The 115,343-nt window shown below is 52.3% G+C and carries 98 protein-coding genes and 1 tRNA gene (2 of these 99 running past the window's edge); 51 read left to right on the forward strand and 48 right to left on the reverse strand.

Annotated features, from left to right (window positions below):
• From hslV to ABXT62_RS00795, 4 genes are all read right to left on the reverse strand, one after another.
• Positions 1–82 carry the beginning of an ATP-dependent protease subunit HslV gene (gene hslV / locus ABXT62_RS00780; protein ID WP_415356643.1) on the reverse strand. Its footprint begins 458 nt before the window's first position, so 82 of the gene's 540 nt are visible here — the first part of the coding sequence; its start codon is at positions 80–82; its stop codon lies beyond the left edge, outside the window.
• Positions 83–176: 94 nt separating this feature from the next.
• Complete coding sequence (locus tag ABXT62_RS00785; RefSeq protein WP_415356644.1) at positions 177–770, reverse strand: SPOR domain-containing protein; 594 nt, start codon at positions 768–770, stop codon at positions 177–179.
• Positions 771–773: 3 nt separating this feature from the next.
• Complete coding sequence (argS, locus tag ABXT62_RS00790) at positions 774–2,459, reverse strand: arginine--tRNA ligase (protein WP_415356645.1); 1,686 nt, start codon at positions 2,457–2,459, stop codon at positions 774–776.
• Between the two features lie 110 nt (positions 2,460–2,569).
• The gene (locus ABXT62_RS00795; RefSeq protein WP_415356646.1) at positions 2,570–4,768 is read right to left on the reverse strand and encodes a primosomal protein N'; all 2,199 of its coding nucleotides are present in this window, start codon (positions 4,766–4,768) and stop codon (positions 2,570–2,572) included.
• 201 nt (positions 4,769–4,969) lie between these two features.
• Here ABXT62_RS00795 and rpmE point away from each other — a divergent pair, with 201 nt between their 5' ends.
• A complete protein-coding gene (gene rpmE, locus ABXT62_RS00800; RefSeq protein WP_415356647.1) occupies positions 4,970–5,185 on the forward strand; it encodes a 50S ribosomal protein L31 in 216 nt (71 codons plus the stop codon).
• A 190-nt stretch (positions 5,186–5,375) separates the two neighbouring features.
• Complete coding sequence (locus ABXT62_RS00805; RefSeq protein WP_415356648.1) at positions 5,376–6,626, forward strand: malic enzyme-like NAD(P)-binding protein; 1,251 nt, start codon at positions 5,376–5,378, stop codon at positions 6,624–6,626.
• A 3-nt stretch (positions 6,627–6,629) separates the two neighbouring features.
• Here ABXT62_RS00805 and ABXT62_RS00810 read toward each other — a convergent pair whose 3' ends face one another.
• Positions 6,630–9,068 (reverse strand): penicillin-binding protein 1A, encoded by a 2,439-nt coding sequence (locus ABXT62_RS00810; RefSeq protein WP_415356649.1) that lies wholly within the window; start codon positions 9,066–9,068, stop codon positions 6,630–6,632.
• Positions 9,069–9,239: 171 nt separating this feature from the next.
• Here ABXT62_RS00810 and ABXT62_RS00815 point away from each other — a divergent pair, with 171 nt between their 5' ends.
• From ABXT62_RS00815 to hemE, 8 genes are all read left to right on the forward strand, one after another.
• Complete coding sequence (locus ABXT62_RS00815) at positions 9,240–10,304, forward strand: pilus assembly protein PilM (protein WP_415356650.1); 1,065 nt, start codon at positions 9,240–9,242, stop codon at positions 10,302–10,304.
• Positions 10,304–10,867, forward strand: a complete 564-nt coding sequence (locus ABXT62_RS00820) for a PilN domain-containing protein (RefSeq protein ID WP_415356651.1) — start codon at positions 10,304–10,306, stop codon at positions 10,865–10,867. The genes ABXT62_RS00815 and ABXT62_RS00820 overlap by 1 nt, the downstream gene beginning before the upstream one ends.
• A gap of 3 nt (positions 10,868–10,870) precedes the next feature.
• On the forward strand, positions 10,871–11,491 hold the full coding sequence (locus ABXT62_RS00825; RefSeq protein ID WP_415356652.1) for a type 4a pilus biogenesis protein PilO: 621 nt from the start codon (positions 10,871–10,873) through the stop codon (positions 11,489–11,491).
• Positions 11,488–12,021, forward strand: a complete 534-nt coding sequence (locus tag ABXT62_RS00830; protein ID WP_415356653.1) for a pilus assembly protein PilP — start codon at positions 11,488–11,490, stop codon at positions 12,019–12,021. The genes ABXT62_RS00825 and ABXT62_RS00830 overlap by 4 nt, the downstream gene beginning before the upstream one ends.
• Before the next feature lie 57 nt (positions 12,022–12,078).
• A complete protein-coding gene (gene pilQ, locus ABXT62_RS00835; RefSeq protein ID WP_415356654.1) occupies positions 12,079–14,193 on the forward strand; it encodes a type IV pilus secretin PilQ in 2,115 nt (704 codons plus the stop codon).
• A 16-nt stretch (positions 14,194–14,209) separates the two neighbouring features.
• Positions 14,210–14,728, forward strand: coding sequence for a shikimate kinase AroK (gene aroK / locus ABXT62_RS00840; RefSeq protein WP_415356655.1), 519 nt, complete (start codon positions 14,210–14,212; stop codon positions 14,726–14,728).
• 89 nt (positions 14,729–14,817) lie between these two features.
• On the forward strand, positions 14,818–15,906 hold the full coding sequence (aroB, locus tag ABXT62_RS00845; RefSeq protein ID WP_415358243.1) for a 3-dehydroquinate synthase: 1,089 nt from the start codon (positions 14,818–14,820) through the stop codon (positions 15,904–15,906).
• Between the two features lie 47 nt (positions 15,907–15,953).
• The gene (gene hemE, locus ABXT62_RS00850; protein ID WP_415356656.1) at positions 15,954–17,024 is read left to right on the forward strand and encodes a uroporphyrinogen decarboxylase; all 1,071 of its coding nucleotides are present in this window, start codon (positions 15,954–15,956) and stop codon (positions 17,022–17,024) included.
• Positions 17,025–17,042: 18 nt separating this feature from the next.
• Here the strand turns inward: hemE and cysE are convergent, their stop codons facing one another.
• Both cysE and ABXT62_RS00860 read right to left on the reverse strand, forming a co-directional pair.
• A complete protein-coding gene (cysE, locus tag ABXT62_RS00855; RefSeq protein ID WP_415356657.1) occupies positions 17,043–17,870 on the reverse strand; it encodes a serine O-acetyltransferase in 828 nt (275 codons plus the stop codon).
• 197 nt (positions 17,871–18,067) lie between these two features.
• Positions 18,068–18,727, reverse strand: a complete 660-nt coding sequence (locus tag ABXT62_RS00860; protein WP_415356658.1) for an SAM-dependent methyltransferase — start codon at positions 18,725–18,727, stop codon at positions 18,068–18,070.
• Positions 18,728–18,844: 117 nt separating this feature from the next.
• Here ABXT62_RS00860 and ABXT62_RS00865 point away from each other — a divergent pair, with 117 nt between their 5' ends.
• Positions 18,845–19,573 carry an acyltransferase gene (locus tag ABXT62_RS00865; RefSeq protein ID WP_415356659.1) on the forward strand — a complete coding sequence of 243 codons (729 nt, stop codon included), beginning with the start codon at positions 18,845–18,847 and terminating at the stop codon, positions 19,571–19,573.
• Between the two features lie 26 nt (positions 19,574–19,599).
• Here the strand turns inward: ABXT62_RS00865 and ABXT62_RS00870 are convergent, their stop codons facing one another.
• From ABXT62_RS00870 to ABXT62_RS00890, 5 genes are read right to left on the reverse strand one after another with little or no spacing between them, the layout of a single operon-like run.
• Entirely contained in the window at positions 19,600–20,580 is a 981-nt protein-coding gene (locus ABXT62_RS00870; RefSeq protein ID WP_415356660.1) for a serine/threonine protein kinase, read from the reverse strand.
• On the reverse strand, positions 20,577–21,668 hold the full coding sequence (modC, locus tag ABXT62_RS00875) for a molybdenum ABC transporter ATP-binding protein (protein ID WP_415356661.1): 1,092 nt from the start codon (positions 21,666–21,668) through the stop codon (positions 20,577–20,579). Before modC ends, ABXT62_RS00870 begins: the two co-directional genes overlap by 4 nt.
• Positions 21,665–22,351 carry a molybdate ABC transporter permease subunit gene (modB, locus tag ABXT62_RS00880; RefSeq protein WP_415356662.1) on the reverse strand — a complete coding sequence of 229 codons (687 nt, stop codon included), beginning with the start codon at positions 22,349–22,351 and terminating at the stop codon, positions 21,665–21,667. The genes modC and modB overlap by 4 nt, the downstream gene beginning before the upstream one ends.
• Entirely contained in the window at positions 22,342–23,040 is a 699-nt protein-coding gene (gene modA, locus ABXT62_RS00885; RefSeq protein ID WP_415356663.1) for a molybdate ABC transporter substrate-binding protein, read from the reverse strand. Before modA ends, modB begins: the two co-directional genes overlap by 10 nt.
• Positions 23,041–23,064: 24 nt before the next feature.
• Entirely contained in the window at positions 23,065–23,796 is a 732-nt protein-coding gene (locus ABXT62_RS00890; RefSeq protein WP_415356664.1) for a double zinc ribbon domain-containing protein, read from the reverse strand.
• Positions 23,797–23,878: 82 nt separating this feature from the next.
• Between ABXT62_RS00890 and bioB the strand changes: the two genes are divergently transcribed.
• From bioB to ABXT62_RS00920, 6 genes are all read left to right on the forward strand, one after another.
• Entirely contained in the window at positions 23,879–24,931 is a 1,053-nt protein-coding gene (bioB, locus tag ABXT62_RS00895) for a biotin synthase BioB (RefSeq protein ID WP_415356665.1), read from the forward strand.
• A 9-nt stretch (positions 24,932–24,940) separates the two neighbouring features.
• Positions 24,941–26,107 carry an 8-amino-7-oxononanoate synthase gene (bioF, locus tag ABXT62_RS00900; RefSeq protein ID WP_415356666.1) on the forward strand — a complete coding sequence of 389 codons (1,167 nt, stop codon included), beginning with the start codon at positions 24,941–24,943 and terminating at the stop codon, positions 26,105–26,107.
• 21 nt (positions 26,108–26,128) lie between these two features.
• Complete coding sequence (bioC, locus tag ABXT62_RS00905) at positions 26,129–27,700, forward strand: malonyl-ACP O-methyltransferase BioC (RefSeq protein ID WP_415356667.1); 1,572 nt, start codon at positions 26,129–26,131, stop codon at positions 27,698–27,700.
• Complete coding sequence (gene bioD / locus ABXT62_RS00910; RefSeq protein ID WP_415356668.1) at positions 27,693–28,367, forward strand: dethiobiotin synthase; 675 nt, start codon at positions 27,693–27,695, stop codon at positions 28,365–28,367. The genes bioC and bioD overlap by 8 nt, the downstream gene beginning before the upstream one ends.
• A gap of 187 nt (positions 28,368–28,554) precedes the next feature.
• Positions 28,555–30,348: an acyl-CoA dehydrogenase C-terminal domain-containing protein gene (locus tag ABXT62_RS00915; RefSeq protein WP_415356669.1), complete on the forward strand. Its 1,794-nt coding sequence runs from the start codon at positions 28,555–28,557 to the stop codon at positions 30,346–30,348.
• Between the two features lie 10 nt (positions 30,349–30,358).
• Positions 30,359–30,661 carry a DUF3094 family protein gene (locus ABXT62_RS00920; RefSeq protein WP_415356670.1) on the forward strand — a complete coding sequence of 101 codons (303 nt, stop codon included), beginning with the start codon at positions 30,359–30,361 and terminating at the stop codon, positions 30,659–30,661.
• A 48-nt stretch (positions 30,662–30,709) separates the two neighbouring features.
• Here the strand turns inward: ABXT62_RS00920 and ABXT62_RS00925 are convergent, their stop codons facing one another.
• The gene (locus ABXT62_RS00925) at positions 30,710–32,812 is read right to left on the reverse strand and encodes an alpha-glucosidase (RefSeq protein ID WP_415356671.1); all 2,103 of its coding nucleotides are present in this window, start codon (positions 32,810–32,812) and stop codon (positions 30,710–30,712) included.
• 379 nt (positions 32,813–33,191) lie between these two features.
• On the opposite strand from ABXT62_RS00925, the gene ABXT62_RS00930 reads away from it, so the two are divergent.
• The 4 genes from ABXT62_RS00930 (at position 33,192) to ABXT62_RS00945 (ending at position 39,081) form a co-directional block, all read left to right on the forward strand.
• Positions 33,192–33,268: transfer RNA gene (locus tag ABXT62_RS00930), tRNA-Pro, on the forward strand.
• A gap of 366 nt (positions 33,269–33,634) precedes the next feature.
• Positions 33,635–34,486: an ABC transporter permease gene (locus ABXT62_RS00935; protein ID WP_415356672.1), complete on the forward strand. Its 852-nt coding sequence runs from the start codon at positions 33,635–33,637 to the stop codon at positions 34,484–34,486.
• Entirely contained in the window at positions 34,476–35,870 is a 1,395-nt protein-coding gene (locus ABXT62_RS00940; protein ID WP_415356673.1) for an ABC transporter ATP-binding protein, read from the forward strand. The genes ABXT62_RS00935 and ABXT62_RS00940 overlap by 11 nt, the downstream gene beginning before the upstream one ends.
• Before the next feature lie 214 nt (positions 35,871–36,084).
• Positions 36,085–39,081 (forward strand): glycosyltransferase, encoded by a 2,997-nt coding sequence (locus tag ABXT62_RS00945; RefSeq protein ID WP_415356674.1) that lies wholly within the window; start codon positions 36,085–36,087, stop codon positions 39,079–39,081.
• Positions 39,082–40,128: 1,047 nt separating this feature from the next.
• Here ABXT62_RS00945 and ABXT62_RS00950 read toward each other — a convergent pair.
• Entirely contained in the window at positions 40,129–42,636 is a 2,508-nt protein-coding gene (locus ABXT62_RS00950; protein WP_415356675.1) for a glycosyltransferase, read from the reverse strand.
• A 718-nt stretch (positions 42,637–43,354) separates the two neighbouring features.
• Here ABXT62_RS00950 and ABXT62_RS00955 point away from each other — a divergent pair.
• Positions 43,355–45,337, forward strand: a complete 1,983-nt coding sequence (locus tag ABXT62_RS00955) for a DUF6077 domain-containing protein (RefSeq protein WP_415356676.1) — start codon at positions 43,355–43,357, stop codon at positions 45,335–45,337.
• A gap of 182 nt (positions 45,338–45,519) precedes the next feature.
• Positions 45,520–46,590, forward strand: a complete 1,071-nt coding sequence (locus ABXT62_RS00960) for an SMP-30/gluconolactonase/LRE family protein (protein WP_415356677.1) — start codon at positions 45,520–45,522, stop codon at positions 46,588–46,590.
• A gap of 295 nt (positions 46,591–46,885) precedes the next feature.
• On the opposite strand, the gene epmB is transcribed toward ABXT62_RS00960, so the two are convergent.
• On the reverse strand, positions 46,886–47,896 hold the full coding sequence (epmB, locus tag ABXT62_RS00965; RefSeq protein WP_415356678.1) for an EF-P beta-lysylation protein EpmB: 1,011 nt from the start codon (positions 47,894–47,896) through the stop codon (positions 46,886–46,888).
• Positions 47,897–48,151: 255 nt separating this feature from the next.
• On the opposite strand from epmB, the gene mtnA reads away from it, so the two are divergent.
• Positions 48,152–49,231, forward strand: coding sequence for an S-methyl-5-thioribose-1-phosphate isomerase (mtnA, locus tag ABXT62_RS00970; protein WP_415356679.1), 1,080 nt, complete (start codon positions 48,152–48,154; stop codon positions 49,229–49,231).
• Positions 49,232–49,316: 85 nt separating this feature from the next.
• Here the strand turns inward: mtnA and ABXT62_RS00975 are convergent, their stop codons facing one another.
• A complete protein-coding gene (locus ABXT62_RS00975) occupies positions 49,317–49,538 on the reverse strand; it encodes a PA3496 family putative envelope integrity protein (RefSeq protein WP_415356680.1) in 222 nt (73 codons plus the stop codon).
• A gap of 465 nt (positions 49,539–50,003) precedes the next feature.
• Between ABXT62_RS00975 and gcvT the strand changes: the two genes are divergently transcribed.
• Positions 50,004–51,113, forward strand: coding sequence for a glycine cleavage system aminomethyltransferase GcvT (gcvT, locus tag ABXT62_RS00980; RefSeq protein WP_415356681.1), 1,110 nt, complete (start codon positions 50,004–50,006; stop codon positions 51,111–51,113).
• Here gcvT and ABXT62_RS00985 read toward each other — a convergent pair.
• The 10 genes from ABXT62_RS00985 to ABXT62_RS01030 form a co-directional block, all read right to left on the reverse strand.
• On the reverse strand, positions 51,085–52,170 hold the full coding sequence (locus tag ABXT62_RS00985) for a BatD family protein (protein ID WP_415356682.1): 1,086 nt from the start codon (positions 52,168–52,170) through the stop codon (positions 51,085–51,087). The genes gcvT and ABXT62_RS00985 overlap by 29 nt on opposite strands.
• Positions 52,167–53,828, reverse strand: a complete 1,662-nt coding sequence (locus ABXT62_RS00990; RefSeq protein ID WP_415356683.1) for a VWA domain-containing protein — start codon at positions 53,826–53,828, stop codon at positions 52,167–52,169. Before ABXT62_RS00990 ends, ABXT62_RS00985 begins: the two co-directional genes overlap by 4 nt.
• Complete coding sequence (locus tag ABXT62_RS00995; RefSeq protein WP_415356684.1) at positions 53,818–54,819, reverse strand: vWA domain-containing protein; 1,002 nt, start codon at positions 54,817–54,819, stop codon at positions 53,818–53,820. Before ABXT62_RS00995 ends, ABXT62_RS00990 begins: the two co-directional genes overlap by 11 nt.
• Positions 54,812–55,318 carry a DUF4381 domain-containing protein gene (locus tag ABXT62_RS01000; RefSeq protein ID WP_415356685.1) on the reverse strand — a complete coding sequence of 169 codons (507 nt, stop codon included), beginning with the start codon at positions 55,316–55,318 and terminating at the stop codon, positions 54,812–54,814. The genes ABXT62_RS00995 and ABXT62_RS01000 overlap by 8 nt, the downstream gene beginning before the upstream one ends.
• Complete coding sequence (locus ABXT62_RS01005) at positions 55,315–56,253, reverse strand: DUF58 domain-containing protein (protein ID WP_415356686.1); 939 nt, start codon at positions 56,251–56,253, stop codon at positions 55,315–55,317. The genes ABXT62_RS01000 and ABXT62_RS01005 overlap by 4 nt, the downstream gene beginning before the upstream one ends.
• 6 nt (positions 56,254–56,259) lie before the next feature.
• Complete coding sequence (locus ABXT62_RS01010; RefSeq protein ID WP_415356687.1) at positions 56,260–57,228, reverse strand: AAA family ATPase; 969 nt, start codon at positions 57,226–57,228, stop codon at positions 56,260–56,262.
• An 83-nt stretch (positions 57,229–57,311) separates the two neighbouring features.
• Positions 57,312–57,863, reverse strand: coding sequence for an HNH endonuclease (locus ABXT62_RS01015; RefSeq protein WP_415356688.1), 552 nt, complete (start codon positions 57,861–57,863; stop codon positions 57,312–57,314).
• A 188-nt stretch (positions 57,864–58,051) separates the two neighbouring features.
• On the reverse strand, positions 58,052–58,675 hold the full coding sequence (locus ABXT62_RS01020) for a fumarylacetoacetate hydrolase family protein (RefSeq protein WP_415356689.1): 624 nt from the start codon (positions 58,673–58,675) through the stop codon (positions 58,052–58,054).
• Between the two features lie 48 nt (positions 58,676–58,723).
• Complete coding sequence (locus tag ABXT62_RS01025; protein ID WP_415356690.1) at positions 58,724–59,746, reverse strand: DUF4382 domain-containing protein; 1,023 nt, start codon at positions 59,744–59,746, stop codon at positions 58,724–58,726.
• A 119-nt stretch (positions 59,747–59,865) separates the two neighbouring features.
• Positions 59,866–60,699, reverse strand: a complete 834-nt coding sequence (locus tag ABXT62_RS01030; RefSeq protein WP_415356691.1) for a hypothetical protein — start codon at positions 60,697–60,699, stop codon at positions 59,866–59,868.
• A gap of 408 nt (positions 60,700–61,107) precedes the next feature.
• Here ABXT62_RS01030 and ABXT62_RS01035 point away from each other — a divergent pair, with 408 nt between their 5' ends.
• Positions 61,108–61,725, forward strand: coding sequence for a hypothetical protein (locus ABXT62_RS01035; protein ID WP_415356692.1), 618 nt, complete (start codon positions 61,108–61,110; stop codon positions 61,723–61,725).
• On the opposite strand, the gene ABXT62_RS01040 is transcribed toward ABXT62_RS01035, so the two are convergent.
• Together ABXT62_RS01040 and ABXT62_RS01045 are read right to left on the reverse strand one after the other, a co-directional pair.
• Positions 61,717–62,775 (reverse strand): dihydrodipicolinate reductase, encoded by a 1,059-nt coding sequence (locus ABXT62_RS01040; RefSeq protein ID WP_415356693.1) that lies wholly within the window; start codon positions 62,773–62,775, stop codon positions 61,717–61,719. The genes ABXT62_RS01035 and ABXT62_RS01040 overlap by 9 nt on opposite strands.
• 42 nt (positions 62,776–62,817) lie before the next feature.
• Positions 62,818–63,348 (reverse strand): YybH family protein, encoded by a 531-nt coding sequence (locus tag ABXT62_RS01045; RefSeq protein ID WP_415356694.1) that lies wholly within the window; start codon positions 63,346–63,348, stop codon positions 62,818–62,820.
• 182 nt (positions 63,349–63,530) lie between these two features.
• Here ABXT62_RS01045 and ABXT62_RS01050 point away from each other — a divergent pair, with 182 nt between their 5' ends.
• On the forward strand, positions 63,531–64,271 hold the full coding sequence (locus ABXT62_RS01050) for a glutathione binding-like protein (protein ID WP_415356695.1): 741 nt from the start codon (positions 63,531–63,533) through the stop codon (positions 64,269–64,271).
• A gap of 21 nt (positions 64,272–64,292) precedes the next feature.
• On the opposite strand, the gene ABXT62_RS01055 is transcribed toward ABXT62_RS01050, so the two are convergent.
• The 3 genes from ABXT62_RS01055 to ABXT62_RS01065 form a co-directional block, all read right to left on the reverse strand.
• Positions 64,293–64,976 (reverse strand): PaaI family thioesterase, encoded by a 684-nt coding sequence (locus ABXT62_RS01055; RefSeq protein ID WP_415356696.1) that lies wholly within the window; start codon positions 64,974–64,976, stop codon positions 64,293–64,295.
• A gap of 98 nt (positions 64,977–65,074) precedes the next feature.
• Positions 65,075–65,518: a hypothetical protein gene (locus ABXT62_RS01060; protein WP_415356697.1), complete on the reverse strand. Its 444-nt coding sequence runs from the start codon at positions 65,516–65,518 to the stop codon at positions 65,075–65,077.
• Positions 65,519–65,551: 33 nt separating this feature from the next.
• Positions 65,552–67,279, reverse strand: a complete 1,728-nt coding sequence (locus ABXT62_RS01065) for an N-acyl-D-amino-acid deacylase family protein (protein WP_415356698.1) — start codon at positions 67,277–67,279, stop codon at positions 65,552–65,554.
• A gap of 126 nt (positions 67,280–67,405) precedes the next feature.
• On the opposite strand from ABXT62_RS01065, the gene ABXT62_RS01070 reads away from it, so the two are divergent.
• Together ABXT62_RS01070 and ABXT62_RS01075 are read left to right on the forward strand one after the other, a co-directional pair.
• On the forward strand, positions 67,406–68,542 hold the full coding sequence (locus tag ABXT62_RS01070) for a helix-turn-helix domain-containing protein (RefSeq protein WP_415356699.1): 1,137 nt from the start codon (positions 67,406–67,408) through the stop codon (positions 68,540–68,542).
• Positions 68,543–68,583: 41 nt separating this feature from the next.
• A complete protein-coding gene (locus ABXT62_RS01075) occupies positions 68,584–70,542 on the forward strand; it encodes a flavin-containing monooxygenase (protein ID WP_415356700.1) in 1,959 nt (652 codons plus the stop codon).
• A gap of 17 nt (positions 70,543–70,559) precedes the next feature.
• Here ABXT62_RS01075 and ABXT62_RS01080 read toward each other — a convergent pair whose 3' ends face one another.
• Positions 70,560–72,038, reverse strand: coding sequence for an FAD-dependent oxidoreductase (locus ABXT62_RS01080; protein ID WP_415356701.1), 1,479 nt, complete (start codon positions 72,036–72,038; stop codon positions 70,560–70,562).
• Positions 72,039–72,524: 486 nt separating this feature from the next.
• On the opposite strand from ABXT62_RS01080, the gene ABXT62_RS01085 reads away from it, so the two are divergent.
• The 4 genes from ABXT62_RS01085 (at position 72,525) to ABXT62_RS01100 (ending at position 76,822) form a co-directional block, all read left to right on the forward strand.
• On the forward strand, positions 72,525–72,932 hold the full coding sequence (locus tag ABXT62_RS01085; RefSeq protein WP_415356702.1) for a GFA family protein: 408 nt from the start codon (positions 72,525–72,527) through the stop codon (positions 72,930–72,932).
• Between the two features lie 15 nt (positions 72,933–72,947).
• Entirely contained in the window at positions 72,948–73,751 is an 804-nt protein-coding gene (locus ABXT62_RS01090; RefSeq protein ID WP_415356703.1) for an enoyl-CoA hydratase/isomerase family protein, read from the forward strand.
• A gap of 75 nt (positions 73,752–73,826) precedes the next feature.
• Positions 73,827–75,677, forward strand: coding sequence for a flavin-containing monooxygenase (locus ABXT62_RS01095; RefSeq protein WP_415356704.1), 1,851 nt, complete (start codon positions 73,827–73,829; stop codon positions 75,675–75,677).
• Positions 75,678–75,952: 275 nt separating this feature from the next.
• Positions 75,953–76,822: an LLM class F420-dependent oxidoreductase gene (locus ABXT62_RS01100; RefSeq protein WP_415356705.1), complete on the forward strand. Its 870-nt coding sequence runs from the start codon at positions 75,953–75,955 to the stop codon at positions 76,820–76,822.
• A gap of 39 nt (positions 76,823–76,861) precedes the next feature.
• Here ABXT62_RS01100 and ABXT62_RS01105 read toward each other — a convergent pair whose 3' ends face one another.
• From ABXT62_RS01105 to ABXT62_RS01115, 3 genes are all read right to left on the reverse strand, one after another.
• Positions 76,862–77,704: a metal-dependent hydrolase gene (locus ABXT62_RS01105; RefSeq protein ID WP_415356706.1), complete on the reverse strand. Its 843-nt coding sequence runs from the start codon at positions 77,702–77,704 to the stop codon at positions 76,862–76,864.
• 110 nt (positions 77,705–77,814) lie between these two features.
• Positions 77,815–78,615 (reverse strand): glucose 1-dehydrogenase, encoded by an 801-nt coding sequence (locus ABXT62_RS01110; RefSeq protein WP_415356707.1) that lies wholly within the window; start codon positions 78,613–78,615, stop codon positions 77,815–77,817.
• Positions 78,616–78,629: 14 nt separating this feature from the next.
• Positions 78,630–80,441 carry a pectin acetylesterase-family hydrolase gene (locus tag ABXT62_RS01115; RefSeq protein ID WP_415356708.1) on the reverse strand — a complete coding sequence of 604 codons (1,812 nt, stop codon included), beginning with the start codon at positions 80,439–80,441 and terminating at the stop codon, positions 78,630–78,632.
• Between the two features lie 257 nt (positions 80,442–80,698).
• Between ABXT62_RS01115 and ABXT62_RS01120 the strand changes: the two genes are divergently transcribed.
• Together ABXT62_RS01120 and ABXT62_RS01125 are read left to right on the forward strand one after the other, a co-directional pair.
• A complete protein-coding gene (locus ABXT62_RS01120; protein ID WP_415356709.1) occupies positions 80,699–82,132 on the forward strand; it encodes a carotenoid oxygenase family protein in 1,434 nt (477 codons plus the stop codon).
• Between the two features lie 61 nt (positions 82,133–82,193).
• Positions 82,194–82,931 carry a pteridine reductase gene (locus tag ABXT62_RS01125; protein WP_415356710.1) on the forward strand — a complete coding sequence of 246 codons (738 nt, stop codon included), beginning with the start codon at positions 82,194–82,196 and terminating at the stop codon, positions 82,929–82,931.
• 73 nt (positions 82,932–83,004) lie between these two features.
• Here ABXT62_RS01125 and ABXT62_RS01130 read toward each other — a convergent pair whose 3' ends face one another.
• Complete coding sequence (locus ABXT62_RS01130) at positions 83,005–85,851, reverse strand: hypothetical protein (RefSeq protein ID WP_415356711.1); 2,847 nt, start codon at positions 85,849–85,851, stop codon at positions 83,005–83,007.
• A gap of 431 nt (positions 85,852–86,282) precedes the next feature.
• Between ABXT62_RS01130 and ABXT62_RS01135 the strand changes: the two genes are divergently transcribed.
• The gene (locus ABXT62_RS01135; RefSeq protein ID WP_415356712.1) at positions 86,283–87,713 is read left to right on the forward strand and encodes a carotenoid oxygenase family protein; all 1,431 of its coding nucleotides are present in this window, start codon (positions 86,283–86,285) and stop codon (positions 87,711–87,713) included.
• Positions 87,714–87,844: 131 nt separating this feature from the next.
• The gene (locus tag ABXT62_RS01140) at positions 87,845–89,116 is read left to right on the forward strand and encodes a serine hydrolase domain-containing protein (RefSeq protein WP_415356713.1); all 1,272 of its coding nucleotides are present in this window, start codon (positions 87,845–87,847) and stop codon (positions 89,114–89,116) included.
• A 22-nt stretch (positions 89,117–89,138) separates the two neighbouring features.
• Here the strand turns inward: ABXT62_RS01140 and ABXT62_RS01145 are convergent, their stop codons facing one another.
• Complete coding sequence (locus ABXT62_RS01145; protein ID WP_415356714.1) at positions 89,139–90,578, reverse strand: amidase; 1,440 nt, start codon at positions 90,576–90,578, stop codon at positions 89,139–89,141.
• A 288-nt stretch (positions 90,579–90,866) separates the two neighbouring features.
• On the opposite strand from ABXT62_RS01145, the gene ABXT62_RS01150 reads away from it, so the two are divergent.
• Positions 90,867–93,071, forward strand: coding sequence for a PQQ-binding-like beta-propeller repeat protein (locus ABXT62_RS01150; RefSeq protein WP_415356715.1), 2,205 nt, complete (start codon positions 90,867–90,869; stop codon positions 93,069–93,071).
• 62 nt (positions 93,072–93,133) lie between these two features.
• Here the strand turns inward: ABXT62_RS01150 and ABXT62_RS01155 are convergent, their stop codons facing one another.
• Together ABXT62_RS01155 and ABXT62_RS01160 are read right to left on the reverse strand one after the other, a co-directional pair.
• On the reverse strand, positions 93,134–94,039 hold the full coding sequence (locus ABXT62_RS01155) for an SDR family oxidoreductase (RefSeq protein WP_415356716.1): 906 nt from the start codon (positions 94,037–94,039) through the stop codon (positions 93,134–93,136).
• 85 nt (positions 94,040–94,124) lie between these two features.
• Positions 94,125–94,469, reverse strand: a complete 345-nt coding sequence (locus tag ABXT62_RS01160; protein ID WP_415356717.1) for a DUF2834 domain-containing protein — start codon at positions 94,467–94,469, stop codon at positions 94,125–94,127.
• A gap of 179 nt (positions 94,470–94,648) precedes the next feature.
• Between ABXT62_RS01160 and ABXT62_RS01165 the strand changes: the two genes are divergently transcribed.
• A complete protein-coding gene (locus ABXT62_RS01165; RefSeq protein ID WP_415356718.1) occupies positions 94,649–95,494 on the forward strand; it encodes an SDR family NAD(P)-dependent oxidoreductase in 846 nt (281 codons plus the stop codon).
• Between the two features lie 15 nt (positions 95,495–95,509).
• On the opposite strand, the gene ABXT62_RS01170 is transcribed toward ABXT62_RS01165, so the two are convergent.
• From ABXT62_RS01170 to ABXT62_RS01185, 4 genes are all read right to left on the reverse strand, one after another.
• Positions 95,510–95,866, reverse strand: coding sequence for a hypothetical protein (locus tag ABXT62_RS01170; RefSeq protein ID WP_415356719.1), 357 nt, complete (start codon positions 95,864–95,866; stop codon positions 95,510–95,512).
• Between the two features lie 75 nt (positions 95,867–95,941).
• Positions 95,942–96,439 carry a DUF4124 domain-containing protein gene (locus ABXT62_RS01175; RefSeq protein ID WP_415356720.1) on the reverse strand — a complete coding sequence of 166 codons (498 nt, stop codon included), beginning with the start codon at positions 96,437–96,439 and terminating at the stop codon, positions 95,942–95,944.
• A gap of 142 nt (positions 96,440–96,581) precedes the next feature.
• A complete protein-coding gene (locus tag ABXT62_RS01180) occupies positions 96,582–97,439 on the reverse strand; it encodes a PA4780 family RIO1-like protein kinase (RefSeq protein ID WP_415356721.1) in 858 nt (285 codons plus the stop codon).
• A gap of 238 nt (positions 97,440–97,677) precedes the next feature.
• Positions 97,678–98,112 (reverse strand): nitroreductase family deazaflavin-dependent oxidoreductase, encoded by a 435-nt coding sequence (locus tag ABXT62_RS01185; RefSeq protein ID WP_415356722.1) that lies wholly within the window; start codon positions 98,110–98,112, stop codon positions 97,678–97,680.
• Between the two features lie 288 nt (positions 98,113–98,400).
• Between ABXT62_RS01185 and ABXT62_RS01190 the strand changes: the two genes are divergently transcribed.
• From ABXT62_RS01190 to ABXT62_RS01205, 4 genes are all read left to right on the forward strand, one after another.
• A complete protein-coding gene (locus tag ABXT62_RS01190) occupies positions 98,401–99,522 on the forward strand; it encodes a serine hydrolase domain-containing protein (RefSeq protein WP_415356723.1) in 1,122 nt (373 codons plus the stop codon).
• 180 nt (positions 99,523–99,702) lie between these two features.
• A complete protein-coding gene (locus ABXT62_RS01195; RefSeq protein WP_415356724.1) occupies positions 99,703–100,089 on the forward strand; it encodes a DUF2237 family protein in 387 nt (128 codons plus the stop codon).
• Positions 100,089–100,772 carry an alpha/beta hydrolase gene (locus ABXT62_RS01200; RefSeq protein ID WP_415356725.1) on the forward strand — a complete coding sequence of 228 codons (684 nt, stop codon included), beginning with the start codon at positions 100,089–100,091 and terminating at the stop codon, positions 100,770–100,772. The genes ABXT62_RS01195 and ABXT62_RS01200 overlap by 1 nt, the downstream gene beginning before the upstream one ends.
• A 47-nt stretch (positions 100,773–100,819) precedes the next feature.
• Positions 100,820–101,227, forward strand: coding sequence for a DoxX family protein (locus ABXT62_RS01205; RefSeq protein ID WP_415356726.1), 408 nt, complete (start codon positions 100,820–100,822; stop codon positions 101,225–101,227).
• A 20-nt stretch (positions 101,228–101,247) separates the two neighbouring features.
• On the opposite strand, the gene ABXT62_RS01210 is transcribed toward ABXT62_RS01205, so the two are convergent.
• Positions 101,248–102,168 (reverse strand): alpha/beta hydrolase, encoded by a 921-nt coding sequence (locus ABXT62_RS01210; protein ID WP_415356727.1) that lies wholly within the window; start codon positions 102,166–102,168, stop codon positions 101,248–101,250.
• Positions 102,169–102,324: 156 nt separating this feature from the next.
• Here ABXT62_RS01210 and ABXT62_RS01215 point away from each other — a divergent pair, with 156 nt between their 5' ends.
• The 3 genes from ABXT62_RS01215 (at position 102,325) to ABXT62_RS01225 (ending at position 106,994) form a co-directional block, all read left to right on the forward strand.
• The gene (locus tag ABXT62_RS01215; protein WP_415356728.1) at positions 102,325–103,098 is read left to right on the forward strand and encodes a 4'-phosphopantetheinyl transferase family protein; all 774 of its coding nucleotides are present in this window, start codon (positions 102,325–102,327) and stop codon (positions 103,096–103,098) included.
• A gap of 162 nt (positions 103,099–103,260) precedes the next feature.
• On the forward strand, positions 103,261–105,756 hold the full coding sequence (locus ABXT62_RS01220; protein ID WP_415356729.1) for a TonB-dependent receptor: 2,496 nt from the start codon (positions 103,261–103,263) through the stop codon (positions 105,754–105,756).
• Between the two features lie 14 nt (positions 105,757–105,770).
• Complete coding sequence (locus ABXT62_RS01225) at positions 105,771–106,994, forward strand: MFS transporter (protein ID WP_415356730.1); 1,224 nt, start codon at positions 105,771–105,773, stop codon at positions 106,992–106,994.
• A 119-nt stretch (positions 106,995–107,113) separates the two neighbouring features.
• On the opposite strand, the gene ABXT62_RS01230 is transcribed toward ABXT62_RS01225, so the two are convergent.
• Entirely contained in the window at positions 107,114–107,416 is a 303-nt protein-coding gene (locus ABXT62_RS01230) for a chaperone modulator CbpM (RefSeq protein WP_415356731.1), read from the reverse strand.
• Positions 107,416–108,357, reverse strand: a complete 942-nt coding sequence (locus ABXT62_RS01235; RefSeq protein WP_415356732.1) for a DnaJ C-terminal domain-containing protein — start codon at positions 108,355–108,357, stop codon at positions 107,416–107,418. The genes ABXT62_RS01230 and ABXT62_RS01235 overlap by 1 nt, the downstream gene beginning before the upstream one ends.
• Positions 108,358–108,702: 345 nt before the next feature.
• Between ABXT62_RS01235 and ABXT62_RS01240 the strand changes: the two genes are divergently transcribed.
• From ABXT62_RS01240 to pgl, 5 genes are read left to right on the forward strand one after another with little or no spacing between them, the layout of a single operon-like run.
• Positions 108,703–109,956 (forward strand): cytochrome P450, encoded by a 1,254-nt coding sequence (locus tag ABXT62_RS01240; protein ID WP_415356733.1) that lies wholly within the window; start codon positions 108,703–108,705, stop codon positions 109,954–109,956.
• 46 nt (positions 109,957–110,002) lie between these two features.
• Positions 110,003–110,413 (forward strand): hypothetical protein, encoded by a 411-nt coding sequence (locus ABXT62_RS01245; RefSeq protein ID WP_415356734.1) that lies wholly within the window; start codon positions 110,003–110,005, stop codon positions 110,411–110,413.
• A 26-nt stretch (positions 110,414–110,439) separates the two neighbouring features.
• Positions 110,440–111,357: a phosphogluconate dehydrogenase (NAD(+)-dependent, decarboxylating) gene (gene gnd, locus ABXT62_RS01250; protein WP_415356735.1), complete on the forward strand. Its 918-nt coding sequence runs from the start codon at positions 110,440–110,442 to the stop codon at positions 111,355–111,357.
• Complete coding sequence (gene zwf / locus ABXT62_RS01255) at positions 111,354–112,811, forward strand: glucose-6-phosphate dehydrogenase (RefSeq protein ID WP_415356736.1); 1,458 nt, start codon at positions 111,354–111,356, stop codon at positions 112,809–112,811. Before gnd ends, zwf begins: the two co-directional genes overlap by 4 nt.
• 2 nt (positions 112,812–112,813) lie before the next feature.
• Complete coding sequence (gene pgl, locus ABXT62_RS01260; protein ID WP_415356737.1) at positions 112,814–113,509, forward strand: 6-phosphogluconolactonase; 696 nt, start codon at positions 112,814–112,816, stop codon at positions 113,507–113,509.
• On the opposite strand, the gene ABXT62_RS01265 is transcribed toward pgl, so the two are convergent.
• Both ABXT62_RS01265 and ABXT62_RS01270 read right to left on the reverse strand, forming a co-directional pair.
• Complete coding sequence (locus tag ABXT62_RS01265) at positions 113,496–114,791, reverse strand: hypothetical protein (RefSeq protein WP_415356738.1); 1,296 nt, start codon at positions 114,789–114,791, stop codon at positions 113,496–113,498. The genes pgl and ABXT62_RS01265 overlap by 14 nt on opposite strands.
• Positions 114,792–114,970: 179 nt before the next feature.
• Positions 114,971–115,343: the 3' portion of a lipase family alpha/beta hydrolase gene (locus ABXT62_RS01270; protein WP_415356739.1), read on the reverse strand. The gene runs 308 nt beyond the window's last position; 373 of the gene's 681 nt are visible here — the last part of the coding sequence; the start codon falls outside the window, past its right edge — the gene reads right to left on this strand; it ends in the stop codon at positions 114,971–114,973.

Raw genomic sequence — 115,343 nt, forward strand, 5'->3', positions numbered from 1 at the left:
TGGACACCTGCCCGTCACCGCCAATCACCACGCTGTTACCACGGCGGACGGAAAGTATGGTCGTACCTCGGAACTGTTCCACGTCTTATCTCCTGTGGGCTGACTCATGGGATATTAGTGGTCCCGGTCGAGCTGATATGGGGTGATCTGCCTAAAATTCAAGGGCCCCAGTGACGTCAGGTGCCACCGCGCTTCAGTAACAGGGTTTCTATATTCTGATTCGTGGTAAGGCCTCGCGCCCTAACCATAAGCTCGCGGGATTCGAAGGGCCCGAGGTACACCCGAAACCAGATGCCGTTGCTACCGCTTATTTCTTCAATGACAGGCTCCAGTCCCAGCAGCAGTAATTGAGCCCGACGTCGTTCTGCGTCGTCGTGCTGCCTAAAAGACCCTGCCTGTAATAAATAGGGCTCAGGCAGTTCAGTTGCCGTAGGGGGTTTACGGACATCCGCTGCGGGCTCCACTTGGTCCTGCACCTCATCAATGCTTTCTTGGGTGAGGTTGGTGTAAAAGTCGAAGCGCGGCCTCTGAATGACCACCTCTGGTTGCTCCGGTGTTCCGGTCTCTGTCGCTGAGGCTGCCGGATCGGGCAGTGTCCCGAGGTAGCCAATGAAACTCAGAAACACGCCTGTTAAAACCCCCGCAACATAAAGCCGTAGCCCTTTGCCGCGAGACTGGCCTTCGCCAGAACGTCGTTGCGCCTGAGTTTTTCGGGCGGGGGCTTTTCGAGTACTTTTGCCCTGCTTTCGTTTAGCAAAATCTTGGCCCATTGTTTACATAACCTCTGGGGCGGAAACGCCCAACAAGCCAAGGCCATTGGCGATAACCTGTCCTGTCGCTTGGCTGAGCGCGACCCGTGCATCGCGTAGGTCGCGGTCCTCAACCAGCATTTTACAGCCGTTATACCAAGCGTGAAACTCCCCGGCCAATTCGCGCAGGTACGTGGCCACTGTGTGGGGTTCATTATTAAGCGCAGCGGCCGCCAGGACCTCGGGATAACGGTCGAGCCGGCGCAACAGGTTCTTTTCATGCTCCTCCTGAAGTTGATCCAAGTGTTGCAAGGCTTTCTCGACCTGCCATTCCCAGCCCCTTTCGACGAGCTTGCGCATCACGCTGCAAGTGCGAGCGTGGGCGTATTGAATGTAATACACCGGATTGTCATTGCTCTGCGACAGCGCAAGGTCGATATCAAAGGTCAATTGTGAGTTAGGTGCGCGGGCCACCAGGAAATAGCGCGTTGCATCTCGTCCAACTTCTTCAATAAGGTCGCGCAGGGTGACGTAGCTGCCTGCGCGCTTGGACAGTTTAACTTCCTCGCCTTCACGCATAACGGTGACCATCTGGTGTAGAACATAATCCGGCCAGCCCTGTGGGATGCCCTGATCCAGAGCTTGCAGCCCTGCGCGAACCCGGGTCACCGTGCTGTGGTGGTCTGCACCCTGCTCGTTGATGACGCGCTCAAAGCCGCGCTGCCACTTGTTGAGGTGATAGGCCACATCCGGAAGGAAATAGGTATACCCTCCATCGCGCTTGCGCATAACGCGATCCTTGTCATCGCCGAAGTCGGTGGTGCGCAGCCACAGTGCGCCATCGCGCTCATAGCAATGGCCGGTTTCGACGAGTCGTTCCACTGTGCGCTCGACCGCGCCGCTATCGTAAAGCGAGGACTCCAGAAAATACACGTCAAAATGCACCGCGAATGCCTTCAGGTCCAGATCCTGTTCACGCCTGAGGTAAGCGACGGCAAACGCTTGAATGTCATCCACGTTATCGGCGTCGGCTGAGCCGACAACGTGGTGGTCTTGGACGTCAATGCTGGCTCCGAGCAGGAAGGCCTGGGCCACCTCTGCTATGTACTCGCCGCGGTAACCATCTTGCGGCCATTGAGGATCATCCGGCGCCACTCCCTTGCAGCGTGCCTGCACGGAGAGGGCCAGATTATGAATTTGCACACCGGCATCGTTGTAATAGAATTCGCTGGATACATCCCACCCCGTCGCTGCCAGTAGGCGGCAAATACTGTCTCCTACGGCGGCGCCCCGGCCATGGCCCACGTGCAGAGGTCCGGTTGGGTTGGCGGAGACAAACTCGACCTGAACCTTGCGCCCGCCGCCCTCATTGCAGGTGCCGAATGACGTCCCCTGTTCAAGAATGGTACGAATCACGGCTTGATTGCTGTCATCTGACAGGAAGAAATTAATAAATCCCGGGCCGGCAATTTCAGTGCGACTCACCAGCGAGTTCGCCGGGAGGGCATTGCTGATAAGCGTTGCTAGCTCGCGCGGTTTGCGCTGTGCTGACTTGGCGAGCGAGAGGGCAATGTTGCTTGCCAAATCGCCGTGGCTGTTATCGCGCGTGTGGTCAATCTGTACCTGAGGAGCGAGATCATCCGGCAACAGGCCTTGGGCAACCAGTGCGTCTAGGGCCTGGTGAATAAGCCGTGTGAGTTCTTCCTTCATTGTGAGGGGGTAACCTGGTTTGCTTCAAAAGTTGCCGGTCGCGAGTCAATAGACTGGCTCAGCAGCTATATTATCATCATAAGCGACAGCTATGGCTAGAGAAGTCGTATTTAGAAAACGTTCTGGGGGTCGATATCGATCGACCACTTTAACCCCTGCTTCGCAGGTAAAGCCTCGGCGTTCGCGACTAACACACTGGCTGCAGTCTGGGCGGCCCCGCGGGTGGGCGCGGTAAGCAGCAATTGACAGCGATATTTGCCAGCGCGGCGCTGCATGGGTGAAGGCAGTGGCCCAATTAGCTTGGCACCGCTGGGGAGGAAAGGCGTGCTGCGTTCGCGCAGCGTTTGCAGGAACTGCTCGCCGTATTCGGCATTTGGGCAATCGGTCCGCAACACCACCAGTTGCCCTGCGGGGGGCATGCCTGATTCCTGTCGCTGTTTGAGTAGTACTCTGGCCTGTTCGGCATAGCTGGTGCTCAACATCGCGAGCAGCGCTGGGTGGTCGGGGTAGTGTGTTTGTAGTAGAACGCTGCCCGGGATATCCGCGCGGCCAGCGCGGCCAGCCACTTGGGTGAGGAGTTGCGCCATGCGTTCCTCGCCGCGAAAATCGGTACTGAACAGCAAAGCATCGGCATCAATCACCGCAACCAGGCTTACGCCCGGAAAGTGATGACCTTTGGTAAGCATCTGTGTGCCGAGTAAAATGCAGGGCTCCCCTTTGTTAATGTCTTCTGCCAGGGCCTGCATGGAACCCTTGCTTTGCATGGAGTCGCTGTCAACGCGATAGATGGGCCATTGTTTGAAGTGCGTGCGCAGAAAATCTTCTGTTTGTTCTGTGCCAAGACCTGCGGCCATCAATCGCTCGCTGTTGCATTGGGGGCATTGCCTGGGCAGCATGCTCGAGTCGCCGCAGTGATGACAGCGCAGACGCCCGCGGCGGCGGTGAATGGTCAGTCGAGCGTCGCAGGCGCGACATTCAGCGATCCAGCCACAATCGTGGCATTGTAGAGTGGGCGCATAACCGCGGCGGTTGAGGAATAACAGGGTTTGCTGTCCGAGTTGCAGCTTCTCTTGTATGGCTTCGAGTAGTCCTTTGGACAGCCCAGCGTGGAGTTCTTGTCGGCGCACATCCAGGACTTTTATATCCGGCATCCCCCCGCTGCTGGCGCGTTGTGTGAGTTGCTGGTGCTGATAGCGGCCAGCGACAACATTTTGAATGCTCTCCAGTGATGGCGTCGCGCTACCCAGCAAAATCGGGATTGAATGTATCTGAGCTCGTTTTACTGCGACATCCCGGGCAGAGTAGCGAAATCCGTCTTGCTGTTTATAAGAGCCATCGTGTTCCTCGTCCACGATAATCAGCCCCGGTGATGCAAGTGGCGTAAAAACTGCCGACCGGGTGCCAACAATGATATGTGCATTACCGGTGCGGGCCGCTTCCCATGCCTGGTAACGGTTGGCATCGCTCAGCCCAGAGTGCAACACTGCAATGTTGGCCTCAAAGCGCTGTTGAAAGCGTGCGAGAGTTTGCGGTGTCAGCCCAATTTCCGGAACCAGAATGAGTGCCTGTCGCCCCTGTTGCAGGCAGTTTTCGATCAATCGCAGGTAGATTTCGGTTTTGCCGCTGCCGGTGACACCTTCCAAGAGGTGGCAGCTGAATCCTTGCTTTGTACCGCTTACTGCATTTAAGGCTGCGTACTGTTCAGAGTTGAGGGTTAAACCCTCATTGACTCTAATAGGTTGTAAGCGCTCACTCATCATGTGAGACTCGACCAGCTTTTTGTCTTGTAAGCTGCGCAGAACAGTGGCACTTATGCTGTTATCCCTGAATTCGGTGTTCTCAATAACAGGCTTTTGCATGAGCAGACTGATCGCTTGTGCCTGGCGCGGCGATCGCGGCAGAGCAGTCTCCGGCAGGCCTTTCCCTAGGGTGGTGAGTTGCCAAACTAGTATGCCGTGCGGTTGTTGCGGTTTGCCCTCCCTCAGGCGCTTGGGAAACAGCGTGCCGAACACCTCGCCGTGTGGGTGGTGGTAGTAGTCAGCGGCCCAGCGGCATAAGTGCAGCAATTGTGGATCGATCAGCGGTGCCTCATCGAGAATTTCAACTGCGTGCTTGAGAGAGCTCAAGGGAATATCGCTGTCTTCACACACCGCCAGCAAATAGCCGGTTACCTCGCGGCGCCCAAAGGGAACGCGCAGCCGAATTCCCGGTTGCAGGCCAACCAATTCGGCATTGCTGACCCCAATAGGCGCCAAATAGTCAAAATGGCGGCGCAGGGGTGATGGAATGGCCAGTCGAAGTACGGACATTTCGCCTCTTGTTGACTCGAAAAATTGAACGAAGACGCTATTGTAGCAAAATGGGGCGGGCTATTGCTTCTAACACTGCGTCTGGTAAGATGCCCGCCTCTTTTTTGAGTCACTCACGTCTGTGGCGGTTCAATTCTCCCATCGCAGTGCGGTGCCTGACAGCGGTTGGGCGGCGGCACTAATTACTAGGAGCTACATGTTATGAAAGCGGATATCCATCCCAAGTATGAAGCCATTACCGCCACGTGCAGTTGTGGTAACACGGTACAGACACGTTCAACACGGTGCGAAGACTTCCATGTTGACGTCTGTTCTTTGTGCCACCCTTTTTATACGGGCAAGCAAAAGACCTTAGACACCGGTGGTCGTGTTGACCGTTTTAACAAGCGTTTCGGTGGTCGTGGTACTAAGCGGTAGAAAAGTATTTGTTATAAGCTTTTTGCGGCATCGATTAAAGCGTCCTAGCTTCTAAGTAACAGTAGTATTCATTGCGGCAGGCTGGGCTCGCGATACATCAAAGGGCGATTTGTCGCATTGTTACTGATGTGCCTTTTCTATAGTCACTTTGATCTTTTTCGCAATTGTTTTGGTGAGCGCAGGTAGACCCATGTCCGAAGACTTGAAACGTGATGCACTGTCTTATCACGCAGAGCCCACGCCCGGAAAAATCAGTATTGAACTGACTACGACGGCAGAGACGCTGCGCGACTTGTCTTTGGCATACAGCCCTGGCGTGGCGGCGCCCTGCCGTGAAATTGCCCATGATCCGGATCTTGCCTACCGCTATACCAGCAAGGGTAATTTAGTGGCAGTCATTAGTAATGGCACTGCGGTATTAGGGCTGGGCAATCTTGGTAGCCTAGCGAGTAAACCTGTCATGGAAGGTAAGGCACTTCTTTTTAAGCGTTTTGCCGGCATTAACTCCATCGATATTGAAGTGGACACAGAGGATACGCAAGAGTTCATCTCCACTGTGTCGAACATAGCCGACACCTTTGGTGGCATTAATCTTGAAGACATCAAGGCCCCAGAGTGTTTTGAAATTGAATCGGCGCTGATTGAGCGCTGTAATATCCCAGTATTCCATGATGATCAGCACGGGACCGCGATTGTAACCGCCGCGGGGTTGATCAATGCGCTTGAAATCCAAGGCAAGTGCATGGAAGAGGCGATCATCACCTGCCTAGGAGCTGGCTCGGCAGCTATCGCCTGCATGCGTCTGCTGCTCACGATGGGCGTGCGGCGCGAGAACATTTTCATGCTTGACCGCCGAGGCGTTATTTACGATGGTCGAGAGGGCGTCAACGTCTATAAGCAAGAATTTGTGAATCACACTGACAAGCGCAGTTTGACCGACGCGATTAAAGGAGCCGATGTATTCATAGGCCTGTCCGGGGCTGATTTGCTGACCCCGGCAATGCTCCTGTCCATGGCAGACCGCCCGGTGGTGTTCGCTTGTTCCAATCCGGATCCCGAGATCAAGCCTGAGCTGGCGCTGGCGACTAGAGACGATCTGATCATAGCCACCGGCCGCTCGGATTATGCTAACCAAGTCAACAATGTGTTGGGTTTCCCTTTCATTTTTCGCGGGGCCCTCGATGTCCGAGCGACCGTCATCAATGAAGAGATGAAAGTAGCCGCAGTACTTGCGCTCAGCGCTTTGGCGCGCGAGCCTGTTCCTGACGAGGTGCTGGCTGCGTGTGAGGTAGAGGCGCTCGAATTCGGGCCAAACTATATCATTCCCAAGCCGCTGGATGGACGTTTGCTGACGCGTATTGCGCCTGCGGTCGCTAGAGCCGCGGTTGATAGCGGCGTTGCCCGCCTGCCCTACCCCCAAAATTATTTGCCGACACTCTAGAGATTAAAAAATATCGTTGATCTGGTCGGAGATGTCGCTGTCGCCAGATGAATTGCTCGGTCCGCGCCCGGTTTGCTGTGGCACGCTTCCTTGCAGGAAATATTCGAATATGGCGTTGCGCTGGCCGGGAGCTGCCAGTAGTCCGTTGTCGGGGTCTATTTTAACGGTGACGATGCCTGGAGGGACAGGGCGCTCCACTTGCGGGCTGTCTTTGAGCGCTGTCCGCATATATTGAATCCAAATGGGCAGAGCGGCAGTGCCACCAAATTCTTTGCGACCCAGAGGGGTGTAATTGTCAAAGCCCACCCAGACCGTAGTGACTACCGCCTGATTATATCCGGAGAACCAAACGTCCATTGGGCCATTTGTTGTGCCGGTTTTGCCCGCGATATCACTGCGTTCTAGTACTAGTGCGCGCCGACCTGTACCGCGTTTGATAACGTCTTTGAGGATACTATCGATGACATAGTTCACTCGCGCGTCTTGGACGCGTGGCGCGGGTGGAAATTGCGGTGCCTCTGAGTTTTCTGCTGCCATGATTGCCTCCATGGTCATCTCGCCGTCCGGGCTCTGCGGCATATCGAGCAGATCACAATCTGGGCAGACCGTGAGTGGCCGAGCTTCAAATGCGACTTCACCTTCGAGGTTCTCGACGCGTTGAATGAGGTGCGGTTCCACACGATAGCCGCCATTGGCCAGTAAGGCGTAACCCGTGGCTAGCTGTAAAGGAGTAATGGTTTGGGTTCCCAGCGCCAAGGACAGTTCGGGTGCATAGTTAGAGGTGTCGAAGCCCAGACCTTGAGCGTAGTTGATCAATTGTGTGACACCAAGGCGCTGCAGCAGGCGAATGGACACCAAATTGCGCGATTTAGTCAGGGCCCAGCGCAATCGCGTCGGACCATAAAACTTGCCTTCGTCGTTCTCTGGGCGCCAAAGGTCTCCCGATCTGCCGCCCTGCGCGACGATGGGTGCGTCGTTAATAATTGTGGCCGCTGTGTACCCGGCATCTAAGGCCGCACTGTATAGAAACGGTTTAAAATTTGAGCCAGGTTGGCGCTCTGCTTGACTGGCGCGGTTGAACTTGCTCAGTTCGAAGCCAATGCCGCCGACCATACTGACAATAGCGCCATTGTCTGGGTTCAGGGAAACTAGGGCCGCCTGTACTGCGGGGATTTGAGCCAGTTGCCACTGATCATCTTCACCTTGAGTGACTCTGATCAGATCACCAACAGCGAGCACATCGGACACGGGTTGCTGGGATGCTCCTGTGGCATTTTCGGTCAGATAGGGTCGCGCTTGGCGAATACCATTCTCCCAAAGTAGATCAGGGGTGCTGCCATCAGCCAGTAATAAAGTAGCCGCTTTATCATCCACCGAGGTGACAATGGCGGGTTGCAGGTCGGCGACAATAGCGGCTTTCGTCAGTGCCTTTCTCCATTGGCTTATGATGTCCTCGCCAGGTGATGTGGGCGGGAATTGTTGCTCAGGGCCGCGGTATCCGTGGCGCTTATCGTAGCTAATGAGACCCTCTATGACAGACTGGTTGGCAACGCGCTGCAGGTCGCTGCTGATCGTCGTATAAACATGATAGCCGTTGGTATAGGCCTCCATTCCGTAGAGTTGCAACATCTGCTGCCGTGCCATTTCCGCGGCATAGTGTGCGGCAAAGCCCAGCTTAGCGCCGTGAATTCGAGCGGAGTCAGGTTCACGTCGTGCGTTTTGGTATTGCGCGTCACTGATGTAGCCCAGCGTAAGCATGCGGCCCAAAATCCAGTCGCGGCGCTGTTTTCCACCATCGGGCCCACTGACGGGGTTGTCGCGGGAGGGTGCTTTGGGAACTCCCGCGAGCATGGCATGCTGGGCCAGGCTTAACTCTCCGATGCTCCTCCCATAGTAAACCTGCGAAGCGGCCTCGAAACCGTAGGCTCGATGGCCCAGGAAGACACGGTTGAAGTACAGCTCAAAGATTTCTTGTTTGCTGAGTGCGCGCTCAATCTCGATAGCGAGCAGTATTTCGTTGAACTTGCGCATAAAGGTGCGATCGAGGTTGAGGAAGTAGTTACGCGCCACCTGCATGGTTAATGTACTGCCCCCAGAGCCCTTTTCACCGGTGAGGATCAGCTCCGAAACGGCGCGCATGAGCCCCGGCACATCGATACCGTTGTGGACAAAGTAATTGTCGTCTTCTGCCGCAAGTAGGGACTTAATGAACTGCTCGGGGATGGCATCAAAAGGCAGTGGACTGCGCTTTTGCTCACCAAATTGGCCGATGAGTTCTCCATCGCGGGTATACACCAGCATAGGTGTTTGCAGCTTTACATCGCGCAGGGTTTCAACATTTGGAAGGTTTGGACTGAGATAAAGATAGGTGCCGGCAAGCAACCAGATGGCACCCAAAATACCGAACAAGCACAGCCGGACAACTAGTCGTAGGAAGATCATTTAGCCCTTTAAAAACAGTCGCTTATAGACATCTGTAGCGGCAATAATGTTATCTGGTTGGTAATTATAAGCTTTTTTTCTCCTGTGATATATTTGGGTCTGTGGTATATCTCGTATTAATGTAGTATTACATATAAATAACCTAAGTTAGTGATACTGATAGGAAAAAAATTGCTCGAATTATTCGGAAAAACAAAATCCTCGATTGTTCTTGGACTGGACATTAGCTCAACGACAGTAAAATTACTGGAGTTGAGCTATTCAGGCGACCGTTATTGTGTAGAGAGTTACGGCGTGGCGTCGCTGCCGCAGGACGCAGTCGTAGAAAAGGGCGTCTATGACGTAACGGGCGTTTCTCACGCTATTCGAACGGTCGTTGAACAATCTCGAACCAAGGTCAAGAACGCAGCAGCAGCAGTAGCGGGTTCTTCCGTCATCACTAAATTGATCGATATGCCAGAGGGGTTGAGTGAGGACGATATGGAGATGCAACTCACTCTGGAAGCAGATCAGTACATTCCATATCCTCTGGAAGAGGTCTCGATCGATTTCGAGATACAGGGCCCTTCGCCGGAGCGCGATAATCAGGTAGAAGTATTATTGGCAGCGTGCCGCAGGGAGACTATCGAGTCCAGGGTTGAGGCGATTGAAGGTGCAGATTTGATTCCCAAAATCGTGGACGTTGAGGCCTATGCTATGGAAAGGGCCTTTTCTGTGTTGCTGGGTCAGTTGGACTTGGATGAGGGCAGTACGGTTGCTATCGTCGATATCGGCGCAACGATGACTACCTTAAGCGTCCTTAGCGATGGACTGACTATCTACACACGTGAACAGCTATTTGGCGGTAAGCAGCTTACAGATGAAATAATGCGGCGCTACGGACTGCCGGTGGAAGAAGCAGGCTTGGCTAAGAAGCGGGGGGGCTTGCCCGACGACTATGAGCCGGAAGTGTTGGAGCCGTTCAAGGAAGCGGTGGTTCAGCAGGTTGCCCGCTCGTTACAATTCTTTTTCTCTTCCAGTCAGTACAACGATGTGGATCATATTATTCTCGCCGGCGGCGTTGCTTCTATGGGGGGGCTGAACGAGTTAGTGCAGGATAAACTGGGCACGCCAACGTCAGTAGCGAATCCGTTTGCACAGATGTCGATTTCCCCCCGGGTTAACGCAGTGGCGCTGGAAAATGATGCGTCGGCAATGATGATTGCATGCGGCCTGGCCTTGAGAAGCTTTGGCTAATGGCGCAAATCAACTTACTGCCATGGCGCGAAGAGCGTCGCCAGGTTCTTAAAAAAGAATTTTTGTCATCTGTGGCATTGGTGTTGGCTCTCAGCGTAGGTTTAATACTGCTCGCGGACCGTGTGATGAATAGCCAGATTGACGATCAGACCGCGCGTAATCAATATCTGATCGAGAATATTAAGGCGTTGGACAAGCAGGTCGCTGAAATTCGTGACCTTCAGAAGCGGCGTGATCAACTGTTGGCCCGCATGCGGGTTATTCAGCGTCTACAAGGCAACCGGCCCATTATCGTGCGAGTGCTTGATCAACTTGTACGGACAGTTCCGGACGGACTTTTCTATACTGAGCTGGTTGCTGTGGGGCCAGATATTACTCTGACGGGTGTGGCTGAATCGAATAATCGCGTGTCGAGATTGATGCGACAACTGGATGCATCAGACTGGCTAGCAAACCCCAATTTGGACAAAGTCACGGCTGCCCCAGAGTTCGGCGACCAGGCAAATGTATTCGTTTTGACCGTTCATGTCCCTGCCATCGAAGAAGCGTTAGAGGAGGGATGAGCCATGGCCTTTGAAGATACTGTGCGGTCGGTGCGTGAATTCGATTTTGGCAATCTCGATTTTGACAATATCGGGTCCTGGCCCCTTCCGATTAAGATATTTGTTCGGGTGCTGTTACTGGTCTTGGTCGTTGTGGCCGGCTACTACTATCATGTTGAGGACTTGCAGTTGGCGTTAGCAGCAGCGGAGGCGAAAGAGGTAGACCTAAAGAAAGATTTTGAGACAAAGGCTTTTCAGGCCGCCAACCTGGGTGCCTATCGCCAACAGATGGTGGAAATGGAGGAGTCTTTTGGTGTTTTGGTAAGTCAGCTGCCAAGTGACACTGAGGTGCCGGGGCTGCTAGAAGATATCACCAATAAAGGGTTGCTGAATGGACTGGAGATCGCTGTGATCGATCTTCAAACGGAGAAGGAAAGCGAATTCTATGTTGAGCTGCCAATCGAGATAGTCGCATCGGGCTCCTATCACGATCTGGGCGCTTTTATTAGTGGCATGGCCGCTCTGCCCCGAATTGTTACGCTGCATGACTTTCAGATTAACACCAGTAGCGATAACCCTCATTTCCTCGATATAAAAATCCTTGCCAAGACCTATCGCTATAAAGACGAGGACGCGGAGGGATGAACTGCTTATCCCGCAGTTTATTGCTATTATGTTTATCGGGTGGGCTGTTGGGTGCGTGCTCAGCGGGAGACCTCACTGACCTAGATCGTTTTATGGAAGAGAAGCGTACCCAGCCAGGTGGTATCATCGCGCCATTGCCTACCTTAAAGGCATATGAGGCATTTGCCTATAGCGCGACCAACTTACGTAGTCCGTTCGATCGGCCGATTGAGGTGCGAAAAACGACTCAGCTGCAAGCCATTGCGGCCATCAAGCCGGATGAAAATCGCGCGAAAGAATTTTTGGAGCAGTTCACCCTCGACTCACTGCTCATGGTTGGAACACTGGCGAGAGATAAGAATAACTGGACTTTGATTAAAGACCCCGAAGGGGGTGTGCACCGTGTTCAGGCCGGAAATTACCTGGGCCGCCACCATGGCAAGATAGTGGACATGACAGATACCTCTGTCGCTATAGTTGAAATTGTTAGCGATGGCACGGCAGAGGGTTGGGTAGAGCGCCCTCGCAGCATCAAATTAGTCGGCAAATGAGCCGCAGCCACTGTTAGATGCCGTGGCAATTAGAGACGATATTTTGGGATAAAGGCCATGGGTAAAATGCAATGGGTCGAGAGGAATAGAGTGTCCAGAGCAGTCGTTGCCCTGCTGATGAGCCTTGTTGCGGGTGCGGCATTCGCTGGGCCGGTGGTGCAAGATATCGAGTTTAGCTCTAAGTCGGGCGGCAAGTTTGAAGTGCGGCTTGAATTTAATGAAACGCCGCCGGACTTCAAGATCTACGCCATTGAGAAGCCGGCTCGTATCGCGGTGGATTTTCTCGGGACGTCAAGTAGCCTTGATCAAAAACGCTATTCACTACCCTATGGCAATGCCAACAAAGCGCTGGTGCTAGAGTCCGGTGATCGCACCAGATTGGTGGTTGAACTGGTCAAGCTGGTGCCTTACGAGACACGCGTGAAAGGCAACAGTCTTTTTTTGATCGTTGGCCAGGAGGGCAACGAATATCTCAAGTCGACGAGTGACCCTCTCCAGGTGAGTGCAGGCGTGGTTGAAGTCATAGATGCGGTCTCTGAAATTCGCGATTTACAGTTTCAGCGCACGGGCGACGGAGAGGGCAAGCTGACTCTGGAACTGACGAACCCTAAGGTGGATGTTAACGTGTTCAGCGAAGGCGGCGAAGTTAACGTGCAGTTTATTGACACCACTGTTGCCCAGCGCCTCATGCGTCGTTTCGATGTGACAGATTTCGCCACGCCCGTGGACAGTGTGGATGTGAATACGACTGTTCGCGGTGTGACACTGGTTTTGAAAACCACCGGTGATTTCGATTACCTCGCGTACCAGGCCGACAATCAATATGTGATCAGCGTCAAGCCACTCTCCAAAAAGGAGGCAGAGCGACGTAAGAACGAATTTACCTATGTAGGCGAAAGGATATCGCTGAACTTTCAAGATATTGAAGTGCGTGCTGTACTCCAGCTCATTGCCGATTTCACCGAGTTAAACCTGGTGGCCAGTGATACCGTATCGGGGCGCATTACCTTGCGCTTGCAGGACGTCCCTTGGGACCAGGCTCTGGATCTGGTGTTAAAAACTAAGGGATTGGACAAACGCCAGGTGGGTAATGTGCTGATGGTCGCTCCGGGGGCGGAAATTGCCGAGCGCGAGCGTCAGCAAATTGAAGCGAACAAGCAAATTGCCGAGCTCGCGCCGCTGCGGTCAGAGTTTGTGCGCATCCGCTATGCTAAAGCGCAGGATATCGTGGGGTTGTTCGAGGCAGGCTCAGAGGACGGCGGCAGCCTGACATCTCCCCGAGGCTCTGTGGTTGTCGACGTACGCACCAACTCCATTATCATTACAGACACAGAGGCAAAGTTGGCTGAGATTCGAGACCTGTTAGCGCTTGTCGATATCCCTGTTCGTCAGGTAATGATCGAGGCCCGTATTGTGGTTGCTCAATCCGATGCCACCAAGGACCTTGGTATTGAGTGGGGTGGCGGCTATCTGAACAAGAGTGACGATAATATTGTGTCTGTTTCGGGTGATACTACAAACGTAGTAAGTCTGACCGATTCGGCCATTGCTGGTACGCTTGCTTCCGTCAGCTACCCTGGAGCGTTATTAGTTGATCTTGGGGTTGCCTCCACTAGCGGCTTTGCAATCGGTTTTGCCAGCAGTGATTTGTTCCTGACGGCCGAACTCTCAGCCCTAGAAGCTGAAGGTGAAGGGGAAATCGTTTCTCAGCCCAAGGTGATTACCGGGGACAAGCAGGAGGCTTCAATTAAGTCAGGTACGGAGATTCCGTATCAGCAGTCTTCCCCCAGTGGTGAAACGACCGTAGCCTTCAAGGAGGCGGTGCTAGCATTGTTTGTAACCCCTAACATTACGCCGGATGATCGTATTATGCTGGATCTCAGAGTCAATCAGGATACAGTGGGCGCATTGGTGCCCACCGGTAACGGCGGTCGCATCCCTTCTATAGACACGACTCAACTTGAAACTCAGGTGCTCGTGGGTAACGGAGAGACCGTTGTATTGGGTGGTGTGTTTAAAACAGAGGATGTTGAACAAGTGAGAAAAGTTCCATTTTTTGGCGACATCCCCTACATTGGTGCTTTTTTTAGGAGTGAAACGCAAGTTCACAAGAAACAAGAGACCTTGATTTTCATTACTCCGCGTATCCTTGCTGATACGCTCCTTGACTAGGTTGGTTTAAAGCGCAATGCCCACTTTACGTAGAGTTTTTCTGGTTGGTCCCATGGGGGCCGGCAAAACGACCATTGGAAAGTATCTCGCAGAACATCTGAAGCTGCGTTTCGCTGATACGGACACAGAGATTGAGGCTCGAACCGGGGCTGATATTCCGTGGATTTTTGATGTCGAGGGTGAGGAGGGTTTTCGCGACCGTGAGCAGCAGGTGGTGGCGGAGATGACAGAATGGGATGATATCGTTCTGGCAACGGGCGGCGGCGTGGTGCTGCGTCCGGAAAATCGCAGTGCGCTCGCAGGAAGGGGCTTTGTGATTTATTTGTATGCAACGGTGGAAGAGCAGACGCGACGAACCCGACGGGACAGAGGTCGGCCATTATTGCAAAAAGGCGACCCTGAACAGATATTACGAGCCCTCATGGCGGAGCGCGACCCCATGTACCGTGAGATCGCTGACCATATTATCGAGACTGATGCCTGTAGCCCGCGTATTGTGGCGCAGCGCCTAGTGCAACAACTCACTTCCGAATAAAGCGTGCCGCAAAGACAGCATACCCTTCAAAGCGTTATAATAGACGCCTCAAAAAAATGTGAATCCCAGGAGTGATCGTGCCCTTGTTAATGCATACCTTGCATGTGGATTTGGGTGATCGCGGTTATCCCGTTTACATCGGCCGCGACCTACTCGCCGATATGAGTCTGCTGGCTCAGCATGTCACGGGTTCCCAGGTGGTCATTGTCAGCAATGAAACCGTTGCGCCACTCTATTTGGAGAAGGTTAAGGCCGCTTTAGGCCCGCGGAAGTTGGTCACAGAAATCATCCTGCCCGATGGCGAGCAGTATAAAACGCTCGAAACGTTGTCGACAATTTTCGATAGGGTGATGGTGGACAAACACGATCGCACGACTACATTTGTCGCGGTAGGCGGCGGTGTTGTGGGTGATATTACGGGGTTTGCGGCAGCGTGCTATCAGCGCGGCGTTAATTTTATTCAGATCCCTACAACGTTACTGGCTCAGGTGGACTCGTCAGTCGGCGGAAAAACAGCGGTGAATCATCCGTTGGGCAAGAACATGATAGGGGCCTTCTACCAGCCTAGAGCAGTGCTGATTGATATTAGTACTCTGCAGACGCTGCCCCCTCGCGAATTGAGTGCCGGACTGGCAGAGGTGATCAAATATGGCCTCATCAGTGATGAGCCATTTTATCGCTGGCTGCAGCAGCACATGGCGCAACTGCTGGCGAAAGAGGAGGCTATTTTGGCTGAGGCTATTGAGCGCAGTTGCTCAATCAAGGCTCGGGTGGTTGCCTTAGATGAGCGCGAAGGGGGTATCCGCGCTATCTTGAATCTCGGTCACACCTTTGGTCACGCGATTGAAACGGGCCAGGGTTATGGGCAATGGCTGCATGGAGAGGCGGTGGCCACCGGCATGTTGTTGGCGCTTGAATTGTCCGCCAGTCGCGGCTGGATTGCGACCTCTGAAGTCGACGGCTATCGCGACCTCCTGCTGAGAATGAACCTTCCGGTGCATATCCCCCAAGACATGGATGCTGAGGCTTTTCTGGCGCTTATGTCACGGGATAAAAAGGTCATAGACGGGCAGTTGCGTCTAGTACTGGTGAAGAGCATTGGTGATGCCTGTATCGTTGACGATGCTACCGAACGCGAACTGTGCGACGTGTTACAGCGAGCGGCGAGCAGCGCATAGCCGCAGTATTTGTTTCAAGATTATCGATAGAAGGATTCTGTTTTCCAATGAGTGAACTTAAGAATGACCGTTTTTTGCGCGCACTGTTGCGCCAGCCGGTAGACCGCACGCCGGTGTGGATGATGCGACAAGCGGGGCGTTATCTGCCTGAATATCGTGCTACTCGGGAACAAGCCGGGTCTTTTCTGGATTTGTGTAAGAACGCAGAGTTGGCCTGCGAGGTGACAATGCAGCCCCTAAGGCGCTATCCAATGGATGCTGCCATTCTGTTCTCCGACATCTTGACGATCCCCGATGCGCTCGGGCTGGGGTTATATTTTGAAGAAGGCGAAGGTCCGCGTTTTCGTAAGACCGTGCGTAGCGAGGCCGACCTAGCCCGGCTGAATAGCTTCAAGGCCGATGATGACCTAGCCTATGTGATGCGGGCAGTTAGTACTATCCGCAGGGAGCTCAATGGTGCGGTTCCGCTGATCGGCTTTTCCGGCAGCCCCTGGACCCTCGCGACCTATATGGTTGAGGGCGGCTCATCAAAAGATTTTGCTCAGATTAAAACCATGGCTTATGACACGCCAGAATTGATGCACCAATTGCTGTCGCTGCTGGCCGATGCGGTAGCGGACTATTTGACAGAGCAGATAAAAGCAGGCGCACAGGCGGTACAAATTTTTGATACATGGGGCGGCAGCCTCAGTGCCGCTGGCTATCAGGAATTTTCCTTGCAGTATATGCAGCGCATAATTTCTCGCCTGCCTACTGAAGCCGATGGGCGCAAAGTGCCGGTGATTGTCTTCACAAAAGGCGGCGGCCAATGGCTGAATACTATCGCCGATTGCGGGGCTCAGTCCGTAGGTATCGACTGGACGACGGATATACGCGCGGCTAGGCAGCAGATTGGCGGGCGAGTATCCTTACAGGGCAATATGGATCCGAGTATGTTGTTCGCCTCCCCTGCGCGCATCCGCAGTGAGGTCAAGGCGATCTTGGCAGCGTATGGGCATGGTAGCGGCCACGTTTTTAATCTTGGACACGGCATCACGCCGGGTGTGAATCCAGATCATGTGACAGCTTTTGTTGAAGCGGTGCAGGAGTTCTCACCGCAGTATCATCAGGCGGACTGATCGGACATCACCCGGACCTTATGAGGCTTTATTTTTAGCCGCTTCTGCCGAGGCCTCGTCGCAGCAGAAATCGTGTTCCATTTCCAGTGCGGGTTGATCTGAAGCGGGCCGGCCGACGATTTTAGCGGGCACACCGGCTACGGTAGTGTGAGCCGGAACATCTTCTAGTACCACGCTGCCTGCACCGACTTTGGCGCCTTCGCCAACACAAATGTTACCCAGAATCTTGGCGCCGGCGCTAATCAGTACGCCGTCACCTATTTTCGGGTGGCGGTTGCCTTCATCTTTACCGGTTCCGCCCAAGGTGACGGACTGCAAGATGGACACGTTTTTACCCACCACGGCCGTTTCCCCGATGACCAAGCCGGTGGCGTGGTCCAGTAGAATACCCTGACCCAGAGTAGCGGCCGGGTGGATGTCGACGCTAAACGTTGTAGACATGCGGTTTTGAAAAAACAACGCAAGGGATTCACGTTCCGTTGTCCACAACCAGTGGGCTATGCGATAGGTTTGCAGGGCGTGGAAACCTTTGAAGTACAGGAAGGGAATGTAGAGTTCGTGGCAGGCAGAATCTCTGTCCTCCACCGCCTGCAAGTCTTCTCGTACCGCAGTCTGAATGGAAGCATCGCTTTCAAACGCTTCCATAATCACTTTGCTCAGCAGCAGCGAGGATACGTCAGGGGTGGCGAGCTGGCTGGCTAGGTGAAAACTCAGCGCTAATTCCAACCGGGTGTGATTTAGGATGGTCGCGTGCAGAAAGCTGGCCAGTATTGGCTCCTCGCTAGCCTGTTTTGCCGCTTCTTCGCGGATCCGTTGCCACATAGGGTCGGTCGTGGTCGAGGACATTGGGGAAACCTCCATTTAGAGCGAACACTTTAGCCTATTGGCTCTTTTGGGCTGTGATTAGTGCTGCTTTTGATAAGTTTGCGGGTAGCGGGCGATCTTAACGCCCTTATTCACTGCTGCTGGCGCATATTACCACGGTTGAGGCTGCTCAGGCCAAGCGCAAGGTCCCTCTACATTTGCCAACAAAGCCTTTTTCGTTACGGCATGACGCTGGCAGTATAAGACCATAGCGCATGACCGCTGTTTCGATACTTCTGTTCGAACAGACTCAGGCCTGGACCGGTATCGGCCAATCTGAGTACTCGCCCACGATGGCCCGCCAGATGCATGGCGCAGTCGAACTCCTCGACGTAGATCTGCCAGTTCGACCGCAGCTCAAGCGTTCCGCCAAGGGTCAACAATAACGGAAAGCTGGGGTGGCCATGGATACGCCGTCGCAGGTGCGCAGCCTTAGGCCAAGGGTTGGGATAGAGCATATAGTGATAGTCTGGCCGCAGCCCATCACGCACGAGCAGAGTCCAGATGTCCTCGCAGTCCGCCTGCAGTAGCAGGTAGTTGTCGCGCAGGCTGTGAGGGTGTTTTGCCAGTCGTTGAGCGGACTTGTCGATTCCCACAATCAGGTGGCCAGGGTGTCGTTCAGCCAAGGCTGCGGTACTGTGCCCGGTGCCGCAGAATGAATCCAGCACGAGAGGGCGCGGTCTCGCCTTGATCTCTGCGGACAAACGTTCATACGCGTGAATATTATGCGCTGACACTTCTGCACGGTGGGTTGTCCGCAGATGCCGACGAACGACCTCAGCCAGTTTGGGATGCAGGTGTTGCTGATTGCTGCTGACGGGGCGGGAATTGGCTTGCAAAAGGCCTAAACGCCTCCAAATTGTGAATTTAACGTACCGTGGGTTTGATGTTGGTCGCCACCACTGCGATCATAACCGCCTAGTATAGGGATATCTACTCACAGAAGAAGACTCGACATGCGCGACGATCTAAGACCCTACTGGGTGAAGAAGTACTATTTAAAATTTAGACATTGGTATGCAGAGTATTACCTGCGTCCCGAGTGCGTATCGCTAGGGCGCTACCACACCATTATGAAGCCTTGGTATGTGCATCTGTCGGGTAATAATATTCAAATAGGGCAGTCTTTTACCGCGATCGGTGAGCCGGGCAACAGGGTGGAGGTGGGCGTCTGGGGGCGAGAAGTTGGCCAGGGTCGCGTGGTGATTGGCGATTGTTGCCTGATGAGCCCAGGCTCCAGAATCAGTGCCAGTGATGAAATCATACTGGGTGACGGCGTGATGCTGGCTAACGGCGCCTATGTCACGGATTCCGACTGGCACACCATTTATGATCGCATGGTGCGGGAGGAGACTGCTAAGCCGGTGCACATTGGCAATAACGTGTGGCTGGGAGATCACTCTACTGTGCTCAAGGGCGTGACCATAGGCGATAACAGTGTGGTCGCAGCCCGCGCAGTCGTCACGCGTGATGTGCCGGCCAATGTGGTCGTTGCTGGGACTCCGGCGAAGGTGGTCAAGCAGTTGGATCCTGAGCGATGTTTCAAAACGCGCATGGATTATTTTGCAGACCCTGCTGGCTTGGAGACATTTTTTGATTCCGTGGATCGGCAAGTACTCGCCCCAAACACTGTCTGGCGCTGGCTCTGGTCTCTGGTTTACCCGGGGTCGCGTTCTCGCGGATAAAACGGGTAAGAGAAGGACCAAGACAACTACAGCAATTGCAGCGGCTCCTCCTGCAAAGCCGACATCTGCTCGCGTAATTCGAGGATATGATCTGCCCAATAACGCTCTGTGTTAAACCACGTAAAGCTGCGCGGAAAAGCCGGGTCTTCCCAGCGACGGCCCAGCCAGGCGGCGTAATGAATCAGGCGTAATGTGCGTAAGGTTTCGATCCAGCGAATCTGGCGAGGGTCGAAATCGCAGAATTCAGAATAGCCCTCTACCAGTTCAGACAGCTGCAACTGACGATCGTGACGTTCGCCGTTGAGAAACATCCACAAATCTTGCATCGCTGGCGCCGCGCAACAGTCATCAAAGTCGACAAAGTGCGCGGTGTTATCACGCCACAGGATATTACCGACATGACAGTCACCATGGATGCGAATGAAATCCTCGGGCTGAACCTCGCTGAAGATCGACCTGACCTGTTGCTCTAGGTCCGCGGTCAGTGATTCATAGGCGGGCACCAAGTCACGCGGAATAAACTTCTCAAGCAGCAACGCGCGACTGTCGCTTAGCATACGTTGCACCGACATCGAGTGCCGCACTTTGAACTGCGCGGCGCGTCCCACGGCATGAATTCTGCCGAGGGTTCTGCCCAACACCAGCATGTTGTCGAGATTGTCGAGCTCCGGCGGGTAGCCCCCTCGACGCAGAAAAAGAGCAAACTGAAATCCCTCGAAGGTATGCAGGGTGGCGCCCTGATCATTCACCATAGGCGCCACCACGGAAATTTCTGCGTCCTGCAGCTCCAGACTGAAGCGGTGCTCCTCCAGTATTTGTGCTTCGCTCCAGCGCTCAGGGCGATAAAATTTTGCGATCAGTGGCGTGCTGTCTTCAATGCCAACCTGGTACACCCGGTTCTCGTAACTGTTCAGCGCCAACAGTCGGGCGTCGCTGAGATACCCGGCAGACTCCACCGCATCGATAATCATATCCGGGGTTAGCCGGTCATAGGGGTGAGTTGTCATGCTGGGTCAGTTGTCTCCATCAATAGTGCCGCGCTTTTGATCTGTGCATAGATGTTGTCACCAATACACAGTCCAAGTTCGACGCACGACTTGCGGGTGATCCGCGCCAACAAGTATTGCGACCCTAGAGACAGACGTACAAGCAATCTGGCGGCGTTAGTATCTTCGATTTCGACCACGGAAACCGGAAGAATATTTAAAATGCTGCTGTCCAACGGACGATGGCGACAGACGCTAACGTCTCTGGCCGGGATGCGTATCCTGCGCGACTGGCCAACCGCATGCGGCAAATGATTGACCAACAGGGTATGCCCATCGACCGTCAATTCACTGAGACCGTATTCTGCATCATGTTGTGCGACCCTTGCCGTGAGAATGGCTGCAGCCTGCTCTTCATGTGATAAGCGTGTGTCTAGCCGGCTGCACAACGTCAATAGCGAGCCCTGCTCTACCAGCCGCCCTTGCTCCAGCAACAGCAGGTGATCAGCCAGCTGGCTTACTTCTTCAATGTCGTGGCTGACGTAAAGCATCGGTAGTTGCAGCTCTTGCGATAATCGTTGCAGGCAGCGCAGACAGTGTTGACGAGCAGCGTGGTCCAAGTTGGCCAGCGGCTCATCAAGCAACAGTAGTCGCGGTGCCGATAACAAAGCGCGACCGATGGCCACGCGCTGTTTCTGTCCTGCAGAGAGTGTATCAGTTGAGCGCGACAACAGGTCGTCTAGTTCGAGCCAGGTGACGACCTGATTCAGGTGGATATTCCCGGACCGTGGGCGACGAGTCAGCGCATAGTCAAGGTTCTGCTGCACATTGAGATGCGGGAACAGCCGGGCGTCCTGAAACACATAGCCGATGTGACGTTGCCAAACTGGCGTGGTGAAGCTCGCATCCTGCCATGTTTCATTATTGAGGCGAATGACGCTGCCCGGTTCTGCTTGGCGCAGACCCGCGATACAATCTAGCAGGGTACTTTTACCGCTGCCGCTGGGGCCATAGATTGCGGTGATACCGATGGCGGACACTTTACAGTCGAGTTCTAAAGAGAAGCCCTTATTGCCGCCGCAAATTATATTGAGGGTGAGGCCGTTCATGCGCGCACCCGCCACCCACTCTGTCGATCACGGCGGTAGAGAAGAAATAACAGGCCTAGGGAAAAAACAACGAGCGCCCCTGCCAAGCGATGTGCCTCGGTAAAACGCAGGGATTCCACGGAGTCGTATAAGGCGATCGACAGCACTTGGGTTTCTCCGGGGATGTTGCCGCCGATCATTAGCACCACCCCAAATTCACCCACGGTATGGGCGAAGCCGAGACTGGCAGCGGTAATAAAACTGCGACGGCTTAGTGGAAGCACGAGGGAGCGAAATTGATCCAGAGGTCGGGCGCCAAGTGTTGCTGCGGCCTGCAGTAGATTCTGGGGAATTCGTTCAAATGCGGTTTGCAATGGTTGCACCACAAAGGGCAAGGAGTAAATCACCGAGCCTATGACTAAGGCGCTGAAACTGAACGCCAGCTGCGAACCCGTCAGCTCTTGCCAGAACCGGCCAACAAAGGTGTTCGGCGCGAACAGTAAGAGCAGGTAAAATCCGAGCACAGTGGGCGGCAAAATAAGCGGCATGGCCACGACGGCTTCCAGCAGTGCGGGCACATTGCCGCGACGCCGGGATAGCCACCAGGCCAGCGGTGTGCCCAGGATCAACAGTAGGACAGTGGTGATTGAGGCCAAAGCGATGGTGAGATAAATCGCATCGAGCTCAGCATTACTCAAGGACAAGGTTGGTAGCCGGCTGCTGTAATCTGAGCTCGCACGGTATCACTTCTTATCCAGTTCAGGTAGGCATCCACCTTGCTGCTGTGTTCGAGCGATATCGCATATTGCGCAATCGGTTGATGCCATTCCTGTGGTATGGGTGTGGCGGCGGCAGGCGCGATGGACTGCGGTAGCAGCGCCAGATCAACAGCCCCAGTGTGCCAGAAGGCATAGGCCTGAGTCGTATTGGTACCTCTTACCAGCTTACGCGTTTTGCCCGCTTCAAATTCTGGCCTTGCAAGAACTTCCATAGCGGCTCGGCCGTAGGGGGCTGTGGCAGGGTTTGCAATCGCCACGCTGAGGTCCGGTTGTGCCAGTGCGGACAAACTACCACGACCGCCCACAAGTGCGAGACTGCCAAGCGCATAGCAAAACGCGTTGCCGTGTTGGCTTTTTTGCTTGGCCATAATATTTAGCGGTGCTTCCCGGTCTGCGGCAAAGAACAGATCGAAAGGTGCGCCGTGCTCAATCTGGGTGGCCAAGACGCCTGTTGATGCACTGCTCAGCGCGACTTCAATCCCGGTATTGTCCTGAAACTGCCGGCTGATATTTTCCAGCGTAGGTTTAAAATTCGCGGCCACAGCTATTCTCAAGGGCTTTTCTGCCCATGACGGCACTGCAAACAGCATCAATAACAGTACCGCGAGTCGCATACAAACATCCTGAAAATTCTTCAGTTAATCGCCCGGAGCGGGGGTGCGGGCAAGGCACCAGACTTCGATATAACCGGCACCTGCAGTTGCCAGCGCCTCGGCTACGGCCGACGCAGTTGCCCCTGTGGTGAACACATCATCCACGATAGCAATTCTTAGGTTGTCACAGGGCTCAGAGACTGTAAAGGCACCCTTGAGATTGTGGGTTCTTTGCTTTGCAGTCATGGTCGATTGTGGGGCGGTCGAGCGTCGGCGCTTGACCAGATGATCTGCGAGTTTGCAGAGATTCAGTTCGGGGCTTGTGGCCAGCAATTGCCTGCAGAGCAGTTCGGACTGGTTGAAACCACGCTGCCACCGTCTGCGCCAGTGCAGTGGCACGGGAACCAGCAGATCAATCGGGGTCTGAATTTCCGCCTTTTGCCGCCAAAGAGAGGCCAGCAGAGGGGTCATGCGCCGTTCGCCACGATACTTCCACTGGTGAATGAGGTGGGAGAAATACTCACCATACAGCCACGGCGCTACAACGCGATGAAACGGAGGCGGTGTCAGCAGGCAACTGCCGCAAAGTCGGCGAGGGTTTAGTGCTGCTGGGCTAGGCAGAGGAATGGCGCAGCCTGCACAGCAACTGTGATTGGCGGGCATTTCGCCCTCACACGCAAGGCACAGGGGGAGATTGCGGTGGCTGCGCAGCCCGCACAGCACACAGTGGTTTGGGAAGAGCCCATCAAGCAGCTGTGTGCTGATGTTGTTAACCAAGAGTAGACCATTGGGTTGACAGCATTTGAGCGCGCGGTATCATATTGGACTTCCTCTTAACTGACTGATTTACGAGCGTTATATGCATTCATTCGTCACTGAAAAAGAGTCGCAAGCTGGCACAACACTTGAAGAAATTCGTCACAATTGGTCCCGACAGGAGGTCGAGGCGCTGTTTGCTCTGCCCTTTAACGATCTGCTGTTCGAAGCCCAAACGATGCATCGCAGGTATTTTGACCCAAATCAGGTTCAGGTCAGCACGTTACTTTCCATCAAAACCGGCGCCTGCCCGGAAGATTGTGCTTACTGCCCCCAAAGTACTCGGTACGACACGGGGCTGGAGGTGGAAAAGTTGATGGAAATTGAACACGTCCTAGAGCAGGCAAGGGCAGCCGTGGCGTCTGGTGCTACGCGCTTTTGCATGGGTGCAGCGTGGCGTTCGCCCAAGCAGCGCGATATGCCGCAGGTGGTCGCTATGGTGAAGGGTGTGCGGGAACTGGGTCTGGAAAGTTGCATGACCCTGGGTATGTTGACGCAGGGGCAAGCAAAGGAATTGTCAGAGGCCGGGCTGGATTACTATAACCACAATCTCGATACGTCGCCTGAATTCTACGGTGATGTTATTACCACTCGCACCTATCAAGACCGGTTGGAGACGCTGGATCATGTGCGCACTTCAGGGATGAAAGTGTGCAGTGGCGGCATTGTTGGCATGGGCGAGCAACAGGCTGATCGCGCGGGCCTGCTCCAGCAGTTGGCTAATCTTGCGCAACACCCGGAGAGTGTGCCCATCAATATGTTAGTGCGGGTGAAGGGTACGCCACTTGAAAACGAAGAAGACCTCGACCCTTTTGAGTTTATACGCACCATCGCTGCTGCTCGTATTATGATGCCCGCGTCCCACGTGCGACTGTCTGCCGGTCGTGAAGAAATGAATGAACAAATGCATGCACTGGCGTACTTGGCCGGCGCGAACTCCATATTTTATGGAGAAAAGTTGCTGACGACCCCCAATCCGAGGGCTAACGCTGACATGGCGTTGTTTGCGCGTCTGGGCATAGAGCCGGAGCGACGTCATGTGGAAAAGGCGCCAGAAATACCGAGCCCACACTTTTATGATGCCGCAGCTCGCTAGGCCGTTGTCGTGGGTGAATTTCCTGAGCGCCTTGCTGCCGTTCTGGATCAGCGTCGCAAAGAGGGTTTGTACCGTCACCGCCTGACCCTTGAGTCTTCACAGGGGCCGATCGTGTGTGTGAACGGGCGCCAGTACCTGAATTTTTGCAGTAACGACTATCTTGGCTTGGCAGCTCATCCTCGCGTTGTCGAGCGCTTTCGCAGCGCTGCTGCCCAGTACGGTGTTGGCAGCGGAGCATCCCACCTTGTGTGCGGCCACAGTGCCCCACACCATCAACTTGAGGAGGCGCTCGCCGAGTTTACCGGACGAGCCCGAGCGTTGCTGTTTTCCAGCGGTTATATGGCCAATGCCGGTATTCTCTCGAGCCTGCTGCAGCGCGGTGATTCTGTGTTTGAGGATCGGCTAAACCATGCGTCCCTGCTAGACGGAGGATTGCACAGCGGAGCGCGTTTTCAGCGCTTTCCTCATAACGATGTCTCAGCACTGGAAGTCAAGCTGGAGTCTGCGCAAGGTCCGAAGATGGTTGTGGTAGACGGTGTCTTCAGCATGGACGGCGATACTGCACCCTTGGCTGCGTTGGCTGACCTGTGCACTGATCACGATGCTTGGCTGATGGTGGATGATGCGCATGGCTTCGGTGTGTTGGGCGAGCGAGGTGTCGGTAGTACCGAGGCGGCCGGGCTGGCGGTTTCCTGCGTACCGGTATTGATGGCGACGCTGGGTAAAGCTTTGGGCACTGCCGGCGCGTTTGTTGCCGGTAGCGAGCTACTTATTGAGGGTTTGATTCAGCAGTCACGCAACTACATCTATACCACTGCGTTGCCTCCGGCGGTGGCCGCAGCGAGCCTCGAGGCATTGTCGTTGGTGCGCGAAGAACCCTGGCGCAGAGAGCACTTGGCGCAACTGATCATGAGGTTTCGTGTGGGAGCTCAGCAACTCGGCTTGCCGTTAATGACGTCCACCAGCGCGATTCAGCCACTGTTGATAGGGGATGCCGCCCTAGCTGTGGATCTGAGTAACCGACTGGGCGAGGAAGGCTTTTTGATCGGGGCGATCAGACCGCCCACGGTGCCAACAGGGACCTCTCGGTTGCGTATTACCTTGAGTGCTGCGCACAGCGAAGAACAAGTGGATCAACTGTTGGAGCAGCTGGCCGCCTGTTGGCCAGTGAATTGATTGTTCCTTCACTGTGAATACTTGCCAGCAACGCAGGCAGCTCAGCAGGAGCTGGTGTTACTGCATGGCTGGGGGTGCAATCGAGAAGTTTGGCGGCCGTTGTTGATGCTGCTGCGTCCTTGGGCAAATATTACGCTGTTGGACCTGCCAGGCTGTGCCCCCGGTGTTGAGTCCGGCGAAGATCTAACGTTGTCTGGCCTGCTGGCGGGAATTCTCGATTGCAGTCCGTCAAAGGCCGTCTTTGTGGGCTGGTCGCTGGGCGGGCAGCTGGCTGTTGAGCTCGCCTTGCATGCGCCTTCGCGCGTAGCGGCCGTTGTGACGGTTTGTAGTAATCCTCTATTTGTCGCTCAGGGCGACTGGCCCGGTATGAACGCAGATATCTTTCATCAGTTTCGTGCAGAGGTGGAAGAGGATCCCGTTGCAGCCCTCAAGCGTTTCGACACACTGCAGGTCGCCGGCTCTTTGCGGCCGCGACAGTTGTTGAGACAGTTGCAAAAACACCTGCGAGAGTCTGCATCTACTGCGCTTCTGGCGGGACTAGGGTGGCTTGAGACACTCGATCAGCGAGAGTCTCTCGCCGCGGTGAAGCCGCCGCAATTACAGGTATTGGCAGAGGCAGATGCACTGGTGCCCTTGGCGCTGCGTGCGTCCATCGCTACTCGCATTGGGGCGCTGACCTCAAGCCAAGTAAAGGTACTGCAGGATTCAAGTCATCTGGCGCCACTGGATGCTCCCGTTGCATTGGCGCAGGAAATACACCACTTTCTTGCCACCACGGGCACACTGCGCCCTCGTCCACACGCCATGTTGGAGCTGGAGAAAAAGGAGGTGGCTGCATCCTTCAGTCGCGCCGCCGCCGCCTATGATTCAGTCGCGCGGTTGCAGCGCGACGTTGGCAATCACTTGCTGTCCAGTTTGAGCCAATGGCAGGGCGAGCCGGCAACGGTGCTCGATCTGGGTTGTGGCACGGGGTTTTTCTGTTCACAGCTGCAGCTCCGCTATCCCGAGGCGCAGTATGTAGGCCTGGATATTGCTGAGGGCATGGTGAAATATGCCCGCGGACGCGGGGGTGCTCATTGCGACTGGTTGGTCGCGGATGCAGAAGCGTTGCCGCTGGCTAATGAATCTGTCGATCTGGTGTTCAGTAGTTTGGCGCTGCAATGGTGTTATCGCCCTGAGCATCTGTTTTCCGAGCTGGCGAGAGTCTTGCGCCCGGGCGGTCTGTGTGTATTCACGTCGTTGGGGCCCGATACTTTGTGTGAGCTACGCTCGGCATGGGCTGCTGTGGATGCGCATCAGCATGTGAACTCTTTTTTGCCGGCGGGTGAGCTGGTCGCGGCAGCAGGGCGTATATCTAGTATAGATATGAGCCTAGAATCGAGAGCTTTTCGCATGGAATACGCGCGCGTGCGGGATTTATTGGATGAGCTAAAAACGCTAGGCGCGCACAATATGAATCGTCGCCGCCCGGCCGGTCTTACCAGTCGGCGCGCGTTACAGGGCATGCTGCACGCTTATGAAGGCGCACGTTCAGACGGCTTACTGCCCGCTACGTATGATGTCATTTTCGGGGTGTTAAAGAAACATGAGTAAGACTTGGTTTGTGGCCGGCACGGATACAGGGGTGGGTAAGACAGCTGTCAGCTGTGCCTTGATGGCGGCCGCGGCGGCGTCTGGCTTCCGCACGGCTGCGGTAAAGCCGGTGGCTGCCGGGTGCGATAACGAAGGCCAAAATGATGATGCCCTGTGCTTAATGGCGGGTATGACTGAGGCACTGGAATACAGTCAGGTCAACCCGATCGCCCTTGAGGCAGCAATCGCGCCACATATAGCAGCAAGTCTTGAAGGCAAGACCCTGCAGGCCAGCCGTCTCGTTGGTTTGTGTCGGGGCGTGATGCTTGGCAAGGCAGACTTTGTTCTGATAGAAGGGGCCGGTGGTTGGCGAGTGCCGATCAACCCCCGTGAAACGCTCGCAGATGTGGCTATTCAGTTGCGAGTGGGCGTTATTTTAGTGGTTGGAATGCGCCTAGGGTGCATCAATCACGCGCTGCTGACAGCGGAGGCCATTCGTCGCGATGGCCTGCAGCTTACTGGCTGGGTCGCCAATCAACCCGGTCCACGTATGGCTCGCCACGAAGAAAATTTAGAGACACTGCGGCAAATGCTGCCCGCGCCGCTGTTGGGGGATGTTCCCTTTCTACAACACTGGGACGCCACAGAGGCCGCCAAACACATTAATCTACAGTCTTTGATTGAATAGCAGGTACACACTAGGCGATCTGCCGTTTGCACCCTATCACCATTGATCAAAATGTTGCTCAGTTGCGGTGCAAAAAAGGTATTTGACTTCCTAGCCCATATCAGCACAATGTTATCGCTGAACACATGGTTTGGGCAGGCGTGTACCGTTTGACCGTTCAAGCCTAAATTATTGAGAGGAAGTAAGCATGCCAGACTATAAAGCCCCAGTACGTGACATCCAATTCGTGGTTAACGAAGTATTGGAATCAGAGAAGGTCTACCAGAGCCTACCTGGCTATGAGGAGGCAACAGAGGACCTCATGAATGCCATCATTGATGAGGGTGCACGCTTTGCTGAAAATGTCTTAGCCCCGCTGAACCGCATCGGTGACGAAGAAGGATGCCAGTGGAATGCTGAGTGTGTCACCACCCCTGCCGGTTATAAAGAGGCCTATCGCCAATACGTCGATAATGGCTGGCCGGCGCTGAGCGCCGACCCACAGCATGGAGGCCAGGGCATGCCCATGCTGATGGGTATCATTGTGAGTGAGCTTGCAGGAACGGCGGATTGGGCCTGGGTTATGTATCCTGGCTTAAGCCATGGAGCGGTCGATACCGTTGCAGCGCATGGTGACGTTGAGCAAAAAGCGAAGTATCTGACCAAACTCGTTTCCGGAGAGTGGACCGGCACCATGTGCCTGACGGAGTCTCAGTGCGGCTCCGATCTCGGCTTATTGCGCACCAAGGCAGAGCCGCAGGCAGACGGCTCTTACGCCATCACTGGCACCAAGATTTTTATCAGCGCTGGCGAGCACGATATGGCTGAGAATATTGTGCATATCGTGCTGGCACGGTTGCCGGATGCGCCCGCAGGCACCAAGGGCATCTCTTTGTTTATTGTGCCTAGGTGCAATGTCAATGACGACGGCAGTGTCGGTGAGCGTAACGCGGTGAACTGTGCATCTATCGAAAAGAAGATGGGCATTCACGGCAACGCTACCTGCGTACTCAACTTCGATGGCGCTAGGGGGTTTCTGATTGGCGAGCCCAACCGCGGCCTAAACGCCATGTTCACCTTTATGAACACCGCTCGAATTGGTACCGCTGTCCAGGGCCTGGCCCATGCGGAATTGTCATTTCAGGGCGCGCTCACCTATGCCAAAGATCGACTCGCCATGCGCTCTCTCACCGGCCCCAAAAACCCAGATGGCCCCGCAGATCCCATCATTGTCCATCCCGATGTGCGGCGCATGTTGCTCACGCAAAAAGCGTTTGCTGAGGGCAGCCGAGCATTTCTATACTTCCTTGCACAGCAGGGCGATATCGTTGCAAAAGGGAGTGAAGAGGATGCTAAGGTAGCTGATGATCTTATGGCGTTGCTGACGCCCATCGGTAAAGCCTTCGTCACCGAGGTCGGGTTTGAGTCGGCTAACCTTGGCGTACAGGTTTACGGCGGGCACGGCTTTATTCGTGAGTGGGGTATGGAGCAAATTGTGCGTGATGCGCGCATTGCAATGCTTTACGAGGGCACTACGGGCATTCAAGCCTTAGATCTCGTGGGCCGCAAGGTGCTGGGTACTGGTGGCAAGTTGCTAATGGGGTTCACCGCAACAATCGATGCGTTTTGTGCGGAGCATGACGCGGCTGAATATGCCGAATTTGTGAAGCCGCTCCAGACGCATACGCAAGAATGGTTGGAGTTGTCGATGAAACTCGGTGAGCAGGCGATGGCTAACCCCGATAATGCCGGCGCTGGTGCAGTCGATTATCTGATGTACAGTGGATACGTGACGCTGGCCTATTTTTGGGCGCGAATGGCAGTATTAGCACAACAAAAAATAGCCGCAGCCGAAGGTGATGTGTCTTTTTATGAGGCAAAAGTCATGACGGCTCGTTTCTACTACGAGCGCCTGTTGCCGCGCACTGAGTCATTAAAGGTCACTATGCTGGCAGGTGCGGATAACTTGATGGATATGCGCGAGGAACTGTTTCAGCTGTAGGTGGAGATAGTTGTCCTTAGCGGATGACTTTCTTATTCAGGGAGTAGAGAATGGTGATATTCCTGCTCCCCTTTACTATCATGCGCGCTTAACTATTATGACTGAAGAAACGTCCGAAAAATCTGACCGTAGTTACGACAACAGCCTCTACCCTGAAGATCAGAAGAAGGTCGATGACTTTGTTAGCCGCGGCATTAACTCCGTGGAGCGCAAGCCGTTCCGGCCCATGCGGCTGGTGCTCATGCTGATATTTGTGGTGACGATGCTTAGCGTTTTTAGCCAGTCTTTAGCGCGCTGGGGGGGCGTTTACTAGCGAACGGCTTCGCTGCAGTGTTCGGTTTTTTTTATTCCATAATGTCTCTTACTCAATCAAGCCATCCGTCAGTAAGCGCTGCCTAAATTGCTCACCTGGCTTTGATTCTGTTTTATAAAAAACCGCTGGCGTACCAATAGGCGCTGCAACAGCAATCGATTTCCCCTGCGCATGACTGTGTACCTGGCCCGTAAACAAGTGGGTCCAGCTTCCCTTTGGCAAATAGACATCGACTGATGCTGACCCAGGGTCTAGCACCGGCGCCACCATAAAATCGGCTCCAATCATAAATTGATATTCCAATAATCTTACGGCGTCATCATTGGGATAATGCACCCATGGATGCCTTACAACAGGGTGGCCTTTTTGCGCTGCATCTTTTACTAGCTGCTTGCGGTAACCTGCCCACGCTTTATATATATTTGCGAATCGAGCAAAATGGTCGAGAGTTTCTTCGTCCGTATTGAATTGGTGATTAGCCTCTGGACGGTTACCCTCGTGGGTTCTGAAAATAGTGGTGAACGCATTCAGCTCGGTCCACCGCTGCATTAATTCTTTAGAGCGATAGCGATGACTGATCAGCCAACTGACGGGTGATGGCACGGTTGTATAACCACCAATATCACTATGATTGAGTGAATAACCTGAAAGCCCGCTGGACAGTAAGCCGGTTACAGCGGTTTTAATACCATCATACTTGTCCCAGGTTACCAGTTGATCGCCCAGCCAAAACAACGTGGTCAAGCCGGGACTTTTTGTATAGCCAGAACGGCTAAAGAATACAATATCATCACCGCGCCCTGCTTCGTCTATGGCTTCGCGATTCACTTGCTGCCATTCTTCGGCGTATCGGTTATGTGATTCAACGGGTGTGCCGCTATGCAACTTGCTATCATAGGGCAGTGCCTCACCGAAATCGGCCATCCAGCCTGATGCGCCACTGGCAATGAGCTCATCTTTAATGACTTGCTTAATCCAGCGTCTGGCTTCGGGATTTGAAAGGTCAATTAATCCAGCTGAAAAACTGGTATTTTCAATTAAGTAAGGCTCTCCATTGTGTGTTTTAACCAGAAAGCCTTTTTCAAGTAATTCATTAAATTGATTTCTTTGTACATTAGGCTTGTCATCAACCTGCGCAAAAAAGGGGTTGATGTAAGTGAGAACCTGTACATCATCATTGTTTAAGCCAGCTAACATGTCGCCCCAGTTTTCATAGCGATCATTATCCAACTCCCAGTTCCACCAAAGCTGCTTGCCGAAGGATGTTTTACGCTGACCTACCCAGTCTTGTAGCCATAAACCTGCCACTGCACCCTTTTTATCTTTCATTTCCTGATAGGCGGCCATTACTTTTTCTGTGCCACCTTGCATGCCGAGAATCGCGCCCTCATGAATCCAGTCAGGTAGCTCACGCATACGGCCCGAATACGTCGTATATTCTTCGATTAATGCTAAAGGGCTATCGCCATTGATAATTCGGCCCTTAATTGAATTTGAAAACAACGCTATTTGAACCTGATGGTCTTCTGTCATATCAAAGGACGAATACTCTGAGGTTTCTAAAAACAATGATCGCATTTTACTGGTCATGTAATGAGGCACACCCGCATACGATGTGTGCCAACTCCCGCCTGAACTTGCATTGACATCGACTAGGAAAGTGAAGGGCTGAGATCCGCGGCCCACCCCTTGCTCCATGATAAAAATCGGCAGTTTTTTGCCTTTTTGATCAAAATACGTAAATTGCTCGCCAAAGCCATAGAAGCTTTCGTCTTTTTCTGAAGCGTAATTTAAGTAGATGCGGTTATACGATGTATCGTCTAATTGAGCGGAGAACGATAATTGATTGTTGGAGTGCGGCTTAAGACTAAATGTATAGCCAATAGATTTGCCTGATTTACAGGCTAGATCACCGCTAATGACTAGCGTGTCATCGATGACCTTTAGGCTAGTAACGGTTTGATCCTCACAGGTATCCTGAGTCTCGTCATCAATAAAGAAAGACCCCTTAACCTCGTGAACATTCTCTTTGCCTTTGCCTCCCATCACAAAACTTGCACCAGGCACGGTTTGCCATAAGATTTTATTTTCAGACCTGTTATGCGTGATCTTAAGCGCCGGTAAGCTTGAATCAGTGGCCTGATAGCGCACCAAAAACTGCCCTAGCGCGATGGGCTTCGACTGCAGTTTTTCATCATGAGTGATATGCCCAGATAAGATGTCGGAACATGCGGATAACAGTAAATTAACGACTGCCAGCCCTATAATGCGAAGGGCATACGTTCTAACATTGATCGGCATATACTTTTCATACGCTCTTTCAGATTAGGGGTTCACACGATATAAAACACGAAGACTGCTTTAAAGATACGCGTATTGCAACGCCGTGCGATTGTTGCTCATACTGATATTTGTGGTGAAGGCTATTGGCATCTTGAGCGAGATTTTTACGTATTGGATGAGCATTTTCTCGCTATAGCTCCTATTGGTCAAATTTTCTCCGCTTGGTATAGTAGGAGACTCCATGCATCGGTGTGTGGCGCAGCCTGGTAGCGCACTTCGTTCGGGACGAAGGGGTCGGAGGTTCGAATCCTCCTACACCGACCAAACACCTCTCCAATATCTGCCATTTGACGCATAAATCACAGGAATAATTGGATTAAGTTTAGAAAAGCCAGATACGGTGTCGTTAGAACCCTTCGGGGCTAGCAAGCATCAAGAACGAGAAAGATTAACTCTTGGTTGCCGCGGTGAGGCTGCAGCACTGAAACACTTGCAAAGTAAGGAACTATTAAGCAGAACACTTGAGCATCGAGACGCAAAATACATTAATATGAACAGCAACATATAACACTTAAATTAGTAAGCGCTTTGTTCAAAAGCTTCTGACGACTTACACTGGGTCAAGTATCCAAAGGACAAGCTGATGTGCGTTGTTTATAGCGTGATTTCCGATGACGAGAGTCGCTCTGCATGATTAACGCAATAACGCCAATCAATCCCCATGCGGCTCAGCCCACATCCCCGGTAGCCCTGATCAAAAGCCTTTGGCGCAATCGCAACCTCATCGTGCAGATGACCCGACGAGAAGTAGTGGGCCGATACAAAGGGTCTGTTCTGGGTCTGGCTTGGTCATTGCTGACGCCTATATTGATGCTGGCCGTCTACACTTTTGTATTCTCCGTCGTATTTAAGGCCCGCTGGGGTACTGATGGTGATGAGAGTAAAACCCAGTTCGCTCTAGTGTTGTTTGTCGGCATGATTGTGCATGGATTGTTTGCTGAAGTGCTCAATCGCGCGCCCGGGCTAATTGTATCGAATGTCAATTATGTCAAAAAAGTGGTGTTTCCGTTAGATGCATTGCCTGTTATTGCCATGGGTGCGTCGCTCTTCCATGCCGGCATCAGCCTGACTGTACTGCTGATCGCCTTCGCGCTATTTAATGGTTATCTGCACTGGACAGTGGTTTTTATTCCTTTTGTGCTGCTGCCGTTAGTGATTCTCACGCTTGGTGTTGCCTGGATATTCGCATCACTGGGCGTATTCCTGCGTGACGTCGGACAAACCGTTGGGATCATCACCACAATGATGTTATTTCTTGCCCCCATTTTTTACCCTGTCGCGGCGCTGCCTGAAGAAGTGCGGCCTTTAATCATGGCCAACCCGCTTACCTTCATTATTGAAGAAGCGCGAGGTGTGGTGATTCTGGGGCGCATGCCGCACTGGGCTGGACTGGGCATCTATACCCTTGTCGCCACTTCAGTTGCCTGTGCTGGTTTTGCCTGGTTCCAGAAAACTAGGAAGGGTTTTGCAGATGTCCTCTGAGATCGCAATATCCGTAGCGGATGTTAGCAAGCGTTATCAGATCTATGATGCTCCCAGTGATCGCCTTAAGCAAATGCTGACAAGAGCACGAAAGCAGTATTTTCGTGAATTTAACGCGCTCAAAAATATTTCTTTTGAAGTCCGAAAGGGAGAGGCAGTTGGCATCATAGGCCGCAACGGCAGCGGAAAATCGACACTGCTGCAGATTATTTGTGGCACCTTAAACCCCACAGGCGGAACGCTTCATACCCGCGGAAGAATTGCAGCCCTGCTAGAGTTGGGCGCAGGGTTCAACCCTGATTTCACAGGTCGAGAAAATGTCTATATGAATGCCGCAATTCTTGGACTTTCGAAATTAGAGATTGAACAGCGATTTGATGATATAGCAGCATTTGCAGACATTGGTGAATTTATTGAACAACCGGTAAAAAGCTATTCTAGCGGTATGTCTGTCAGACTTGCATTTGCTGTCGCAATCAATGTCGACGCTCAGATACTGATAATTGATGAAGCGCTATCGGTAGGCGATGAATTATTTCAACGCAAATGCTTTTCCCGCATAGAAGCCATTCGAGCCCAGGGCGCGACAATTCTTTTCGTTTCCCATTCTGGTGGAACCATCATTGAACTCTGCGACCGAGCAATACTTTTAGACGGCGGCGAGAAGCTCGCCGAGGGCGCGCCTAAAAAGATCGTCGCGCGTTATCAAAAACTGTTGTACGCACCCCATGAAAAACAAGAAGCCGTCCGGGATCAAATTAGAAAAGCGAATGTCATTGGCGCGGATGTAATCGCCACCAATGTAGAGCAGAAGGAAAATATAGGTGACAGAGAGCTTGGACCAAACCCATCGCATTTAAAAGAGAGCTACGACCCAGGCTTTATGCCTAAAAGTACCGTTACCTACGAGCCACATGGTGCGCATATAGAATCGCCTGCGATCCTGACCCTTTCTGGAGAGCAGGTGAATCATCTGATTAGAGGGCAATCCTACCGGTTTGCCTACACAGTGAGGTTTCTAGGCGGTGCTTCGAAAGTTGCTTTCGGCATGTTGATTAAAACAACGTCAGGCATTGAGCTCGGTGGTAGAGTGTCTGCATCAAGCCCTAGCACTGGAATCGAAAATGTAAGACCGGACACAACTTACCGTGTTGAGTTTGATTTTCGATGTCAGCTGAACCCAGGCGTCTACTTTCTAAATGCCGGTGTTACTGGCGAGGCGCAGGGTGCCGAGGGTTATCTTCATCGAATGGTCGATATCGCCATGTTTCGGGTTATGGCTGAGCACAATGACCTTTCAACGTGTTATGTCGATTTTAACTGTTCTCAGGAAATTATAGATATCAGCAACGACTCAACAAAGACGTCCCTAGCGCCTTATTAAGAACTAGAACAGGAATAACGTGGAAGAGAGTAATGGTCGACTAATTGTCGTGCTTGGCATGCATCGGAGCGGCACAAGTGCGATCACTCGCGCACTCAAAGTATTAGGCGTAGATCTGGGTGGCCGATTACTGTCTGCTGCGGACGGCGACGACGGGGACAATGAGACGGGGTTTTGGGAAGATATCGATTTCAATGCGCTTAATATAGAGCTGTTGCGCGCAATCGATAAAGACTGGTTTTACACGTCTCCAGTTACTCAGATTGATTTGGAGATACTGAACAAACAAGGCTATTTTCTAAAGGCAGAAACACTAGTTAAGGAAAAGCTTAAAGATAGAACATTGTTAGGAGTTAAAGATCCGAGAATGGCCAAGCTTCTACCTTTTTGGAAGGAGGTCTTCGCCAGAAGCGATATTAACGTAAATTATGTCTTGGCTATCCGTCAGCCATTGAGCGTTGTTAAATCCATTGAAAATCGAGGCTGGGAAGGTCGAGAGAGAATCTTTTTGCTTTGGTTGAACTATGTTATTCAAACCCTATCACTGACGGACAACACCTCTAGAGTCATAGTTGACTATGATCATCTAGTGCGGGATTCCGCGAATGAGTTGGAACGTATGGCGCACAGCCTAAATCTCTCGGTGGATAAGAAAGAACTGGTCTATTATCAATCTGAATTTCTGGATCATGACTTACAGCACAGCAAGTATCAGCCACAAGATTGCGGTCTTGACTCCGACTGTCCCGCATTGGCCGCTGAAATATACTTAAAACTGCAGGCAGTCATTTTAGAGAGCGGATGCGCCGACGACGCGGGATTCCAGCAGCAGGTGATGCAATGGACGGATGAATTTGATCGGTTAGGGCCTATGTTGACGTATATTGACAGAACGCTAGTCGAGGCAATTCAAGCAGCGGATCGTCAGCGACAAAAAGAATCGGAGAATACTGACCTTCGCCATCAGGTAGCGGAAAACCATCGAAAGTTCGGCGAGGTGAGTGAGATTCTGAGCCATCGCGAACATGAGGCGTCAGACTTACGCGAGGAGATTGACGCGCTGACAACGCAAGTGACTGGAATACACAGTTCCACCAGCTGGCGTATCACAGCTCCCATTCGATTAGTCAAAAAAACATGTGGAGCTCTCTATTTAAGTATTTCCAGTAAGCGCAGAAATAATAATGGTTTTAATGCTGATTGGTACTTAGAGCAAAATCCCGATGTCAAAAATAGAGGGCAGGACCCCTTGGCGCATTATTTAGAATATGGACAGACGGGAGGTCAAGCTCGTCGGCCGTTATCGTTCCTTTCCAGAAATAGAGCCAGGCTCCAAATAATAGCCTCGATGACTGCGCAGGTTATCGAAAAAACGGGCGGGATATACGCCGCGCTAACCAAAACAGGCAGAATAATCCAGCGTGAGGGATGGGTAAGTGTTAAGAAACACATTTTGCATTCGTACAATGTATACAAGAAACCTGGTGCTGAGCAAGACTACACAAACTGGATCGCCCAATACGACACATTAACCGCTGCTTCACGCTCTAACTTGGCCAAAAAAGGCGAAACATTTGAACACCAACCACTTATTTCGGTCGTTATGCCGGTATACAACGCGAACTCTATATGGCTGGCAGAGGCTATAGATTCAGTACGCCATCAGATATACCAAAATTGGGAATTGTGCATCGCAGACGATGCATCGACAGATGAATCTATCCGGTCACTGTTAGAACAATATGCAGCACAAGACTCCAGGATAAAATTTGTCTTTAGAGAAAAAAATGGCCATGTGTCGGCGGCCTCCAATTCAGCCTTGGAAATAGCAGGAGGTGAATGGATAGCACTTTTAGACCACGACGACTTGTTGTCGGAGCACGCATTATTCTGGATAGTAGACTGCATCAACAACAATAAACGTGTTCAGATGATTTACTCCGATGAGGACAAAGTTGACGAGGCAAGCAACAGGTCGTCACCCTATTTTAAATGTGACTGGAATATTGATCTCTTCTATTCACAGAACATGTTTTCCCATTTGGGAGCATACAAGACAAGCTTGGTAAACTCTGTCGGCGGCTTCCGGGTCGGCATAGAAGGTGCTCAAGACTATGATCTAGCTCTGCGCTGTATCGAGCAAATAAGTCAGACCGACATTAAGCACATCCCCAGAGTGCTATACCACTGGCGAACACACGCAGAAAGTACAGCCAGCTCGCTATACGCAAAACCCCATGCCATGATTGCCGGAGAAAGGGCACTCAACGAACATTTTGAGCGAGCTGGTATTCAAGCCACGGCACAGCTGTTAGGGAATGGTTATCGCACTAAGTATGCGCTTCCTAACAAGCTGCCTTTAGTCAGTCTGATTATCCCAACGCGCGATAATTTGCCGGTGCTCAAACGGTGTATCAAAAGTATTTTGAATAAGACTAGCTATTCTAACTATGAAATATTGATCGTCGACAATGGTTCTGTTGTGCCCGGTACGATTAAATATTTTAAGGAAATACAAAAAAATTCTCGTATACAAGTCATACACACTGATAGGGCGTTAAATGCTTCTGCGCTCAATAACCGAGCAGCAGCAGTGGCTAAGGGGGATTTAGTTTGCCTTTTAAGCGATGACATTGACGTGATAAGTATAGGCTGGCTGGAGGAAATGATAAGCCTTGCGTTGCAGGACAATGCAGGAGCCATAGGCGCAAGACTATTATATCCAAATGGCACTATCCGGCACGCAGGTATTATATTAGGCCTCGGCAAAGACAGGGTTGCGGGACATTCTCACATTAAAATTTCTAAATCTGCTTTTGGATATTTTGGCCGCACCACACTCATGCAATCAGTGTCTGCGGTCACGGCGGCCTGCTTAGTCATAAGAAAGGATATCTATATGGACGTGGGAGGGTTCAATGAAGATGAACTCGGCGTCGATTTTAATGACGTAGACTTTTGTTTGCGCGTTAGAGCCGCTGGCTATAAGAATACATGGACGCCCTTCGCCGAGTTATACCACGAGGATTCCTCGTTATGTGGTTATCAAGATGACAGTGAAAAACGTGCAAGATTCGAGGCAGAAGTCGCCTATATGCAGCAGACTTGGGGAGATCTTCTGTTAACCGATCCGGCATATTCTCCGAACCTGACCCTAGAGCATGGTGACTTTACTTACGCATGGCCACCAAGACTAAAGCAATTAGCGTAAGCCCCGCGATCACAATCATCTGCTATGTGAACTATTGATGATTGTTTGTTCAATGATAAATTCATGCTATAAAGTGGCTCACGATTTTTAAGGTAGGCACCTAGCCCCACCTTCAAGACTTTGCCGGCATGTAAGGCTTAGCAGATCGAGAGGCGCGGATAACCACTAGGCAAGACGCTGTTTCTCCTTCTTGTACTTGTAATGCTATATTTGCTTTCTTAACGGCACATAAAATTCTATGCCATTGACCTCTGTCGGAAATAAATGCGTAAGCTCGACGTCAGTGAGTTCGCGCTGCAAGATACAACGAAAAACTTCACCAAAGTATCCCCGAGTGAATATGTAGCAATGAGAATTCAAATATCAGTCTTCATCTAACAAGCTCTGCAAAGATCAAAAATACCATTCGGGTGAGTGTGCACAGTGTCTAGGGTGTCAAGTTGAAATTTCTCGGTTCAGGAAAGCTCGGTATTCACTGGGGAGGAGCGGTAGTGGCGGTCAACAACGTGTCGTAGAGAGAATCTTTGAGACTTAAAAAGGAAGGCATCAATGAACTCGGAAGCTCTGCTCACATCTCTTTGGCAGTCAAACGTAAAACGCTTGTCGGGAACGACAAGCGAGAGTACCTCGCCTGTTTTAGTGCTGCTGGTATCTGCCCAAACCAACCAATCATATCTGGAGCGTATTTAACAATATGGGAAGCCACCAAGTAGTCGAAATATACTCCGTGATCGACTGCCTCAACCGGAGTCTTACCTCTCCAGACATAGTCAACAGGCACTATGTCTTCAATGTTCTCGTTTGGGTCTGCTGAGACGTCTTTGTACAATTCATTTGTAAAAAAAGTAATCTATATGGTAGACGGTTCCCTCAGAAGAATGGGTAAGGGGGCTTTTTAAAGCCCGAGCTTCTCATTATTTTTTGATTTTTTGTCAATTAAAGCGTGTGTTTTATGTTCTCCACTTACATTTTCAGGTTCACTTCTGAAGAACTGTTAAAACCTTATGCTGGTCGTAAGCGGCGCCGCTGCTGAATCGAACGCAAAGGTTATTCTCTAGAGAATATCTTTGCCAACTCATTAGCCTGGTCTTCAAACCATGTAATATTAGTACTATCCCAAGCAACTACGGTACCAATTTCTATAGATTCAAATCTTTTTACCGCATTAACAACGGCACTCCGTAGACCTTCGCCTCGATCGTTGAAGGGAATAATTTCTCCATTCCCACCGTCGACGATGTCTTCCGTAACTCCACCCGCTGCAGTTACAATCACCCAAACATTTCTGGCAATCGCCTCTCTGACAGTCAGGCCGAAGCTTTCCTTCGCCTGAGTAGGGAAGAGTAGTACATCAATGCTAGAGAAAAAGTCGTCTATCTTATCCTGCGAATACGCAGGAATAGTCTCTACATTTTCTTGTGTTGTAAGAGACACATTGTCGTACGAAGACCAACCTAAACTTAGCATGTTGTCGACAATTTTCAGTTGTACTTCTCTGCCCATTGAACGGAACACTTTTTCGACTAGGTGGAAGCCTTTCACCTGGCTGTTACCGCCCACATACCCGAACCTGACGGGGCCTGCATGCCTGGTTCTCGCCGCTCCAGAAAGGGGTCTCATTACACCATTTTTATTGACGATTACTTGGCCACCGGGAAATCCATTATCCCTGTGGAGCCCAGCGAAAAACTTACTGGGGGCCAACAGTTGTTGTGCGTTATCAAGAACACCCTTCAGTCTTTTTTGGCGGATTACGTTAAGTATCGGTTCTTCCACGCAGCCGGCACATACGCTTGAATCGATTACCTCTTGATTACAGTAAACGCCTGTCTTGTCGAGCATAAACTGCCGTCCACAGATCCACCAGGCATCATGTAATGTTATATAGTACGGAATGCCCCTGTCGATACATCGATCGGCTAAAGCAACACCTAGTCCCTGTATGCAGTGCAGATGCACAAGATCAGGTTTGACTGCTGCTAGAACTTGTTCAAATTGGTCAGCTACGTGGGGATTGTCAAACTGTGACCTGGCATCCAGGTTATCAGGTAGCGAAACGCCGAATACACTTATACCATCAGTACTGTAGCGCCGCATGCTGTAATCTGGGATTACCCCACTGCGTATAGCTGTGAATACAAATACTTCGAACCCGTCCATTTGGTGCAATAGACTGTTCACTTGCTCAGCCACGATGGTTGCGCCACCAAATGAATCTGGACTGTAGTAAATGTTGACTGATAGTATTTTTGTTGCAGGGCTTTTAGCGGCAGGATTTTTCAGCAGTGGAGCTAACTGTGCTTGCGCAATGTGAACAGGCGTATATCGATCCAGAACTGTCTTGTACGCAGACTCGGCTAGGCTGTTCCTCAGCTTAGCGCTTTCCACCAAGCTGCCGAGCGCTTGCTTCCACTCGGCGAATGTATCCGCCAACAGCGCGGTTTTACCATCGATAATAATCGACGTAAAAGCGCTACGCGGGGAACACACAGACGGCACTTTAACTACGGAGGCCTCAAGGAACTTAATATTACTTTTAGCCTCGTTAAAAATATAATTTTCTAAAGGCGCAATACTAATATCACACTGTGATAAGTGACCAAGATACTCTTCATACTCACAGAACTCTATTCTCTCGACACGCGACTTAAACCGCTGAAAACCTTCCGGTAATTCTAGTATCCCGACCACCCGAAATTTTACTTTGGGGAATTCGGTCAATATATCTAGGATGGCATCAGCCGCCTCAGCGAAGTCCACATTATGCGTATTCGTACCAGAGCCATACACAATTCGAAGCCAATCATCAGCTACTCTGTGTTGATTAAGATGCCTTTCAGCAGCCTTCAATGTTTGATGATCAAGGGCGTTTTCAACGACGGAAACAGCTGGAACTCCAGCAGCTCGCATAGCATCTGCAAGCCCGCTAGTAGATGCAATTCCCTCATCACATGCCAGCATGGCTTGTCGATAAAGTTCTGCGCCATCAATCAAAGGCCCCAAAACATCTGGCCTCAGCTGAGCAAGCGTTTTGCTATTTATCAAGACTTCTCGATCAAATATCAGATCATCTACTTCCCATAAGGTTCGCAGATTTAGGCGCTTGGCCTCATCGATGAGTTCCATGGTTTGCGGTAAGGCTGGCACACGATAAAAAATCACCAGAGAGTGAGTAGACAGCGCATTTAGGCAATCAATGTGGTGTCTCCAATCCAGAATTGTGCAGTCGATGCCTATTTTCTCAAAAAGCTGTTTTTTCTGTACTACCCGGTACTTCTTGCACTGCGGTATGCTCATCTCGCCGATTATCAGCACCCGCGGCGAAAGTAGCGACTCAGAATCCACTTTAACCGGCTGCAATAGATGCATGCTTCCCGGGTTATGATTATCTTTCAGCTCATGAGCTGCCAGGTGATTGAGCGCTCGCTTTAATCCCGAAAAGCCTTCATGACGGTAGCGAAAAACCACTTTTTTATAGACACGAGAAAAGCCACCACGGGAGGCAACACTTTTAAGGATTAGTTGAACCCTGCGTTTTAAATGAATAACCTTCATAGATACGCGGACACTCGTTAAGTTAGCGGAGAGCGCGGAGCCGTCACCTGATTAAAAACACTATTTGCCCGATGGACTAACAAACTTCGACTTTTAACCCGCTTGGATCTGACGGTTTACTGCGCGACGATATTAAGTCTATCAGGTGATGTTTTAAATTTCATAGTCTTTTCCCGTCGACTATTTGATCTTGCAGCAGCAGTGAAACAGAATGGTAAAATGCGGAAAAGAAATACCGACGAAGATGAGAAAAAGGCGTAGGCGTGTCACACACGATACTAGTTGATATTAACATGCGGAGTCGTGGTGAAGCAGCCTTCCTAGGTCAGATAGCTAATATTAGGCAAGCGTTTGGAGAGAAAAATGCCTAATTAACCAATCAAAATAGTGCAGGCGGTCAGAGTTGCGAAAGACTGGTAAAGGCACAGAACAGTCGATTAGTCGCCACCTTGAGACGGCGTCGTAGCGAAACTAGTACGATGAAACGCGGTGTGGAATGGATCGGGGTTCAGCTGTGCGGCATACTCATATGCCGGATCTCGAGGACGCGAAGGGTTTTGGGGAAGGCCTAAATCTCTTCGATATAAACGAGGCCCTGCCTGCACACATTGGCTAAACTAATACTCGGGTTGAATTAAGTGTTAAAAGATACTCGAGACACCAGAGATAGACCCTTTAAGACGTTAAGAAGCAGATCATTGAGAGGTCCTGAGACATTATGAATCGAGCCGCTGGGGATAGCTGTCTTATTGCAGGTGTCTGCTTTTTTGGGAGCTGGACGGTTTACTGTTATGCGATGGTGCTGTCCGCATCAAGCTTCTCAGACGTAATGGCGTGGAGTTTTGTGCCAATTCTCACTGCCCTGGGCATATGGGCAGTGTGTACGGGCAGGAGTGCTCTGGTTGACACGAGTCGCACCGGCAGTGCACGGGAGCCAGCATTGGCCTCTGCCCCCGACACCGGCGCGCTCTGGGCGCTAGTGGCACTGATCATCTGTGCCTTGACGCTGCGTATTTTCGACAATCACTATTGGCCTGTCTGGCTATTCTTACTATGTGCTTCGATTTTGGTTTTCCGCACAGCCTCAACCTCCGCCGCTCTATATAGCGAGGCACCAGTTGAAACACCGAATTGGCAAAGAGTTGGCATAGTCGCTTTAGCCCTCTTTGGCCTAGTGTTAGTGGCGATAACGCACCGGCTCGATCAGGACGATTCGCAGTATCTCAATTTCGTTGTGACCGCTATGGATTTTCCTCTTGAGCCGCTGTTTTCACATTCTGGTTTATGGCAGGATCCTAAGGTCCCGCTAGAGTTGTCAATTTACAAGTTTCACACATACGAGTTGCTGGTTGCTGCTTTAAGTGATTTATTTGGCGTGCATCACAAGACCCTCTACTATTTAATTTTGGCGCCGATTTTCGGCGGTATAGCGGTACTGGTGCACTGGAAGCTGGCTCAGCATTTGGTGCCTCAATATGCATTTTCAGTGCTGCTTGCATGGCTTGTTCTAATGATTGCGCTCGGTGAGTCGCACCGAGAATTCGGAAACTTTGCCTTCGTCCGTTTGTTCCAGGGCAAAAGCCTTTTGGTCACTATTGGCCTGCCATTATGTCTACTGTTAGGCCTACGATTTGCAGAATTTCCCGATGGACGTCGCGCGCTGCCACTTGGAATGGCAATTGTTGCCAGTACTGGATTGAGCAGCTCCGCATTTGGGACGGTGCCATTTGTCGTCGCCGCGGCGCTGTGTGGCGGGTTTCTGGGCGCCTCACGCGTGGTGGTCAAGCGTATCATTGCAGTCGGACTAGCCTCAGGACTTTTCCTGTGCGCCATTGGCTTATTTCTGCTGGTTAACATGAAAAGCGAAAATGAAATTCATGGTATTAGTTTGTTCGGTTCTGGCACCGGTTTGGCTACCGTTTTAGGTGAAGGCATTTTGGGGGCACTGATTTTAGTATTATTTCCCATCGCACCCTTGTTTGTAGCAGGCTTCAGACGGCGACGACTGTATGCGCTGACAACCCTAATGTTTGTGGGCTTTGTGTTGAATCCGTGGACTGGAGAGTTTTTGGCAAAAAACTTAGATAGTGCTTTTGAGTGGAGGCTCTTTTGGTCGGTACCATTTATAATTTCCGCTTCGATTTCTATTGTCGGACTTGCGGGGCTCTTTGCGGATAAGATTCCACGGTTAAAGGGTCATGCAATGCTGTTGGTTATGCTGGTAGCAGTCTTACTCGTTTCAAGACAATGGAGTATTTCCGCGGGGAATAGCGTTGTTATCGCAGTCCCTCAGTTCAAGGTCGATCCAGACCTTCATGCTCTCGCAGAGGAAATCGTTCGCAGAGCGCCGCTGCGCTCGACGGTATATGCGCCGGTCTCGGTCGCACAGTGGGTTACGACGTTCCGTCAGCATCCGTATCCGTTAATAGTGAGGCCACGTTATTTGAAATTCGAAAGAATTGGACGCTATGTTGGATACCCAGAGCTCGACCGACGTAGGCGAGTGATGGCGTTTTTGCAGGGGCAGGACAAAGATCTCTCTAGCGCAGCTTTCTTTCAGTCGCAACTTGCAATAGACCGACCTACCTTCGTCGTCTATGACAGTCGCGTAGAGATGGCGCCTGCGATTGAGGAAGTGCTTGGTGCTGCTGGCTATGTCGAAGAGAAACGCGATATCTACCAGCTATGGCATCTTCCATGATCCAAAAATAAGCTGCTAAAAAGCACCTTGTGCATGCACTGAAACTGGATGGTCAGGGTGGATTTATCAGCTAAATACGTATTAAAGTGTGCATGACAAAGTACCTTCGACCGTCTGAGCCGTTTGTCGGCGCATGCCTACGACCTCAAGCGAAATCAATAGCAATCCGTGGAGGCTTTCCCATGTCCCTATTCATCCGCCGTTGTAGTTTAGTCGTCGCCTTGTCAATCCTCGCAGCGTGTGGCGAAGTTGAACTGAGTTGTGAGCCAGACGGTGATGTCACCCCACTATGCGGCGTCCAGATGCCCGAAGATCTGGAGGTGATGCCAAATGGCGGTGGCTTGTTGATTGGTGAGTATGGCAACGGTGGGCAGTTACCTGGAGCAATTACTTGGTACCAACCTGGGCCAGGAGCCGAATTTATACAGCTGGTAAATAGTAGCAATATGACTGCTGGCAAAAATGGCGATACCTGGGGTGAAGACAGCTGCCCGTTGCCTGACCAGCTATCGCCACACGGCATTCATCTTTCGTCCCGAGGTGATTCTCTGCAGCTGCTAGTGGTGAATCACAGCAGCCAAGAGCATATATTGTTTTATGAAGTGCAGGCTTCTGCCGATGCCAGCATCGCGCCCACTCTCGCTTGGCGTGGCTGCGTGGTATTTCCATCGTCCGCCGTTCTGAATGATGTGGTTGCGCTGCCCGATGGTGGTTTTGCGGTGACCAATATGTATCAGCGCGAAAACGAAATCCTAGCCCAAATTAAATCCAGTCTGGGCCTGAATGATGGCCATGTGTGGCGCTGGGTGCCTGGCTCAGGTTTAAAAGTGGTGGCTAATTCTACAGCTAAAATGCCCAATGGCATCGAAGTGTCGCACGATGGCAAAACTATCTGGGTGAATAATTATATAGAGCAGGAGTTGCGTCAGTATGACGTCGCTACAGAGGAAATTGTAAGTCGAATAGCAGTAGCGAATATTGATAACTCCGTCTGGCTGGATGATGGCCGGTTGCTGTTGGCGTCGCATCTCTCTCCACTCACTATGGGCTCCTGTTTCGGGCTGACCAAGGGAAGCTGTGGCTCCGGTTATGAATTGATTGCGGTGGATACCAAATCTGGTCTGACTGAAGTAATTTTCCGGGCTGATAAGGGCGGCGTTTTTGGGCCGGCTACAGTGGCCGTACCGTACCAAGGTAAATTATATGCAGGCTCATTCTCGGGCGACCGACTGGCCGAAATCACGCTGCATTGATATCGCCGCCGGTATCCAGGCCGGGTGGCTATTTTTGAGGACGACAAGGTAAACTTTCTTAGATGACCGCGAGGCCTTTTGTAGGAGCGTTTTTAAGTTAGCATGGCGCCTCACGACGACAAATGGGGATTGGAATTGTCGCTACGATTTTATTGATTGGAAACCGGTGTGCTGATGATGGCTATCAAGCTCTAATTGAACATCGTAGGGCGGGAACGAAGCTCGATTCCCTGACAATGACGCGTGGGCTGCCTCGCGCAGTTGATCGATTATTCTAGGGTTTCGGTTACACTTGTTATTTTGCGATGACTTTGGCGTCGGCGCCTGCAACCTCTCTCACCAGTTTAGGCACCATATACCCCGGCAGACTGGCAGCTACTCCTTCCATCACTTGGTGTGCTTTGCTTTCCGCCACATCAAAATGTGCAGCCCCTTGTACTTTATCTAACAAATGCAGGTAGTAGGGTAGGGTTCCTGTCGCAAATAGTGCGCGATTGAGTGCCACCTGTGCTCCAACGTTATCGTTAATGCCCTTGAGCAGTACAGCCTGATTCAGTGTGATGATGTTGTGGTCGCGTAGTGTCTCTAGCGCGACTGTGACGGCGTCGTCGATTTCGTTGGCGTGGTTACAATGAGTCACCATGATGGTCTGCAACCGCGGTAGCGTGATCGCATCCAGCAACTTCCGCGTCACCCGCTCGGGAATCATGATAGGCAGTCGGCTGTGTATCCGTAGGCGCTTAACGTGTTGTATGGACGCAATCTCTTCCACCAACTGGCGCAATTGCTCATCGGTGACCACTAACGGGTCGCCACCACTTAGAATAATCTCCTCAATACTGCTATCGGCGCGGATGTATTCCAGTGCTTCAAGCCATTGCTGGCGGCTATTCTGATTTTCGCCGTAAGGGAAGTGCCGCCTAAAACAGTAACGGCAATTCACGGCGCAACCGCCACTCACTATCAGCAGTGCCCGTCCGTGATATTTGTGAATGATACCGCGCTGTGGAATCGTCCCTGCGCTCTCACCCACTGGGTCGCGGGAGTATCCCGGGGCATCAATCATTTCCTGCGCCGAGGAGATCACCTGAAGTAGCAAAGGGTCGCGAGGGTCGCGACGCTGCATTCTTCGCACGAAACTGCGCGGAACCTTGAGTGCAAAGTCTTGGCAGGCACCGCTGGAAAGACCCACGTCGTTCTCGCTTAGTTCCAGTATATCGAGTAGTTCTCGGCGTGACGTGATGACGTCGCGCAGTTGACTCTGCCAGTCATGGGAAGATTGCGCAATTAGGCTTGAAAGCAGCAAAGGAAACCTCGTAGGAAAGCGTCAAAGCAAAAGCTATTGTAGCAATGAATTGGCGGGCCGTCTGAGTCATTGGGTGACTGTTGTTGCCAAACGGTGGATTCAGTGCGCGTGACGATGCAGCGACCTTGTGTGTCCAACGCCGTCGAGTAAGACTTTATTCTGCTGCGATACCCCGCGCTTTGCTTTACTGCGATCCCTGTAGAACGTGTAGTATTATACAAATCATATGATCACAATCCCGTATAAGGAATCAAAATGTCCAGTACCGATGAGTTGTGCAGTCTGCGATGGGATCCAGTGAGCAAGGGAGTTGAGGTTATTGATCAGACCCTCTTGCCACATGCCTTGCGCTGGTGTCGTCTGGAGTCACTGCCAGCGTTCTGCCACGCCATCAGTACAATGCAGGTGCGTGGAGCTCCGCTGATTGGAATTACCGCAGCGTTCGGACTTGCCAATGCCCTTGCGGAAGATGCGTCTAACGAAAATTTGGCGCGTGCCAGCGCAGCGCTAATGGCCACTCGTCCGACTGCGGTGAACTTGCGCTGGGCTTTGGACCAGATTACTTGTGCCGTAAAGTCTCTGGAGCCTTCACAGCGGCCTCTAGTCGCGTTGCACAGGGCGCTATCTCTGCGGGAAGAGGATATCGTCAATTGCGAGCGAATTGGTGCCAATGGACTGCAGCTGTTGAGCGCGCTAAATAAAGATCAATTAAATATTATGACGCACTGTAACGCAGGGTGGCTGGCCACGGTACAGTGGGGGACCGCATTGGCGCCGATCTATAAGGCTCATGCCAGCGGCATCCCCGTACATGTTTGGGTGTCCGAGACACGCCCGCGCAATCAGGGAACGAACCTCACTGCGTGGGAATTGCATAGAGCCGGAGTCCCCTGCACCATCGTAACGGATAACAGTTGTGGCCAATTAATGCGCCAGCGCAAAGTGGATTGCGTGATTGTGGGCAGTGATCGTACCGCTGCCAATGGGGATGTTTGCAACAAGGTCGGCACCTATCTTAAGGCGCTCGCTGCCCGTGCCAGCGATATACCGTTCTACGTGGCATTGCCGGAGTCAACCATTGACTGGTCTTGTCCTAGTGGTGAGCAGATTCCGATCGAGGAACGCGATGAGTCAGAAGTATTGAGTATCGGTGGTTTGGATGCTGCCGGGGATTATGGCGAAGTCAAGCTTGCGGCCTCACACAGTACGGCGTTTAACCCTGCCTTCGATGTTACGCCCGCAGATTTGGTTGCGGCGCTGATAACGGAGCATGGTAATTTCGATGCCAGTGTGAAGGGCCTACAGCAGCTGGGCGCTATAGCGTCAGATACATAAGGTATAGCCGGCGTAACCGGAGCAGGTAACGGTGGGGTTGATGGTCGGGGGTTGAGACAGTTCCGACCATCACGTAAATCAATGCCTAGTGGTAATCCAGCTGTAAATCATAATCTCCGAGCTCATCGCGCAAGCGCTTTTCTTCCAGTCGTTGTTCTGCCAGACGCCTCCTTTGTACCAGCTGTTGCTTATCAGATGATAAAGGCGCTATCCCCCGAAGCATGTCGTCGGAAATGTCGTCAGCGCCAGGTTCATAGCCGCCGTCCATCGACTCGGATGTTGAAGATTCCAAATCACGTTCTCCCATAAATCACCTCCCGATGAATTTAGAAAAGACCACTAGTCAGCCTCGTATTATGACGAGGCTATAGGCTGAGTAAATCAAAGATTGAGTGCTAGAACAACAAAATACTAGTGGGAGTTTTACGCATATTTGAGTGGTAATAAGTCCGGCGACTCGCGGCCATCCTTGGCCGTCCATGCGCATGATTCTACTTCCCTGTAGAGGCCATCCTTGGCGTTGGATCGCGCATGCGAGCCGCCGTACAGAAAACAAAGCAATTTTGATGCCAGTTATTCAGGCTCATACCTATGCGCTTTTGATGAAGGGACGAAGGGATGTTTGCTTGTCCATAGGTGTCCGCTCGTGTTCGGACATGTGCCACGCGTTGTGGCATATTCTTGTGAGGCATGCGCATTCTTGCGTCGACGTGCTGCGCTGGTTAGAGTGGTTCATCTTCTATACATGCCCTCACAGGCCCAAGGATAAGTGATGACGTTACTGCACACGCCGCTTGATGCGCTGCACCGAGAGCTGGGCGCCAAAATGGTACCCTTTGCTGGTTATGACATGCCGGTGCAGTACCCTGCTGGCATCATTAGCGAGCATTTGCATACTCGGCAAGCGGCCGGGCTGTTTGATGTCTCCCACATGGGTCAAGTCATTATAGAGGGCCTCGGTAGTGCCGCGATGCTTGAGTCTCTTGTGCCCGTGGACATTGATGGGCTGGCAGACAATCGGCAGACCTATGCCGTATTCACTAACGAACAGGGTGGAGTATTGGATGACTTGATTATTACCCGTTGGTCTCAGGAGACATTTTTCCTCGTGGTCAATGCGGGTTGTAAGAGGCAGGATATTGCACACCTGCGGGCACACTTGTCGGGCCAGACGTTGACGGTACTGGAGCATCACGCCTTACTGGCGTTGCAGGGGCCAGCCGCACGAGAGGTTATTCGTACAGTCTGTTCTGACGCCGCAGAACTGCGATTCATGCAGGGCTGTCCTGGGATTATTGACGGCGTGAAGGTTTATATTACCTGCTCAGGTTACACCGGAGAGGACGGTTTCGAGATTTCTGTGCCGGGCGCAGCGGCCACAAATCTGGCTCGCCGGCTGCTAAGTGATCAACGGGTACAGGCGGTCGGTTTGGGTGCCAGGGATTCACTGCGCTTGGAGGCAGGTTTGTGTTTGTATGGACATGAACTGACAACCGAGATTGACCCGGTGCAGGCGGGTTTAGTGTGGTCCATAAGTCAATCTCGGCGAGCCGAGGGTGAGCGCGCGGGTGGCTTCCCAGGTGCCGATGTGATCTTTAGGCGGATGATCGACAAGCCAGCCCTGCGTCGGATCGGTTTGCGTGTGGATGGTAAGCGTCCGGTGCGAGAGGGTCAAGTAGTGCTAGATGAATCAGGTCGACAGGTGGGCGAAATCTGTTCTGCCTGTTATGGCGCTAGTGTTGGCGGCCCTATCGCCATGGCTTATATCGAACGGGAATTAGGTCTCCCGGGGACGAAACTGCTGGTGGTCTCGAGGGATAAGCACTTGCCAGTTACGGTGACACCCATGCCGTTCAATCCCCAGCGCTATTTCCGGGGTTAAGGTGACTCGCCAGTGCGGGCTGCCGTAATGCCCGTATTCGGCGCGTCAGGTTAGACAGGCGCACCCTCAGCCCAGTCAGCGGCAGGCGTGGCAGATAGAGCCAGCACAGCCGCAGGGCCACAATCAATAGCACCAGACTGCTCAGTAGTATCAGACGTTGTTGTGAACGACTGCGAGTCGTTGTCGCAGTATTTTTTGGGCCTGGAGCCACACCGCCAACCTCGATGCGTACTTCAGCCAGGGACAGCACTTCCAGTTGGGTGCTTTGCGTATTCCACCAGAAGTAATCTCTCGCTGGCAGCAGGAACTGTCCTGGTTGCTCGGCCACATAACTGATGCGAATACTCCGAGTGGCCAGAGTTTGGCCGCGGTTAACCTTGTTTTCTAGGACTGCTGGCGAGGGGTAGGGGGCAAGTCCTGGTTGCTTTTCGATCTCATAGGACGGCAGCATCATGGCCAGTACGTCCGATGCTTCCAGCAGGACCTCTTGTTCGAAGGCATCGCCCACCGCTAGATTATCAAGCGCTCTGTCGAAGCTCTGCCTGACGGAGAAGAGCGGGGCCGCTACCCACTGTTTGGCTTGGGCGAGGTTGTTCGGTATAGCAGCGGTGAAATGGCGCGCGGGGCTGTGCAATTCGCCTTGAATATCGCCCTCTTCTCCTCCATTCACGTGTACTTGCAAAGGAATTGGACCGATGGTGAAATCGCCCGCACGCTGAGGAAATACATCCAGCGTCCAGCGCTGTATTGCCCAGGTCTGACCGTTATGGGTTTCGCTGGCATTACTGGCGAACTGTTCAGTTTGCAAAATGACCAGGCCCGGAACTTCGGGAATACCGATGCGCGTCCCGCCGGCAAACCATCGATCGGTGGCGATTTCGAGGGTTAGTGTTACTTTTTGTCCCGGCACGATACCGCTTTGTGGAGTGAGCGCGCTCTCGATGTGTAGTTGGCCTGACGCCTCAAGTTCTTCGATCGAATTACCAGACGCGAGCGATGCACAGCCTATGGCCAGCATTAGCAGGCCTCGTTTTAGAAAAAATCCGCCACGTGTCACGGAATATTCCTCGAGGGCACATCCGTCTTTGTCTCTGCGTTCCGTAGTTGCATGCCGAACTTTATAGCCAAAAAGCGGGAAGGATCCTGCTGCACACCGCGCAACCACATATCACTAGTGGCCGCATCCTGGAGTATGTCCTCGGCGGTCAGTTGTATCACTTCAGTCTGCTGCCAACTGATCTCGTCAGCACCTTGCGCGGGAATAGCGTCGTCGCCACTAAGCTGTTTGTCCTGAGTGCTTGCGCCTGCTTCCTGCTGTTGGCTTGCGCTGAGACGATCGATTTCGTCGATGATCGCGCTCACTTGGGAGCGGTTGGCAGTGGCACCTGGATAATCTGGGGTGCGCGCCAGCAGACGATCGTATCGGCTGACTGCGCGCACATAGTCACGCCCTTGGGCGCGCGCGTTGGCCTCATTAAAGAGTGCATCATCACTGTCTTGGCGTGAAAAGTATTCCGCCGCCAACATAAAATCTTCGCTGTAGTAGTAGGCTATACCCTTCCACATGAGGTCATTGAAACGGGCGGCGGCTTGTGGATAGCGGCCCAGTTGCAAAAGTAGTCGGCCCTGTTGATCGCGGGTTAACCACAGGTCCGCGAATTCCCTCATTGCGGCAGACTGCTCATGCGTAATAGGCGTAGTCTCTTGCTGTGCAAGTGCAGGTGCGGGAATACTGCTTAATACAACAGGCAATATCAGCCACATCCAAGTCAGGGTCCAGCCTCTCCTGAACCACATCAAGAACAGCCCTATTGCCGGAAATACCAAGAGGTAGCCGCTATCAAACCAAGGCAGGGCGCTGTCCTGGGTGACCGTATAGTGACTCTCGATACGCTGATTGATCTGGCGTACATCTGCATCATCGATGGTCAAAGACAGATAGACGCCATTTGCGTCAGTAGCCAGGGCTTTAAGTGATTCCCGTTCTAGTGGCGCTATTCCGGGTTCTTCATCCTCGCTCCCCACGCCTACAACAAGTAGTTGATGCGGGTGAGTTAAAAAGTATGATTCGAAAGCCTGCCCGCTCTTTGCTCCAAGACCATCGCTAAACATCACAATCGTCGCAGGGGCATTTCTGCCCTGAAGTATTTCATCTGCAAGAGGCAGGCTATATTCAGGGAATTTTCCGCTCCGCGGCATGATAGCGGGAGTGATCGCTGCAAGGTATTGATTGAGGATATCCTGATCGGCAGTGAGCGAAAGCACACTGTGCGCCGTCCCCGAATAGACGATAAGAGCGCTTTTCTTGTCTGGGCGAAGCGCCAGCAGGTCAGATATTTTCTGCTTAGCGCGCTGTAAACGACTGGGCTGCACGTCCTTCTGTTGCATAGTCGAGGACACATCTAACAGTATGACCAGTGCCGCGTGATCCTGGTTCAGGGGAGATAATTGTTGACGCCATGTGGGCCCCATTATCACTAACAACACCAGCACCATGAACAACAGCGAAAAATTTTTCGGGTTCAACCAGCGTGTATCGAAGCGTTGTAATCGCAGGTGCTGCAGCAAGTGTGGAGCGATGATACCCCCGAACATATCCTGCTTGTCGCGCTGCTGACTTCGTATCACCACCATTGCCAGCCACGGTATGAGTAGCAGTGCCCAAGTCGGCCGGAGAAAATGGAAGTGCTCCAGTACGTTGAGCTCAGGCGGCATGAGAGTCCCTTGTGCTGCGCAGCACGCGGCATGCGTGCCACGTTCTGTAGCCGTGATAGAGCGTATAAAAAATCAGCGCGACACAGAGCGGCAGCCAATGCAGACTTTGCCGTGGACGGAAGCTGATCGTTTCGTACACGTCAGGCTCAAGTTCAGCAATGGTGTGGTACGCACGCTGTAACGCCTGTTGGTCCAGCGCCTCAAAACTCTCCCCCCCGGTGATCTCAGTGACGCGCTCAATAGTGTCAATATCGAGTGCCTCTTCTCCAACTGAGGCGGCGTCGCCAATGGCGATGGTGTAGATTCGGATATTGTAGGCGGCGGCGACTTTTGCTGCATCTATAGGCGGCACGATACTTCCAGTGTCGTTGCCATCGGTGAGGATGATCAGAACACGGTTGTCTGATGTGCTCTCTTTGAACAGCTTTATCGCGAGTCCTATTGCATCTCCGAATACGGTGCTCTGGCCAGCCATGCCGATTTCGGTCTCCGCCAGTAATTTTGACCACACCACATGATCGCTGGTAAAGGGCGCTTGCAGATAGGAGGCACTGCCAAATACGATGAGACCCAGACGATCTCCCGCACGCTGGTTAGCCAGTTCCGCAAGAACCTGCTTCACGGCTTGTAGTCTGTCTACTGTTTCGCCGTCGGGCAGCACAAAGTCTCGAGTTCCCATGGACCCGGATAAATCCACGGCAATCATTAGATCCCGGCCAGACTTCTGTTGCTCAATGGGGGCGCCCACCCACTCGGGCTTGGCCGCAGCCAGCACCAGACAGACCCACATGAAGCCAACGAGAAAATACTGAAAACGGTCGCGGCGTAGAATGATCGCGCCACTGTGTGGACGTTGTTCACTCAATTCAACCAGCTTGTCGAAGAAGGGTACTCGAACGGAATTGCGACTTTCTTTATAGGCTGGTAACAATGGCATGAGTAAAGGAAGTGCCAGCAGAGATAGCGCCCAAGGATATGCCAACTCATACATGCGGTGAGCTCTCGTGATTGCATACCCAACTGAGGCAGGCTGCGAGCAACTGCTGCTGGACGATGCCGTCTAGTGTTGTGTGGTTATAGGTTCCCACTGCGAGTAAACGGCATTGTTCTGGCGAAAAAGGCGGAGGTGTGCAGTAGCCATTGAGAAAATTGACCCAGCTATCGCCCGACAGGTGGGCCACTTGTTGTCGGGGGAAGGCGGCCAGCGCGGTCAACTTTAATATTTTATTCAGCTCTATCAGCCAGGTTTCTTCGCAGCTATTCATCGCAAAAACCTGGAGTCGGTCGGCCGCCTCGCGGCGGTAGCGATTGTGGTGCCAGTGACGCAGGCGCCTCCAGCTGTAGCGTAGCAATAATATCAGCAGCGCTGTCCCGACCCCTATCCAACCGACAGCCTGTGGTAGCCAGCTGATGGCGTCAGGCGACGCAACTTCTGAAAATTCGTGCAGCGCGTAATTGCCAAAGGTTTCCGGCAGTGGGGGCAAACTCATTGCAAGACCCTCTGGCCACCGAGTCTTTCTCGCAACTGATCGGCAGCCGGTACGACTGTATCGACAGGCAGCACCGGAATACCATGACGCTTGAGTTCACCCTGTACATGCGCGATGGAGCTTTTGAAGCTCGCTTCGAACTTTTGTCCTAGTCCTTGCCTGGCAGGATCGATCTTTAGCTGAAATTCCCCATCGCTCACTACCAACTGGTCAGCCCTAGAGATATCGCGTTCCAATGGGTCATAGATCAGCGAGCAAACAATATCATTGTGTCGGTTCATGCGACGTAGGGCCTTGAGCGTGGCGTTGTTCCAGCCATAAAAATCTGATATTAATACCACGAGGTAGTCGTGACCAATGCTACGCTCCAGCAGGTTCAATGCTTGTGCCAGTGCATCGGGATTACTTTCGTAGCGAGTGTTTACGGATAGATCGTTGTTCATTGCCGTTAAGTCGCCCAGCCAGCCTATGACACGGCGTTCATTGCGCGTCGGTTTTGCCTCGACAATAGCATTGTCATTGAAGAGGACTGCCCCGATACGGTCTCCCGCGGCTAGCACGCGCCAAGCCGTAATTGCTGCAACTTCTGCAGCAACGACAGATTTCATTTTTTTTATGCTGCCGAAGAACATCGGCAGTCGTTGGTCGACGACGACAATAACCGGCCGATCACGCTCTTCTGTGTAAACCCTCACATGGGGTTTTCCGGTACGGTTAGTGACCCGCCAATCCATATTGCGGATGTCGTCACCCGGTTGATAGTGGCGTAGTTCATCAAAATCCAGGCCACGCCCACGCAATCGAGACCGTTTTCGACCGCTTAATAACGAGCGCACGGATTGTCTTGGCAGATAGTTAAATCCTCGTGCGGTAAACCGCAGTCGCACGAGGGCGCGCAGGTTAGTGTATACATCCTCCTGTGTATTGCCGGTCATGGACGCCTAGCCTACTGCGACCTGCAGAATGATCTCGTCGATGATGGTATCGGGCGTTACGCCATCGGCCAGGGCATCGTAGGTCAGAATCAGACGGTGGCGGATTATAGAATGCAGCACTGAGCGAACATCGTCGGGATCGACGTAGTCTCTGTCATCCAGCCAAGCGCTTGCGCGGCAGGCTCGATGTAAGGAGATGCTAGCTCGGGGGCTTGACCCGGTCTCGATCCAGTGCAACAGTTTGCCGCCATGCTTCTTGGGGAGTCGGGTGGCCATTACTAAATCGACAATATATTGTTCGACCGCTGCGGACACTTTCATTTTTTGAATGGTCTCTCGTGCGGCGAAGATATGTGATTGTGGGATGACTTCACGTGGCGCTGTTTGATGGGCTTCTTCTGTTTGCAGCATCCGTACGATGGCCAGTTCTGCCTCGGCATTTGGGTAGTTCACGGATATCTTCATCATGAAGCGATCCATCTGAGCTTCTGGTAATGGGTAGGTGCCCTCTTGCTCGATCGGGTTTTGGGTCGCTAGTACCATGAACAAAGCGGGCAAAGGGTAGGTCTTGCCCGCCACAGTGATCTGGCGTTCTTCCATGGCTTCAAGCAGGGCGGATTGCACTTTGGCGGGTGCGCGGTTGATCTCGTCCGCCAGCACCAATTCGTTAAAGATCGGCCCGGGCTGGAACTGTAGTTCGGACTTGCCGTGATTGTCCTGATAAATCTCGTTGCCAGTCACATCAGAAGGCAGCAGATCAGGCGTAAACTGAATGCGGCCAAGACTGGCCTGCAGTACTTGGGACAGCGTTTTAATGGAGCGTGTTTTAGCGGTTCCCGGCAAGCCCTCCAGCAGCACATTGCCATTGCACAGTAGTGCAAGCGCGAGGGTGCGAACCACTTCATCTTGGCCGATGATCGATTGTGCCATTTGTTGCATTATGGAGTTGACGGCACTCAGGTGATCGTTGGGCAAAGCGGTGCTCCTTTTATGATTCGCTGAATTGGGCGTCGGGCTGGGCTGCTGCGAGTCAGTATAACGGCATTACTCGCAAATACTCAGGCAGCCCAGGCGCGCTTTGCTCGAAAACGCCGCGACAGATATTGCATCTGGTCCGCAAAGACCCGATCTTTAGCGAGGAAATGCCACTCCCAAGGGTTGGGCCTGAAGGGCACGGCCAGCAATGGCATCCGTGCTTCCTCGGGTGTTTGATTATCTTTTTGCCAGTTACAGCGTTTGCAGGCAGCCACCACATTTTCCCAGCGATCAGTGCCGCCGCGAGAGGTGGGGAGCACATGGTCGCGTGTTAATTCTGTGCGTGCAGACTGTTGTCCGCAGTAGAGACAGCGATGGTCATCGCGGCGAAATAGTGTGCGGTTGCATAAAGGGGGACTGAAACCCTGAATTATCTTTCCCTGAATAGCCACAATCGGTTGTAAATCGATGCGGGAGCGCAATCCATTGCTGCGCTGAATGCCACCGAAAATTGGAGGCAAAACATCCCCGATGCCGTAAACGACATCACCTTTGGCATAGGCTGTAATGGCCTCGTGCAGCGTTATCCAACCACGGGGTTGGCCGGCGAGGTCCAGTCGCAGGATCGTTTGCATTATCTCGCACTCACAAGCTTGGGTTCAAACTACTGCAAAACGGTAGTAACTACAATATGCACTATGCCTGTCTGTTGAGGGAGGCGGGATAGTCGCTTGCAGCGTACGCCAAAAGCACTTGTTTGGCATTTGTGCTCAGCACATTGTAGGGCTTGCTAGGCAGTGCTTTAGGATTGTGGGCTGATGACTTATGCGGAGGTCACGGCTATCCATGTTGCTGACACCAGCGTTTTTCCCGCTAATAGCACCTTGCCTTCAAAATCCTGTCCGGCCTTGATCTCGCCCACCCCTGCGGGTGTCCCGGTCATGATAATGTCGCCGTCTTCCAGGGTAGTGAAAGTCTCCAGCTCTCTTATTATTTGTACAGGGGTATATATCATCAGACTTATACCTCCTGCCTGCCGCTGCTCGCCGTCTACGTTCAGCTGCAAAGACAGACCTTCGATGTCTTTTGGGAGGGTGACAAACGCACTGAACAGCGCGGCACCATCGAAGGCTTTGGCTCTCTCCCAAGGTAATCCTTTTGCCTTTAATGTAGATTGAAGCGCGCGTTTGGTGAGGTCCAAACCGAAGCCAACCGCGTCGAGCTTGCCTTCCTTCACGGTAAAAGCCAGTTCACTTTCATAGTGCAAGGGTTGATTGTTGATGTCGGAGTACAGAGTGCCACTGATGGCGGAGTTCGGCTTATTAAATACCACCATGCTGTCGGGGATTTCGTTGCCCAGTTCCTCGATATGCGCTCTGTAGTTGCGGCCTACGCAAAGTATTTTTGAGGGTTGGACCGTATTCCCATTGACGTTAATGGTATTCATATTTTCACTTCTTTGCTGGTGTCTCAGAAGCGACGACGGCTGAGCGGCTCAACAACTTGCACCTTCTGCCAGATTGCATTGCGCCTTTTCGGACTCTGAGAGGGTAAGTTCATACACCTGACCTTCCGGAAGAGGGATGATGAGACCATTGTATTCGACGGAGTTGTCTTTCTCGGTGTCGCAGGCAAACGCCATTGTGTAATCTCCGGCGGGTAAATAGCCGAAAGAATAATCCCAGCTGCCAGTTAAGGCATTATTTTCCAGGGAGGCAACTGCAAAAGGCGCGAGTGCGTCAGCGGGGGGAGTCTCAATGCTGCCACTGGTAAATACATCCGCTAAGCGCTCTTTCTCCTGGCCTACCTTGCCGTTGTAGAGGTAGAGCCTGTTGCCTTTTTGAGGGTCGGCTTTTTGGTCGCAAGGTGACACACCATTAAATAAGGCGCTGTCTATCTGACCTGACAAGGTGGCATCTGTCTTGTTGTTCTCAACTCTGATGCCGTTTGTTGCCAGCAGATACTGGTCAGAACCTGGCTGGTGTTGAAGCGCCTGCGCTAGGCCGAACTCAACGGTGAAGGCTTGAGAGCCAGAAGAAAGGCGAAGACCCGGTAGTTTCAGTTGTCCTCCGGATACGGTGATTTTCTTCAGACTGTCATCGGCCTCCTGCACGTAAGAATTGTTAACGCCAGTGGTCAGTATGTTAATGCGCACATCGCTGTAAGTGCCGGGATCAAGTTCGAGATCTTTGATGACAATTAGCTGATTGACACCTCGATATGCCAATAGGTCGACCTGAAATGTGTTGGCATCGCTTAGGCCCTGCTCCTTAATGGTAAAGGTATCAATCACGACATCTTCAGCACCGATGCGCTGAAAGATAATGGCATCGACCTCAATCACCACCTGCTTTAGGTCTTCGGGTAGGGAGTCGGAAAAGCCCAGCGTAAGAAGCGCAGGGACGCCGTCATCATCATCATTGCAGCTAAACCCACAACCACCACAGCCGCTTATCGGTAGTAAAAAGGCGGCGATTAATGCAATAGATGCCACTATTCTCAGTGAAATTACCATCATATGTGCCTATCTCCCTATATGGTGCCACATTTTGAGCGAAGCGAGTTCATGAATAATTATCGCGCCGATCGTTTCGGGGCGGTCTGCTGCTGTGTTTTTACGAGCCTTACCCTTTAGAGCTAGCGCTTGTCTATCCTCTCCTGGTAAGCCTTCGCATAGGCAATACTGTCAGCGTTGTCTATCAACGTGCCATTTTTTAGCGACGTGGTTCTGGCGCTGATTTCCAGCATGGCTTCCCCTAATGCCTTTGCGCTGATCACAAGTGAGCCAGGTCGCAGCAAGGCTTCCAGAAAATAATGCAATGTGCCGGCCTGTTCGCTGGTCGGCCTTACGAAGGCGGAACGATAGCTAAACGTGCGCAGTCCACTGTCTTGTGCCAAATACGCCACCTCGTTTTCTGTTCGGCCTTTTTCCCTCGCCCATTGTTGATCGCCATTGGCATCTGTCCCCATGCCGGCGACATAATGAAATGACATGGGAGCATCTCTGCGCGCAGCCAGCCATGCCGTGACAAAGGCCACCGGGAAGTCGACATTGACTAAAGTGTAGGTGGCGTCGTCGACGCCTATCGAGGTCGTCCCGAGGCTCCACATTACGGTATTCGTGTGTCCCAAAATGTCAGACACAGAGGCGTAATCGGTAAAGTCTTTATGCATTCGCAATACCACTTTGCCTGATGCGACACCAGCCTCGATGCGTGGTGAGGTGCGCCGTGTAATAACGTAGACTTTGTCAACGTTGGGGTCCTCTACCGCGGCTTTGAGCAGCCCATCCCCAACAGAACCTGTTGCGCCAAAGACCATGACCACTTTGTTGGCATCTTCGTCGATAGCCGGGTTCGACTCGAGAGTAATGCTGCCCAAAGTGGCGAAGCCCCATATATCAAGGGCTATCACTAACAGGGCAAGTAAGCCCACTAGAGACAAAGCGCTAATTTTTATGATTTTTCCCATTATAGTCATCCTGTACCGTTAGCCATGTAACGTTTGTAGCTGATCTACACATACATTGATTAAAACAGACGCTAGGTAGTGCATCTTCTGCGTCCAGTATATAGCGATAGCTGCATTTTTACAGTATTTCGGCTTTGGCGATTCGATGCAGGGGTTACCCACCGACACCGCGTATTGAATCACGTATAATCTTATAGGTGATATTTCCTGATAGTTGACAATCGTCGTGTGCCGCGCGATGGTGAGTGTTTAGACAGTATTTCGAGACGAACATTTTTGATGAAGATAACAAGATCACAGTCAAAATAGGCGCGATGAAGAGATTGTTGTCAGTCGTCGGTTTGCCGCTTGAGCACGAGACAAAAATAACGTTATAAGCCTAGATTGATGTAACCTGAGGATAAAACAATGCCACTGACAGATGCACAGACTAGCTTGGTTACCTTCCTCTACACAATGTCGATCTTGCCGACACTAATAATTCTGTTTCTTTATTTTACCAACAAGCTTCCGCGCTGGATATTTGTCCTATTTTGGTGCTCGTTTGTCGTATGCGCGCTGGGCTGGGAAATCTGGTTAACGTACGGATTGGTGGATGGTCTTGCTGTGGATAGTCGGCGGCCTGCAGCGCTTAATGAAGCCATTCCAATGCACGTCAACTGGATTGTGAACTCGCTCGGTGATGCGGGAGCGGTTGGTTTGACCGGTACGCTATTGGTCTGGCTGTGTTATGGAAGATCGAATAAGGCGTTCACGCAGTGGCGTTGGGGTGCGTTCGTGGTACTGCTCATCTGGTTCATTGGTCAGAATCTTTGGGTTGAGCTATTTGTTTATCAGCATCAGTTGGCCGAAGGTTTAAGGCTATCGTGGGCGCCCTTGATACCCACGGGTCCCTGGTACAATCCAGCCGTACTTGAAGTGAGTGGCAGAGCCGTTCAATTGCAAACGCAGCTGCCGTGGCTGTTGATGACGCCGATCTATTACTGGTTGCTCATTCGAATTTATCGTCGGTTCAACCTAGAGTGACAGGGCAGGCGCGGCGCGCCCCGCAACCAGAGGCAGATCGAGATAAGTTTTGATCCCGGAACCGGCACGACACACATAGGGGATCGCGCTGACACAGTGGTTCGCCGTGGCGACTACGCCAGGATTTCGAATCAGTCCGGCAGCAATAGACTCCGGGTGCAAGCCATGAAAGCTGACCAGTGAAGAGGGATCGCCAGTGACCTCTACTTCAAAGCGCTCGCCCTGTGGCCCGAAGTTCCAAGCTGGCTCCAGGTTTTCTTCGCCCATAAACCAGTTGACCCGCACGGTGATGACAGGCTCCCCGCGCACGGTGTGTTGCCAGGTAAACCGTTGCGCGGCGACTAGTCCGGGCTGAATAACGCCTATCGGCGAGTCAATGGGTGCGGTGGCGACGGCAACGTCGTGTGCGCTGATCATTTCTGAGTCTACATCAAATCCCATTTCGGCGGCCACCATATCCATTGATTGCCCAAACCCTTGGCCGAGGAAGCCCACCATCGGGCTCGCTGCGGCTTCTTCGGGTGTTTTGCCAAACAGCATAATATCACTGATGACGGCAGGCGCATTGTAGGTGCGTATGTCAGAGAATTCCTCTGCGCGCACATGCGTGATAACGCTCGATAGGGCCGAAATCATCAATGGGAAACGTTCGGTAATGCCGCCCGGATGAATACCTGTGCCGTGCAGTGTGCTCCTGCCTGCTAAGCAGCTTTTTTCCAGTAGCGACACATCGCGCTTACCGGGATAAAACCAGTTGAGCGGGGTGACCACATTTTTACCGGATGCCAGTATGCGCGCTACCTCCTCCGTATTGCCCATGATAGGACTGTACATCACGCAGTCTGCTGCCATGTTCATCAGTGCATCGACATCATTGGTGGCCTTCACGCCCAGAGGTTCCATACCGCAAAGTTCGCCGACATCACGACCGACTTTATCGTCGCTGTGAACCCAGCATCCGACAAGTTCTAACTCCGGGTGAGCTACGATACCTTCGATGGCTGCTCTGCCGACGCCGCCGGTTGCCCACTGAATGACTTTCAAACTCATACTTTTTTACTCCCCGCTGTATTTTATTTAATTGACAACAATCTATGCCGGTTTAAACGCATCCGGCAGTGAGCGCCAAGCATGTGGTAGCTCAGTCGACCAGTCAGGCTTGGCGGGGGGCATATTGAAGATTTCCGGTGGTCGCCATGCCATGGCTTTCATCGTCTCGCCAATATAGGTCATGTTGAGGTAATCATGGCTATAGCAAAACATGCCATCCCCAGCATAGTAGAGAATCGACAACCCTGGGACACTCCAGTCCGTGCCATCAGGCTTTTGACCCAGAATTTGGTCCCAATGGCTCACCAGTCGATGGCCGTCCACCATGGTCCATCGCTCAGGCGTTGACCAGCCGTTGTTAGTTAAGCCAGCCATTGAGTCGACGAAAAACTGGCGGATGGTTTCCCTGCCTTCCTGCCGACCCCATGCAGGGTCAATATAGACCGCATCCTCGGTAAAATAATCTGCCATTTTGTCCCAGCCACACTCTCCAGTGTCAACCTTGTCTCGAGTCGCGACAAATTGGTCATAGGTTGCCAGTGCTTCTTGTTCTATCTTTTGCTTGGTTTTCATGACATCTCCGCTTATTTTTTTTAAACATAGCCGAACTCTTTCGTGAAGTCGACATGACAGCACAGGTGTTTGTGCATTGGTCATGCATGTTATTCTGAGAGGCCCCCGTTTGTCTGAGTACTTGCTTTCACCTTTTGATTGTGACTTGATGTTCGACCTTTCTCATAGTAGAGCGCACAACGATGATTGATCTCCATTACTGGCCTACCCCCAACGGAAAGAAGCTCACAATTCAGCTGGAAGAGAGCGGCATCGACTATGTGGTGATTGATTGCGAAATCGGACGCGGGGCGCAGTTTGAGGAAGCGTTTCTGCACATTAGTCCCAATAATCGTATGCCAGCGATTGTCGATCACGATCCCAGTGATGGCGGTGGACCGTTGTCCGTATTCGAGTCGGGTGCTTGCATGATGTACCTTGCCGAGAAGTCAGGGCAGTTTGGCGGAAGTGGTTTGCGCGAGCAGTGGGAGGTTAATCAGTGGGTTATGTGGCAGATGGCTAATCAGGGACCGAAAACGGGGGAGCGCGGACATTTCGCTCGCTTAAAAGACCGCGAGGGCGACCAATCTTATGCCCTGCGCCGTTTCAACGACGAACTCCACAGGTTGTACGGGGTGATGAATAATCGTCTGTATGATCGCCGCTATCTGGCCGCAGATCACTACACTATTGCTGATATGGCGTGCTACCCCTGGACCGTTGGGTGGGAGGCGCAGGGCATCGATATGAACGAATTCAAATATGTCAGGCGATGGTTGAACGAACTGAGTGAAAGGCCTGCGTTGCAAAAGGGCATGGCAGTAGGCAGTGACCTGAGCCAGGATTACTCCAAGATCTCCAAAAAAGACATCGAGCGGCTTACGTCGCTTCTTTACAATCAGCGTGCTCGGCCTGCGCCGGAGACCGGCGGATTGCTAGACTGATTCTGAGTGACGCGGTTGCGGCTAAGGCTGTTGCACCGCTGAGCTTTGTGTGTCGATTGAGTGCATGCCACCTTTTGGCTGCACAAATAGGCATTCTGCACTGGCAGTCATAACCCCATCCGCATACATTTCCCCACGCATAATGGTCTTACGACGCTCTACCTTCACCAGCCGGCCTTCCAGCGTTAACTCGGTATTGAGAGGCGTTCGATTGTGGTAGTTCACATGCAGATAGCCGGTCATGCCGGGTTGTCCGCCGAGTATCTGTGCCATGCCGAGGAACTGGTCAAAAATCGAGGCGACAAACCCGCCGTGTACGCTGCCAGGTGGCCCCTCGTAGGCCCAGCCACATTGGCAAGTTGCTCGCGCCAGGTCCCCGTCAATCCAGCTGGTGACGGGCGGGGCAATCGGGTTGCTCCAGCCCGCCATAGGGTTTAATTCATGACTGACCTGTCCAAAGCTGCCGTGTTCGCCCGTTGCCGCCCATTCACTGCGGCCAAAAATGCGTGGTGACGTACGAAAATCCACAGCCGTGACCTCCAGTTGTGCGGCAATCACGTGCATTTTTTCAATGTCGGGCGAACTGGTAACGAGGACTTCCGTCAGTTGCCTGATCGCATCTGCCACACGGCGCTTGGCCGCCCACTCATCGCTAAACGGTGGTGTTATTTCTTCTGAGGCAAAGGGGTTGTCTTGAATGCGCATGCGAAACCTGAATATATTGGCAGAAGTTAAGCACAATAGTGTACCTTATTTTCTTCCTGAAATTATCAGGCACTTCGCTGCCACTGACGAAGGGTAGCTTATAAGCCGCCCTCGTTTTCGGGCAGATACGCTTTGAAGATATCGCCGAGATTTTCGTCGTTATGAGCGGGGACACGATAATAGGTGCGGATGTTGACCGAGCCATCTTCTGTGAACTGGTACGTTTCCAGGCTGTATTGAAATTCTGAGCCATTAGGGCCTTCAAAATGGTTTTCTAGACACCAGGCGACTTCATTCTCACACACGAACAAGGTGCCAGGTTGTATCTTGAATCGGACCCGTGCCTGAAATAAATCCCAGGAATCTTCGCAGCAGGATTTGAAGCCTCGCTTCTCGGGCGTACCGACGGGATCAAGCATGCGAAATTCACCTGTCGCGACGGTGCGCCAGTTGGCTATCCATGCTTGTTTGTTGCCCGCGTTCCATAGAGCAGGGTGGCTATTAGCCCAGTTCATTAGGGTCATTTTGTCAGGGTAGGCCATGGAATTACTCCTTATGTGTTGTCGGTCCGCAGCTTATCGCTGTGGACTCACCATCATACCGGGCTTGGCATCTGTATACTGCCCCGCATGGAATGTCGCTTCGCCGTTGACCAAGGTTAACCGCATCGGTGCCGGGCTGCGGGTCCAGCGCCAGGTATAATCACCTTTGCCATCGGGCACGTCGTACACTTTTTCCATCGGCTGATACGTGATTTCATCCATATCAAATACGGTGATGTCGGCGCGCTTGCCAATCTTGAGTTCGCCACGATCGTGCAAGCCGAAATGCCCGGCCAATTTTCCGGTCAGGTTATGTATGGCTTCTTCTGCGGTAATCCACCCCTTTTCCCGCACGTAATCTGTCAATAGCAGGATGTTCTCTCCGCCGCCACATAGCATTTGCCCATGGGCACCTGAATCGGTGATATTGCCTACCGTGTAGGGGTCGCGCAGCAGTCGGACGACCATTTCTTCATCTTTTACAAAGGCAGGCATAGTGACGGTGGAATCAAGACCATTCTTGAGTAGCCACTCGGCCATAGCATCAGAGGTGTGTACCCCCAGTTCGTCGGCATATTCGCCCAGAGTGATGCGAATAGGCCCTACGCCGTTGTCGGAGTTAAGTAACAACATACCCCGTGATTGTGCCTTTGCCAGCGGAGAAAAATCGAAGACATCGTTGTCCCAGGATGTCCGTGCCCGCTCACGCCAGTCTGGATCGCGCAGAATACGTGATTTTTCTTCTTCGTTTTCCGCTAGAACGACCTCGTGCCAGACATAATCGTTACTCTGGGCAAAGATCAGCGACTGTTGCACGCTGAGGGTTACGGTAATCGGGACATGCGAAAACCCCGTCCAGAAATCGCGCCCTTCCTGTTTGAATTGTTCATGCATCTCGATCAGCGGCGCCTGGATGCCCATCATATCCCGCTGGAACTCCAGCGTCGGCACGCCGCCCCATTGCACACGCACATCAATGCCCTCAAATAATGTCCCGAGGCGCTCCATCGACGCGGGGGCGGTCATAGCGCGAAAGGTGTCGACAATTATCTGCAGTTGAGTGCCGGGGTATTGTGCCAGCGTCTCGGCCAGTGCCAGCCATTCCACATCATCAGCCTGCAGCGAAGGTACAGGGCGATCACTGCCGTCATGGTCCATGAGGTTGGAAGACATGCCCATAGCCCCGGCTTCCAGCGCATCGCGCAACAGTTCAACCATATGCGCTACCTCGGGGGGCGTGGCGGCACGATCCCAAGCCTCTAATCCCATTGCGGTGAGGCGCAGGGCAATATGGCCTACGTATGCGCCATAGTTAGTCGGCACTCGAACGTTTTCGGTCAGCACCTTTTTGTACTCGGACCAGGTTCGCCAGTTCCAAGGCAGCTCCGTTTTGAAGGGTGCCTCTGGAATATCCTCAAAGAAAGAGAATATCTTAATCAACTCGTCGCGCACTTCCGGCGATTCCGGCAGAGGCGCAATGGAGAAGCCGCAGTTACCCATAATGACGGTGGTAGCGCCAAATCCGGCCAGGGGTTTGAGTTCTGGTTCCCACCACATGGTGCCGTCAAAGTGGGTATGACATTCAATAAAGCCCGGGGCCACAATGCAGTCGGTTGCGTCTTGCACCTGCTCTTCGTCATGAGGTTCGATGGTTGCTGCGATGTCGGTGATAACGCCACCTTCCACGCGGATATCTGCCCTATATCCGGCCGCGCCCGTTCCGTCAATCAACATACCGCCGCGTATTAGGCAACTGTTCATACTTCTACCCCATGTGCTATCGAAAACAATAAGAAAATATTTACTATTGGACTTTCTTGATATAGTAGAGGAGTAGTTAGGCAATATATTGGAGTTTCTGCTCATTTACTTGGACTTTATTATCACATGCATGATTATCAGTCTGTAACTTCGGAGGGCGTTGCAAAAGTATTGTTTGCCCTGATCAAGGGTGCAAACCTTGATGCTGCTGATAGAAATCAAGCGGCAGCCTATTTTGCTCAAACGGGTGCGCCGGTCGATTACCGCTCCTTTCAACGCTTCACTGATGCCCTGATTCTCAGCCTCCCACAGCAACATGAGTTATTGCAGCTAGTGCCCCAGTGGCAGTCCATTTTTAACCGTTCGGAGGTGAGCAATGAGATGGCAGAAGAATTTATTCGCCAATATCTAGCGGCGCTGGACAATAAGTTGTTTGTTAAGCTGCCGCTATTTGTGGGTCGCTTTGCAGGACAGGACAGCCACTCCATCAACTTTGCCGGCTTTGGCAATACCCAGGTCGACAGCTGGCTTCTGGTGTTCACGATCTCGGGAAAGGGCCACTTGAAGGCGGGCTTGCGTGATTACGAGCTGACCCCGGACAACATTGCACTGGTAGCGCCCGGCACCTTAACGGACTTCTCGGGCTCCAAGCATTCAAGCTGGAACTTCTATTGGGTGGTTTTCCAGTGCGCGGATAATTGGCGCCCCTACCTCCAGTGGCCGCAGTCAGGTCCAGGGGTGTGTCAATTAGAGGGGGCCAGCGAAAGTTTTGCGCCCGTCGAGCGTAACCTTAGCCAGCTCTATCACAACTATGTTGAGAGTGGCCCGTTAAAGATGGAGTTGGACCACAATTTACTGGAACAGCTACTCCTGCGTTGTGCGGCCTGCCTACCGCGCGAAAGTAACAGAAAGATGGACCCAAGAGTCCATGTCGCTCGCGCCTATATTGATGAGCACTACACCGCCGATATTGTTTTGGCAGACGTGGCTGCCGCCAGCAATATCTCCAGTTCTCGCTTGTCAGGCCTGTTCAAGAAAGAAACCGGATCCAGCGTCATGGCGTATCGCAACGAACTTAGACTGGTGAAGGCTGCGCAGCTGTTACTGCACAGTAACCTGCGTATCGCAGATATTGGCGATCGCGTGGGCTATTCTGAGCAGGCGTTTTTTTCGCGCATTTTTCGCAAGCATTTGGGCATGAGCCCGCGACAGTATCGGACCCATATACCGGCACAGACTGCGCAATTAAACTCGCACAGTTGATTAGACAGTGACCCAGCCGACAATAAAACCGAGGACTTTTGATGAGCAATGATGTTGCAGAAACAACCCGCAAGCACCTGCGCCCCGCAGAACAGCCCATTGTCGAAAGTGATGAGTTTATCGAGCGGGCACTGCAGCATGCCGGTATTCCAGCACTGATGATGTCGATGATACATATGAGTGGTGACACCGCTCTGCTCGACGGTCCGATCTATCCCAATACGGCAATTCTAGGAGAAATTCAGGGTTTTTTGCCACAGGAGCAACAGGATCAGGTGCGCCGTCAGGCACTCGAGGTGATTAAGCAATTTCGGGATAACCAGTGTCAGCTGCCGGCACTACCGGACCCTGCAACGATCTGTCGTATGATGAGCTTTATGGTCGGGGAAGATGTGCCCGAAGACTATGTGCCAATGATGCAGGAGGAGATGAACCTGAGCGGCGAAGACAGCCGCGCTTTGCACTGGGGCGGAAGCGTAACCGATAGCCAGAAGCAACACTTCCCCGTCGTGATTATCGGCGCGGGTGTCGGGGGCGTGCTGGCGGGTATTCGATTGCGAGAGGCTGGCATTCCGTTTGTCATCGTGGAAAAAAATTCAGATGTCGGCGGCACGTGGCACGAGAACACATACCCGGGCGCCAGGGTAGATACCCCCAACTACTTTTACTGTTATTCCTTTGAACCCAATCACGATTGGAGCCAGTACTATTCACAGCAACCAGAATTGCAGACTTATCTGAGGCGCTGCTGCGACGAGTATGGGGTCGACGGTCATCTGCAACTCAACACTACAGTGACCGATGTTGTTTTTGCCGAAGAGGAAGAGGTATGGCGCGTCCACCTTTGCCGCAAGGATGGCTCTACAGAAGTTCTTGAAGCGCGCGCAGTTATCAGTGCAGTCGGGCAGTTGAATCAACCGAAAATACCGGATTTTCCAGGCCGAAAAATTTTTAAAGGCCCGCAATTTCATTCTGCTCGTTATGAGCATCAGCACGATCTGCGTGGTAAGCGGGTGGCGGTAATTGGCAGTGGGGCCAGTGCTTTTCAGTTGGTGCCCGCGATTGCTGAGCAGGTCGCACAAATCAAAGTATTTCAGCGCTCGCCGGTCTGGATGTTCCCTAACCCGCAATACCACAGTGCGGTACCGGAGGAGGTGAAGTGGCTACTAAAGCACATTCCCTACTATGCACGGTGGTACCGGTTCTTGTTGTTCTGGCCCGGTAGCGACGGCCTATTGCCCTCTCTGGTGACCGACCCCGACTGGCCACACCAAGATCGCTCAGTGTGCGAACTCAATGATTTTGCGCGCCAGCATATGACCGCCTGGATCGAAAGCCAGCTTCCGGAGAAATCGCCGCTGCGCGAAAAGGTCGTGCCGGACTACCCGCCGTTCGTCAAACGGATGTTGCAAGACAATGGCAGTTGGTTGCGAGCGTTGCAGCAGGATAACGCGGACCTAATTACGGATGCCATAACGCGGATTGAGGAACAGGGTATCGTCTGCGGCGACACTCTGCACGAGGTCGACGTTATCATTTATGCTACCGGTTTTGATAATCACCGCTGGCTTTACCCGATCAATATTGTGGGGCGCGAGGGCAAGGTGCTGGCGAACGAATGGGGCGATGACCCTCAAGCCAATCTCGGTATCACGGTGCCAGGATATCCAAACCTATTTTGTATTTACGGGCCGGCGACCAATCTTGCGCATGCCGGTAGTTTGGTCTTTAACTCTGAATGCCAAGTGCGTTACATTCTGGGTTGTATCGGGGCGATTCTCGAGAATGACTGTCAGCTAATGGAATGCACCGAAGAAGCGAATGCTGAGTATAACGAGCGCTTACAGGAATGGGTCAAACAGTTGGTGTGGGCCAATGGGAGCACTAACAATTGGTACAAAAACAGTAAAGGGAAGGTCACGGCCAATCTTCCCTGGCGCTTGGTTGACTATTGGCAGTGGACTCGCGAACCGGACCTTAGCCAATACAATCTCTCTTAGCCGGCCAGCCTCTGAACTCAGTCCAGATGTCGTTGAGCAGCGCTCAAGCCCGCCAATCTGCCGAAGAAAGTGGCATCGCCGATACTCATGCCGCTGGCATAGCCCTCTGCGCATCGCGGCAGTCCAGCGCTGTTTCGTCCCGCGGCATACAGTCCAGGAACACACTGTTTCTCAGCTGTGATCACTTCCCCTGTAGGTAGGGTATCCAGTCCCCCGAACGTCATTGTGGCAAAAATGGCGCCATTGCCAACCGTTAGGTCGAAGGCCGCGTAGGGGGGCTGGTCAAGAGGAGTGAGGTACTTGGGACTTTTGTGATGGGTCGGGTCCTTGGCATTTTTAGCGCATTGGTTGTAGGCGGTAAGCGTGTTGATTAAAGCGCCCTGCGGAAGATTTAATTCTTGTTCCAGTTCTTCGATACTTTCCCCTGTACCTGCAACCGGGTAGCCCCCCATGGGTGGCCTATTGAGGATTTCGAAGTGGCGACTGTCGATGATCAGATAGTAACGTCCTTCAGGCCTATCCAGTATCGCGCTGCCCAGACGACCATGGTACACATCTTCATTGATGAAGCGGTTGCCGGTCTCGTCCACGATAATTGATTCAACAAACTGTTTCGGTGGATAGAACGGCGTGCAGATAAAGCCCTCATCCATGTTGACTCCAACGCCACCCGCATCCAAGCCCATGCGGATACCGTCTCCTGTGTCGTTGGGGTTGCCATTGGGGTAGTTTCCCCTTGCGAGCCTAGGCGCGTAATCTGCCACCATTTCCCGGTTCATGATGAAGCCACCCGACGTAAGAACAACACCACCGCGAGCCTTAAAGTAACGCACCTGCATGTCGATGCGTGCGGCGACGCCCACGACCATTTCGCCATCCTTGATAACATTGAGCGCACGCGCATCGCAAATAATGTCTACGCCTTTCGCACGCGCGCTGCGCAATAGATTCTTCATCAGAGGAATCCCGCCATGATCACCTTTTATCTGCGGCTTATGCCCGCGCGGTGCGGGTTTGGCATGGGTATTATCAGGCCAGGCATCTTCGTTGCCGGTGATCATCAATGCTGCTTCATTAGGGGTGTTCGTGTGTTTTTTGGAATAGTACTCGGGCTTGAATACGATACCCTGGCGTGTCAACCAGTCGTAGTGCTCGAGGGTGCGATCACAGTAAAGCCGCACTTTCTCAATGTCGGCATTAGGACCGGACGCCTGCAAGAGATATTTATACATTTCCTCAATATCGTCGTCGAAGCCACAGGCCTTCTGTGTTGGTGTTCCACCTCCCATATAGATAAGACCTCCAGCCAAAGCTGTCGACCCGCCAGCATCGCTCGCGGCTTCCAATACGATGACCTTCGCACCCGCATCGGCTGCGTCGATGGCGGCGCTAATACCTGCGCCGCCACCGCCCACGATCAGTACGTCAGTTTCGGTATGCCAATGTTTCACCTCGGCGCTATCAATGGTGGTTGCCTGAGGAGGAGCGTCGTTCATAATAATATTGGCCTTAGTATTGGGAGTGTGTGCGGCTGTTGTATTTATGTGAGGTCCGGCCGATCGTGTTCCAGAGTGTCATCATAGTCATGATGGCGGCGCTGCTAATCGTTGAAGCGCGATCACATCGGCATAATAACTCATTGGGCCGGCGCCTTCGATGGAACGAGTGACCCTGTGAGGGAGTAGTTGTCTTAGCCACAAATTAAACACCCCCTATTGTAACGTATCAATGCTTATTGCGTACAAAGTACCACGGCCGCTTACTTACACAACGCGTTTTGGGCCCATAATCCAGATGGCCGGTGTAACCAATATCCTTGGCTTAATCTCGATCTTACCAAAACACTATCCTTTGATGCCATCGCCAGTGGGATTTACCGCCCTACAGGTATTTTACCTCTCCCGAAAAAAGGTAGTATGATCTTCAGGTCATTGAATTGAGAAACGACCTAAAGCTGTGGTCTGTTACAAAGGACTGATGTTATGAGAATTACGGGTGGTTGTTACTGCAAAAAAATTCGCTATGAAGCTGAGGGTGAGCCTTTAATGCGGGGTCTTTGTCACTGCCGGGAGTGTCAGTATATTTCTGGCGGCGGCGCTAATGTGGCTCTGGCGATGCCGATGAGTGGTTTTCGTTATACCTCGGAAGCGCCGAAGGACTTTGAGCGCAGTGATCTAGAGGCGCCGGTAAAACGGCAATTTTGTCCCGACTGCGGTACCTCACTGGTCAGTATGCCGCCGAGCTTGCCAGACATGGTGATCTTAAAGGTGGGTACTATGGATGATCCCACGCAATACGGCGCGCCGGATATGGCGTTCTATTGTATCGAGAAGCAGAGCTTTCATTGCCTGCCAGAAGAGCTACCCAAGTTTGATCGTTTTCCAAGCTGACCGGCGCCCTGCACCGTGACGCACGTCATTACTACAGACTGGGCTGGGCCGAAGGTTGCGATTCTCACCTTCAGCGATCCTGAGCGCGCCAACCAGATTTGCTGGGCGGCAATTGATGAGCTCGCCGAACAGCTAAGGCATTGTCGCGAGTCAGGCGCAAGAGTACTTATCTTGGCATCCGGCCTAGAAGGACACTGGCTGCAACACGCCTGGTTGCAAGATTTATTGAATGGCATTGACGGGCTTGAGCAAACGGCCTCCGGTGCCGGCTGGTTTACTGCGCTTAATGAGCTGTGCCATGAGGGTATCATTAGTATTGCCGCCATTTCTGGTGATTGCTCTGGTGGTGGCGCTGAATTGGGCTGGGCGTGTGATCTGAGAATTGCGGAACAACAGTCTCAGTTCGCTCAACCCGAAATCAATATGGGGTTGACGACGGGTATCGGCGGCAGTAGTCGTCTGGCGCAGTTGGCGGGCCGCGCAACCGCAGCAGAGATGGTGCTGACAGGAAGGTCGATGTCTGCGCAGCGGCTATGCGATCTCGGGGCAGTCAACTCGGTGGTGCAGACTGGGCAGGCTGTGGCCGCGTCTTTAGAGCTGGCAATGACACTGGCAGAAAAATCACCCACTGCGGTAGCAGGCCTTAAGCGAATTTTGGCAGCGAGTGACGATTCGACTTTAACCGAGGCCATGGGCTATGAGCAGGAAGTTTTTCAGTCTGTTATCGCGACAAAGCAGGCCAGAGAAGGCATGCAAAACCGACAGTCAGCGTATGACAGCGGCGCGGGTCTAGCCAGTATCAGCGATAAAGACGATTAGCGCCTTCGATTAGTGGCAAGCCAGCGCTTACGGTGTAATAATTTCTAACATCACAAATAAGAGAGGCACTGATAGATGCAGACCAAAGAGGGCGACCAGACCGGTGGAAATAATACGACGCAGGCGTTAAACGGTGCTGACTTTGACCCCGATGTGATGCGAGACAAGTATCGTCGCGAACGCGATAAGCGTTTGCGCGAGCAGGGCAACGATCAGTACATTGATATTTCGGGCGCTTACAAACACTTTTTAGAAGACCCCTACTCGGGGCCCATTGTTGACCGAGAGCCTCTAACCGACCAGGTTGAGGTGTTAATTGTCGGCGGCGGTTTTGGCGGCCTGCTGGCGGGCGCCCGCCTGCGACAAGCAGGTGTAGAAGATATTCGCATCATCGACCCAGCCGCCGACTTTGGCGGAACGTGGTATTGGAATCGTTACCCTGGAATCGCCTGTGATATTGAGTCCTACACGTATTTGCCGCTACTGGAAGAATTGGGCTACGTCCCGCAAGAGAAGTATGCTTTCGGCACCGAGATTCTGGCTCACAGCCAAGCTATTGCCCAAAAATTCGACCTGTATCGCGACGCCTGTTTTCAAACGCGGGTTGAAACACTGCGTTGGGATGAGAGCGAGTCCTGTTGGATTGTTTCGACGAATCGCAAGGACTGTATGAAGGCACGCTACGTGTGTCTGGCCACCGGCCCCTTGAATCGTCCGAAACTTCCTGGTCTTCCGGGCATTGAAAGTTTTCAGGGACATTCATTTCATGCCAGTCGGTGGGACTATCAATATACTGGCGGCGATGCGACGGGCGGTCTTGCCGATCTGGCGGATAAGCGTGTCGGCATCATTGGCACCGGTGCCACATCGGTCCAGTGTGTGCCGATGTTGGGAGAGTCGGCCAAGCAACTGTATGTTTTTCAGCGCACGCCCTCTTCGATCGATGTTAAGAATAGCCCTCCCACTGATCCCCAGTGGGCACAGAGTCTTCAGCCCGGCTGGCAACAACACCGCATGGATAATTTCAATGCACTGGTCTCCGGTGTGCCCCAGTCAGAAGATCTGGTGGGTGATGGCTGGACCGACCTCATTGGGAAATTGCTGTTTGCGATGGAGCAGAATCCGACGGGAGATCTGTCCCCTGCCGGTATCGAGCGAGCGGTGGAGCTGGCCGATTTTGAGAAGATGGAAGAAATCCGCGCCAGGGTAGACGCCATTGTGAAAGATCCGCAAACGGCAGAAGCCCTAAAGCCTTATTATCGCCAGTTCTGCAAGCGGCCCTGCTTCCATAACGAGTATCTTGAAACATTTAATCGTCCCAGTGTGACGCTGGTGGATACTCAGGGCAGGGGCGTCGACCGGATCACGGCAAAAGGTGTCGAGGTTCAAGGCCAGGAATATGAATTGGATTGCCTCATCTACGCCACCGGTTTTGAGGTGGGTACGGACTATTCGCATCGCGCTGATATCCAGTTGCTGGGGCGTGATGGCACCAGCCTTACGGAGGCCTGGGCGGGCGGTGTGCGCAGCCTTCACGGTATGCACGTCAATGGGTTCCCTAACTGCTTCATTATGAGTAATTCACAGGCGGGATTTACTGCGAGCTACCCGCACCTGCTCGACGAACAGGCAAAACACCTTACGTATATTATTAAAGCGGCTTCTGACAAGGGGTGCGTTGAGGTCGAGGTGACGGAACAGAGTGAGACGAGGTGGGTTCAGCACTGCATAGACAAGGCACGTGATGCCGGCGATTTTCTTGAAAACTGCACCCCAGGCTACTACAACAATGAGGGTAGGGCGGGTGACCGAAACGCGCAAGACGGTTTTTATGGTGGGGGCTCAGTAGAGTTCTTTCGTCTCCTTCAGGAGTGGCGCGATGAAGGCGGCCTCGAGGGTCTGGAGCTGAAGCCGTCTGAATCGTAGGATTTAGGGCCACATACTGTTAACCCTTAGCAGTAGTGTGATTCTTCGTGGTCGGCAGATTGATGTCAGGAGCCCGTCGAACTCTAGCGTGCTCATAAGGAATAACGCTCGCTACAGATATCCTGCTTGCGTTTGTCATGTTGAACGGATCCCACAATATACCAATGGCTGCTCTCGTCAGCTATTGCGTGCGTTATACAGTGACGATAATCTTTAGCCGGAAAAGCGATGACCATGACTAAAACAGCCGATACCTTAAGGGAGTGCGCACAACAATGAAGTTTGTTCTTTCCACCTCGTTCAGCAGTGTGACACACCTGACACAACTGGCGCCTGTTGCGGACACTCACGGATGGCATGCAATGTCCTTTTCGGACCATGTGGTGAATCCCAAGACGATTGATACGCCGTATCCCTATACCGACGATGGAAGCCGTCGTTGGCCACCGTTTACCGACTGGCCTGATCCTTGGGTCATGATTGGTGCGCTTGCCGCTATCACTACAAAGCTGCGTTTTACCAACAATATTTTTGTGCTGCCTATGCGTAACCCCTTTCTTGTTGCAAAGGCGATCAGCACTGCCGCAATCATTTCCGATAATCGAGTCACCGCGGCTATTGGAGTGGGTTGGTCCGGCGACGAGTTTGCGCTGATGGATGCTGATTTTAAGACTCGAGGTAAGCGTACGGACGAAATGTTAGAAATTCTGCGCCTGCTCTGGAGCGGTGAGTATGTCGAGTATCACGGACAGTACTATCAATTTGATGCGCTGGAGATGAATCCCGCGCCGACTGAATATGTACCAATCTGGATAGGTGGTATTTCAGCACCTGCGATGCGCCGCGCTGCTCGGCTCGGTGACGGTTGGGTGACAGATTTGCAGACCAGTGATGACATCATCGAGTCCATTGACAGGATTAAAGTTTGGCGCGCAGAATATGGACGTGAGCATCTGCCCTTTGAAATTATGGCAACCCCATCAGATGCTTGGGATTACGATGGATACAAGCGTTTGGAAGACGCCGGCGTCACGCATATTTTAACCATGCCGTGGCCGTTCTATCACGGGGACACGGACGAGGTGGATAAGAAGATTGACAGCGTGAAGCGTTACGCCGACGATATTATCAGCCAGTTTTCCTGAGTCTTTAGGCCGTCGGTGCAGTAGTCAGCAGGGTTAAAACTATGCGGCCTGTGCCTGATCCTCGGTGAGTTTCCAGGATTCCAGAAGTAGCCTGGTGTCGCGGTCCCAGGGATGGAAGCCGTCCTGATAGTACTCTTTGTAGGCTGGCCATACCCGGCGCAGTATCCCCTCTTTGGAAAACAGAAATTTCCAGCCCTGTGACCACAGTCGTGGGCTCCACAGTTTTTTATCTTTTCGAAGCATGTGTGTCAGTCCCGCCATCACATCCACCATTAGGAAAAGGGTCGACTGGCGCATGGCCCGCTTGCGCATTTTCTCGGTCCCGCCTACCGCTTTGTAGACATCGAAAGCCACTGACTTATGCTCCATTTCTTCGGCTGCATGCCACTGCCATAGCGCTTGCATGGCGCTGTCCGTATTGCCAATCATGGGGTCATCTTCGCTGAGAGCGGTTTCGGCGAGGATAGCCGTGATGTGTTCAAAGGCCGCGGTCGAGGCAAGGCGCTCCATGGGAGACAGGAACTTATAGGCCCGTTGAATATTTTTCTCTAGGCGTCCCTCCATGACTTGCAAATCATAGCCGCGCTGTTCGCACAGTGCTTGGTTATAACGTTGGTGTTGGCGACGGTGAAAGCCTTCCTGTCCGCAAAAACCGCGAATGTCTTCGTTCAGTTTGGGGTCATCGATCTGGTCGGCATAATAACGCACACTGTCGATAAAGAACTTCTCACCCAAAGGAAAGGTGATCGACATCGCGTTGAACCAGGCGGTCTTGAATGGGTGATTATCATACCAGTCGTGCTTCAGAGACCGGCCGATATCGTATTCCCTATCGCGAGGGTGTATCGGTACATTACGGGGTGTATGAGACAGTGTAGACATGGTGTGTGGCTCCAATGCTGATAGCTTGCATTGAGTCTACGTCTTTTTCAGGCGATAAAAAGGTCTAATGTGGCCAGATTTAAGTGATCAGTGGTCGATGTCGGTCAGCCTCAGCCAACGCCGCCCCAGGCTCGCGGCATTTGCATGTTTAGCCGTTCAAGACCGCCGTTCACGCCGAGAATTTCACCGGTGACGTAACTCGCTGCCGGCGTGCACAGGTATAGGGCGCCCAGTGCAATATCTTCTACCTCTCCCAGGCGTGCCATCGGGGTCAGATCCACCATCATTTTCTCTATTTCCGGTGTCAGCACTGTGTTGAGTGCATCCGTTTTGGTGGAACCTACGGCGATGGCATTGACGCGCACCTTGGGTGCAAATTCCTGTGCCAATTCCTGAGTCAATAGTGACAGCGCTCCCTTGGCGGTGCCATAGGCAGCAAAGCACGGTGTGGGCTTGTGGCCTGCAATGGAGGAGATGTTGAGTATGCAGCCGCCGCCGGTCGATTCGACCATCAACGGCGCACAAATACGCGACATTTCATAAGCGGTGCTCACGTTAAAGCGAAAGGCATTCTCGAAGTCACGCGCCGTGGTTTGTGACACGGGCTTAGGTGGAAAGCCGCCAGCATTGTTCACTACAATATCGATACGCCCGAATTCCTGCATTGCGCGATCAGCAAGATTTTGTAGTTGCGCAAAGTCCAGCACATCGGTTGGCACGACCAGTGCGCGCTGACCCATGCTTTCAACCTCTTTTGCCACACTTTCAAGGTCTGCCTGTGTTCGCGCACCGATCACCACATCGGCACCCGCCTCAGCAAAGGCTTTTGCGATAGCAGCACCAATGCCTTTGCCTGCACCCGTGATCACAGCGACTTTCCCATCTAGTCTGAAGTTATTTAAGATCGACACGTTAAGCTCCTTGGTTACTGAGGCAATGCGCAGGGAAAGGGCAGGGAGCCCGGGATGTCTGCGACGAAGTTGCCTTCCTCCGCACGATCAATGAGGGATGTGGGATCGTTTATCGCTCGGTCGAACCAGTCGACCATGCGTTCTCCTGCAACTTCGCCATAATAGAATTCAGGACGGATAGTGACGACGTGGACACTGTTTTTCGAATCGCTAGTCAAGAACCAGTCTATACCAGGCAAATCCTTGGTGTCGCAGTAAGCGCTCCGCATGGCATTGATCCATTGGGCTTCGTTAGTAAAGAAGGCATCAATCTGCTGGGTCGTGTCTTTCTGGTTCGATACAACTAGCATGCGTTGCTCTGCCACCTGCAGCAGCCGGGGTGACATGGCCTTATAAATCTCAGGCCCCACCGCACATTCTCCCGAGAAGCAATAGGAAGGCAGTAAAGGCTGTGCGTTCCACGCTGGAATTTTAATTGGGCCCAGACTGCGCACACCGGCATCGGTGCCGTTATCAAGGCCGCCACCTGCATCGGGGAAGGCCGTTGTGCGAGGCCATTGCAAAGTATCGAGCACGAAATGGTGATTGTACATGGTGCCATATGCTCCGGCTGAAAACCCGCCGAACAGTGCCGTCAGCAGATCAGGTCGGAAGCCGGCATCTCCAGCGGCATCCATTTCCTTCCAGATGATGTCACGTGTTACCCGCATGCCGGCGCGCAGGTTGACGGCGCCGTAGCGAGGAACCTCGAAATCGCTGAAAGTTTCGAAAACGCCGCCCCCCATAAAAACGTCTTGATTGCAGTAGGGTAGGTAGACTTTCGTCCAATTGGCAAACGGGTTATCCATATCATCGCCCATTATACCGCTACCCGGTGGCCTCGGGTCTTGTGCGTTGAACAGTTGTGGACTTGAAGCGATCTTGCTGCGGCAATCGTTTTCAAACAGGCAGACTCCGCCACCTTCAAGCGCTGCAATAACGTTGTCAACCGGGTAGCCATCGGGAGCAAGCCGAATATGGATAGCATAGTCGGTGCCATCACCGCACATCGTCCCCCATTTTTCGCCATCAAGTACTAGCATGCTCCATTCGCCTCGCACGGGCATAACGTCTACATTACTTGGGCCGCAGTCGAGTTGAAATGGTTCTGCGTCGTCATGCAGCACCGCTACAGAGCAGTCGACCTGCTGTTCAGCCATTGCAACATACCTATCGGGCTCTACGGCAATAAGATCAGAGAGAGTGGGACACGCCTCACCAATGGTGGCAGCAGCCGATACTGCTGCGGCCTGCTGAGCGGCGGTCACTGCGGCGGCATCACAGTCTTCGGCTATAAGACAGGCGCTCATTGCTGATAAACTGTTGTCGAAAAATTGCGACACGGTTTCATGGGCTGTATTCAGGCAGCTGCGTTGTTCGGGCGTCGCGTTAGGCAACACAGCGCCCTGTGGACCACCAAAAGTACGCCATGCGATAGATGCCGGTTGCGCTTTGCAGTCGGCCTGCAGTCGGCCTACGGCTGCATCAAGAGATAGCCCCATAAACTCGCCGTCTGTGCAGCTATCTTCTAGTGTATTTTGCAGCGTATTCTGAGCGTCGATTATGTCAGGATTTCCATTGTCGCAGGCGACGTCTTGGTCCGAGTAGCAAGCACGCTGGGCGGTGTTGACCGAGGCAACACAAACCTGCAGTGCTTGTGCTGCATCATTGTCGCAACTGGCCGTGGCTGGGGGAAAGGTATTGTTTGAACTGTCGCTGCATGCACTTAGTACAAGACTTATGGCAATAGCGATCAGTGCAGTTGCGTGGCGCCTATAGATCGTCATATCGAACAACTCCTGACTCTATTAGTATTGGACCTATTCTAAGACTCTTGCGCGGTTACTACATGCGCGGTGGGTATGCAGAGTTACACCCCGGTCTACTTATGCGCATAGCGCAACTGTCTGAGAACGACAAACCGGCCCGCTATCCTTAGTGGGGTGAACTCGCGGGTTCACCCGATCTTAAGCCTATTCCCTTGCAGTAGTAAGGTGTAGAATCGTAAAGATAATAGAAACCCGCTAAAAAAAGAGGGATAAGCATGAAGCGTAGGGATTTTCTCGGATATACCGGATTAGGCGCATTAGGCGTTGCTGCATCGTCAGTCCTCGGTGGTTGCAGTGAAGAAGAGCCGTCAGTCAAGTTTTGGCAGCACGGTAACTTCAGGCCTGTATCGGAAGAGGTCACCGAAACAAATCTCAAGATTGAGGGCAGCATCCCCCCTGAACTCAGCGGCCTGTATGTGCGCAATGGCACCAATTCCTCCAACGGCATCAGCGATCACTTTTTTGGTGGTGATGGCATGATGCACGGCGTGCGTTTGGAGGGTGGGGAGGCTAAGTGGTACCGCAATCGCTACGTCAATACGCCCGTCTATCGAAAAGAGACTGGCGGCTTCGGTGCGCCTAAACCGGAGGACACCACCAGCGCCGTTTCAATGCTCTATCACGGCGGAGAGCTGATGTCCCTGGGTGAGTTTGGCTACCCCTATTTGGTAGATCCCGATGACCTATCGACCAAGGGCGCCTTCAACTACGACGGTAAATTGCCGGGCAACATGACCGCACATCCGAGGATTGACCCGGTGACGGGTGAGTTGCTGTTCTTTGGTTATAACGTTGTGCAGCCGTATTTAACGTATATGCGCGCTGATGCGGCGGGCAATATGTTACAGGTCGAGCCGATCGAGATGACCGGCCCTAGTATGGTTCACGATTTTGCTGTGACCGATCACTATGTCGTGTTTATGGAAATGCCGGTCAGGTTTTCCTGGACGATGGCGATCTCTGGCAGCGGTCTGCCCTTTAAATGGGATGACGATGCTCCTAGCCGCTTTGGCGTTATGCCGCGCAATGGCACCAATGCGGATGTTAAATGGTTCGATGTTCCTACCTGTTTTATTTTTCATATTATGAACTCCTACGAGCAAGGTGATGATGTGATTGTCGATGCCGCTCGTTACGACAATCTCTGGGTGAAAAATTCGCACGATTTTTTCCATCCTGCACATCTCTCGCGTTTCTCGATGAATATGAAGACAGGTCAGGCATCCGTGCAGCGTATTCATGACCATGCGATGGAATTTCCCACGGTAAACCGCAATTACTGGACCAAGGATTACCGTTATGGCTATAGCTTGGTGGTTGATGAGAAAAATGATTCGCCGGAGCGGATAGGGCAATCGGAAGGGGGCATTCGAAAATATGACCTCAAGACCGGCGCAGAAGACAGCTATTTGCCGGGCCCCTCGTTGACGCCGGCTGAAGCCATCTTTATCCCTGCTCGCGAATCAGGTGGCTCAGAGGATGAAGGTTATCTGGCCAGTTACGTTTATGACAAAAACGCACAAACCAGTGCATTTTGTCTGTTTGACGCCACTAAAGTCTCAGCCGGACCCATTGCCAAAGTGCAACTGCCGGTGCGAGTGCCCGTAGGATTTCATGGCGTATGGGTGCCTGATTCGGTGGTGAGTTGATCAGCGCAGACTCCTGCGCTGTGAGTTCGGTGCGAACGTTGGTCGCACCTAGCAACGCACTGTGAATAAAGTTGCCGTAGTCACGGGTGGTGCTAGGCGGATTGGCCGTGCAATAGCGATACACCTACATGAGTTAGGCTTCGATATTGCGTTGCATTATTGCAATTCTGTTGACAGTGCGAATGCGCTTGCCGATGAGCTGCTTAGCGCGCGAAGCAACTCATGCCAATTATTTCAGGCAGACCTTCGCGATCAGGAGCAACTTTGTGCCTTCACGGAAGCACTTTGTGACCGATATTCTTCGATTGATTTACTGGTGAATAACGCCTCTGGCTTTATGCCAACCCCTATCGAAGACTGCACAACGAAGCAATTTGATGACCTGTTAGATGCCAACCTGCGAGGACCCTATTTTCTGATTCAGGGCCTGTTGCCAGCGATGCAATCTGGCGGTGCCAGTATCATCAATCTAACAGACGTGAACATTCATCGCCCACTGCGCCACTATAGTGCCTACACCGCGGCCAAAGCCGGCATGGCATCGCTCACACGCAGCCTCGCGGTAGAACTGGCGCCGAGCATTCGTGTCAATGGGATAGCGCCAGGTGCCATATTATGGCCAGAAGAAAATGACACGTATGACGCGTCCATGCGAGATAAGGCGATAGAACAAACGCCGCTAAAACGTTTGGGGGAGCCATTGGATATCGCGCGCACGGTAGAGTTTCTTGCCTGTGGCGCGCCGTTTATTACGGGCCAAGTGGTTGTGGTAGACGGGGGCTGGAGCCTGGTCGGCTAGGAGTAGGGCGCCAAACGGCACCCGAATCACGCTAGCCTGCAGTGCACTCTACTCTCCTAGGAGTTTTTGCTAGCTAGTCCACCTGTATGGTTATGCTGTCCTCAACACCAATCGCATGATGGTCAGGCGCTCTGAGGCTAATCCGAAGGGTGTGATCGCCGGACGCAATGTTTGCCGGCAGAACAAACTCCAGAGAGTCTGAAAATGCCGTGATATGCTCCGCAGCGTCATCATTTGTGTCCAAGTAGAAATGGTAATGTCCAGCGCTCACATCATCATGACCTGAGTCTGACTCGTCAGCCGGCATAGCTGAATCGGCATGTCCATGAGCTTCCTCGGGTGGCACTAATTCAAAATTATTAAACCTGAATTCAACGGGAATAGTGTCACCGGGCGAAAAAGCTTCGCCTTCAGTGGGACGAGAGATGGTGACCTCTGCCCGCACGGGATCGGGCTGGCTCATCTGCGCGTCATAATTTGGCAATTTAGAGCCTATGAAAATGAACATCTCATCATCGCTGGAAAAGGCACCAGTGATCGCGCAGGCATCACAGAATCCATCCCCAGCGCCCAGCTCGGAATCACAACTGGCATTATCGTCCGAGCCATTGCAAAGAGAGGCTATCTTGCCCGCCACACAGGCGGTGGGCTTGCACCCACGGGCATTGGGAGGCCTTAGAGAACTCCTCACGACCGTTTCGATATTAGGTGAGCCGTCAGCATTAACCCCATTATTGTAGACGGCGCAGTTCTCAACTATTCGCTTGGCGCGATCGGGGCTGTTAAACGTTATAACAGGATCGTAGTAGACGTAAGCAGGGTCGTCATAGGCGAAAGATTCGTAAATTATTTTTCTGCTATCCTTGATTATCGTGGACCAGCTTTCACCCCGCTTATGGTTGTGTGAGGTCGCCGCTAGCAGTCCATCGCCTTGATCGAAGACATAATCCGCACACTTGGTCTCCTTCGTAAATGGAGCCACGCCGGTGGCGATAAAAATGCTACTGACGTCATTGATGCCTTTTGCTTCGAACCGACGGTCCGTGGCGTAATAAAAATTTTGCCATACTTTATGCCTGCCATCTTCAGTGGAAAGGTTAAAGACGTGGGAGTTCCAGTGCTGGGTACCCCTTACTGGATACTTCTTGTAGTAGCCATCTTTTTCAATCCCGGTTCCCAGCCCTAGAGTCGCTCCGCCCCCTCCCGCGGTGTCGGGTATAGGCCCGTATCCCCTGCAAGCAATACTGTTTTGAAGCTCGGCATGGCATTTCGAATACTTGCCACAGGAATCTAGGTCGGTGGGTTCACAAATTTGTCCCTCAACCAGGGCCGCGTCTGGGTGGCTACTAATCGCGCCACAGGTCCACTCACCGTATTCAGGGTCATGAATTTGGTCGATGCTCGCTGCAGACGCGTACTTGAGGTTGTGGTGCGTATAGGCCGCTTGACGCTTTGTCCCGCCCCTTATGTAAAAGTAATCGCCCGTTTCATCCATAAACTCTGGTGGAATTTGATCGCTAAAATCCTCATAGACCGCGAAGCAAACTTCCCGCTCTGCTTCCGCCGGCGCAGCATGCCAAGGCATGGAGGACTGTAGACCTTCGCCCGGCGCAGGGGCTTCCAACGGTTTGATGATGGATTTACCGGGTTCTGGAAGGCAGACCCCGAGTAGGTCTTCGATATAATCTTCTTGCAGGCCTAGAGTATCGCCGACAGAACCCTCTTCTGGAGCTGCCTGCGAGATCCATATTTGGATAGCTTCCAGCTGATCGGATGTAAGACCGTTTCCGCCGGGAGGCATTGGTAGATCAGGGTAACTACCCTGATGGGTCGCTGCGGATAACTTTCTGTACAGAGAGCTTTGTGAAGGCTTTTTAGGCCTCACACGATAGTGCGACGAGCCCTGCGATGGCACGTCCAGTAGGTTTGCATATGCGTTGTCTTTTGTAAGGTCTAGGCCGCCGGCCTCTACCTCCGAGCTGTGACACGCCGAGTTGGCGCACGATACCAGTGTCTCGTTGTAAATCGCGTCCCAAGTGCTGTCGTAGGTAGGGCAGTAATCCAGTGGTTGGTCGCTGTTAATTAACGCGTTGAGCGAGTGAAACGTATAGGTGTTACTGCCGTGGTTCTGCATGGTAAAAGCAATGGCGTCTCCGCGCTGGACCGCAACGGGTAATACGATGGTCGCTTTTATCACGCCGCTCTCACTGGGAATTGCTATTTCTGTTTCCCAGACAGAAGTCATACCTATCGATAATGCGAGGAATGCACTTGCGGGTTCACTCGCGGTCAATGCGCTGTGACTCAAATTCAATTCAAGTGTGGTCCCGACTTCTAGGTCAAGTAGGCTGTCTTGGCTGAGGGAAGCGTAGTTGCAGGAATCTGAGCGTATCTCTAATACATCGTCCTCGATCAGCCAGCCGGTGCCGAGTTCACAATCCACTACCGCTGGACGACGACCAAGAAATACATCTCTGTTTTTGGATTGTGTGTCCCATGCCTGTGCATTCACGAGTGGTATACGAAGAACCTCGTTACCGGGCGTGTAGGGGTTGTCACTCGACCAAGCCAGTAGCATATCGCGTTCACGCTTTGTGAGCTGCACCGAGCCATCAGGTGGCATTGTACCTTTCTCAATCGAAAGGTAGATTGCCGATTTGAATGTCTGTGTCTGGTCAAACTCTTCCAAAGAAAGCGGAGCCACCGAATTACCTGCGTTGTTATGACAGGCCACGCACTTGCTTTGCAGGATGGGGTTTATGTCACCCTCAAAAGACAGCGTCTTCTCGCCGGAGGGGGATACAGCCTGAGGACTTACTCCGCTTCCGATCGCGGCTGGCCCTGAAGAGCCGCCACCACCGCAGGCATGAAGAAAGACGACCATTAAAAAAACACGAGTTACGACGGAAAAGACTTTCATTGAGCAAATGACCTTAGTAGTACGTTCTAGTTATATTGACTGCCGTTCGCTGGAACACACCAGACATTTACAGCAGCGCTTTATTTCTACAATCAATTTTGTCCATTTTACAGCGACCCAACCGGCTGTCAACATATTAGCCTTCTCTCTGCAATAGTCTTTGAGGAGTTATTTGCGGTAAAGTTCCAGTGCTTCCCAAACAGTTTGTGTTCCTCTACTACGACACGGCACCTCGAAAGCGCACATTACTGTAGTGAAAAGGTCCGTTATGCGTCCCAGATCAGCAGTGTCGTCGGCAAAGCCGGGTGATCAGGGCTGGGAGGGGCACGATAATAGAAAACAAACCTTCATTATCGCCCCTTGTTGTCCGTAGTCTATGCGGAGACTTTGAGAGTATAGTGAGGCGACTCATTAGCCCGAGGCAACAACAGATGACCTGGGAAGACCCGCTCACTGCGCACTGTTCCGGATTTCGGACCATGCAGGATAATTTGTCTTATAGCATCGCTGCGCAAGACATTCGCGGCACGATACCTGAGGACCTTAAAGGACGTTTTTTTCGCATTGGCCCGGCCAGAAATGAATTAGCCGGCAAACCCTTCGGTCACTGGTTCGATGGCGACGGTGCGGTCAGTAGTTTTCGCGTTGAGGACGGACAGGTACATTACCGCAGCAGCTTTGTAAAAACGCCCAAGTATTTAGATGAAACTGCCGCTCAACGCGTCCTCTACAGAAGCTTCGGCCACAATGCTCCGGGTGGCTTTTTCAAAAATCTTCATATGCCGGCCAATTGTGCCAATACCAGTATCGTCTATCATGGCGGAAAACTGCTTAGCCTGTTCGAGGGAGGGAGGCCTTGGCGCCTAGACCTGGAAACCCTTGAGACAATTGGCGAGGAGGATTTTGATGGCGTTCTAAGAACACGCGACACGTATAGTGCGCACGGTAAAATTCATCCGCGCACTGGCGATTACATCAACTTTGGTATGGCAGCGGGTATCACCGGACCACAAATGAATCTTTTTCGCGTGTCGCCGAGCGGTCGCATGGTGAAGCGCGGTAAGGTTAAGGTTGATCGTATGGCCTTCTGCCACGACAACGCGATGACTGAAAACTATCTGGTCGTCATGGTCATGCCGGTGTCTTTTAAAAGCCCGCTTAATGTCATTCTCGCGCGCGACACAATTGATCAGAATATGGACTACCAACCCGAACTGGGAATGAAAGTGTATGTCGTTTCGCTCGACGATTTTAGTTTGGTTCGCACATTTGAGGTCGATCCATTTGCCTTCGCGCATTGCTCTAATTGTTGGGAAGAAAATGGCGAGCTGTTTGTCGATGTGCTGCAGTTGAACGACGAACAGGGAGAGCAGGGCAAGGCGCAGTTCCGCGATATTTTTCATCAGCCTTTTCCTGCCAGCGGAAAAATGCAGCGTTATCGTTTCAATATGATCAATGGCTCCGTCCAGCCTGAAGCGCTGCCCAATGAGCTGCCCTGCGAATTCCCTCAATGGGATTGGCGCAAGACAGGGACAAAATCACGCATTATTTACACCGCGGCCATTTGCCAGAACGAGACGCCAGGCTTTTATAATGCGCTGCAGCGAATCGATCTTGAGAACGGCAGCGTCAAGGTATTTGATAGCGGGGCGGGGCGCTACGTGTCAGAGCCTATTTTTGTGCCCCGCACCCCGGATTCTCCAGAATCCCAAGGCTATCTTTTGACAGCGGTTTATGATGCCAGCACCGAACTGTCTGAATTAGTTATTCTTGACGCGGAGACATTGTCGGAACCAATAGCAACGGTGCCGCTTAAAAACCATATTCCCCATGGATTTCACGGTGGCTGGAGCAGCCTTTAATGACTGCAGAAAAAGCAAATAACAGTCCGAAGAATATTGCGGCGTAACGAGATGAGTCGATATCGCAGCCGCTTAACATTGAATCCTTATATTGCTTGTGAATTTCGATGCCCACACTGAGGGATAACTCAATGAAGAAAATATGTTTGACGCTAGTGGCAGTGACGATATTGATCGGCGGTTGCAGCGGTAAGTCCAGTAAGCTTGACGTTCCTCCCGCGAGCGATGGTCTGGCGGCATCTGAGGATCTTGCTTGGTGGAGTCGCGCGGCCATTGATGCCTACATGCGCTTTTCCGCCTGGAGTGGATCTCACTCAGGTTCAATAGCGATGTTCGCTCGCGATGGCGTGGTCGTTTACAGTAATGCTGCAGGCTGGAAAGATATCGCGTCGGGGCAGCCAATGACGATCAATACCCCAGTGCGGATCGCCTCAATGACCAAGCCCATCACGGCGGTTGCTGCGATGATTTTGGTTCAGGAAGGCAAGCTGGGGCTTGACGATCCAGTGGCTGATTATCTGCCTGAGTTTGCAGCGCTGCGGGTTGCCACCAGTGATACGCCTAATGCCGATGGCTCCTTTCCTTCAGCGCCAGCCAGCACTGTGCTCACCGTACGCCACCTTCTAACGTTTTCTTCGGGCATTGGTCCGGGGCGGGATAAAGACTCAGCTCTAGTGGCCTACTGGGACCAAAAGGGGATCTATGATCAGCCTGTAGGCGAACTGTCAGATCGTGTGGCACTGCTTGCGCAGCTGCCGCTGCTTGAAGAGCCGGGGATTCGCTGGCGTTATGGTTTTTCACTCGATGTGCTGGCACGGGTAATCGAGGTGATCAGTGGCGACAGTATCAGCGCGTTTATGCAGGCGCGCATCTTGCAGCCTTTGGGTATGAAAGATACCGGCTATTTGCCTCCGGCTTCTGACCGTGACGTCTTCGCAACGGTTTACACACAAGACAAAGAGGGTGAACTTGTCAATGCGCCTTTGCCTTACGATACAAGCTGGACGCCTGGAGGAGGAGGAATGGTGTCAACCGCTGCAGATTACATGCGCTTTGCACTGATGCTGTGGAACGGTGGAGAATATCAGGGTGTGCGCATACTAAAAAAAGCAACGGTGGATAATATGCGCCGCTTACATATCCAAGATGGCGTGCTGGCGGCGGAAGATATTAAGGGTCTGGGTTGGGGTCTGGGCTTGGCAGTAGTCGCAGACGAAGACGCGACCATTATGCCTGATCGCACCGGAGATTTTTGGTGGTCAGGCTACTACGGTACGACGTTTTTTATCAGTCCTGAGACCGGGTTGGTCGGTGTTGTGATGAGCCAGAATGAACCGGGTGAATTTTCCGGCCTACCGGTTGAGATATTTATCGTTCAGGGCATGGCGTTTGCAGGATTGTAATGCTGCCTGGCGAAAGAGGCTTTTAAAACCGCATACCTGCGTGCAGCGGCGCCCGGTTATCCCACCAAGGCTTGGCTTTTTCTAGTTGCCCTGCCAGCTGTAACAGCAGAGCCTCGTTGCCGTAGGCTGCAGAGAACATCATCCCCATGGGGAGCCCTTCTGCGTTCCAATGCAAGGGTAGGGAAATCGAAGGTTGGCCGGTCTGATTATAAATGCCATTATCCCCCATATAGCTGAATAACCTACTTCCATACTCTTCAGGCGGTGCTTCACTGATAAAGCCTACCGCGACTGGCGGGCTAGATAGCGTGGGGGCGAGCAGCACATCGTGCTGTAGGTGAAACTGCCCCATTAACCGCCCTATTGTTTGGTTCATTTGAATCGCCTCAGCGTAGTCTGCTGCGGTGATGGCGTTGCCCATTGCCATCGTCAGTCGGGTGCCGTCTTCCATCTCGAGTTCGTCGGTGGTGCAGCCAACGTCTTTTGCCCGCTGTTGAACAGCCAGTGCGGTATTCACGCAAATAATGGTAAACATTGCAGAGCCAACGGCCTCTCCATCAAAGTCAGGGCGCGCCTCTACCACGCGGTGTCCGAGACCTTCCAGCAGGGCCACGGTCTGCTCGAGCCCGTCGATGGCCTCGTCTTGATAATCGCCCTGCCCCCACTTCTCGCGGCTAAAGGCGATGCGCAGAGGGCTAGGCTCGAGTAAGGCAGCGTCCAGAAAGCGGCTACCCTGCAGTGGTGCGCTGTAGGGTTCTCCTGTCTCAGCCCCAGCCGTGGCATCTAGCATTGCGGCGGTATCACGCACACTGCGACTCACGACATGACTGATCGACTGGCCTGCCCAACCTTCGGCTTTATCGGGCCCGAACGGTATGCGGCCCCGGCTGGGCTTGAGTCCGACCAGGCCACAGCAGGAAGCCGGTATGCGGATTGACCCGCCTCCGTCTGAGGCATGAGCCAGCGGTAAAATGCCCGCTGCCACTGCGGCCGCAGCGCCACCACTGGAACCCCCGGGGGTTTTATCGGTATTCCAAGGGTTGCGGCTGGGGCCGTATTCGCGCGGTTCAGTGACGGGGTTTAAACCCAGTTCCGGGGAGTTGGTTTTGCCAAAAACAACGACCCCAGCCTGCCGATAGCGTGTTACCAGAGTGCTATCGTGATCGGCCACCGCGCCTCGCCACATAGCACTGCCATTGGACGTCACTGCGCCCTCCATAAGCAGATGCAAATCCTTCAGCAAGAAGGGTACCCCACAGAATGGCCCCTTGGGTAAGCCTGAGGCAATCGCGCCACGGGCCTCTTCGTAGAGTTTGTCTATAACCACATTGAGTTCGCCATTGACTCGCTCGGTGCGGTCTATGGCTTCGTCTAACAAGTCAGCAGCGCTGATGTCACCATTGCGCACTAGCTCGCCCAAGCCGAGACCATCGAAATTGTCGTATTCGGCAAATCCAGACATCGTTATCCTCGCTCAGAGTTTACAGGTTATGTGCGTTTGAGTGCCGCTGCCATGTTAGGGCCAGCATAACCCATCTGAAGATTGACCGCAGATGTCAGCACATGAATATGACGCCGGGCAAACGTTACCCGTCTAATGGGAACAGCGAGTCAGCGGCAATACATATTTGGCCATCGGGGCTGCGTATAAGCACATAAACCGTGATGATGTTATCTTCTCCAGATAGAGTTGGCAGGTTTTGTCAGTGTATAGTGATGCGGTCTATTACTTTGATGTGGCCTAAAAACAATGGCTTTCACCATTAGATCTCCTGTTTTCACCGCAGTTCGCAGGCGTTTTTTCCCGTTCTGTTTGTTATTCGGTCTTGGACTCGTTGGTTGCCAGCAGGACAATGACTTGCGTCTCTATGAGCGCGGACCAATATCAGAGGCGTCCCCTGACGAGGAGTGGCGCTCCTACCTTGGCGACAAGGGCTTTAGTCACTTTTCTGCATTGTCTCAGATTGACACATCAAACGTCAGTCGGCTGCAGGAAGTGTGGCGCTATGATGCCGGCGGGGCGTCGGAAAATGGTGCAACGCAGATGCAATGCAGCGCCATTGTGATTGAGGGCATTCTGTATTGTACGTCACCACTGCTTCATCTTTTTGCGTTGAACGCTGCCACAGGGGAAGAGCTATGGCGTTTTAATCCATCTAGCGATTTCGGACTGTTGCCCAACCCTAATCGCGGAGTCGCTTATTGGCAGGACTACTCTGATGACGCCACCGTTGCGCCCGAGGGAGTGCCGCGTATTCTCTTTACTGCGGGTTCTTTTCTCTATGCTATTAATGCCCGAACTGGGAAGCCTATCCTTGCATTTGGCAATGATGGGAAGGTTGATTTACATGAAGGGTTATCCACGCGATTTTCAGATGAGGCCATTAACGCAACGACACCCGGAAGCGTTTATAAGGACCTACTGATCATTGGCTCACGGGTAAACGAGTTTAAGGGCGCCGCGCCTGGACACATTAGGGCTTTTGACGTTTTGACTGGAGAGCTGCGCTGGGTCTTCCACACTATTCCCCAGCGTGGTGAATATGGCGCTGACAGCTGGCCTGCCGAGAGCCTAGATACAGCCGGAGGCGCCAATTCCTGGGCCGGCATCGCTATTGATGAGGATCGGGGTCTGGCATTTGTTCCAACAGGTTCCCCTTCTTTCGATTTCTATGGTGACGATCGTCATGGCGATAATTTGTTTGCCAACTCATTGATTGCTCTGAACGCAAATACCGGAGAGCGAGTATGGCACTATCAGTTTGTGCGCCATGATCTTTGGGATAGGGATCTGCCCTCGCCACCCAATTTAGTCACCATTGAGCGCGATGGGGAAATAATTCCCGCGGTGGCTCAGGCAACCAAGACCGGACACTTTTTTGTGTTTCATCGCGAGACCGGGGAGCCACTGTTTCCGATGCTGGAGGTGCCTGTGGTAGGTAATGGTGTGCCGGGAGAAAGACCGGCTGTGAGCCAGCCATTACCGCTTGCGCCACCGCCGTTTGCAGCACAACAGTTTGTTATAACCGATAGAAATTTGGCAATGGCTGAGGCCGTTAGGCAGCGCATAGATGGCTTGGATCAGGGTAACCCTTTCATTGCGCCCAGCACGAATGGCATGGTGTTGTATCCCGGGATGGACGGCGGCGCCGAATGGGGTGGCGCAGCCTATGACGAAAGCGAGCAGCGCCTTTACATCAATAGCAATGAGGTGCCTTACCTGTTGCAGCTGACGCCGGTGTCGAAAGAACTGGGGTTAGGTCCGCAGCTTGGCTATCTCTCTTTGTGCGCCGGCTGCCACGGCGCTGACATGCGTGGTGATGGTGTGTCTGTCCCAGGATTGTTGCAGCTGTCTGATCGACTGTCGCCGCTTGAGGCCTATAATATCGTTGCCAAAGGGCGTGGCCGCATGCCAGCATTTCCGCAAATACCTTGGTATGCGAAGGCCGCTATTGTTGCATACGTGTATACCGCCGATGGAAAGGAAGAACTGGATATTCAAGAGGGTGGCAGTCCGCAGGCTGACATGGCTTACCTTAATGCGGGCTTTCAAAAGCTGACAGATCCTGAGGGCTTGCCGGCTTCAAAACCACCGTGGGGCACTTTGACCGCCATTGATCTGGAGCACGCTGATATCCTCTGGCGAATCCCTCTGGGGGACTACCCGGAGTTACTGGCGCAGGGTGAGTCGGGATATGGTTCGGAAAATTACGGTGGGCCGATAGTCACTGCCGGCGACCTGCTGTTTATCGCTGCAACACCTGATCAGATGCTTAAAGCCTACAACAAGCATAGTGGCGAATTACTGTGGCAAGCTCGGTTACCCGCAGCGGGCTTCGCCACACCGGTAACCTATGCTGTCGACGGTCGCCAGTATCTGGTCGTAGCCGCAGGCGGCGGTAAGCTGGGCCAGTCCAGTGGTAGTTCGTATGTTGCATTCGCGCTGCCCGAATAACTGTATTCGCCAGTTATGTGGACGAGTGCAGTCTGAGTCTGCGCGCAACCGAACCGTATACGCTAGCGATTTTTGCTGTTAGCGGCGTGCAGTGATTCGAAATAGTGCTTAAGTGTCGTCGTCCCGCGCTTTGGTCCTACGCCATCAATCTCACCAGCAGTGACGATGAAGTTGGCTAGGTCGCCAAATTGTGTCGAAAGAAGCGCGATAAGTTTCACCAGTCCCCTGGCAAGCCACATTGGAATGACCGTGATCTTTATGGGTTTTCCCGCCACCTCAAATGCCATTTCCGCCGCTTCACGTTGCGTCATAATGTCAGGACCGCCCGCTTCAACTTCTACTTCGTCACCCTCGGCGGTATCCACGCAGACCTCTGCAAGATCGCGGCCATGTATTGGATTCATTTTGTTGTGGCCTGGCCCGACTAAAAATGACCGACCCTTGGCCGCCATGTCGTAGAGCACACCCATATCTGAAAAATAACCGCAGGGTCTGACAATACGGTAATTCAGACCTGATTGCCTGAGGTCAGAGACAACACGCTCATGCGCCTGGGTGATGGCCAGATCCATAATATTGTCAGCCCCTTGCATGGAGACATAGACGAACTGATTGACATTTGAACTCTGGCAAAGATCCATCAGATTTCGATTGCACTGGTAATCCACTTGCTCAAAAGTCAGGCCGTCACGTTGTCGGGAAATGCCCACAGAAGAATAGACAATGTCGATACCGTCCATCAGGCCGGCAAGAGTATCGGGTTGTGCAATTTCACCCACAAAAATATCATCGATGTCTTCAGCTTCTAGCGCCGGGGCAGTAAACGGACCTGGCTCGAACAGTCTTTCCTTGCTGCGCGTCAGCACTCGCACCCAATAGCCCCGCTCATTGAAGGCCTTTACCGCGTATTTGCCGAGATAACCGGTTGCCCCAGCTATCAGCACTCGTTTTACTTTAGGCTCTGGCATGTCTGCCGCTCCTGTCCTTTGGTGGTAATAGGGCTAACTCCAAGCTAGTCCTACTCAACTATACTAATCAACAGCCGCTAGGATTCTATTCTTGTTGCTGCTGAATTGTTTCCAGTTTCCCTTGGCGAATGAATAGGAACAAAGGAAAGGCGAAGGCGTAGGCAACAGAAAATGTTAGGACGATATAAACCCAGAAAAAGCGCATCCCCAGTCGTCTTGACTCGAAGAATATCCACAGGAGTCCTGCTATGCAAGCGATCGCCAGGTCTGAGCTCAGCGATTGTGATGCAGCATTGGATGAGCTGGCTGCGATAAATTCAGCGATGGAGAAGGTGCCATCGGATTGGTCGATAAACTGGAGATTGTAATACCAGGGTATGATCAAACCCGCTAGCGTTAGCGACAGGTAGAAAATTCTTGGGACACTCATTGTTCTTCTGCCCTCGGTAATGATTAATGGTTAAAAGCAGTATACGATCAATTAGCCGTCATAAGAATACGGAGATCGATACCATTCTTTAGGCATTAAAAACCTCTCGGTTTTATTGCAGAGACGCTGGAGCACAACCTTGGAATTGAGTTTTGTAGGGCAATGGGAGAAATAACGCTATGGACAGACTGAAAGGCAAGCGGATTGTGATAACGGGCTCGTCTCGCAGTTTGGGGCGACATTTTGCCTTAGCGTGTGCTGCCGAGGGCGCCTCCCTGATTGTTAATGGCACCAATGAAGAGGCGCTGGCTGATGTAGCACGTGAAGTTGCTGACCTTGGTGTCGCTGTCCATGCAGTGTTGGGTTCAGTCGCTGAAACGGAGGTTTGTAACGCATTGGTAGAGACCTGCGTGGATAAGTTTGGCGGCATCGATGTGATGGTTAATAACGCGGGGATTGTTCGCGACCGCACTTTGATAAAAATGAGTGATGAGGACTTTGACGAGGTGATTGCGGTTAATTTACGCGGTCCCTTTCTGTGTACCCGCAGCGCCGCGGTCGCAATGAAGGCACAGGGGAGCGGCCACATCATACAGATCACCTCGGCTTCTGGTCTGGTGGGAAATTTTGGCCAGACCAACTATGCTGCTGCTAAGGCTGGACTGATGGGTATGATGTACACGGCTGCCAAGGAGCTGGGACGCTACAATATCCGCTGCAATGCCATGTGGCCTGTGGCTCGAACGGACATGACCCAGCCGCTGATTGATCATTCCGATGCGACGGCCCTGGAGTTGGGCTTTGGCGAGCCCGAAGACGTTGCTATGGGACTTGTATGGTTAGCAAGTGACGCTGCCGAGCGGTTTAATAGCCAGTGTTTGACATTCAACGGGCTCAAGACAGCATTGTGGCGCTCACCCAGTGAGGACTATATAAAGCAGGAGCAACAAGCCATTAGTATCGAGGAATTGGAAGGCTACTACGCTGAGCTTTCGCCCATTCCGATCTATAGTAGTCGCGGATGAGACCCGAGCGCGAATTCACCAGCCTGTAATCTGGCGCCCCGTTCTCCCTAGGCCGCATTCTCCATCCGCCTTTTTAACGACTGATTGGGCGGTTGCAGTGCCCTGCGTATTTTGGAACTGGTCCCGGCCTGACTGATACTCATCTTTGGCCGCATGATAGGTCAGCGCCCCTGATCTGATGACGGAGTTCCAGGCCAGCCAAAGATCGATTCTGGATGCGCCGGCCACTTCCTGTGAAGCCAGCCCGCCAGTCACAAAACCTTTGCAGTACTCTGGCGTTTCACTGATCGTAGAGTGTTGCCACGGTAAGTCGATGGCGCTAGCGCTGGCGGCAGTAAAAGCGAGTATCAAGGTGAGAAATTTTCGTGTCATACGGGTGCCTTGTTTAAAGTACCATCACAGATTGTGATTAATATCAGCGGGTGGATTCTTTGCAGTGCTGGTTGTTTAGCGTCGATGATGAATCGTCCTATGCTCCGCAGGGTTATAGCTGTCTTCATTTTGACTGGCAGCGTCGTCCACTTCACGGGGCATTTCACTGGGAAAGTCGCCTACTTGATGAGGAGCTTCTGTGTTCAGTACTTCATGCGGGGCTGCAGGATTCATGCGTTCAAATTCCTGCTGCTTGACCCGCGCTTGATCATAGACGTTATTGGCATTGGGGTTATCGATAATAACAGTATTGTTATTTTTCTCAGGCTGCTGATTTTCGACCATGGTATCAGGCTGCTGTTCTTGATCCTGCCACTGAGTTTGAGGCTGCGGTGTGTCGACTTCATTTGTCTGTGGGATCTCAATGACCTTAGACGTGGCGTTCGCTTCGGGTGGGGAGTTGGTGAACTCAGGGTTTCCTGCGGCATCCGTGGTTTCGTAAATTTCGCCCCAAGCCGCGCTGTTCAGGGCGAGGGCTATCAGGCAGACTGAAAACGTTTTCAGGTATCTCACTTTCATCTCCTACGGATAATCATTTTCCTGATGGTAGTGCATTTCGCCCAGTGGGGACAGATGAATAGGGGATGGGAATAACGACTCGGTAATAGGGTTTATCTTGGGTCAGAGGCCAGTGGCCTTGCACGGTAGACACTGTTTAGTCTTCAGCCTCTGCCTCACGCAGACGTTCCTTGCGACTTTCCTCTTCAGCGAGGGCCGCCTTAATTTCCAGCATCACAGAATCCACATCGGCCAACTCAGTGGGCATATCGAAGTGTCCTGTTAACGTCAGGTCTGGGTGTAGTTCTGCATTCTCGTACAGTGTCCAAATCTCTTGGGCATAGTGGCTATCCAGCAGCGCAGGCGCAAACAGTCCGTAGTAATCCGTCATATTTTTGACATCCCGCTCCAGCATGGCAAAGGCGTTATTATTGGCTGCGGCATCGACGGCCTGCGGTAAATCAATAATGACAGGACCATCTTGGTCCACAAGTACGTTGAACTCGGACAGGTCACCGTGCACCAATCCAGCATTTAACATACACATCACGTAATGCATGACTTGGGCATGGTCTTCGTGCGCTTGCGCCTCCGACATCGAGACTTCGCTGAGGCGGGGTGCAACATCGCCGTTTTCATCTGTGATCAGTTCCATTAGCAGGACGCCATCGAAACAGCCGAAGGGTTCTGGAACCCTCACGCCGGCTCGAGCGAGACGGTAAAGCGCATCGACTTCTGCGCTTTGCCAGATATCTTCCTGCTGCTTGCGTCCGAACTTGGAGCCCTTTTCCATGGCCCTGGCACGTCGGCTATTGCGCACTTTACGGCCTTCGGTATATTGCGCCGCTTTTTTGAAGCTACGTTTTAGCGCTTCCTTGTAGATTTTGGCGCAGCGAACTTTTGACCCACAGCGCACAACGTAGACGTCGGCTTCTTTGCCACTCATTAGTGGCCGGATGACTTCATCGATCAAGCCGTCATGGATCAGAGGTTGCAGGCGTTTGGGAGTTTTCACAGACCTTTCTTCACAACAGTGTGGGTTCGTCGTTTGATGGAATTTGCCTTCAAGATTTTCATTATGAGTGAGCTGCGGATACATTTTGACATGTTTTGGGTCGTTGCAGGTAGCACGCAGTGCGGGCGACCCCTCTACAGCCAACTATCCCAGAGTTAGATACGTACTTCTATAGGAAACCTGCATATATTCGTACGCTAGGGGCGTCATTGGCACTTTTGAGCCGGCGTCCGGGCTTTTACCGCGCTTCAGCAATGAACACAGGAATCTTTCGCGTTGTTTTTGCCTGGTAGTTATCATATTCAGGATACGCTGCGACGCTTGCTGCCCAAAGAGTTGCCCGTTCCTGCTCATCCGTGACTTCCCGTGCGCGCATGTCGAATACTTCTGTTTTGTCACGTATCTGGACATCCGAGCTTGCTCTGAGATTATAGACCCACACCGGATTTTTCGGCTGGCCGCCCATTGAGCCGATCAAGACATAGCTGCCGTTGACCTCGACACGCATAAGGGGGATTTTGCGAATGCAGCCGGTCTTGTTGCCCGTATGTGTCACCACAATACAGGGCATGCCTGTGTCGAGCAGTGTCGTTCCCTCCGTGCCTCCGCTACTTTCATACAATTCAACCTGTTCGCGCACCCAGCCCAGCGCGGGAGGTATATAGTCTGTCATACGCTGTTTGCCTCAATTTATTATAATAATGGAACGCATCACCATACCGCTAGAACGCGTGCGCGTAAATCAAAGCCCCGGTGCTTGTGATGGACGCGATAGACGTCTGTGGTGTCTGAGTGGCCTTGGTGTAGTCAGTATTTCGCGCAAGGATTTATGGCTGAGTACTAGAGCCGAACCCCGGGGGTTTTCACTTAGACAGTATTTCAAGCCCATCTGACCTTACCCTGTCACGGAGAACTCTGTTAGCATTCTTGCCCATTATAAAAAAACTTACAGGAATTCCATATGATCCGCTTTGCCTGTCTGTTGCTTAGCCTATTTCTGATCGCTTGCAGTGATAGCAGCGATGATAACCCGCCAGATAAAGCGCTACCCGACTTCACTATGGCGGACACCTGGCTTGAGAGTTTCGTCGCTACAGAGCCGCTGTTCCCTGGCGGCTCGATGATTATTGTCGACAAAACAGCAGGCGTCATTCATAAGAGTGCCTTCGGTAATCAGAGTGAGGATTCGGTGGTGCTACTGGCCTCGACCAGCAAGGTCCCAGCTGTAACGTTGTTGATGGCTCTGCACGAAGATGACGCCAATGTGAATTTCGATATATCCGCGCCTATTACCAACTACCTCCCTTGGTTGGGGGTCTGGGATTCCGCTATTACCACTGAGAACCTGGTGTCTAACCGCTCTGGCATACCGGGCCTATTCAACATATTCATTCGCCCTGCGGACTATGCGCCCCATCTTTGCCAGTTTCTCCCTGCCGGCACTCTGCTAGAGTGTGCTGAAACGCTGTTCACCACGGCTCTTCCCAATCTGCCTAGCACCAAGCCCAATACCGCCTTTGACTATGGTGGCAGCCAGTGGCAATTAGCCGGAGGTGTTGCTGAACTGGTGGGTGGCGGAACATGGCATCAACTATGGGATCAGTACATTGCTGAACCCTGTGGTCTTCAAGTTGCACGTTTCGGCAATAACTTGAGCCTCTCCGACGGCTGGGATGGGAACCCTGACGGCCTAGTAGGCTTGGCAAACCCTAATATGGAAGGGGGAATGATGAGTGATCTCGATGACTATGCAAAGCTTATTTCTCTGCATTTAAATGATGGTGCCTGCGGTGGCAATCAAGTGCTGTCCCCTGAGGGTGTCGCTTTTATGCGCAAAGACCGCAGCCCCGAGGTAGGCTATGGCATGGGTTGGTGGATCAAAGCACCGAAGCAGGGGGGTAGTGTCTACCTGTATGATGATCCAGGGTATTACGGGTCCATTTCATGGATAGACATCGAGCGCGGGTATGGCGCAGTGGTGTTCTTCGAAGAGTATACCGGAACTGCTGGTAGAGTGGGTTCAGGAGGAGTGACTAGCCAACTGATTCCGATTATTGAAGAGGCATTAGATGCGGTGCGTTAAGCGTCTCCGTGGCCAGCTTGACGCGCACTGGACTTCGATTCGAGCGCATGTCGGCAGATTTGGGCCATGATGCTTGGACGAATGAGTGGATTGTTGCTAAAGCGCTTCACGGGTTTAAACGTGGCCACTGCCGGGCAAGTGCGTGGTATGCTGCGCCATTCTTAATGGGAGCAGAACACAGTGGAAACGATAGAAATTGATGAATCCCTCAATGTTTTTGGCGAATCTCTTTTGCCGTGCAGTGAAGACCCGATGACAGGATTTTTGAGAGACGGATGTTGCAACACCGGCGACCAAGATATTGGTTCCCATACGGTGTGTGTTGAGGTCAGCGAAGAATTTTTGGAGTACTCTCGCTTTGCCGGTAATGACCTCAGTACCCCGGTGCCGGCGTTTGGCTTTGCCGGGCTTAAGCCCGGTGACCGCTGGTGTTTATGCGCCCCACGCTGGTTACAGGCACATGAGCAGAAAATGGCTCCCAGAGTATTCCTTACCCGCACCCACAAGCGGGCACTCGAAACGGTTCCGTTGGAGGTGCTGCGCCAATATGCAGCTGACCTGAACTGATGCTGCTTTCCGCCCCTCTGCCCGTTGTTGAGCTCAACCCTGTGGCCGATCCGGTCGCAGTCGTTATTTGGCTTCATGGCCTGGGCGCTGACGGACATGATTTCGAACCCATAGTCCCCCAGTTGCGATTGCCTGCTGAGTTGCCTGTGCGTTTTGTGTTCCCTCATGCGCCAGAAATGGCAGTGACGGCCTTTGGCGGTCAACGGGCGCGAGCGTGGTTTGATTTTGATCCGGCCGGCGGAACCGATTTGCCGGGTTTGAAAAAATCTACGTTGCAGATTTACGATCTCATTCAGAATGAAATTGATAAAGGCATACCCCCTGAGCGGATACTGTTGGCAGGTTTTTCGCAGGGCGGAGTGATGGCACTTCATACGGCGCTGTATTATCCCAAACGCTTGGCAGGGATTCTCGCCTTATCCACTTTTCTCGCCGAGGGGGAGAAATTGGCTTCAGATAAGTCGCCGGCCAATGAGAAAATCCCCATTCTGATGTGTCATGGCCAACAGGATGCGGTGCTACCATTGTCATTAGGCCAATCCTCACTGGCGCAATTGGAGCGCTCTGGTTATGCTGTTGAGTGGCGCGAGTACCCGATGGGGCACGAGGTGTGTTTGGAAGAAATACGAGAAATCAGTCGCTGGCTACAAGCTGTTCTAGGGTCAGGGGATAACCCTGGTTAGCAAGATCGTCCCGTTAATGCCTTAGACCAATAAAAAGAGGAAGTAGAATGCTATCTGTAAAAGAAATCTTTTCTTTAAAAAATATAGGTCTCGCTATTGTTTTCCTATTCTTCATGCTCGGAGGCATTACGCACTTCACGGATCCCAATTTTTATGTCTCCATCATGCCTCCCTACGTTGGATACCATCTTACGATCGTTTATATCAGTGGCGTGCTAGAAATTCTGGGCGCAATAGGCATTCTCATTCCAGCGTTACGCCAGATGTCGGGAAATGGATTGGTGTTGCTTGTTGTGTGTGTGTCGCCAGCCAATATCCATATGTGGATGCATCCGGAACTTTTTCCTGATGTGCCTGAGGCGTTTTTGACTGTCAGGCTGGTTGTTCAAGTGTTGCTGTTAATGTTGATCTGGTGGTCTACACGCACACCATCAACTGCAAAGCCGGCTGTCTAGAGACATATTTTTCGCGGGCTTTATTCTGGCGTGGGGCAGTGGGTCGAAGAGCCTCCTGCACTCAACGTTTCGATATAGCGGCGAATCGCTGCCCAGGCCTCGGCCGCTTCCGGCACCCCCGCAGTGACTAATCCATGCCAGCCTTGAACCATGCCGGGCCAGGCTTCCACTGTGACGTGCACACCTGAGCGCATCGCGTTGCCGGCAACACTGATGGCACCCTCTCTGACGGCATCGAACTGACCTATTTGTATATACATAGGTGGCAACCCACGCAAATCGGCATTCGCCGGAGACACGCGCGGGTCGTCAAGAGAGAGTTGCCCTGCCAAGTACTCTAGGCCGCGATTGCGCACCCACTGCGGTGTCAAAAATGGATCTCGACCGGCAACCGTTTGTCCCGATACCGCCAGGTCGAACCAACCGGTCAGTGATATGAAGCAGGCTGGCAGCGGCAGGCCCTTGTCGCGCAGTTGTACAAGTAAGCCTAAGGCGAGACTGCCACCGCAGGACTCACCCACCAGTATGATATCTGCAGGGTCTGTGCCCTGTTCAAGTAACCCACAGTAGGCAGTGAGGCAATCATCGGGTGCTGCGGGGTAGGGATGCTCCGGTGCAAGGCGGTAGTCGGGCATTACGACGTTGCAGCCTACTTGTCGGGCGATGATTTCGGCGTAAAAATGGTATTCGTCTAGGCCGCTGGAGACGAAAGCGCCTCCATGACAGTGAAACGCGGTATATTTATTATCGGCACCTTTCAATGTGTAACTGCCACAACGAACGCCACCGTAATTGGCTATTTCGATCTCAAGCTCATCGCTCGTTGGGTGGCCGTGGAAGGGTGCAAACATGTCGCGTACCGCGTGAAAATCTGCATCTGGGTCGGCAAAGTTCTCGGGAATTACTTCTATGATTGCTAGCAGCTCTTTACTTTGAGTCACGGAGTGGCTTCATGATTAGGCTCATTTCTTAAACAAGGCGGTAATACTTCGTGGCACTTCATGCACCTTAAATCGCACTGGAGAAGGATATATGCGTAACAGTATATTAGTATAGTGGATAAACTTTTCCTACGTGTATGTTAGGTGTGGAAAACAATGAATTTGAAGCTGTCTACAAACGATATCCATATTTGGTTGACGCGCAAGTCGCTGATACCGGCAGCGTTGGTGCGCGATTATTACAGCCTGATGGATGAGTCTCAACGTGCGCGTAACCTGCGCTTTTCGCGCCAGGAATTACGCGACGCTGATGCCATCACCCGAGCCTTACAACGCACTGTTCTATCTCAGTATGCAGACACTTCCCCGTCAGAGTGGGCGTTCTCGCAAGATGCTGCAGGCAAGCCATATATTTCAGCACCCAGTACAAGCCTATCATTTAATCTAAGCCATACTAGCGAGTGGGTCGTGTGCGCTGTCGCGCGCCATCCTTTTATCGGTGTTGATATCGAGCACTGTGAGCGCAACGCGACAACAGTGCCGCTAGCGAAGCGTTTTTTTTCGCCTCAGGAGTACCTAGAACTGTTGCGTTTTCCGACCGGGGAGCAGAAAAGTCGATTCTTCGATTACTGGACACTGAAAGAGGCGTATATCAAAGCGCGCGGAGAAGGGATTTCGCTGGGCCTCAATCGTTTTGGTTTTGAACTCGAGCCCACTGGTAAGATCCGCTTCTATTGCGACAGCGAACTGCAAGACGACCCCCAGTTGTGGCATTTTGGCCTATCCTCTAGCCAGGGTGACCATCGCATGGCGCTTGCCTTCAAGCCGCGCTCATTGCTCCGCGACCTTAATATCCAGTATTTCTTGACCATTCCCCTGTGTAGTACAGAAGTCTATGAAGGCCCTTTGTTATTTGGCGATCAAAGCTAGCCAGTGACGCGCATAAACATTTTGACTTTACGTTCACCATGGGTGTAACGTCATTGGTAGTATAGGGTCTTCTTTTTTGATCGTTGCTCTGTTTAAAAAATGTCCGTGATAGCGCCTGTATCCGGTAGTGTCACAATAATAACCAGGTTAGGGAATGCGCCCATGAAGTATAAAATCTCACATGCAGCACTTTTTTTTGGTGCAGCCCTCTGCAGTCAGACGGTTTTGTCTCAGCAAAATGGTCTCGAGGAGGTCATTGTTACGGCAGAAAAGCGCGCCACTAACGTGCAGGACACCCCTGTTGCCGTAAGCGTTTTCACCGGGGAAGAGCTCAATAGAGCGCTGATCAGTAAGTCATTGGACCTCCAGTTCAATGTGCCGAATATGCTGATGAGCAAGGGCAATTTTTCGGGATCACAGATTTCGATTCGTGGTATTGGTAATCTTGCCGTCGGTTCAGCTTCCGACAGTGGCACGGGCAATCACTTCGACGGTGTCTACCTGAATAACGGCCGAATTTTCGAAATGGAGTTTTACGATGCTGAGCGTATTGAGGTGCTGCGCGGTCCGCAGGGAACACTGTATGGCCGCAATACAACGGCGGGGGTCATTAACTTCATCACTAAAAAACCCGAAGACGAGTTTGGTGGTTTTATTGATGTTGAGGCGGGGAATTACGACTACTGGAAGGTAAAGGGGGCGATCAATATTCCATTGAGCGACTCTTTCGCGCAGCGTTTTTCCATGTTTTACACGGAGCGCGAAGGGTATGTCGACAACGAATTTGACGGCAACACCATTGATGGTCGCGACATGTACTCGCTGCGCTCGGGAACACGTTGGTCGAACGACACGACGGACGCGACATTAACCATCAATTATTTTAATGAAGATTCGAGTCGGATGCGCGGCAGTAATCAAGGCTGTCTGCGGGATCCAGCTGGTATTATAGGCTGTATGCCGACAGCACTTGCCGATGAGAGCACCAATAGCGCAGCCACTGCGACCGGATTTTTAATAAACACCTTTGTTCAGCCAAACTATCCTGGCCAGCCTTTTCCCGCCGATGATTTTCTGAACTCGCCAAAATCCTCTGATCCGCGCAAGCAGTTTTTAGACTTTACCCCGACCTACGAGGTAGAGGATACTATTGTTGCGTTTGAGGTTAACCACGAGTTTGGAGATTACAGCGTGACCGCTCTCTCGGGCTACCATAAGTCTGATTATGATGCGTTAAATGACTACGACTTCACGGTGGCGTCAGGAATTTGGCCCGTAGAGGTGACCATGCAGGCCAGCACCGCTGGGCAGATTACCGTGGATCGCCTCTACAATGTCGATCGATCAACCACATCCCCAGAGCAGTGGAGTCAAGAGCTGCGTCTCGCTTCAGATCTTGAAGGCGATTGGAACTTCATGGTGGGTGGGTTCTACCTTAACTACGAAAGCGATGATCAGTATTATATCTATTCCTCAGCTCTTGAGCTCGCGGGCCAGCAGCCGGGACTGACAGCCACAGCACCGGAGTATCGCCTTTATTTGAATGAGACTAAGCCCTACGAGCTGGAAACCTATGCGGCGTTTGGTGAACTCTATTGGCAAGCCGCCGATGATATTGAGGTAACGCTTGGATTGCGCTACACGCAGGAAAAAAAGAGCGCCAGTCAGCGCACAATCTACCTTGGATTTCTGGATAATCCAGACGCTGAAAACGGCGGCTACAGCGACTTTGATGGAAAATGGGACGAGCCCACGGGCAAGATCAATGTCAGTTGGAACGCGACAGACAATATTATGGCCTACGCCACGCTTTCGCGAAGCTACAAGAGCGGTGGTTTTAACCCAATATCGTCCGAGTCGCCTCTGCTTGACCCGGCTGTAGGAGGGAACCCCGATCTTGCTGAGTTTGATCCAGAGTACATCAATGCGTTGGAGCTTGGCTTAAAAAGTCGTTTTTTCTCTAATACGCTTCAGGCCAATATGACGTACTTCTATTATGACTATGATGGCTTGCAGGTGGGAGAAATTACTAACCAGACTGCAGTGAACAGCAATTATAATGCCACCATACAGGGCTTCGAAGGTGAGTTTATTTGGGTGCCTGACGAGCACTGGCGCTTTACCACCAATCTGGCATGGCTCGACTCAGAATTGGACAGTGCAGAAAGCGTTGATCCGGCCAATATCAATCTGCTGGGCACAGTGGAAAACATTATTACTACGCCGTTTAACAATGAGTACATAGGGCCGGACTGTCCCTCTGGCACTCCGCCGTGTCCTGGGTTGCCCGTATCAGTTAAAGGCAATTCGCTGCCAAACGCCCCTGATTTTTCTGTCAACTTAGGTGTCGGCTATACCTGGTTTTTGCAGAATGGTATGGAGATTATCGCTGCGACCAATTATTACTGGCAAGATGATTTTTACACGCGAATCTTCAACGCGCCTAATGATAAAGTTGATGCTTGGGAAGTCTGGAACGCGACCGTCACACTTTACAGCACAGATAAAAGCTGGCTCGTCGAGCTCTGGGGGCTTAACTTAAACGATGATGATCACGTCACTGGGCAATACCTAGGTGACCAGAACGTAGGGTTGGCAACGAATCAGTTTTTGTTAGAGCCGCGTACATACGGTGTTAGCCTGCGGTATAACTTCTAGTTAATTGAGCGTTAATGTTTCGAATTTTTCTTCCTCCAGCGGGACTGGAGTCAGCTGACAAGAAGCTACTCCTGCTTTTGGGTGTGGCTTTCTTCGTGGGGCAGTATGATATGACCGTATTGGGTCTTGCCCTGCCTGATATTCAAAAAAGTTTTAGTATTTCAGAAGAGAGGTTGGGAAAAGTTATCGCCATCGCAAAGATGGGGTCTATTCCCGCACTCTTTCTCGCCCTGCTGTCAGACCGTGTCGGTCGGCGATCAATGTTGATGTTCACCCTGCTGGGGCTCTCAATTGCCACTGGCGCTACAGGGTTTGCGCGTACCGCCGAGGAATTCATCGCTATGCAGTTCTTGGCGCGTGGGTTTTCTACAGCCGAAGAAATAATCGCCGTTATCTATGTGCTGGAACTACTCCCCGTCATGCATCGCGGCTGGGGTGTAGGTTTTTTGGCCGCTATGGGGGCTATCGGGGCAGGGTTGGCGTCGTTACTTTATGGCGCAGTGGAATTCTTGCCCGGAGGATGGCGGGCGCTCTATGTTTTGGCGGCCCTACCTATTCTGTATCTCGCATGGCTGCGGCGATTAATGCCCGAATCAGCGATGTTTAATCACTATGTTAAAGGCGATACCGCTCACTCGTTCTGGCGACCATTTGCCACGGTCTGGAGCACACACCGCGGACAAATGATGGCCATCGGGTTGATTGCGGCGGCATTTTGGTTTCATCTCGCTGCGACGATGAATTTTATGTCCAAGTATTTGCAGGAGATGCATGCCTACGCGCCACAAGACATCAGTCTGCTCTATATTGTGGCCGGTGCTGTGGCAATTACGGGCAATGTCACGGCAGGGCGAATCTCAGATCGTATTGGACGGCGCCCCACCCTCGCTGTGGGGCTAATGGTTAATTGCCTGGCTGTAATGACGTTTTACAACAGCAGTGGATTACTGCTGCCACTGGCTTGGATAGCGCTGCTGTTTAGCTTTTTTGCAGTAGAAGTGATGGTCAATACTATAAGCGGCGAACTGTTTCCAACAAGCTGTCGTTCAACCGCGTCGACGTTGCGTATGATTTTCGCGGTACTTGCGGGGGTCGCCGGTCTTGCGGTCGAGGGCAGCCTCTATACGATGCTGGGGAGTCATGCGGCCGCACTCTCTGCCATGACCCTTACCTCCTTGTTGGCGTTGCCCATTGTGGTGTTGGCCCTTCGAGAGACGTCTGGTACGCAGCTGAGCTAGAGCTGTGACGGGTTGAGCACGGGTGCCGAAATATAAAACAACCAAAATCGATGTGCTGGCAGAGGAAGTGTCTGCCTGCCACTGTTAACATTAATACTAACCGCTTCTTTTCTGCGTCTTCAATTAATAAAACGATTAAGCTGCTGTTCAAAGCGGCGGCTCTGCTGTTCAAGCACTTCATTTTTTTGTAGCAGATCTACCACCATCGAAATAGCAATCCAGTCGATCTCTAAATCATGATGGAGCCGCACGGCCTTTCGTAGCCAGTGAGCGGTGGTAGCGTCAAACATCCAGTCAGCGATATTGTCGCCGTCTGCAGGTTGAGCAATACCGTGATCGACGGCCTCAACAATAATCTGCTCGGTGAATCCGCCACACTGACAAAGCTCCTGCACTGAAACCCACAATACTATTTCTGTCATTACTCGCTACTCCACTGTGCTCTTGGATCGAATTCCACCTTCTCCGATAATGATTGCCACAAAGCCTTAACCTCGTCATTGGCGGATGAGGGCACTACAATTTTTAGCAGGGCAAACATATCCCCCGTGCCCGTTTTGGTCGCCATACCTTTACCCTTTATTCGTAGCCGTGTTCCGGCCTGGCTATTGGGCCCAATGGTCAAGTGTATTTTCCCCGTCAGAGTAGGGACGGTCACCTTCGTCCCCAGCGCAGCTTCCCACGGTGCCAGTGGAACTGTGATGACAAGGTTATGCCCCTCAACGTCGAACAGCGGATGTGGCACTAATCGAATATGCAGGTAAAGATCTCCATGCGGCCCATCTCCCTGACCATAGCCTCCTTGCCCCTTGAGGCGGACCCGCTCACCGTCGACGATGCCTACGGGTATTTTGACTTTTAGACTTTTCTTAACGTCTTTGACCTGACCATTTTCATAGACTGGAATCTGGTATTCCACAAGTTTGGACGTCTCAGTGGCTGTCTCTTCGAGGAAAATGGGCATTTCAATCTCTGCATCTTGGCCTCTCGATCCTCTTGGCTGCTGACCGGCCTCGGCACCGCCGCCACGAAACATAGAGTTAAAAAAATCTGAAAAATCACCTTCGAAGCGAGTAGAGTCTGCCTCGCTAAAGCCGCCGCTTCTTTGCCAGTTTGGTGGCGGCTCGAACCCCGCCCCCTGTCGGTTGCCGTGCTGACGCAGCTCATCATATTCTGCCCTGCGGCCAGCATCCTTTAAAACCTCATAGGCCTCCGCGACTTCTTTGAATTTGTCTTCTGCCCCGGGATCTGGATTCATGTCCGGGTGGTACTTGCGCGCTAACTTGCGGTACGCCGTCTTGATGTCCTTGCTGTCTGAATCCTCAGATACACCGAGAAGTTCGTAGTAGTCTTTAAAATCCATAGGGTCTTCATCTCAAAAATACATAGAATAATCAATGAGTACGGGCCGGCCGTAATGCCAAAAATAATTTCTAAAGCAATAAAAAACGTCGATACCGCTATTGGCAGGACGATCCTATACACGTTGTTACTTGCTCGTGACTGTGGCCATTGTCGCATTACTTCATAGACTGTTTCCATCACCAAAAAGCGACGAGACACCTTGGGGTTTAGGTGTTTGTCATAGATTTATTGGAAGAACCGCAAGCTCCGTTTGATCTGAATGCCCCTGCAGCCTTACTATGATGGCCCCAAATGTCGGTTTATGGCCTCTTAAATGGCTATAAAATTAAGAAGATGACTCCCTATGACTGAGAAATGTCCGTTCCAGTTCGATCTTATGAACCCTATGACGCACAACGAGAGACTGCCGTTTGAAGCATTTGCGACTCTGCGGCAACAGTGCCCAGTGTCTTATCAGACTGGAGCGCCTCAGTATGGCGGAGATTTCTGGGCCATCACCAAGCGTGCTGACCTTGATTATATTTCAAAGAACCCAGATAAGTTCTCATCTAGCGCCAATCTGGCGCACCCGCAACCCGGGGGCAATGATCCGGAATCGCTGGAGATAATGCGGCAGCTCATTATCAATATGGATCCTCCAAATCATGTTAAGTATCGTCGCGTCGTGCGTAATGCCTTTACCGGTAAAGCGGTAGATGCGCTGGAGCCACTGATGAGAGAATTTGCAAAAGATATTATCGACAATGTCGCTAGCAGAGGTGAGTGCGAATTTGTCTCTGAGGTATCAGCAGAAATGCCTTTGTTTATTATCTGCGCGCTGATGGAAATGCCGGCGCATAAGCGCCAGACCTTTGCCAGTCTTGTTGATGTCATGATCGGTATGGATGACCCTGAGTTAGATGTGACTCCCGAAGACGGACAACTTGCGGCAGCACAGATCTTTGAAATCGCTATGGAGCTGGCTGCGAGTCACAAGGCGGACCCTAAAGGGGGCACGGTGATTGATGCTTTGCTGAATGGTATCGTTGAGGGTGAGAGCCTGGATGAGTTTGAGTTCTGTACTTTTTTTCTGATATTAATAGCGGGCGCGGTTGAAACTACTCGAACTGCAACCAGCCAAGGTATGCGACTTTTGATGGCACACCCCGAACAACATCAGATGCTTATAGACGACCCATCCTTAATTCCGGATGCAGTGGAAGAAATTTTGCGCTTCTATCCCCCGTTTATTCATATGCAGCGTACTGCGACAGAAGATATCACGGTCGGTGGGATGGACATTAAAGAAGGCGACCTGTTGAAACTGTTTTATCCTTCAGTCAATCATGACCCGGAACTATTCGGCGATGATGCAGAGGCATTTGATGTTACGCGTGGCCAACGAATGCCTGATTTAAAAAATCAGCACCGGACGTTTGGAGTTGGACAGCATTTTTGTATCGGTTCACATCTGGCCCGCAGAGAGCTGTGCATTATGTTCGAGGAGATTGTGCCTCGCTTACGCAATCCTCAGTTGGTTGCGAATCCCCATAATCTGGTGTCCAATTTCATTCCGGGAATCAAGAGAATGGATATCACTTTCGATGCGGCTCGCTAGCGCATGACAATTGTGACTTGTAGATAATTAAAAAGAGGGACTATCGATGTTACAGAAATTCATTTGGTGGACGGGTTTATCGGATTTTTTGGTAGGAGCAGGCACATGGGCAGGCGCCGTTGCAATTGCGAGCGCTGCTGAGCCGGTCAAGGGTCAGTTAGTGCCGTTGATAACGCTGGGAACATTTTTGATGATGGCGGCGGCGTTATTGATGTGGGCGTCCCATGACATGACCAATCGCGCGCCAGTTTTTTTCTGGCAAGGACTGGTTCGCTTGTCGGCGATATCCGCCGTGATTTATGCCGTTCCCAATCAGCTCGCTGAGACTTGGGAATATTGGCTATTAGCCATTGATGGGCCGATTGGGCTGGTCTACGTATTGGGCGCCATGAAAGTGACAGGGTGCTCTTTCTGGCAATTACTGGGCTGCAAAACATCGCCCTCAGGGCCCCTATAACAGCAGGATGTAAGCGGAGGTCTAAGGTGAATCTAGGTATAGCAGGGTTGGGAAAAATGGGTGCCAATATGGCGCGGCGGTTACGGCGCGGCGGCATCGACGTGGTGGCGTTTAATCGCAGCGCGGAAGTGACTGATGCCCTGGTTGCGGAAGTGGGTGTTACCGCGAGTTATACGCTGGAACAGTTAATTAAAGACCTTCCTTTGCCCAGAGTGTTGTGGCTGATGTTGCCCGCTGGTGAGGTGACCGAGCAGGTGATCAATCAGGCGCTGCCCCTACTCAGCCCGGGTGATGTGCTGATTGATGGCGCCAACAGTTACTACAAAGACTCAATCCGCCGCTCCCAAAGAGTCGAGGCGGCCGGAGTGAATTATGTCGATGCCGGTGTGTCGGGTGGCATCTGGGGTCTGGATAATGGCTATGCGTTAATGCTTGGCGGTTCTAAGGACGCTGTTGATCATATTGAGCCTGCGATTCGTGTGCTGGCGCCCGGTCCTGAAACCGGCTGGCTGCACTGCGGTCCGGCGGGCAGTGGTCATTTTGTCAAAATGGTCCACAACGGCATCGAGTACGGCATGATGCAAGCCTATGCGGAGGGCTTTGCGCTAATGAAAGCACGCGAAGATTTTGATCTTGATCTGGCCGCTGTGGCTGAAATGTGGCGTCACGGCAGTGTGGTTAGAAGCTGGCTGCTCGATTTAATGGGCGACTTTTTGGATAAAGATCAGCAATTGGAAGATGTGCTGCCTATTGTTGCTGACTCTGGGGAAGGGCGATGGACGGCGCTGGAAGCGATTGAGCAAGGTGTGCCGGCACCCGTGATGAGTCTCGCGCTTATGATGCGCTATGCCAGCCAGGGGGGTGACGAGTACGGCGCCAAGTTACTGGCGAAAATGCGTCAGGGCTTTGGTGGTCATGCGCTAGGCAAAGAGAAGGCGCCGTGATTAGTCCGTGCTACTTCGTTATTTTCGGTGCTACCGGTGACCTAGCGGTCAGCAAACTATTGCCAGCGCTTTATTACCTCAGCAGGGAGGGGCGCCTGCCTGAAAATCTTGCCTTTTTAGGTGTCTCAAGGCGAGATTGGAACAACAATCAATGGCAAGCCTTTATGTATGAGAAGTTGCCACAGCGGCTTGGCAAGGAATACAACGACGATGACTTCCACGTTTTCGTGAATCGTTTCAGTTATACCCAAGTGATACACGACCACCCTGAGCATTACGTCAATTTAAAACAGGAGTTGGGTAAGCCCCGTGAGGGTGTTTGTGCCAACGTTGTGTTCTACCTTGCGATTTCTCCGTCTGATTTTTCTGTGGTGGTAAGCCAGCTCGATGCCGCCGGTCTGAGCGGGCGCCTGCTTGGAAACCGCATTGTTTTAGAGAAGCCCTTTGGCCATGATTTAGCATCGGCGCGGGAGCTCAACCAGCATCTGCATAGCCACTTCGAGGAAGAACAGATTTATCGGATTGATCATTACTTGGGAAAAGAAACGGTGCAGAATCTGTTGGTGTTTCGTTTCGCCAACAGTTTGGTTGAGCCGATTTGGAATCGTAACTACATCGACCACGTGCAGATTACTGTTGCTGAGAGTAAGGGCATTGGCAGTCGCGCCGGATATTTTGACAACACAGGCGCGTTGCGAGACGTACTGCAGAACCACATGATGCAGCTTCTCTCTGTAGTAGCGATGGAGCCACCGGCACAGCTCGATGATGATGCGCTACGCGATGAAAAGGTTAAAGTGCTGCGTTCAATCCGCCCTGTTCCCAGCGATGCAGTTAGCCATCATGCAGTGCGTGCGCAGTATGAAGCCGGTGATGGTGCGGTGGCTTATCAGGACGAGCCTGGTGTCGCCAAAAACTCCATGACGGAAACCTATGTTGCCGCAAAATTTTATGTTGATAACTGGCGCTGGTCCGGTGTGCCATTTTATCTGCGGACAGGTAAGCGTATGGCGCAGGATTTGACTATTGTGAGCCTGCGGCTCAAGCAGCCGCCGCTGAAGTTGTTTCGCGAGGCGCCCATGGAGGAAATTGAGCCTAATTGGATCGTGTTATCGATTCAGCCGGATGAAAGTATGCATATTGAACTGCAGGCCAAGGAGCCAGGGTTAGATATGAGTACCCGAACATTACAACTGCACGCTTCGTTTCGTGATGACAATCAGCGTCAGCTTGGAGCCTATGAAGCGCTGCTGATGGATGTTATCGAAGGCGACCACAGTTTGTTTATTCGCTTTGACGAAGTGGAATGGTCATGGAAAGTGGTGGACCCGATACTGCGCCAGTTCAGCCTTGAGCAGGAATTTATTCAGAGCTATCGGGCAGGAAGCTGGGGGCCGGAAGAAGCGAGTCAGTTGTTTGACAGCAGCGATCAAAGCTGGCGCAATCATATTTAGCGATGCCGCCACGCATCCACAGATTCGTCAGTAACGATCTTTTGATCAAAGAACTTTGTGAGCGCATCGCTATTTTGGCTAATGAATGTCTCGACAGGCACGGCTATTTTAGTATCATTCTGGCGGGAGGTGAAACGCCACGTGAGTTGTATCGGCACTTACGCCACATCGCCACTGACTGGCAGCACTGGCATATCTACTTTGGCGATGAACGCTTTCTACCAGAGGGCCATTTCGAGCGCAATGACACTATGGCAACAACGGCTTGGCTGGATTATGTCGCTATTCCCCAAGCGCAGATACACGCGGTACCAGTGCGCGGCAATGTGAATACGGCAGCGGCAGACTATGCGGCGATTCTCCAGCAAGCGCCGGGTTTCGATCTCGCACTGCTGGGCCTGGGAGAGGACGGGCACACCGCTAGCTTATTCCCCGGCGACGTCCCGCCTGATAAATCGACAGCACTGGCGATTGCGGTCACGCATGCGCCCAAGCTACCAGCGCGAAGGGTTAGTATGAGCCCCCAATGCTTGAGTTTGTCGTCTGCTGTTTGGTTTGTAGTCAGCGGTAGCAATAAGCGCAAGATACTGGAAGCCTGGCTGGCCGGTGCACCGTTGCCGCCTCAGGCGATCGCGCCGCACGCTGGGATTGACATATTCACCGATCTCGACATTGAGCCAAATGTTACGGGCAGCTAGCAAGTGCGCGCATAGGTGCCCCAGTAATGTCCATCACTGCCGCCCGAAAACTTGAGTTAGTGAGATCTTCGTCAGCCTGCACAAGCTTATGCACCAGCGTATCAAGTGATGCTTTTCCGCCGGTCTCACTGCGAATTTCGGCGTCAAGCGCTCGCATTATGAGTGCACTACGTGCGGTCTGTTTGCCTGTTGATCGATCTGTCGCAATGCAGGGTGTATCCGCACTCCACTGTGCCAGCCATTCAAAGGACTGATTGTAGCGAACCTTCGAGATGCCATCTGAGCGCAGTAGCAATGTCAGGCTGTAGTATTCTGCCAACCCCTCGATAATCCAGTCCGCACCTACTTTCGAATGTAACCCGCTGACCACGTGGAAAAGCTCGTGCAATAGCGGGCTCGTGCGATTGCCGCTTATCAGTGGACGATCACTGTGCAAGTAGAGCGATCCTACGCCCGAGAGTCCGCCGCGCCACATGTCCTGAGAGCCACTGACAATGAGCAGACGCTGCGGGGTATTGGGAAAGAGCTCAACCAGTGAAGGCATTGTCCAGCGCAGGAAGGCCAGTACATCATTGGCTTGTAAGCCGCTACCAAGAGGCGCTGCTACGGTGATATGCCGCCCGTTTTTATTTTCTCGACGCACGCCCAATTCTCCCGCTATGACCCAGCCGCGTGGGGCGTCAAAATTACGGCGCGTATTATCGACTTCGAAGATCTGACCTGCTCCGCCTCCATAGGGCGTCTCTATCGACCATTGCGTGGGTGCGTTTAGGGTTAGAGTGGCTTCCGATGTGGCACCTTTGACGACGCGAGACGTGGCGCTAGGAAACAGGTGATCCAACTTTAGCAGTGCCCAAGTGGTTGTTATTCGAGCATCCCTCTTTCGATTTGACCGCTGGTGGTCAATAACGAAATCGAAATGCAGCGTGTCGCCCTTTTTGAGTGGTTTCCAAATAACACGATCGCCATTGATTTCTATACGGGATATGGGTCGCATGTTTAGGTAGCGATCCTTGGGCATGACAAACTCAATACTGCGTACCAACTGCCTGTGTTGTTTGAGGGTCACGCTGGCGTGCGCTTGACCGGTCTTCGGGTCAAGCGTGGCGCTGTAGACCATCTGGTAGACTTTTGTAGCATCGGCGTCATTTTTCGCAGTGGCCGAGGAGGCGTATCCGGTCAATATGGTGGCGCAGATAAAAGCGCCAAACAGTATGCGTAATTGGTTTCGAACAATTGACGAGACTTCAGTCCTCATCATCAAAGTCAATCGAGTATTCAAGAACAAGATCCTCAGTACGAAAATTTTCCGAGCACGCCCGAATCGAACAATACGTCTGACTTATTGCGTGCCGTGCGGGACTGCAGCCCTCGGCAGGCGGATGCACTTATTGTAGGTCGTTGAGCCGGGTGACGCCAAGCGACTTTAGTTCTACCAAAACCAGTGCGGAAGTGAGCGGGTTAACCGAGCTTTTTCGCTATCCAGTACCATACTGCGGCATTGACGTTGAGGCCGATATGACTGCCCAACACTTCTATGTTGTGCACGTGGTGATTACTGCCCGCTTGCACAGAAGTGCGCCAGTTCACCACACCGTCGGCTTTGGTGTAGATCGCAGTCGTGGGCACGGGCGGTGGTGTCGCGAGAGTATCCTCATTGCCGCGCTCATCGGGCTGCGGGTTGAGGCGCTGGTAAAGCCGATTAGCATGAGAAGCATTCTGCCGTCCTCGCCCGAACGGGCTGCCCAATGTAATCACTTGCTCAATGCTATCGGGCTCCGAGCGGGCGATCTCTCGGGCATAGATGCCTCCTAAGGAGTGCCCTACCAATGTG

Source organism: Halioglobus sp. Uisw_031 (assembly GCF_047729875.1).
GTDB lineage: Bacteria > Pseudomonadota > Gammaproteobacteria > Pseudomonadales > Halieaceae > Marimicrobium.

Excerpts from the sequence above, each read along its gene's own strand:
- ABXT62_RS00785 (WP_415356644.1), bottom strand. The coding sequence starts at position 770 with ATGGGCCAAGATTTTGCTAAACGAAAGCAGGGCAAAAGTACTCGAAAA.
- argS (WP_415356645.1), bottom strand. The coding sequence starts at position 2,459 with ATGAAGGAAGAACTCACACGGCTTATTCACCAGGCCCTAGACGCACTG.
- ABXT62_RS00795 (WP_415356646.1), bottom strand. The coding sequence starts at position 4,768 with ATGTCCGTACTTCGACTGGCCATTCCATCACCCCTGCGCCGCCATTTT.
- rpmE (WP_415356647.1), top strand. The coding sequence starts at position 4,970 with ATGAAAGCGGATATCCATCCCAAGTATGAAGCCATTACCGCCACGTGC.
- ABXT62_RS00805 (WP_415356648.1), top strand. The coding sequence starts at position 5,376 with ATGTCCGAAGACTTGAAACGTGATGCACTGTCTTATCACGCAGAGCCC.
- ABXT62_RS00810 (WP_415356649.1), bottom strand. The coding sequence starts at position 9,068 with ATGATCTTCCTACGACTAGTTGTCCGGCTGTGCTTGTTCGGTATTTTG.
- ABXT62_RS00820 (WP_415356651.1), top strand. The coding sequence starts at position 10,304 with ATGGCGCAAATCAACTTACTGCCATGGCGCGAAGAGCGTCGCCAGGTT.
- ABXT62_RS00825 (WP_415356652.1), top strand. The coding sequence starts at position 10,871 with ATGGCCTTTGAAGATACTGTGCGGTCGGTGCGTGAATTCGATTTTGGC.
- ABXT62_RS00830 (WP_415356653.1), top strand. The coding sequence starts at position 11,488 with ATGAACTGCTTATCCCGCAGTTTATTGCTATTATGTTTATCGGGTGGG.
- pilQ (WP_415356654.1), top strand. The coding sequence starts at position 12,079 with ATGGGTAAAATGCAATGGGTCGAGAGGAATAGAGTGTCCAGAGCAGTC.
- aroK (WP_415356655.1), top strand. The coding sequence starts at position 14,210 with ATGCCCACTTTACGTAGAGTTTTTCTGGTTGGTCCCATGGGGGCCGGC.
- aroB (WP_415358243.1), top strand. The coding sequence starts at position 14,818 with ATGCATACCTTGCATGTGGATTTGGGTGATCGCGGTTATCCCGTTTAC.
- hemE (WP_415356656.1), top strand. The coding sequence starts at position 15,954 with ATGAGTGAACTTAAGAATGACCGTTTTTTGCGCGCACTGTTGCGCCAG.
- cysE (WP_415356657.1), bottom strand. The coding sequence starts at position 17,870 with ATGTCCTCGACCACGACCGACCCTATGTGGCAACGGATCCGCGAAGAA.
- ABXT62_RS00865 (WP_415356659.1), top strand. The coding sequence starts at position 18,845 with ATGCGCGACGATCTAAGACCCTACTGGGTGAAGAAGTACTATTTAAAA.
- ABXT62_RS00870 (WP_415356660.1), bottom strand. The coding sequence starts at position 20,580 with ATGACAACTCACCCCTATGACCGGCTAACCCCGGATATGATTATCGAT.
- modC (WP_415356661.1), bottom strand. The coding sequence starts at position 21,668 with ATGAACGGCCTCACCCTCAATATAATTTGCGGCGGCAATAAGGGCTTC.
- modA (WP_415356663.1), bottom strand. The coding sequence starts at position 23,040 with ATGCGACTCGCGGTACTGTTATTGATGCTGTTTGCAGTGCCGTCATGG.
- bioB (WP_415356665.1), top strand. The coding sequence starts at position 23,879 with ATGCATTCATTCGTCACTGAAAAAGAGTCGCAAGCTGGCACAACACTT.
- bioD (WP_415356668.1), top strand. The coding sequence starts at position 27,693 with ATGAGTAAGACTTGGTTTGTGGCCGGCACGGATACAGGGGTGGGTAAG.
- ABXT62_RS00915 (WP_415356669.1), top strand. The coding sequence starts at position 28,555 with ATGCCAGACTATAAAGCCCCAGTACGTGACATCCAATTCGTGGTTAAC.
- ABXT62_RS00935 (WP_415356672.1), top strand. The coding sequence starts at position 33,635 with ATGATTAACGCAATAACGCCAATCAATCCCCATGCGGCTCAGCCCACA.
- ABXT62_RS00940 (WP_415356673.1), top strand. The coding sequence starts at position 34,476 with ATGTCCTCTGAGATCGCAATATCCGTAGCGGATGTTAGCAAGCGTTAT.
- ABXT62_RS00950 (WP_415356675.1), bottom strand. The coding sequence starts at position 42,636 with ATGAAGGTTATTCATTTAAAACGCAGGGTTCAACTAATCCTTAAAAGT.
- ABXT62_RS00955 (WP_415356676.1), top strand. The coding sequence starts at position 43,355 with ATGAATCGAGCCGCTGGGGATAGCTGTCTTATTGCAGGTGTCTGCTTT.
- ABXT62_RS00960 (WP_415356677.1), top strand. The coding sequence starts at position 45,520 with ATGTCCCTATTCATCCGCCGTTGTAGTTTAGTCGTCGCCTTGTCAATC.
- mtnA (WP_415356679.1), top strand. The coding sequence starts at position 48,152 with ATGTCCAGTACCGATGAGTTGTGCAGTCTGCGATGGGATCCAGTGAGC.
- ABXT62_RS00975 (WP_415356680.1), bottom strand. The coding sequence starts at position 49,538 with ATGGGAGAACGTGATTTGGAATCTTCAACATCCGAGTCGATGGACGGC.
- gcvT (WP_415356681.1), top strand. The coding sequence starts at position 50,004 with ATGACGTTACTGCACACGCCGCTTGATGCGCTGCACCGAGAGCTGGGC.
- ABXT62_RS00990 (WP_415356683.1), bottom strand. The coding sequence starts at position 53,828 with ATGCCGCCTGAGCTCAACGTACTGGAGCACTTCCATTTTCTCCGGCCG.
- ABXT62_RS00995 (WP_415356684.1), bottom strand. The coding sequence starts at position 54,819 with ATGTATGAGTTGGCATATCCTTGGGCGCTATCTCTGCTGGCACTTCCT.
- ABXT62_RS01000 (WP_415356685.1), bottom strand. The coding sequence starts at position 55,318 with ATGAGTTTGCCCCCACTGCCGGAAACCTTTGGCAATTACGCGCTGCAC.
- ABXT62_RS01005 (WP_415356686.1), bottom strand. The coding sequence starts at position 56,253 with ATGACCGGCAATACACAGGAGGATGTATACACTAACCTGCGCGCCCTC.
- ABXT62_RS01015 (WP_415356688.1), bottom strand. The coding sequence starts at position 57,863 with ATGCAAACGATCCTGCGACTGGACCTCGCCGGCCAACCCCGTGGTTGG.
- ABXT62_RS01020 (WP_415356689.1), bottom strand. The coding sequence starts at position 58,675 with ATGAATACCATTAACGTCAATGGGAATACGGTCCAACCCTCAAAAATA.
- ABXT62_RS01025 (WP_415356690.1), bottom strand. The coding sequence starts at position 59,746 with ATGATGGTAATTTCACTGAGAATAGTGGCATCTATTGCATTAATCGCC.
- ABXT62_RS01030 (WP_415356691.1), bottom strand. The coding sequence starts at position 60,699 with ATGGGAAAAATCATAAAAATTAGCGCTTTGTCTCTAGTGGGCTTACTT.
- ABXT62_RS01035 (WP_415356692.1), top strand. The coding sequence starts at position 61,108 with ATGCCACTGACAGATGCACAGACTAGCTTGGTTACCTTCCTCTACACA.
- ABXT62_RS01040 (WP_415356693.1), bottom strand. The coding sequence starts at position 62,775 with ATGAGTTTGAAAGTCATTCAGTGGGCAACCGGCGGCGTCGGCAGAGCA.
- ABXT62_RS01045 (WP_415356694.1), bottom strand. The coding sequence starts at position 63,348 with ATGAAAACCAAGCAAAAGATAGAACAAGAAGCACTGGCAACCTATGAC.
- ABXT62_RS01050 (WP_415356695.1), top strand. The coding sequence starts at position 63,531 with ATGATTGATCTCCATTACTGGCCTACCCCCAACGGAAAGAAGCTCACA.
- ABXT62_RS01055 (WP_415356696.1), bottom strand. The coding sequence starts at position 64,976 with ATGCGCATTCAAGACAACCCCTTTGCCTCAGAAGAAATAACACCACCG.
- ABXT62_RS01060 (WP_415356697.1), bottom strand. The coding sequence starts at position 65,518 with ATGGCCTACCCTGACAAAATGACCCTAATGAACTGGGCTAATAGCCAC.
- ABXT62_RS01065 (WP_415356698.1), bottom strand. The coding sequence starts at position 67,279 with ATGAACAGTTGCCTAATACGCGGCGGTATGTTGATTGACGGAACGGGC.
- ABXT62_RS01070 (WP_415356699.1), top strand. The coding sequence starts at position 67,406 with ATGCATGATTATCAGTCTGTAACTTCGGAGGGCGTTGCAAAAGTATTG.
- ABXT62_RS01075 (WP_415356700.1), top strand. The coding sequence starts at position 68,584 with ATGAGCAATGATGTTGCAGAAACAACCCGCAAGCACCTGCGCCCCGCA.
- ABXT62_RS01080 (WP_415356701.1), bottom strand. The coding sequence starts at position 72,038 with ATGAACGACGCTCCTCCTCAGGCAACCACCATTGATAGCGCCGAGGTG.
- ABXT62_RS01085 (WP_415356702.1), top strand. The coding sequence starts at position 72,525 with ATGAGAATTACGGGTGGTTGTTACTGCAAAAAAATTCGCTATGAAGCT.
- ABXT62_RS01095 (WP_415356704.1), top strand. The coding sequence starts at position 73,827 with ATGCAGACCAAAGAGGGCGACCAGACCGGTGGAAATAATACGACGCAG.
- ABXT62_RS01100 (WP_415356705.1), top strand. The coding sequence starts at position 75,953 with ATGAAGTTTGTTCTTTCCACCTCGTTCAGCAGTGTGACACACCTGACA.
- ABXT62_RS01105 (WP_415356706.1), bottom strand. The coding sequence starts at position 77,704 with ATGTCTACACTGTCTCATACACCCCGTAATGTACCGATACACCCTCGC.
- ABXT62_RS01115 (WP_415356708.1), bottom strand. The coding sequence starts at position 80,441 with ATGACGATCTATAGGCGCCACGCAACTGCACTGATCGCTATTGCCATA.
- ABXT62_RS01120 (WP_415356709.1), top strand. The coding sequence starts at position 80,699 with ATGAAGCGTAGGGATTTTCTCGGATATACCGGATTAGGCGCATTAGGC.
- ABXT62_RS01130 (WP_415356711.1), bottom strand. The coding sequence starts at position 85,851 with ATGAAAGTCTTTTCCGTCGTAACTCGTGTTTTTTTAATGGTCGTCTTT.
- ABXT62_RS01135 (WP_415356712.1), top strand. The coding sequence starts at position 86,283 with ATGACCTGGGAAGACCCGCTCACTGCGCACTGTTCCGGATTTCGGACC.
- ABXT62_RS01140 (WP_415356713.1), top strand. The coding sequence starts at position 87,845 with ATGAAGAAAATATGTTTGACGCTAGTGGCAGTGACGATATTGATCGGC.
- ABXT62_RS01145 (WP_415356714.1), bottom strand. The coding sequence starts at position 90,578 with ATGTCTGGATTTGCCGAATACGACAATTTCGATGGTCTCGGCTTGGGC.
- ABXT62_RS01150 (WP_415356715.1), top strand. The coding sequence starts at position 90,867 with ATGGCTTTCACCATTAGATCTCCTGTTTTCACCGCAGTTCGCAGGCGT.
- ABXT62_RS01155 (WP_415356716.1), bottom strand. The coding sequence starts at position 94,039 with ATGCCAGAGCCTAAAGTAAAACGAGTGCTGATAGCTGGGGCAACCGGT.
- ABXT62_RS01160 (WP_415356717.1), bottom strand. The coding sequence starts at position 94,469 with ATGAGTGTCCCAAGAATTTTCTACCTGTCGCTAACGCTAGCGGGTTTG.
- ABXT62_RS01165 (WP_415356718.1), top strand. The coding sequence starts at position 94,649 with ATGGACAGACTGAAAGGCAAGCGGATTGTGATAACGGGCTCGTCTCGC.
- ABXT62_RS01170 (WP_415356719.1), bottom strand. The coding sequence starts at position 95,866 with ATGACACGAAAATTTCTCACCTTGATACTCGCTTTTACTGCCGCCAGC.
- ABXT62_RS01185 (WP_415356722.1), bottom strand. The coding sequence starts at position 98,112 with ATGACAGACTATATACCTCCCGCGCTGGGCTGGGTGCGCGAACAGGTT.
- ABXT62_RS01190 (WP_415356723.1), top strand. The coding sequence starts at position 98,401 with ATGATCCGCTTTGCCTGTCTGTTGCTTAGCCTATTTCTGATCGCTTGC.
- ABXT62_RS01200 (WP_415356725.1), top strand. The coding sequence starts at position 100,089 with ATGCTGCTTTCCGCCCCTCTGCCCGTTGTTGAGCTCAACCCTGTGGCC.
- ABXT62_RS01205 (WP_415356726.1), top strand. The coding sequence starts at position 100,820 with ATGCTATCTGTAAAAGAAATCTTTTCTTTAAAAAATATAGGTCTCGCT.
- ABXT62_RS01215 (WP_415356728.1), top strand. The coding sequence starts at position 102,325 with ATGAATTTGAAGCTGTCTACAAACGATATCCATATTTGGTTGACGCGC.
- ABXT62_RS01220 (WP_415356729.1), top strand. The coding sequence starts at position 103,261 with ATGAAGTATAAAATCTCACATGCAGCACTTTTTTTTGGTGCAGCCCTC.
- ABXT62_RS01225 (WP_415356730.1), top strand. The coding sequence starts at position 105,771 with ATGTTTCGAATTTTTCTTCCTCCAGCGGGACTGGAGTCAGCTGACAAG.
- ABXT62_RS01230 (WP_415356731.1), bottom strand. The coding sequence starts at position 107,416 with ATGACAGAAATAGTATTGTGGGTTTCAGTGCAGGAGCTTTGTCAGTGT.
- ABXT62_RS01235 (WP_415356732.1), bottom strand. The coding sequence starts at position 108,357 with ATGGATTTTAAAGACTACTACGAACTTCTCGGTGTATCTGAGGATTCA.
- ABXT62_RS01240 (WP_415356733.1), top strand. The coding sequence starts at position 108,703 with ATGACTGAGAAATGTCCGTTCCAGTTCGATCTTATGAACCCTATGACG.
- ABXT62_RS01245 (WP_415356734.1), top strand. The coding sequence starts at position 110,003 with ATGTTACAGAAATTCATTTGGTGGACGGGTTTATCGGATTTTTTGGTA.
- pgl (WP_415356737.1), top strand. The coding sequence starts at position 112,814 with ATGCCGCCACGCATCCACAGATTCGTCAGTAACGATCTTTTGATCAAA.